At 71.6% G+C, this 85,084-nt stretch carries 83 protein-coding genes; 48 read left to right on the plus strand and 35 right to left on the minus strand.

Features of this window, described 5'->3' with window-relative positions:
- Nucleotides 1-406: 406 nt before the first annotated feature.
- From AB0H93_RS34885 to AB0H93_RS34900, 4 genes are all read left to right on the plus strand, one after another.
- A complete protein-coding gene (locus AB0H93_RS34885; protein WP_358578897.1) occupies nt 407-1,696 on the plus strand; it encodes a DUF222 domain-containing protein in 1,290 nt (429 codons plus the stop codon).
- Nucleotides 1,697-1,781: 85 nt separating this feature from the next.
- The gene (locus AB0H93_RS34890; protein WP_358578899.1) at nt 1,782-2,462 is read left to right on the plus strand and encodes a FadR/GntR family transcriptional regulator; all 681 of its coding nucleotides are present in this window, start codon (nt 1,782-1,784) and stop codon (nt 2,460-2,462) included.
- 6 nt (nt 2,463-2,468) lie between these two features.
- Nucleotides 2,469-3,476 carry an Lrp/AsnC family transcriptional regulator gene (locus AB0H93_RS34895; RefSeq protein ID WP_358578902.1) on the plus strand — a complete coding sequence of 336 codons (1,008 nt, stop codon included), beginning with the start codon at nt 2,469-2,471 and terminating at the stop codon, nt 3,474-3,476.
- Nucleotides 3,477-3,551: 75 nt separating this feature from the next.
- Nucleotides 3,552-4,520, plus strand: coding sequence for an alpha/beta fold hydrolase (locus tag AB0H93_RS34900; RefSeq protein ID WP_358578904.1), 969 nt, complete (start codon nt 3,552-3,554; stop codon nt 4,518-4,520).
- Between the two features lie 13 nt (nt 4,521-4,533).
- Here the strand turns inward: AB0H93_RS34900 and AB0H93_RS34905 are convergent, their stop codons facing one another.
- Nucleotides 4,534-4,770: a hypothetical protein gene (locus AB0H93_RS34905; protein ID WP_132491312.1), complete on the minus strand. Its 237-nt coding sequence runs from the start codon at nt 4,768-4,770 to the stop codon at nt 4,534-4,536.
- Between the two features lie 142 nt (nt 4,771-4,912).
- On the opposite strand from AB0H93_RS34905, the gene AB0H93_RS34910 reads away from it, so the two are divergent.
- The 3 genes from AB0H93_RS34910 to AB0H93_RS34920 all read left to right on the plus strand — a co-directional run bounded on the left by AB0H93_RS34910 (nt 4,913) and on the right by AB0H93_RS34920 (nt 7,719).
- A complete protein-coding gene (locus AB0H93_RS34910; protein ID WP_358578907.1) occupies nt 4,913-6,121 on the plus strand; it encodes a dipeptidase in 1,209 nt (402 codons plus the stop codon).
- A 96-nt stretch (nt 6,122-6,217) separates the two neighbouring features.
- Nucleotides 6,218-7,111 (plus strand): oxygenase MpaB family protein, encoded by an 894-nt coding sequence (locus tag AB0H93_RS34915; RefSeq protein ID WP_358578909.1) that lies wholly within the window; start codon nt 6,218-6,220, stop codon nt 7,109-7,111.
- Complete coding sequence (locus AB0H93_RS34920; RefSeq protein ID WP_358578912.1) at nt 7,108-7,719, plus strand: helix-turn-helix domain-containing protein; 612 nt, start codon at nt 7,108-7,110, stop codon at nt 7,717-7,719. Before AB0H93_RS34915 ends, AB0H93_RS34920 begins: the two co-directional genes overlap by 4 nt.
- Here AB0H93_RS34920 and AB0H93_RS34925 read toward each other — a convergent pair.
- The 9 genes from AB0H93_RS34925 to AB0H93_RS34965 are packed head-to-tail and all read right to left on the minus strand — an operon-like array spanning nt 7,716 to nt 16,254.
- Nucleotides 7,716-8,231: a hypothetical protein gene (locus AB0H93_RS34925; RefSeq protein ID WP_358578915.1), complete on the minus strand. Its 516-nt coding sequence runs from the start codon at nt 8,229-8,231 to the stop codon at nt 7,716-7,718. The genes AB0H93_RS34920 and AB0H93_RS34925 overlap by 4 nt on opposite strands.
- Nucleotides 8,231-9,349 carry an MlaD family protein gene (locus AB0H93_RS34930; protein WP_358578917.1) on the minus strand — a complete coding sequence of 373 codons (1,119 nt, stop codon included), beginning with the start codon at nt 9,347-9,349 and terminating at the stop codon, nt 8,231-8,233. The genes AB0H93_RS34925 and AB0H93_RS34930 overlap by 1 nt, the downstream gene beginning before the upstream one ends.
- Nucleotides 9,346-10,371, minus strand: coding sequence for an MCE family protein (locus tag AB0H93_RS34935; RefSeq protein WP_358578919.1), 1,026 nt, complete (start codon nt 10,369-10,371; stop codon nt 9,346-9,348). The genes AB0H93_RS34930 and AB0H93_RS34935 overlap by 4 nt, the downstream gene beginning before the upstream one ends.
- Entirely contained in the window at nt 10,368-11,441 is a 1,074-nt protein-coding gene (locus tag AB0H93_RS34940; RefSeq protein WP_358578922.1) for an MCE family protein, read from the minus strand. Before AB0H93_RS34940 ends, AB0H93_RS34935 begins: the two co-directional genes overlap by 4 nt.
- Entirely contained in the window at nt 11,438-12,415 is a 978-nt protein-coding gene (locus tag AB0H93_RS34945) for an MCE family protein (protein WP_358578924.1), read from the minus strand. The genes AB0H93_RS34940 and AB0H93_RS34945 overlap by 4 nt, the downstream gene beginning before the upstream one ends.
- Entirely contained in the window at nt 12,412-13,413 is a 1,002-nt protein-coding gene (locus AB0H93_RS34950) for an MCE family protein (protein ID WP_358578926.1), read from the minus strand. The genes AB0H93_RS34945 and AB0H93_RS34950 overlap by 4 nt, the downstream gene beginning before the upstream one ends.
- Nucleotides 13,410-14,570, minus strand: coding sequence for an MCE family protein (locus AB0H93_RS34955; RefSeq protein WP_358578928.1), 1,161 nt, complete (start codon nt 14,568-14,570; stop codon nt 13,410-13,412). The genes AB0H93_RS34950 and AB0H93_RS34955 overlap by 4 nt, the downstream gene beginning before the upstream one ends.
- Nucleotides 14,571-14,620: 50 nt before the next feature.
- Nucleotides 14,621-15,445, minus strand: coding sequence for an ABC transporter permease (locus AB0H93_RS34960; RefSeq protein ID WP_358578931.1), 825 nt, complete (start codon nt 15,443-15,445; stop codon nt 14,621-14,623).
- Entirely contained in the window at nt 15,445-16,254 is an 810-nt protein-coding gene (locus AB0H93_RS34965; RefSeq protein WP_132491342.1) for an ABC transporter permease, read from the minus strand. The genes AB0H93_RS34960 and AB0H93_RS34965 overlap by 1 nt, the downstream gene beginning before the upstream one ends.
- Nucleotides 16,255-16,671: 417 nt before the next feature.
- Here AB0H93_RS34965 and hpnC point away from each other — a divergent pair, with 417 nt between their 5' ends.
- The 7 genes from hpnC to hpnH are packed head-to-tail and all read left to right on the plus strand — an operon-like array spanning nt 16,672 to nt 24,309.
- On the plus strand, nt 16,672-17,580 hold the full coding sequence (gene hpnC, locus AB0H93_RS34970) for a squalene synthase HpnC (protein WP_358578934.1): 909 nt from the start codon (nt 16,672-16,674) through the stop codon (nt 17,578-17,580).
- On the plus strand, nt 17,577-18,440 hold the full coding sequence (gene hpnD / locus AB0H93_RS34975) for a presqualene diphosphate synthase HpnD (protein ID WP_358578937.1): 864 nt from the start codon (nt 17,577-17,579) through the stop codon (nt 18,438-18,440). The genes hpnC and hpnD overlap by 4 nt, the downstream gene beginning before the upstream one ends.
- Nucleotides 18,437-19,798, plus strand: coding sequence for a hydroxysqualene dehydroxylase HpnE (gene hpnE / locus AB0H93_RS34980; RefSeq protein ID WP_358578940.1), 1,362 nt, complete (start codon nt 18,437-18,439; stop codon nt 19,796-19,798). Before hpnD ends, hpnE begins: the two co-directional genes overlap by 4 nt.
- Nucleotides 19,795-20,796, plus strand: coding sequence for a polyprenyl synthetase family protein (locus AB0H93_RS34985; RefSeq protein ID WP_358578943.1), 1,002 nt, complete (start codon nt 19,795-19,797; stop codon nt 20,794-20,796). Before hpnE ends, AB0H93_RS34985 begins: the two co-directional genes overlap by 4 nt.
- The gene (shc, locus tag AB0H93_RS34990; protein ID WP_358578945.1) at nt 20,793-22,700 is read left to right on the plus strand and encodes a squalene--hopene cyclase; all 1,908 of its coding nucleotides are present in this window, start codon (nt 20,793-20,795) and stop codon (nt 22,698-22,700) included. Before AB0H93_RS34985 ends, shc begins: the two co-directional genes overlap by 4 nt.
- Nucleotides 22,701-22,702: 2 nt before the next feature.
- The gene (locus AB0H93_RS34995) at nt 22,703-23,308 is read left to right on the plus strand and encodes a hypothetical protein (RefSeq protein ID WP_358578948.1); all 606 of its coding nucleotides are present in this window, start codon (nt 22,703-22,705) and stop codon (nt 23,306-23,308) included.
- Nucleotides 23,308-24,309 carry an adenosyl-hopene transferase HpnH gene (hpnH, locus tag AB0H93_RS35000; RefSeq protein WP_358578951.1) on the plus strand — a complete coding sequence of 334 codons (1,002 nt, stop codon included), beginning with the start codon at nt 23,308-23,310 and terminating at the stop codon, nt 24,307-24,309. The genes AB0H93_RS34995 and hpnH overlap by 1 nt, the downstream gene beginning before the upstream one ends.
- Nucleotide 24,310: 1 nt before the next feature.
- On the opposite strand, the gene AB0H93_RS35005 is transcribed toward hpnH, so the two are convergent.
- The 4 genes from AB0H93_RS35005 to AB0H93_RS35020 form a co-directional block, all read right to left on the minus strand.
- Nucleotides 24,311-25,054: an SDR family NAD(P)-dependent oxidoreductase gene (locus AB0H93_RS35005; RefSeq protein WP_358578953.1), complete on the minus strand. Its 744-nt coding sequence runs from the start codon at nt 25,052-25,054 to the stop codon at nt 24,311-24,313.
- Entirely contained in the window at nt 25,045-25,965 is a 921-nt protein-coding gene (locus tag AB0H93_RS35010) for a DMT family transporter (RefSeq protein WP_358578956.1), read from the minus strand. Before AB0H93_RS35010 ends, AB0H93_RS35005 begins: the two co-directional genes overlap by 10 nt.
- On the minus strand, nt 25,962-28,334 hold the full coding sequence (locus tag AB0H93_RS35015) for a wax ester/triacylglycerol synthase domain-containing protein (protein WP_358578959.1): 2,373 nt from the start codon (nt 28,332-28,334) through the stop codon (nt 25,962-25,964). Before AB0H93_RS35015 ends, AB0H93_RS35010 begins: the two co-directional genes overlap by 4 nt.
- 70 nt (nt 28,335-28,404) lie before the next feature.
- On the minus strand, nt 28,405-29,034 hold the full coding sequence (locus tag AB0H93_RS35020) for a carbonic anhydrase (protein ID WP_358578961.1): 630 nt from the start codon (nt 29,032-29,034) through the stop codon (nt 28,405-28,407).
- 96 nt (nt 29,035-29,130) lie between these two features.
- On the opposite strand from AB0H93_RS35020, the gene AB0H93_RS35025 reads away from it, so the two are divergent.
- The gene (locus AB0H93_RS35025) at nt 29,131-29,679 is read left to right on the plus strand and encodes a Chromate resistance protein ChrB (protein WP_358578964.1); all 549 of its coding nucleotides are present in this window, start codon (nt 29,131-29,133) and stop codon (nt 29,677-29,679) included.
- A 37-nt stretch (nt 29,680-29,716) separates the two neighbouring features.
- Nucleotides 29,717-30,889, plus strand: a complete 1,173-nt coding sequence (locus tag AB0H93_RS35030; RefSeq protein ID WP_358578966.1) for an MFS transporter — start codon at nt 29,717-29,719, stop codon at nt 30,887-30,889.
- A gap of 310 nt (nt 30,890-31,199) precedes the next feature.
- Here the strand turns inward: AB0H93_RS35030 and AB0H93_RS35035 are convergent, their stop codons facing one another.
- Together AB0H93_RS35035 and AB0H93_RS35040 are read right to left on the minus strand one after the other, a co-directional pair.
- Nucleotides 31,200-32,708, minus strand: coding sequence for an LCP family protein (locus AB0H93_RS35035; protein WP_358578968.1), 1,509 nt, complete (start codon nt 32,706-32,708; stop codon nt 31,200-31,202).
- A 172-nt stretch (nt 32,709-32,880) separates the two neighbouring features.
- On the minus strand, nt 32,881-33,447 hold the full coding sequence (locus AB0H93_RS35040; RefSeq protein ID WP_358578970.1) for a GNAT family N-acetyltransferase: 567 nt from the start codon (nt 33,445-33,447) through the stop codon (nt 32,881-32,883).
- 172 nt (nt 33,448-33,619) lie between these two features.
- On the opposite strand from AB0H93_RS35040, the gene AB0H93_RS35045 reads away from it, so the two are divergent.
- A complete protein-coding gene (locus AB0H93_RS35045; RefSeq protein WP_358578972.1) occupies nt 33,620-34,420 on the plus strand; it encodes a hypothetical protein in 801 nt (266 codons plus the stop codon).
- A 5-nt stretch (nt 34,421-34,425) separates the two neighbouring features.
- On the opposite strand, the gene AB0H93_RS35050 is transcribed toward AB0H93_RS35045, so the two are convergent.
- A complete protein-coding gene (locus AB0H93_RS35050; protein ID WP_358578975.1) occupies nt 34,426-35,721 on the minus strand; it encodes a lactate racemase domain-containing protein in 1,296 nt (431 codons plus the stop codon).
- A gap of 105 nt (nt 35,722-35,826) precedes the next feature.
- Between AB0H93_RS35050 and AB0H93_RS35055 the strand changes: the two genes are divergently transcribed.
- Nucleotides 35,827-36,225 (plus strand): DUF5313 family protein, encoded by a 399-nt coding sequence (locus AB0H93_RS35055; protein WP_358578977.1) that lies wholly within the window; start codon nt 35,827-35,829, stop codon nt 36,223-36,225.
- Here AB0H93_RS35055 and AB0H93_RS35060 read toward each other — a convergent pair.
- Entirely contained in the window at nt 36,222-37,043 is an 822-nt protein-coding gene (locus AB0H93_RS35060; protein ID WP_358578979.1) for a universal stress protein, read from the minus strand. The two genes, AB0H93_RS35055 and AB0H93_RS35060, sit on opposite strands and share 4 nt — an antisense overlap.
- Nucleotides 37,044-37,156: 113 nt before the next feature.
- On the opposite strand from AB0H93_RS35060, the gene ilvA reads away from it, so the two are divergent.
- The gene (gene ilvA, locus AB0H93_RS35065; protein WP_358578982.1) at nt 37,157-38,410 is read left to right on the plus strand and encodes a threonine ammonia-lyase IlvA; all 1,254 of its coding nucleotides are present in this window, start codon (nt 37,157-37,159) and stop codon (nt 38,408-38,410) included.
- A 28-nt stretch (nt 38,411-38,438) separates the two neighbouring features.
- Here the strand turns inward: ilvA and AB0H93_RS35070 are convergent, their stop codons facing one another.
- From AB0H93_RS35070 to AB0H93_RS35080, 3 genes are all read right to left on the minus strand, one after another.
- Entirely contained in the window at nt 38,439-39,059 is a 621-nt protein-coding gene (locus AB0H93_RS35070) for a dioxygenase (protein WP_132491391.1), read from the minus strand.
- Nucleotides 39,060-39,225: 166 nt separating this feature from the next.
- Nucleotides 39,226-41,043 (minus strand): ATP-binding protein, encoded by a 1,818-nt coding sequence (locus AB0H93_RS35075; protein ID WP_358578984.1) that lies wholly within the window; start codon nt 41,041-41,043, stop codon nt 39,226-39,228.
- Nucleotides 41,027-41,734 (minus strand): response regulator transcription factor, encoded by a 708-nt coding sequence (locus tag AB0H93_RS35080; RefSeq protein WP_207954650.1) that lies wholly within the window; start codon nt 41,732-41,734, stop codon nt 41,027-41,029. Before AB0H93_RS35080 ends, AB0H93_RS35075 begins: the two co-directional genes overlap by 17 nt.
- A gap of 205 nt (nt 41,735-41,939) precedes the next feature.
- Here AB0H93_RS35080 and AB0H93_RS35085 point away from each other — a divergent pair, with 205 nt between their 5' ends.
- Together AB0H93_RS35085 and AB0H93_RS35090 are read left to right on the plus strand one after the other, a co-directional pair.
- Nucleotides 41,940-42,335, plus strand: coding sequence for a hypothetical protein (locus tag AB0H93_RS35085; protein ID WP_358578986.1), 396 nt, complete (start codon nt 41,940-41,942; stop codon nt 42,333-42,335).
- Nucleotides 42,336-42,346: 11 nt separating this feature from the next.
- Nucleotides 42,347-42,970, plus strand: a complete 624-nt coding sequence (locus AB0H93_RS35090; protein ID WP_358578988.1) for a class F sortase — start codon at nt 42,347-42,349, stop codon at nt 42,968-42,970.
- Nucleotides 42,971-42,986: 16 nt separating this feature from the next.
- Here AB0H93_RS35090 and AB0H93_RS35095 read toward each other — a convergent pair whose 3' ends face one another.
- Nucleotides 42,987-43,793 (minus strand): UbiA family prenyltransferase, encoded by an 807-nt coding sequence (locus tag AB0H93_RS35095; RefSeq protein ID WP_358578990.1) that lies wholly within the window; start codon nt 43,791-43,793, stop codon nt 42,987-42,989.
- Nucleotides 43,794-43,820: 27 nt separating this feature from the next.
- Between AB0H93_RS35095 and AB0H93_RS35100 the strand changes: the two genes are divergently transcribed.
- Genes AB0H93_RS35100 through AB0H93_RS35115 form a run of 4 tightly spaced genes read left to right on the plus strand, consistent with a single transcriptional unit; the run spans nt 43,821 to nt 47,454 of the window.
- The gene (locus AB0H93_RS35100; protein WP_358578992.1) at nt 43,821-44,528 is read left to right on the plus strand and encodes a methyltransferase domain-containing protein; all 708 of its coding nucleotides are present in this window, start codon (nt 43,821-43,823) and stop codon (nt 44,526-44,528) included.
- Between the two features lie 6 nt (nt 44,529-44,534).
- A complete protein-coding gene (locus AB0H93_RS35105) occupies nt 44,535-45,728 on the plus strand; it encodes an acyl-CoA dehydrogenase family protein (RefSeq protein ID WP_358578995.1) in 1,194 nt (397 codons plus the stop codon).
- Nucleotides 45,722-46,762, plus strand: a complete 1,041-nt coding sequence (locus AB0H93_RS35110) for a type III polyketide synthase (protein ID WP_358578998.1) — start codon at nt 45,722-45,724, stop codon at nt 46,760-46,762. Before AB0H93_RS35105 ends, AB0H93_RS35110 begins: the two co-directional genes overlap by 7 nt.
- Nucleotides 46,763-46,764: 2 nt before the next feature.
- Nucleotides 46,765-47,454 (plus strand): DUF2071 domain-containing protein, encoded by a 690-nt coding sequence (locus AB0H93_RS35115; RefSeq protein WP_358579000.1) that lies wholly within the window; start codon nt 46,765-46,767, stop codon nt 47,452-47,454.
- A gap of 66 nt (nt 47,455-47,520) precedes the next feature.
- On the opposite strand, the gene AB0H93_RS35120 is transcribed toward AB0H93_RS35115, so the two are convergent.
- The gene (locus AB0H93_RS35120) at nt 47,521-48,042 is read right to left on the minus strand and encodes a lytic polysaccharide monooxygenase auxiliary activity family 9 protein (protein WP_132491412.1); all 522 of its coding nucleotides are present in this window, start codon (nt 48,040-48,042) and stop codon (nt 47,521-47,523) included.
- 137 nt (nt 48,043-48,179) lie between these two features.
- On the opposite strand from AB0H93_RS35120, the gene AB0H93_RS35125 reads away from it, so the two are divergent.
- The 4 genes from AB0H93_RS35125 (at nt 48,180) to AB0H93_RS35140 (ending at nt 51,872) form a co-directional block, all read left to right on the plus strand.
- Nucleotides 48,180-48,482, plus strand: coding sequence for a putative leader peptide (locus tag AB0H93_RS35125; protein ID WP_358579004.1), 303 nt, complete (start codon nt 48,180-48,182; stop codon nt 48,480-48,482).
- Between the two features lie 99 nt (nt 48,483-48,581).
- The gene (locus tag AB0H93_RS35130) at nt 48,582-49,622 is read left to right on the plus strand and encodes an LLM class flavin-dependent oxidoreductase (RefSeq protein ID WP_358579006.1); all 1,041 of its coding nucleotides are present in this window, start codon (nt 48,582-48,584) and stop codon (nt 49,620-49,622) included.
- Nucleotides 49,623-49,724: 102 nt separating this feature from the next.
- On the plus strand, nt 49,725-50,849 hold the full coding sequence (locus AB0H93_RS35135) for an MFS transporter (protein WP_358579008.1): 1,125 nt from the start codon (nt 49,725-49,727) through the stop codon (nt 50,847-50,849).
- Between the two features lie 279 nt (nt 50,850-51,128).
- Nucleotides 51,129-51,872 (plus strand): endonuclease, encoded by a 744-nt coding sequence (locus tag AB0H93_RS35140; protein WP_358579076.1) that lies wholly within the window; start codon nt 51,129-51,131, stop codon nt 51,870-51,872.
- Nucleotides 51,873-51,924: 52 nt separating this feature from the next.
- Here the strand turns inward: AB0H93_RS35140 and AB0H93_RS35145 are convergent, their stop codons facing one another.
- From AB0H93_RS35145 to AB0H93_RS35165, 5 genes are all read right to left on the minus strand, one after another.
- On the minus strand, nt 51,925-52,782 hold the full coding sequence (locus tag AB0H93_RS35145) for an alpha/beta hydrolase (protein WP_358579010.1): 858 nt from the start codon (nt 52,780-52,782) through the stop codon (nt 51,925-51,927).
- Nucleotides 52,783-52,832: 50 nt separating this feature from the next.
- Nucleotides 52,833-53,375, minus strand: a complete 543-nt coding sequence (locus tag AB0H93_RS35150; RefSeq protein WP_358579013.1) for a PadR family transcriptional regulator — start codon at nt 53,373-53,375, stop codon at nt 52,833-52,835.
- Nucleotides 53,376-53,379: 4 nt separating this feature from the next.
- Nucleotides 53,380-54,360: a nitronate monooxygenase family protein gene (locus tag AB0H93_RS35155; RefSeq protein ID WP_358579079.1), complete on the minus strand. Its 981-nt coding sequence runs from the start codon at nt 54,358-54,360 to the stop codon at nt 53,380-53,382.
- Between the two features lie 103 nt (nt 54,361-54,463).
- Nucleotides 54,464-55,240, minus strand: a complete 777-nt coding sequence (locus tag AB0H93_RS35160; protein WP_358579015.1) for an SDR family oxidoreductase — start codon at nt 55,238-55,240, stop codon at nt 54,464-54,466.
- A gap of 22 nt (nt 55,241-55,262) precedes the next feature.
- Nucleotides 55,263-56,831: a long-chain-fatty-acid--CoA ligase gene (locus AB0H93_RS35165; protein ID WP_358579018.1), complete on the minus strand. Its 1,569-nt coding sequence runs from the start codon at nt 56,829-56,831 to the stop codon at nt 55,263-55,265.
- A gap of 236 nt (nt 56,832-57,067) precedes the next feature.
- Here AB0H93_RS35165 and AB0H93_RS35170 point away from each other — a divergent pair, with 236 nt between their 5' ends.
- The 4 genes from AB0H93_RS35170 to AB0H93_RS35185 all read left to right on the plus strand — a co-directional run bounded on the left by AB0H93_RS35170 (nt 57,068) and on the right by AB0H93_RS35185 (nt 61,440).
- Nucleotides 57,068-58,303: an acyl-CoA dehydrogenase family protein gene (locus AB0H93_RS35170; RefSeq protein ID WP_358579020.1), complete on the plus strand. Its 1,236-nt coding sequence runs from the start codon at nt 57,068-57,070 to the stop codon at nt 58,301-58,303.
- A gap of 36 nt (nt 58,304-58,339) precedes the next feature.
- Nucleotides 58,340-59,422: an acyl-CoA dehydrogenase family protein gene (locus AB0H93_RS35175; RefSeq protein WP_358579023.1), complete on the plus strand. Its 1,083-nt coding sequence runs from the start codon at nt 58,340-58,342 to the stop codon at nt 59,420-59,422.
- A 75-nt stretch (nt 59,423-59,497) separates the two neighbouring features.
- Entirely contained in the window at nt 59,498-60,694 is a 1,197-nt protein-coding gene (locus AB0H93_RS35180; protein ID WP_358579026.1) for an MFS transporter, read from the plus strand.
- A 101-nt stretch (nt 60,695-60,795) separates the two neighbouring features.
- The gene (locus AB0H93_RS35185) at nt 60,796-61,440 is read left to right on the plus strand and encodes an HNH endonuclease family protein (RefSeq protein WP_358579028.1); all 645 of its coding nucleotides are present in this window, start codon (nt 60,796-60,798) and stop codon (nt 61,438-61,440) included.
- A gap of 6 nt (nt 61,441-61,446) precedes the next feature.
- Here AB0H93_RS35185 and AB0H93_RS35190 read toward each other — a convergent pair whose 3' ends face one another.
- Nucleotides 61,447-62,079: a C39 family peptidase gene (locus AB0H93_RS35190; protein WP_358579030.1), complete on the minus strand. Its 633-nt coding sequence runs from the start codon at nt 62,077-62,079 to the stop codon at nt 61,447-61,449.
- Between the two features lie 219 nt (nt 62,080-62,298).
- Here AB0H93_RS35190 and AB0H93_RS35195 point away from each other — a divergent pair, with 219 nt between their 5' ends.
- Complete coding sequence (locus AB0H93_RS35195; RefSeq protein WP_358579033.1) at nt 62,299-63,264, plus strand: helix-turn-helix transcriptional regulator; 966 nt, start codon at nt 62,299-62,301, stop codon at nt 63,262-63,264.
- 9 nt (nt 63,265-63,273) lie between these two features.
- Here the strand turns inward: AB0H93_RS35195 and AB0H93_RS35200 are convergent, their stop codons facing one another.
- From AB0H93_RS35200 to AB0H93_RS35210, 3 genes are all read right to left on the minus strand, one after another.
- A complete protein-coding gene (locus tag AB0H93_RS35200) occupies nt 63,274-64,251 on the minus strand; it encodes a TAXI family TRAP transporter solute-binding subunit (RefSeq protein WP_358579036.1) in 978 nt (325 codons plus the stop codon).
- Nucleotides 64,241-66,313 (minus strand): TRAP transporter fused permease subunit, encoded by a 2,073-nt coding sequence (locus AB0H93_RS35205; protein WP_358579038.1) that lies wholly within the window; start codon nt 66,311-66,313, stop codon nt 64,241-64,243. The genes AB0H93_RS35200 and AB0H93_RS35205 overlap by 11 nt, the downstream gene beginning before the upstream one ends.
- Nucleotides 66,314-66,503: 190 nt before the next feature.
- Nucleotides 66,504-68,135: an amidohydrolase family protein gene (locus AB0H93_RS35210; protein ID WP_358579040.1), complete on the minus strand. Its 1,632-nt coding sequence runs from the start codon at nt 68,133-68,135 to the stop codon at nt 66,504-66,506.
- 313 nt (nt 68,136-68,448) lie between these two features.
- Here AB0H93_RS35210 and AB0H93_RS35215 point away from each other — a divergent pair, with 313 nt between their 5' ends.
- From AB0H93_RS35215 to AB0H93_RS35225, 3 genes are all read left to right on the plus strand, one after another.
- Complete coding sequence (locus AB0H93_RS35215; protein ID WP_358579042.1) at nt 68,449-69,768, plus strand: MFS transporter; 1,320 nt, start codon at nt 68,449-68,451, stop codon at nt 69,766-69,768.
- A gap of 35 nt (nt 69,769-69,803) precedes the next feature.
- Nucleotides 69,804-71,444 carry a thiamine pyrophosphate-binding protein gene (locus AB0H93_RS35220; protein ID WP_358579044.1) on the plus strand — a complete coding sequence of 547 codons (1,641 nt, stop codon included), beginning with the start codon at nt 69,804-69,806 and terminating at the stop codon, nt 71,442-71,444.
- A gap of 81 nt (nt 71,445-71,525) precedes the next feature.
- Nucleotides 71,526-73,061: a PucR family transcriptional regulator ligand-binding domain-containing protein gene (locus tag AB0H93_RS35225; protein WP_358579047.1), complete on the plus strand. Its 1,536-nt coding sequence runs from the start codon at nt 71,526-71,528 to the stop codon at nt 73,059-73,061.
- A gap of 116 nt (nt 73,062-73,177) precedes the next feature.
- On the opposite strand, the gene AB0H93_RS35230 is transcribed toward AB0H93_RS35225, so the two are convergent.
- Nucleotides 73,178-74,401 (minus strand): MFS transporter, encoded by a 1,224-nt coding sequence (locus AB0H93_RS35230; protein WP_358579049.1) that lies wholly within the window; start codon nt 74,399-74,401, stop codon nt 73,178-73,180.
- A gap of 147 nt (nt 74,402-74,548) precedes the next feature.
- Between AB0H93_RS35230 and AB0H93_RS35235 the strand changes: the two genes are divergently transcribed.
- From AB0H93_RS35235 to AB0H93_RS35285, 11 genes are all read left to right on the plus strand, one after another.
- Nucleotides 74,549-75,169 carry an L-threonylcarbamoyladenylate synthase gene (locus AB0H93_RS35235; RefSeq protein WP_093274135.1) on the plus strand — a complete coding sequence of 207 codons (621 nt, stop codon included), beginning with the start codon at nt 74,549-74,551 and terminating at the stop codon, nt 75,167-75,169.
- Nucleotides 75,170-75,357: 188 nt separating this feature from the next.
- The gene (locus tag AB0H93_RS35240) at nt 75,358-75,981 is read left to right on the plus strand and encodes a VOC family protein (protein ID WP_358579053.1); all 624 of its coding nucleotides are present in this window, start codon (nt 75,358-75,360) and stop codon (nt 75,979-75,981) included.
- 40 nt (nt 75,982-76,021) lie between these two features.
- A complete protein-coding gene (locus tag AB0H93_RS35245; RefSeq protein WP_358579055.1) occupies nt 76,022-77,050 on the plus strand; it encodes a zinc-binding dehydrogenase in 1,029 nt (342 codons plus the stop codon).
- Nucleotides 77,035-77,463 carry a PaaI family thioesterase gene (locus tag AB0H93_RS35250; protein ID WP_358579057.1) on the plus strand — a complete coding sequence of 143 codons (429 nt, stop codon included), beginning with the start codon at nt 77,035-77,037 and terminating at the stop codon, nt 77,461-77,463. The genes AB0H93_RS35245 and AB0H93_RS35250 overlap by 16 nt, the downstream gene beginning before the upstream one ends.
- 8 nt (nt 77,464-77,471) lie before the next feature.
- Complete coding sequence (locus AB0H93_RS35255) at nt 77,472-78,983, plus strand: class I adenylate-forming enzyme family protein (protein ID WP_358579059.1); 1,512 nt, start codon at nt 77,472-77,474, stop codon at nt 78,981-78,983.
- Nucleotides 78,980-79,699 (plus strand): GntR family transcriptional regulator, encoded by a 720-nt coding sequence (locus AB0H93_RS35260; RefSeq protein WP_358579061.1) that lies wholly within the window; start codon nt 78,980-78,982, stop codon nt 79,697-79,699. Before AB0H93_RS35255 ends, AB0H93_RS35260 begins: the two co-directional genes overlap by 4 nt.
- The gene (locus AB0H93_RS35265; RefSeq protein ID WP_358579063.1) at nt 79,696-80,487 is read left to right on the plus strand and encodes an ABC transporter permease; all 792 of its coding nucleotides are present in this window, start codon (nt 79,696-79,698) and stop codon (nt 80,485-80,487) included. Before AB0H93_RS35260 ends, AB0H93_RS35265 begins: the two co-directional genes overlap by 4 nt.
- Nucleotides 80,484-81,251 carry an ABC transporter permease gene (locus AB0H93_RS35270; RefSeq protein WP_358579065.1) on the plus strand — a complete coding sequence of 256 codons (768 nt, stop codon included), beginning with the start codon at nt 80,484-80,486 and terminating at the stop codon, nt 81,249-81,251. The genes AB0H93_RS35265 and AB0H93_RS35270 overlap by 4 nt, the downstream gene beginning before the upstream one ends.
- Nucleotides 81,252-81,285: 34 nt before the next feature.
- Nucleotides 81,286-82,074 carry an ABC transporter ATP-binding protein gene (locus tag AB0H93_RS35275; protein ID WP_358579067.1) on the plus strand — a complete coding sequence of 263 codons (789 nt, stop codon included), beginning with the start codon at nt 81,286-81,288 and terminating at the stop codon, nt 82,072-82,074.
- Between the two features lie 13 nt (nt 82,075-82,087).
- The gene (locus AB0H93_RS35280) at nt 82,088-83,065 is read left to right on the plus strand and encodes an ABC transporter substrate-binding protein (RefSeq protein ID WP_358579070.1); all 978 of its coding nucleotides are present in this window, start codon (nt 82,088-82,090) and stop codon (nt 83,063-83,065) included.
- A gap of 238 nt (nt 83,066-83,303) precedes the next feature.
- Complete coding sequence (locus AB0H93_RS35285) at nt 83,304-83,507, plus strand: cold-shock protein (RefSeq protein WP_010692713.1); 204 nt, start codon at nt 83,304-83,306, stop codon at nt 83,505-83,507.
- Nucleotides 83,508-83,599: 92 nt separating this feature from the next.
- Here the strand turns inward: AB0H93_RS35285 and AB0H93_RS35290 are convergent, their stop codons facing one another.
- Complete coding sequence (locus AB0H93_RS35290) at nt 83,600-83,917, minus strand: hypothetical protein (protein WP_358579072.1); 318 nt, start codon at nt 83,915-83,917, stop codon at nt 83,600-83,602.
- A 2-nt stretch (nt 83,918-83,919) separates the two neighbouring features.
- Entirely contained in the window at nt 83,920-84,141 is a 222-nt protein-coding gene (locus AB0H93_RS35295; RefSeq protein ID WP_358579074.1) for a hypothetical protein, read from the minus strand.
- Nucleotides 84,142-85,084: the final 943 nt, after the last annotated feature.

Raw genomic sequence — 85,084 nt, forward strand, 5'->3', positions numbered from 1 at the left:
GCGGGGATGGCCCGGTGTGGGTTGGCTCGTTTGCGGCTTGCGTTGCGGGGTGGCCGTTTTCGGGTTGGCCGGGGCTGGTGGGGTTTGGTTTCGGGTTGATCCGTCACAGGGGTCGGGCCGTTGTGGGGATGACTCGACTTCGCGGGAAATCGACCCCTGGTCGCCGGGCACGGTGCGCACGGCCGATAGTGGCGCGGGGTTTGGTGGTGGAGGGGGTCGCCTTCGGCGTGTCGTGACCGTTTCCCTTGACATGACTCGGTTTTCACGACCCATGGCGGGGTGTTTCACCTGATCAAGCGACCATAAAAACAGTGCGAACGCATGTTCGAATCAGGAGAATGGAGGTATGACACCGCTACTGAACACCCAGGACACGACCAGGGACCTCGTTGGTCCGTGGTCGGCGGTGTCCTGCACCGATGCCGAACTCGCGGCCCGTATCCAAGAACTGGAGAAGGAGATGCGGGTGCTGATGTGGGAGCAACTGCAATACATCGCCGAAGCCGACCACCGCGCCATCCACACCGAGACCACCACCCGATCGCTACAGGTCTGGCTACAGGGGCTTCTCAACATCGACCCGCGTGACGCGAAAAGCCGTGTCACGGTGGCCCGCAATGTTGAAGACCGGCGGACCCTGTATGGCGAGACGATGCCTCCGGACCTTCCCGACACAGCTCACGCTCTCTCTGAAGGCGCGATCGGGCTGGAGCACGCGCGCGTCATCGTCAACGGAATCCGACGCCTACCCGAGTACGCCCGCTGCCACCAGGTCGCCGAGGTCGAATCAACCCTCGCCGGGTATGCGCGGACGATGTCGCCGAGGGAGTTGGAGAAACTCGCCGAACGCATCCGCTACCTGCTCGACCAGGACGGCGCCTACCGCGACGAAGAAACCCAACACGAAGCACGCGAGTTGCACTACGCGACCGCCCGGGACGGGATGACCGTCATCAAGGCGAAGCTGGACCGTGAAACCGGGGCGAAGTTCGCTGCGCTCATGCAACCGCTGGCCGCGCCCCGACCCGAGATCGACGGAGAGAAAGACCCGCGCACGGCCGGGCAGCGGAACGCCGACGGGTTCGCCGCATTGCTGGACCTGGCGCTGGACCATGATGGGATGCCGCGCACCGGTGGACAGCGGCCGCAGATGACCATCGCCATCGACTTCGAGGACCTCAAGCGGGGCTTGGAGGTCATCGGCGAGGACGGCATGCCCGGCACGCTCAACACCGAACGCGCCATCACTGCCCAGAACGCACGCAGGATCGCCTGCGACGCCGAAATCCTGCCGATCGTCCTCGACGGCGACAGTCTCCCGTTGGATGTGGGCAGGGCGAAGCGAACCGCGCCCACTCACATTCGAGCCGCGTTGCTTCGACGTGATGGCGTGTGTGCCTTCCCCGGGTGCGACCGACCGCCGGGAACTTCCGAAGCGCACCACGTCCAGCACTGGGCCGACGGTGGTGCCACTGATTTGGACAACATGGTCATGCTCTGCGGTCACCACCACCGCTCGCTTCACAACCAGCGCTGGGACATCACCATGCGTGACGGGCGGCCCGAGTTCATCCCACCGCCCACAGTGGACCCCAGACGAACACCCAGACCAGGCGGCAGAGCGCTACCCGCCCAGCATCGCGAGTACCTCCGGGAGCTCATCCCCGCACCACGGGGCCCGGCGGGCGCGGCATGATGCCCAGGTGGGTGTGGTCGTGCGGAGGACGTCGGACGTAGGATGTTCGGGCAACGTTGGTGGTGCTTGATCGGTGGAGGGCTTGATGGCGGGTGGCGGCAAGTTGCTTCAGGACAAGGTCGTCGACCTGATCCTGGAGTCCGGGCTGCCGCCGGGCGCTCCGCTGCCGAGCGAGCCGCAGCTGATGGCGCAGTTCGGCGCTAGTCGCAACTCCATCCGGGAGACGCTGCGGGCGCTGCACACCCTCGGCATCGTGGACATCCGGCACGGGTACGGGACCTTCGTCGGGGAGGCGCCGGTGACCGCGCTGCTTCCCGGGTTGCTGTTCCGCGCTCGGCAGTCCGCTCGGCAGGACGCCTCCACGCTGGCCGACTTCCTCCAGCTGCGGCGGATCCTGGAGACCGCGTTGATCTCCGAGGTGCCGCAGCACGCCGACGACGAGCTGATCGGCGAGCTCGAGTCGTGCATCGCCGAGATGCGCAGCGGCGACGTCGTCGAGGCCGATCGGCGGTTTCACCAGGCGCTGTACCGGCCGGTCGGCAACGAGATCGCGGTGCAGCTCATCGACCTGTTCTGGACCGTCTACCACCGCGTCGAAGCCGAGATCGATCCGCCCGAGGTGGTGCGCGACGAGATCGGCGACGAGCACCAGCGCATCGTCGACGCCATTCGCGCCGGTGATTGCGACGCGGCAGCCGGGGAGATGGCCAGGCACTTCTCCGACATAGAGCGGCGTTCGCGGCGCTTCGTCGACGAGCAGCAGTAGCCCGCCGTGGAGCAGCTAGACGACCTCGATCGCCGGATCGTGGCCGCCCTGCAGGTCAACGGCCGGGCGAGTTGGACGGACATCGCGGGCGTGGTGGGCACCTCGGTGACCACGGTGGCCCGGCGCGCGCAGCAGCTGCTGGCCGACGGGATCGTGCGGATCACCACGCTGACCAGGCTGCAGCAAGGCGGCGACGGCGACTTGTTCCTGGTCCGGGTGTCCTGCGCGGCCGGTCAGCAGTTGGTGACGGCCGCTGCGCTCGCGGACCGTCCGGACGTCCGCTTCCTGGCGGTGCTGACCGGCGAACACGACCTGATCGTCGAGATCCAGGTCCCGAACGGGGCCGGGCTGCACGCGCTGCTGGTGGAGGAGCTGCAGGGCATCCCGTGGGTGCGGGACAGCGTCGCCGACCTCGTGCTGCACACCTACAAGATCGGGCAGGACTGGAGCCGCCAGCTCCTCGGCAGCGCCAGCGTGCTGTCCGAGCCGCGCACGCTGCACCTGTGCGAAGACTCGCACCTCGACGAGCTCGACGGCTGGATCGTCGCGCTGCTGCACGAGAACGGTCGCGCCGGTTTCCAGAGCCTTGCCAAACAGCTCGGCGTCAACGAGAGCACTGTGCGGCGGCGCTGCGAGGCGCTCTTCCGCCAGGGCTGCGTGGAGACCGTGACGCTCGTGCCTGCTGCCGCGCTCGGGTACGAGGCCGAGGTCCTGCTGTTCGTTTCCGTCGAGCCCTCGAAGCTGGAAGCCGTCGCCGCGCGGCTTTCCGAGCATCGCGGCGTTCGGTTCGTCGCCGCCCTGCTGGGCCAGTACTCGCTGGTCTGTGAGGTGATCATGCCGACCACCGCGGACCTCTACCGCTTCGTCACCGGCACCCTCGGCCGCATCGACGGGGTCCGCAGCTGGCAGGCGAACGTGGAGGCGCTGACCGTCAAACGCGGCTTCGTCGTGGTGCCCTGGGCGCAGGCCGCGCTGGCGAAGGCCCGGAATACTGCTGCCGGCCCAACGGATTAGGCCGTCGATTCTGCCGATCAGATCCCTACTGGCGAGTAGCATCTGTCGCGATCACGACGATCGCCTGGAGGATCAATGACGATCAGCCGTCGGCACCGCATGCTCATGCTGTGCTCCCTGACCGCCGCCGGGATGCTCGGCGCGACATCGGTGAGCGCGGCCGAGCGCAGCCCCGAAGGTCCGGAGCTGCACAGCTTTCCGCCCGCGTTCGGGTTCTCCATGCTCAACCCGGACGTGGACGCCCCGGGCACCAACGACTGGTCCTGCCGGCCGACCTCGCAGCACCCGCGTCCCGTGGTGCTCGTGCACGGCACCTGGGAGAACCGGTACAACAACTTCGCCGAACTCGCCCCGGCGCTGAAACGGGACGGTTACTGCGTTTTCGGGCTCGACTACGGCGATTCCGACGACAACGGCGCCGGCCTGCACCCGGCCGTCAAGGGCACCGGCGACATCCGCCGCTCCGCCGCCGAGCTCGCCGACTTCGTCGACGAGGTGCTCGCCGCCACCGATTCGTCCCAAGTGGACATCGTCGGCCACTCCCAGGGCGGCGTCGTACCCCGCCAGTACCTGAAGGCCGAAGGCGGCGCCGACCTGGACGATCCCGCGAACAACAAGGTCCGCAACCTGGTCACGCTCGGCGCGACGCACCACGGCACCACCCTCAGCGGCCTCGCGACGCTGGCCGACCACCTGCGACTGCTCGGCGTCGGGCAGCTGGTGCTGGGCGAGGCCGCGACGCAGCAGGCGCAGGGCTCGGAGTTCATGACCGAGCTCAACGCCGACGGGGACACCGTGCCCGGCGTCGACTACCACGTGATCGCGACCCGCTACGACGAGGTCACCACGCCCTACGAGTCGACGTTCCTGACCGCCGGACCCGGCGCGACGGTCCGCAACATCACGTTGCAGGACGGCTGCGCGATCGACGCCTCCGACCACCTGTCCATGACCTATTCGGGCCGGGCGATCGACTACGTCGAGCAGAGCCTCGACCCGACCGCACCCGAACCTCGGTGCGAACCGAACCCGCCGGTCTTCTGATCCGCCCCGCCGCCTACGGGCCGCGGACCTCCTGCCACTCGACCGCCGAACCTTCCCCCGCGGGATCGCGCACCGGCGGGGTCAGGCGGGCGATCTGCTCGTCGATCAGTTCGTCCAGCTCCGCCAGGCGGGCGCGCAGCTCCTCGGTGCGGCGGCGCGACGCGCCCGGCAGCTGCGCCGCCAAGTGCCCGTACTCCGCGAGCACGCTGGGCAGGTCGCTGCCGTCCTGCTGCCTGGGGATGTGGTCCATGCCTTGATGGTGCGGGCCGTGGCGGGATTCGTCGATTCGATCAGGCGGCGTCGAAGCGTCGCCGCCGGGGCCCGCCGAGCCCGGATATGCTCGCCGGAGGTTCACCCGGTGTGATGATTTTTCGGAAGGTTGGGGTGTGGAGATGACCGACACGGCCGCGCTGGAGCGGGCCCGGGCGCTGCTCGCCGAGCACCCGGTGATCGACGGCCACAACGACCTGCCCTGGGCGCTGCGCGAGAACGTCGGCTACGACCTGGACCGCTGCGACATCTCCCAGGACCAGTCGGCGCTGCTGCACACCGACCTGGCTCGGCTGCGGGCCGGCGGCGTCGGCGGCCAGTTCTGGTCGGTGTACGTCAAGGCCGAGTTCCAGGGCGACAAGGCGGTCAGCGCGACCATCGAGCAGATCGACTGCGTGCGCGCCCTCGCCGCGCGCTACCCGGAGCACCTGCAGCTGGCGAACACCGCCGACGAACTCGTCGCGGCCCGCGCCGCCGGCCGGATCGCCTCGCTGATGGGCGCCGAGGGCGGGCATTCCATCGCGTGCTCGCTGGCCACCCTGCGCGCCCTGTACGAACTGGGCGTCCGCTACCTCACGCTCACCCACAACGACAACGTGCCGTGGGCCGACTCGGCCACCGACGAGCCCGCTGCGAACGGGCTGACTCGGTTCGGCGTCGAGGTGGTGCGCGAGATGAACCGGCTGGGCATGCTGGTCGACCTCTCGCACGTCGCCCCCGACACCATGCGGGACGCGCTGCGCGCCACCCGGGCCCCGGTGATCTTCTCGCACTCCTCGTCCCGGGCCGTCTGCGATCACCCGCGCAACATCCCCGACGACGTGCTGGCCGCGCTGCCCGCCAACGGCGGCGTTGCGATGGCGACCTTCGTGCCGAAGTTCGTGCTCCCGGCGGCGATCGAATGGAGCAAGCAGGCCGAGGCCGTCCTGGCCGAGCGGGGCTTCCACCCGCTGGACACGACACCCGAGGCGCTGGAGGCGTTGCGGGCTTACGAGGACGCCACCCCGCGGCCGGTCGCCACCGCCGCGACCGTGGCCGACCACCTCGACCACATGCGCGAAGTGGCGGGCATCGACCACATCGGCATCGGCGGCGACTACGACGGCGTCGCCTTCACCCCGCGAGGCCTGGACGACGTCGCCAGCTACCCGAACCTGATCGCGGAGCTGCTGACCCGCGGCTGGTCCGAGGCCGACCTCGCCAAGCTCACCTGGCACAACGCCGTGCGCGTGCTCCGGGACGCGGAGGCCGTCGCCCGCGACCTCCAGCGCACCGAGCGCCCGTCGATCGCGACCATCGAGCAGCTGGACGGCGCCGACGGCCCTCGTTAGACCATTGGGGCGGGACGGTGAGACATCTGTTGACCAGGTGTCTCACCGTCGATAGCTTCGGGGCGTCGAACACCCGCCCGAGACGAGGTGCTGCGAATGAGGCGTTTCGACCGGCTGGAGCGCATCCTCCAACTCGATCCCGACCGCGACTGCGAGGAGATCTACCGGCTGCTCGCCGAGTACGAATTCCCCTGGGACATCACGAAAGCCCTGGAATTCGCGCTGTTCCGCACCTACGCGGTGCCCAGCATCGGCCGCCTGCTCGACCGCACCGGCGAGTTCACGCGTGCCGCGCAGAAGCGCTACGACGACACCGTGCTGATCCTGTTCGAGATCTTCCACTGGGGCACCGAGAGCGACCGCGGGCGGCAGGCGCTGGAGCAGCTCAACGCCATCCACGGCAGGTTCCGGATCAGCAACGAGGACTACGTCTACACCCTGTCGACGTTCGTCGTGACGCCGGTGCGCTGGATCGACCAGTTCGGCTGGCGGAAGCTGCACCCGCGCGAGGTGCGGGCGCTGACCAACACGATGCGGCGGCTCGGCGAGGGCATGAAGCTCTCCGGCATCCCGCAGACCTATGCGGAGTTCGAGCGGCTCTTCGACGATTACGAGCGCGAGCACTTCGCGTTCGACGCGGGCGGCCGCCGGGTCGCCGACGCGACGCTGGAGCTGTTCGGAGCCTGGTACCCGAGCCTGCTGTCGCCGGCCGTGGCGCGCGCGGCGCGCTTCCTGATGGAGCCGCACCTGCTGACCGCGTTCGGGTTCCCGCAGGTCGCGGGCGTCGGCCGCAAGGCCGCCGAGGCGGCGCTGAAGGTGCGTGCCGGGCTGGTGCGGATGGGCCCGGTCCGGCCGGATTCCCGCCCGGTGGCCCCGGATCCGCTGTCCTATCCGGACGGTTACGAGATCGCCGACCTCGGCCCGGACTCGTTCCACGGCCACCAGGCCAAACGCCGGGCGAAGCAGGCGGCCTGCCCGGTGGCCACATGACGCCCGACGCGCTGGAAGGTGCGTTGCGGCGCCCGTTCGCGGAACCGGCGAACGATCGAGTGCTGGACGCGGCGCGGGAGGCGTTCGAGGACGTCGGCATCCAGCGGACGACGATGCGCGACATCGCCCGCCGCGCCGGGCTCGGGCGCGCCACGGTGTACCGGCGCTACCCGGACCGGGACGCGGTCGTGGCGGCCGTGCTGATGCGGGAGGTCCGCGTCTTCCTCGCCTGGCTGGACGAGCGGATCGACCACATCGAGGATCCCGCCGAGCAGATCGCGGAGTGCTTCGTCGCGGTCATCACCGGGCTGCGCGGGCATTCGCTGCTGAACAGGCTGCTGACGCTCGAACCGGCAGCGGCGCTGCCGGCGTTGACCGTGGACGCCGGTGCCGTGCTGGCCGTCGCCCGCGGCTACCTCGCCGCGAAGCTGCGCGAGCACCAGCAGGCCGGTCGGCTGCGGAGCTTCGATCCCGAGCCCGCCGCGGAGGTGTTCGTGCGGCTGGCGCACTCGATGCTGCTCAGCCCGCCCGGCTGCATCCCGGCGGACGACGACGCGCGGTCCCGCGCCTTCGCCCGCGCCCACCTGGTTCCCGTGGTCACCGGTTAGAGCAGCTTGATGTCGTCGATGAGCCAGCGGTCGTCGACCTGCACGAGGGTCATCTGCATGCGGTTGCGGTCGATGCGCGGCTGGGGCGTGTTGACGTTGGTGATCTGCTGGTCGACGAACAGCGCCACCACGGCGCGCTGCTGATCCGACTCGACGATGCCCGCCGACAGCACCGAGCCGTGCGAGACCGCCCGGTTCTGCTTGATCAGCTCGGTGAGCCCGGCGCTGATCTGCTTGTACTGCTCGGCGAACTGGCCGTGCGAGTTCGCGGTCACCGCGGCGAAGTTCCGGTCCAGCTCGTTGAAGTCGTAAGTGGACAGATCCGCGGCGTAGGTGCGGGCCGCCTCCAGCGCGCTGGAACGGGCTTGCGCGGCCGAGTGTTCCTGGAGCAGCTGCCAGCCGAGGTAGCCGACGGCGCCGAGGATCACGACCACCAGCGCGAGCACCGGTAGCGGCTTGCGGAGCGGTTGGGGCTTGACGTCGTGATCGGCTGCGGTGGCGGTGGCGGTCATCAGCGAACTCCTTGCAGCGGAATCGAATACCAGGGACCCGGGCGCGGCGCGTTGGCCGCGCCGCGCTGGCCGAAGTTCGGTTGGTCGGCGGGGCAGTGCCAGTCGAGCCCGGCCTCGCGGGGAGCCACTTCGGTGGGGGAGCGGCGTTCCTGCGGCGTGGCGCAGATCGGGCCCTGCGTGCCGACGAGGTAGAAGTCCGCGGTGTCGCCGTGCACCACGCCGCCCAGCCCGGAAAGCCCGGCGGGCAGCGAGATGATCAGCTGCTCCAGCGCCGGCGCGCGGACGGCGACGATCTGGCTGGTGGTCACCAGGTTGCCCAGCAGGGCGGTGGCCGCCGGATCGCTGCGCGCGAACAGGTCCGCGAGCTGCCTGGTGGCGCCGGGCGCGGTGTCCAGGATCCGGTTGATCTCCGGTTCGCGGTCCCGGATCTGATCGCTCAGCGAGCGCAGGCCCGCCGCCAGGTCGCGGATCCGGTCGCCCTGCGCGCCGTCGGGGCCGACGAGCGTCCGCGTCCCGTCGACCACGCCTTGCAGCTGCGGTTGCCGGGCCCGCAACACCTTTAGCAGCGTCGCCGAGTCGTCCAGGATGCGGGCGAGTTCCGGGCCGGCGTCCTGCAGCCCGGTGGCGAGGGCGTCGGTGACCGTCGCGACGTCCTCCGGCCGCAGCTGCTCGCTGAGTTCGGTGAAGTGCACCAGCATGGTTTCCAGCGGCATCGGCCGTTCGGTCCGATCCCGCTCGATGACGCTCCCGTCGCGCAGGAAGGGGCCGGAGTCGTGTTCCGGTTGCAGGTCGACGGTCTGCAGCGCCAGCGGCGTGGCCATGCTGACCACCGCCCGGGTGTCGGCCGGAACCCGGGCATCGGGATTCAGCGCCAGCTGCACCGAAACCCCGCCACCGCCCGGGTCGAGCCGCACGTCGGCGACGGTCCCGATCACCACGCCCCGGTAGGTGACCTGGGAGGTCGGCGTGATCGACGCGCTGTCGGTCATCCGCATGGTGACCCGCATCGGCTCGTGCAGCGCCCGCGGGCCGGCCACGTTCGCGACCACGTAGTACGTGCACGCGATGCTGATCACCAGGAACAGCGCGAGTTGAGCCAGGGTGAGGCGGCGGTTCATCGGGTGCCTCCTCGCAGGATCGCGCCCACGCCACCCTGGCCGGGCGCTGGCATCGGGGCGCCGGGGGCGAGCAGCTGCACGACGGTGCCCGGCACGTCGAGCGTGCCGTTGAACATCAGGTAGTCGCCGGGCGCGGCCTGCTGGAACAACCCGTAGAACCGGCGCAGCGACTGCACCGTGGTGCCGATGCTGCCGTCCAGGGCCTGCAGATCCGCCAGCACCGGCCGGAACTGCTCGACCTGCCTGGTCAGGGACTGGTCTGTCTGGTCCAGCAGGGCGGCGGTGGCGTTGCTCAGCGACGCGGTGTCGTCCAGCAGCGCGGTGAACCGCTCGCGCTCGGCCAGCAGCGCGTCGATCGCGGGCCGGACCTGCGTCACCGCCGCGTCCAGGACGGCCTGGTTCTCCGCCAGGTGCCGCGAGGTGGCGTGCACCGAGTCGATCAGCTCGGTGAGCTCGTCGCGGTGCCGGTCCAGCGAGGTCAGGATGTGCTCCAGCCGGCCCAGCAGGTCCCGCGTCTGCTGTTCGCGGCCGGCGAGCGCGGTGTTGAGCTCGGTGACGATGGTCCGCGCCTGGTCCAGCCCGGAGCCGTTGAGCAGGGTGGCGACGGCGGCGAGCGCGTTCTCGACGTCCGGGCCCCGGGAGGTCCGCTCGATCGGGATGACCGACCCGTCGCCGAGCACCTCACCATCCGATGTGGACGGTGGCTGCAGGATGACGAACTCCTCGCCCAGCGGGGAGGCCAGCTCCAGGCGAGCGGTGGTGCCGGCGGGCAGGCGGACGTCCTGGTCGATGTCGAGCGTCACGACGGCGCGGAAGTCCGCGGTGCCGATGTCCGACACCCGGCCCACCACGGCCTGCCCGATCCGGACCGCGCCGCCCATCGGCAGCCGCCCGGCGTCGGAGAACACCGCGGTGACCTGGTACCCGGAACCGCCGTCGCCGACTGGCAGGTTCTGCAGGCTCAGCCCGCACGAGCTGGTCAGGAGCACCGCCGCGAGCATCGCAGGCGCGGATCGGTTCATCGGTCACCTCCGAGCAGCGCGCGCAGGGGTTCGACGTCCGGCGGGAACGGGACGGGGTTGGTGATGCCCGCCCCGGTGCACAGCGGCAGCGGCAGCCGGCGGCACAGCTGCGCGGTGGTGTCGAACTGGCTGAGGTTGGCGGAGATGTTCAGCCGCAGCCGGAGGCGTTCGTCCTCGGTGATCGCGCGGTCGAAGTTGTCCATCGCCAGCGGCATCGTGTCCAGGGTTTCGGCGAGTTCCTGCTGCCGGGCGGCCAGCGTGCCGGTGAGCTGGGCGAGCCTGCCGACGTCGCCGCCGAGCTGTTCGCCGTGCTGCCGCAGCAGGCCGTCGACGGCGACCAGCACGTTGGAGAGCTTGCCGATGGCATCGCCGAACTCCTGCTGCTGCGCCTGGAAATCCGCTCCCGCTTGCGCGGTCGAGGCGGCCAGCGACTCCACGGTGCCCCGGTGCTGGACGAGGACCTGCACGAGCCGGTCCAGGTTCTCCAGCAGCGCACCGAGATCGCCGCTGCCGCCGGCCAGCACCTCGCTGGCCCGCGCGACGTTGGTGATCGCGCCGCGGATCTGCGGGCCCTGCCCGTCCAGCGCCGATGCGCTGCTGCGCAGCAGCCGGTCGAGCACGCCGGGATCGCCACCGGACGGGCCGACGGCGCTCAGCAGCGCGTCCAGCGACTTCGCGAGCTGGTCGAAGCGGATGGGGGAGCGGGTGCGCTCCACCGGGATCACCGCGCCGTCGGCCAGCCTAGGCCCGCCGGTGTAGGCGGGGCCGAGCTCGACGTAGCGGTCGCTGATGATCGCCGGGCTCATGATGTAGGCCTGCGCGTCGGCGGGCAGCGCGATGTCCGCGGGCATGCTCATCCGCACCCGCACCGTCGCGCCCTGCGGCTGCACCGACTCGACCCGGCCGACCTCGACGCCGAGGATCGCGACGCGGTTGCCGGGGAAGATGCCGTCCGCGAGGGCGAAATCGGCCGAGATCTCCAGATCGGCGCGGGGTGCCAGCACGCCGAACCAGCCGCCGGTGACGAGCGCGACCAGCACGACGCACGCGATCAGCGTTCTGCGGCTCATCGGCACCCCTTGAACAGCCCGGCGGCGCACAGCACGTTGTCCGGGACCGGGCCCAGCGGCGCGGTGACCTCGCTCCACGGGCCGTTGCCGGTCGCGTTGGTCAGGTAGCGGCTGGCCGGACCGAGCCGCCGCAGGCTCTCGTCGATGGCCTGGTCGTTGCGCGCCAGCGAGTCGGTCAGCGCGTGCAGGTCCGCCAGCAGCGGATCGAGGACGTCCCGGTTCTCCCGGAACAACCGGTCCAGCTGGTCGGTGATGGTGTGCACGTCGGTGATGAGCTGGCGGATCACGGTCCGGCGCTGTTGCAGCGCGTCGATGATCAGCTGTGCGTCGCCGAGCAGTGCGACCAGCGTGTCCTGCTGCTCGACCAGCGTCGTGGTGAGCATTTGCGTGCCGCGCAGCAGTTCCTGCACCTGCGCGCCGCGTTCCCCGACGATCGCCGATGCGGCCGCGATGCCGCCCAGCGCGTCGCCGAGCAGCCGCGGGTCGTCCGGCGACACCTCGTCGAGGGTGTCGATCATGGCGCGCAACTGCGGGAGGTCCAGGCCCTCGGCGGTGGACTTCGCGGCCGTCTGGAGTTCGTCGAGGCTGTAGGGCACCGAGGTGTGCGACAGCGCGATGGTGTCGCCGGGCGAGAGCCGGCCGGGACCGGCGGAATCCACGCTCAGGTAACGGGTTCCGAGCACCGTGCGCAGCTTGATCGCGGCGCGGGTGTCGCGACCCAGGGCGTGCGCGTCGTCGAGCCGGAACGACACGCGCACCCGGTCCCCGGCCAGCGCCACCTCGGTCACCCGCCCCGCGGGCACCCCGGCGACCATGACCGGCGTGCCCACCGAGAGCCCGGCGGCGTTGCCGAACTCCGCGTGGAACTCGTTGGTGCGCAACAGGAACAGCACGCGCGGCACGGCGACCGAACCGGCCAGCAGGAGCAGCACCACGACCGCGCCGATCGCGCCGTTGACCAGCACCTTCCTCATCGGCACACCTCCGTGTGCGGGCCCACGCCCAGCTCGACGGGATCACCGGCGACGTAGACGCTGAGGTTGCAGAGGTAGACGTTCGCCCACGACCCGTAGCTGGTGGTGCGGTTGAGGGTGCCGAGGAACGCGGGCATCTCCTGCACGGCGCCGTCGATCTGCTGCTGGTTGCGCACCAGCATCGCGGTGATCTCCCGCACCGAGCGCACATCGCGGGACAGGCCGGGCCCGAGATCGCCGAGCAGCTCCGCCAGCGAGCGGGCCACCGCCGAGCCGCCGTCGATGGCGGCCGTGATCTGCTCGCGGCTGGCGGCGGTCTCCGAGGCCAGCCGGGCCAGCCCGTCGACCAGGCCGCGCAGCTCGTCGCGCCGCTGGTTCATGGTGCCCAGCACGGCGTTGAGGTTGTCGATGACCTCGCCGATGACCTCGTCGCGGCCGGCGAGGGTGGCGGTCAGCGAGACGATGCGCGACAGCAGCGCGTTGACGGTGGCCCCTTCGCCCTGGAAGACCGCGACGATCTCGGCCGCCAGCTGGTTGACCTGCCCTGGCTCGAGGGCCTCGAACAGCGGCTTGAACCCGTTGAACAGCGCGGTGAGGTCCAGCGCCGGGCGGGTGCGCTCGACCGGGATCGTCGCGCCGGCCGGCAGCGGCGGCCCGCCTTGCCCCGGGGTGAGCGAGAGCGCCCGGGCGCCGGTGAGGTCCGCGTAGCGGACGACGGCCAGCCCCGAGGCGGGAATCCGCTGCTCGGCGGCCACGTCGAAGGACACCTGCGCGAGGCCGTCGCGGGCGGTCACCTCGGCGACCTCGCCGACCCGCACCCCGGCGACGGTCACGGCGCTGCCCGGCTGCAGACCCGTCACGTCGGTGAAAACCGCGTGGTAGGTCACCGATGGGCCGGTCATCGGATCGGTCAGGGTGTTCACCACGACCACGCCGGAGAACACCGACGCGGTGACGAAAGCGGCGAGCCGGATCAGGGCGGAGCGAGCTGGTTTCACGGCGTGACGACCTCCGATCCGCGCACCACCGGGCCCAGCAGCAGGCCCAGCACGTCGGGCGACGGCGGGGCCGCCGCGGGCGGGACCGGCAGCAACGGCGCCAGCTGCCGCATCGCGTCGAGATCCTGCGGACCGCCCACCGGCCCGATCGGCCCGCGAGGCTGCGCCGCGCCGCAGTTCGGCCCGGCCAGCCCGGGGTAGCGGGGGCAGTCGGCGGACGAGTACGGGTACGGGCGGTCCAGGGTTCCGGACATGCGGATCTTCAGGAATCCGGTGGCGAAGGCGCGATTCGCGCCGTCGAGGAACGCGTCCAGGCCGCCGACCCCGTCGCGCACCGCGTCGGGATACCGGCCGACGACCTCGGCGATCGGGTCGGTGGCGCGCACGATGTGGATGATGCGCTGCGCGTTCTCGTCGACGAACCGCTGCGACCGGTCGGTGAACGCGAGCCCTGCGCCGAGAAGGTCGCCGATCGCCTGCTTGCGCTGCACGATCGTGCCCGACAACGCGACCGCGTTGTCCAAGGCCCGCACCGCATCCGGTGTCGCGGCGGCGATGTCCGCGCCGAGTGAGGAGATCGCGTGCACGTCCTCGCCGAGGTCGTCGAAGGGCGGTCCTGCGGTCAGCTGCGCGGCGTCGTCGAGCACGCCGCCCAGCTGGGCGCCCCTGCCACGCAGCGCTTCGGCGAGCGCAGACAACGCGACCTGCAGCCGGGCCGGTTGCAGGGAATCGACCAGCTCGTAGAGGCGGGTGTACGTGTGGTAGAGCTGCATCGTCGGGCGGGAGTCGTCCGCCGGGAGTGCCGACCCGGCCGCCAGTGCGGTGCCGCCGGGCGATTCGGGGGCGACGAGGTCCAGGTACTGGTCGCCGAAGACGGTGCGCGGCATCAGGCGCACCCGGACATCGCCCGGGATGGCGGCCAGGTCGTCGGGATCCAGCCGCAGCGTCAGCCGCGAACCGCCGGAGCCGGGCTCCACGCCGGCGAGCCGCCCGACCCGGACACCGCGGTACTGCACCGGTGTTTCCGGCCGGATCAGCCCGGCGGCAGCAGGCAGCACCGTGGTGACCTCGGGGTCCGACCGGAACGCCCCGGCGCCGCCGAGCACCGTCGCGGTCGCGGCGACGAAAAGCACGAGCAGCGCGACGAATCCGCGCACGGCCAGCACCGTTCGGCGTTGCGCTGCTGATCGTCGCCGTCCGGCCACCGCTACATCCCCAAGGCCGGCAGCGTCGGGCGCACTCCCCAGAACGCGATGCTCAGCAGCACGTCGGCGACGGTGATGGCGACGATGCTGGTGCGCAGCGCGCGCCCGGCGGCCTTCCCGACGCCCTCCGGGCCGCCGGCGGCGTAGTAGCCGTACGCGCAGTGCACCAGCGTCACGACGACCGCGAACGCCACGGCCTTGAGCAGCGAGAACAGCACGTCCTCCGGTGTCAGGACGAGCCGGAAGTAGTAGTTGTAGGTGCCTTCGGAAACGCCGTTGATGGACACGACCGCGACCCCGGTGGCCAGGTAGGAGGCGAACAACCCCACCAAGTACAGCGGAATGACCGACAGGAACGCCGCCACCATCCGGGTGCTCACCAGGTAGGGCAGCGACCGCACCGACATCGCCTCCAGCGCGTCGATCTCCTCGGCGATGCGCATCGCGCCGAGCTGCGCGGTGAAGCCGGTGCCGACCTTCGCGGCGAGCGCGATGCTGGCCACCAGCGGGGCGATCTCCCGGGTGTTCACCAGCGCCGCCGCCAGCCCAGTCATGGGGGACAGGCCCAGCAGGTCCAGGCCGCGGTGCCCCTCCAGGCCCACCTGGGTGCTGGAGACGAACGACATCGCGAACACCACGCCGATGGTGCCGCCGCCGGCCAGCAGCGACGCCGAACCCAGGCTGATCTCGCCGACCAGCCGGGCCACGTCGCGCCGGTACCGGCGCAGCACGTGCGGAATCGCCGCGATCGCCCGGAGGTAGCAGGTGAAGTGCAGCCCCACCGCGGCGAGCACGTCCACGATGGAGCGCGACCGGGGCGGCGCCATCAGTACTCCCCCTTGGCGGGGACGAGCACCGGGTACAGCTCGGTGATCACCGTGTTCGCGACGAAGACCAGGATGAACGAGATCACCACGGCCTCGTTGACCGCCGTGCCGACGCCGCCCGGACCGCCCTTGGCGGTCAGTCCCTTGAAGCAGGACACCAGCGCGGTGAGCACCGCGAACACGGCGGCTTTCAGCAGCGCGACGACGAAGTCCGGCACCCGGGAGAACTGGGTCAGCGTGCGCAGGAACGCGCCCGGCGCGTCGCCGAGCACCCACACCTGGAACAGGAAAGTGGTGGCGATCCCGACGAGCAGCACGATGCAGGCCAGCAGCGCGTTGACCACGGCCGCGGCCACCACGCGCGGCACCACCAGGCGCTCGATGACCGGCAGCGCCATGACCTCCAGCGCGTCGACCTCGTCGCGGATCTTGCGGGCGCCCAGGTCGGAGCACATCGCCGAACCGCCGACGCCGGAGATCATCAGGGCGCAGATCAGCGGGGCGGCCTGGCCGACGATCACGAACGCCACCACCGCGCCGCCGTAGCCCTGGGCGCCGAGCTGCCCGGCCAGCGAGCCGACGTTCAGCGCGACCACCACGCCCAGCGGGATGGTCACCAGCAGCGCGGGAAGCGTGGTGACGGCGGCCAGGAACCAGGCCTGCTGCAGGAATTCCGTCCAGCTGAACCGGGCCCGGCGCACCGACCGGAAGGCGGCCGCGGCGGTGCGCACGGCGAAGTCGAGCAGCAGCCCGGCCTGCAGGAGGGCGTCGCTGATCGGGCCTCGGACGGTGGGCAACCCCCGGTACATCCCGCGCTCCCTCCCCGTGGGGATGGTTCAGGACATTGAACGAGCGTGCGGCTTCGTCGTTACGCGTGCTGCCAGGCTGATCTCGAAGATTGCGATCAACGAAGATTGCGATCAACGCTGTGGGGTTGCCGCCCCGATGTCAATGCCCGCCACCCGAATGCCGGTAGGCGCCGGAACCGCCTGCGCGAGCATGATCACCGGCGGCCGCGACCCGCACTGTCCACTGTGGTCTCGACGTGCTCCGATCGGGCTTCCGACCGTCGATCTTGAGTCCTATGTGGATTGGCTCGGCCGGGTGTCGAACAGCGTTACGAATCACGGGAAAACGGATCGCGCGTTGCTCGCCCTGCGGTGCCGCTGAGGTGCTCATACGATGCCGTTTGCGCCTCCTGCGCCGGCGGATAGGGGGGAGGGTCGATGGTCTTGTCGCTGCCTGATGGCGCGGTGACCGGCGGGGATTCCGAACACGCGGACGGGATGCCACGTTCGGGTGATTTTCCGCGCAGTGCCGCGGTGCTCGCCCGGATGCGGTCGGAGAACTTCCCGGTCGCCTCCCGGATCCTGCCGCGCGGGCTGCGGCGACACCTGCACGCCCTGTACGGCTTCTTCCGGCTGGTCGACTACGCCGGGGACGAGGCGCCGGGCAACCGTGCCGCGCTGCTGGACTTCCTGGAAGTCGATCTCAAGCGGGCCTACCACGCCACGGCCCGGATCCCGATGCTGCAGGCGCTGACGCCCACGGTTGCCGAGTGTGCCATTCCGTACGACGTGCTGGTCAAGTTGATCGACGCCAACCGGCAGGACCAGCGGGTGCGGCGCTACCGCACCTTCACCGAGCTGCTCGACTACTGCGCGCTGTCGGCGAACCCGGTGGGCGAAGCGGTGCTGCACGTCTTCGGGCGCGCCGAACCCGTGCTGATCACGCTGTCGGACCGGGTGTGCAGCGCGTTGCAGGTCCTGGAGCACTGCCAGGACATCGCCGAGGACTACCAGCAGGACCGGGTGTACCTGCCGACCGAGGACATGCGCCGCTTCGGCTGCCAGGAACAGGACCTGCTCGCCGACCGCGCTTCGACGCGGCTGTGCGGGCTGATCAGGTACGAGGTCGACCGCGCGCGCCGGATGCTCGAAGCGGGCGCGCCGCTGGTCGGCGAGCTGTCCGGGATGGCCCGGGTGGCGGTCGCCGGCTACGTCGCGGGCGGCCGCGCCACCGCGGCCGCGTTCGCCGCGGCGAAGCACGACCCGCTGCGCGTGGACGTGCGGCCGGGCAAGTGGCGCACGTTCGCCGAATGGGGGCGGTTGTACGTGTTGGGGGGAACCTGGTGACCGATTGGGCCCGGATACGGGACGCCTACCTGGAGTGCGAGCGGATCACCCGGGAACAGGCGCGGAACTTCTCCTACGGGATCCGCCTGCTGCCCGTGCCGAAGCGGCGGGCGCTGTCGGCGGTCTACGCCTTCGCCCGCCGCGTCGACGACATCGGCGACGGCGACCTGCCGAGGGACGAGAAGCTGCGGCAGCTCAAGGAGGCCCGCCGGGCCGTCCACGCGGCGAGCATCGACGCCGCCGACCCGGTGCTGGTGGCGCTCGCGGACTCCGCCGCGCGCCTGCCGGTGCCGCTGGCGGCCTTCGACGAGCTCATCGACGGCTGCGAGGCCGACGTCCGCGGCGTGCGGTACGGCACCTTCGAGGAGCTGCTGCACTACTGCCGGTGCGTGGCGGGCTCGATCGGGCGGCTGTCGCTGGGCGTGTTCGGCACCATCGATCCCGCCATCGCAGAGGCGCGCGCGGACGCGCTCGGCGTCGCCCTGCAGCTGACCAACATCCTGCGCGACGTCCGCGAGGACCAGCTGTCCGGCCGGGTCTACCTGCCCGCCGACGACCTGGCGCGGTTCGGCGTCCGGCTGGAGCCGGGCAACGGCGCGGTCGAGGACCCGCAGCGGTGGGACGGGCTGATCCGCTTCCAGGCCGCCCGCGCCGAGCAGTGGTACGCCGAGGGGCTCCGCCTGCTGCCCATGCTCGACCGGCGCAGCCGGGCGTGCTGCGCGTCGATGGCCGGCATCTACCACGAGCTGCTGGCGCGCATCGCCGCCGACCCGCGCGCCGCGCTGGAGCAGCGGACCTCCCTGTCCGGCTGGCGGAAGGCGGGCGTCGCGGCGCGGTCGCTGGCGGGGATGGCGCCGTGAACCGGGGGCGGGTGGTGGTGGTCGGCGGCGGGCTGGCCGGCGTGACGGCGGCGCTGCGCTGCGCCGAACTGGGCTTCGAGGTCCGGCTGCTGGAGGCACGGCCGCGGCTGGGCGGCGCGACCTACTCCTTCGCGCGCGGCGAGCTCGTGGTGGACACCGGGCAGCACGTGTTCCTGCGCTGCTACACGGCCTACCGCGGCCTGCTGCGGCGCCTCGGCGTGGCCGGCTCGATCAGCATGCAACCCCGGTTCCACGTCCCGGTCCTGAGCCCCGTCGACCGGCCTTCGGTGCTGCGCCGCTGGAACCTCCCGGCCCCGGCGCACCTGGCCCCGTCGCTGCTGGACTACCGGATGCTGACGGCGGCGGAACGCGCGCGGGTGGCGCGCACCGCGCTAGCGCTGCGGCGGCTCGACCCGGACGATCCCGCGCTGGACGACATCAGCCTCGGGCAGTGGCTGCGGCAGCGCGGCGAGTCACCGCGCGCCGTCGACGCGCTGTGGGGGCTGCTGGCGGTGGCGGCGCTCAACGCCGCGCCGGAGGACGCGTCGATGGCCTTGGCGACGAAGGTCTTCCGCACCGGCGTGCTGGATTCCACCGACAGCGCCGACATCGCGATTCCGCAGGTGCCGCTCGGGCAGTTGCACGGCGAGGCGTCGCATCGCGCGCTGCTGGCGGCCGGAGTCGACGTCCGGGTCCGCTGCAAGGCCCGCACGATCCACCGCTCGGGCACGGGTTTCCGGATTCCGGTGCGGGATGGCACCGGTGACTCGGTGCTGACCGCCGACTCGGTCGTCGTCGCCGTGCCGCACCGCGCGGCGGCGCCGCTCGTCGCGGACCTGCCCGTGCCGGGCGTGGCCGCGTGGGAGCGGTTGTCGGCGGCGCCGATCGTCAACGTGCACGTGCTCTACGACCGCCGGGTCACCGGGCTGGAGATGGCCGCGGTGCTGGATTCGCCGCTGCAGTGGGTCTTCGACCGGACGGCCATCTCCGGCGCACCGCGCGGGCAGTACCTGGCCATCTCGCTGTCCGCCGCGCAGGAGCACATCCACGCCCGCACCGAGGACCTCCACGACCTGTTCGTCCCCGCGCTGCGGCAGGTCTTCCCGCACGCCCGCGCCGCGCGGGTCCTCGACTTCTTCGTCACCCGCGAACCCAACGCGACCTTCCGGCAGGCGCCCGGCACCGCCGCGATCCGGCCGCAGGCCCGCACTCCGGTGCCCGGTCTGGTGCTCGCCGGGGCGTGGACCGCCACCGGCTGGCCCGACACGACGGAGGGAGCGGTGCTCAGCGGCACGCACGCCGCCGAGGTAGTGGATCTCGACCAGCGATCGCAACGCGGCGTGGAGGTGACCGCATGACGACCGTCCTGCCACCAGCCCTGCACACGGCCAGGGAGGCGGTGGATCCGGCGCTGCGCGCCGCGGTGGCCCGGCTCGACCCGGACACCCGCCGGGTGTGCGAGTACCACTTCGGCTGGAGCAACGCCGACGGCACGCCGGACGGCGGTGGCGGCAAGGCCCTGCGGCCGGCGATGGTGCTGCTGTCCGCGCGCAGCGTCGCCGCGGAGGATCCGGTGGCGGCGGCAGCCGCGGTCGAACTCGTGCACAACTTCTCCCTGCTGCACGACGACGTGATGGACGGCGACACCTCCCGCCGCCACCGGCCGACCGCCTGGACCGTCTTCGGGAAACCGGCCGCGCTGCTGGCGGGCGACGCGCTCCTCGCGCTGTCCACCGAGATCCTGCTGGAGGCACCGTCGCGGCACGCGGCGGCGGCTGCCCTGTCGCTGACCACCGCGACCCGCACCCTGATCGCAGGCCAGGCCGCCGACTTGGACTTCGAGCGCCGCGCGGCGGTGGGGCTCGACGAATGCCTGCGGATGGCGCACGACAAGACGGCCGCGCTGCTCGCGTGCGCGTCCTCCATCGGCGCCCTTTTCGTCGGCGCGCCGAGGGAAACCGTGACCCGGCTGCACGCCTTCGGCACCGAGCTGGGGATGGCGTTCCAACTCGTCGACGACCTCCTCGGGCTCTGGGGAGATCCCGAGGTCACCGGCAAGCCGGTGCTCTCCGACCTGCGCACCCGCAAGAAGTCGGTGCCGGTCGTGCACGCGCTGAGCTCCGGGACCGCGGCCGGGGACCGCCTGCACCGGCTGTACGCGCAGGCCGAACCGCTCACCGAGGACCAGCTGCACGAGGCCGCCGAAATGGTGCAGCGCGCCGGTTCGGCGGAGTGGACCCGCCTGGAGTGCCGGCGGCGGCTGGCCACCGCCTACGAGCGGCTGCCCGACGGGCAGCGCACCGCGACCGAATCCCTGACCGAGCTGGCCGAATTCATCGTGCGGAGGAAGCTTTGACCGATCAGTTGCAGCAGGCCGCCCGCGCGGTCCCCGCCGCGGACGCCCGGACCGCGCTGGCCGCCGCCCGCGACCACCTGCTCTCGCTGCAGCACCCCGACGGCTGGTGGAAGGGCGAGCTGGAGACCAACGTGACGATGGACGTCGAGGACCTGCTGCTGCGGCAGTTCCTCGGCATCCGCACCGCCGGCGAGACCGAGCAGGCCGCCCGCTGGATCCGCTCGCAGCAGCGCGCCGACGGCACCTGGGCGAACTTCCACGGCGGCCCCGGCGACCTGTCCACCACGGTGGAGGCCTACACCGCCCTCAAGCTCGCCGGCGACGACGTGGCCGCGGACCACATGGTGGCGGCGCGCAGCTGGATCCTGTCGCGGGGCGGCCTGGAAGCGACCCGGGTGTTCACCCGGATCTGGTTGGCGCTGTTCGGCGAGTGGTCCTGGGACGAACTGCCCGAGATGCCCCCGGAACTCGTGCTGCTGCCCGAGTGGTTCCCGCTGAACGTGGCCGACTGGGGCTGCTGGGCGCGGCAGACCGTGGTCCCGCTGACCGTGGTGTGCACGCTGCGGCCGCGCCGGGATCTCGGCATCACCGTCCACGAACTGCGCACCGGCCGGCCCGCCGAACGCGTCCGTCCGCAGTGGTCGTGGAAGTACGCCTTCCACTCCCTGGACCGGATCCTGCACCGCTACCACCGGAGACCGGTCAGGGCGCTGCGCGAGCACGCGATGCGGCGCGCGGCCGAGTGGATCGTGGCCCGGCAGGAGGCCGACGGCTCCTGGGGCGGGATCCAGCCGCCGTGGGTGTACTCGCTGCTGGCGCTGCACCTGCTCGGCTACCCGCTGGACCACCCGGTGCTGCGGCACGGCCTGGCCGGGCTGGACCGCTTCCTGATCCGCGAGCAGACCCCGGCCGGTCCGGTGCGGCGGCTGGAGGCGTGCCAGTCGCCGGTGTGGGACACCGTGCTCGGCATGCAGGCACTGCGCGACGCGGGGGTGCCCGGCGATCACCCGTCGATGCTCCGGGCGGTGGACTTCCTGCTGGCGGAGGAGATCCGGGTCAAGGGCGACTGGTCGGTGCGCCGCCCGGACCTGCCGCCCGGCGGCGGCTGGGCGTTCGAGTTCGACAACGACGGCTACCCGGACATCGACGACACCGCCGAGGTGCTGCTCGCGCTGAACCGGGTGGACCACCCGGACCGGGCGGCGGTGCGCGGCGCGATGCAGCGCGGCGTCCGCTGGCTGCGCGGCATGCAGTCCGCCGACGGCGGCTGGGGCGCCTTCGACGCCGACAACACCCGCCAGCTGGTGCGCAAGCTGCCGTTCTGCGACTTCGGCGAGGTCATCGACCCGCCGTCGGCCGACGTGACGGCCCACGTGGTGGAGGCGCTGGCCGTGCTGGGCCACGACGACGAGGTGCTGCGGCGGGGTGTGCGGTGGCTGCTGGACAACCAGGAGGCGGACGGCTCCTGGTTCGGGCGCTGGGGCGCCAACCACGTCTACGGCACCGGCGCCGTGGTTCCGGCGCTGGTGCGGGCCGGTCTCGCGTCCGGGGACCGCGCGCTGCGGCGAGCGGTGCGATGGCTGGAGGACCACCAGAACGCCGACGGCGGCTGGGGCGAGGACATGCGCTCCTACGACGATCCGGAGTGGATCGGCCGGGGCGATTCCACGGCGTCGCAGACCGGGTGGGCGCTGCTGGCGCTGCTGGCGGTGGGGCGGCACGACACCGAAGCGGTGCGCCGCGGCGTGCGGTACCTGGCGCACACCCAGCGACCCGACGGCGGCTGGGACGAGCCGCAGTTCACCGGCACCGGGTTCCCCGGTGACTTCTACATCAACTACCACCTGTACCGGGTGATCTTCCCGCTCACCGCGCTCGGGCGGTACCACGCGGCCGGGGGCTAGCGATGCGATTGCTGATCTGTGCTCCGCTGGGCATCGAAGCCCAGGCCCTGCGGGCGGCCCTGGGCCGGGATGCGGTGCGCCGCACGGGATGCGGCCCGCGCCGCAGCGCCCGCGCCGCCGCCGCGCTGGCCGGGGCCGACTTCGACGCGCTGGTCGTCGCCGGGCTGGCAGGCGGCGTCGCCGCCGAGGTCCGCAGCGGCGACGTGATCGTGGCCGACGAGCTCCGCGGGCGCGGAGGCACCGTGCACTGCCCGGTGGCGGCGTCGTTGGCGGCGCACCTGCGCCGCGCCGGATTCCCGGTGCACTGCGGCCCGATCGCCACCGTCGACCACCTAGTGCACGGTGCCCGGCGCGGCGAGCTTGCCCGAACCGGGGCGCTCGCCGTCGACATGGAGTCCGCGGTGCTCGCCCAAGCGGCTGGCGGGCGGCCGCTCGGCGTCGTGCGCGTCGTGGTCGACACCGCGCGGCAGCCGCTGCTCCGGCCCGGCACGCCGAGCCGGGCGCTGGCCGCGCTCGCCCGCTTGCACGCCGTCGGCTCGTGCCTGCCGCGCTGGGGCCGGGCCGTCCTGCCGGAGAACCGATTCGTCGCACCCGAGGAGGTGTCCTGATGGGCATTCCGATGCGCCAGGCCATCCGCGTCGGCGCCTACCTGGTGAAGCAGAAGCTCGCGCGCCGCGAGAAGTTCGCCCTGACCCTGGAGCTGGAGCCGCTGTTCGCCTGCAACCTGGCCTGCGCGGGCTGCGGCAAGATCCAGCACCCGGCGAGCACGCTCAAGCAGCGGATGCCGGTCGCGCAGGCCATCGCGGCGGTGGAGGAGTGCGGCGCTCCGGTGGTGTCCATCGCGGGCGGCGAGCCGCTTATGCACCCCGAGATCGAGGTGATCGTCGACGAGCTGATCAAGCGCAAGAAGTTCGTCTACCTGTGCACCAACGCGCTGCTGCTGCCCCGCAAGATCGACAAGTTCCGGCCGTCGCCGTACTTCGCGTGGGCCGTGCACATCGACGGCCTGGAGGAGCGGCACGACGCTTCGGTGTGCAAGCAGGGCGTGTTCGCGCAGGCGGTGGACAACGTCAAGGAGGTCCAGCGGCGCGGGTTCCGGGTCACCACCAACTCGACCTTCTTCACCTCCGACACCCCGCAGTCGGTGATCGAGGTGCTGGAATACCTCAACAACGACCTCCGGGTCGACCAGATGATGCTGTCGCCGGCCTACGCCTACGACAAGGCGCCTGACCAGGAGCACTTCCTCGGCGTCACCGAGACCCGCGAGCTGTTCCGGAAGGTCTTCGCCGACGGGCGGCGCAAGAAGTGGCGGTTCAACCACTCGCCGCTGTTCCTGGACTTCCTGGAGGGCAAGGCCGACTTCCAGTGCACGGCCTGGGCCATCCCGTCCTACTCGCTGTACGGCTGGCAGCGGCCGTGCTACCTGATGAGCGACGGCTACGCGGGCAGCTACCAGGAGCTGCTGGCCGACACCGACTGGTCCGCCTACGGTCGCGGCCGCGATCCGCGCTGCGCCAACTGCATGGCGCACTGCGGCTACGAACCGACCGCCGTGCTGGCGACGATGGGCTCGCTGCGCGAGTCGATCCGCGCCGTGCGCGGCTGATTCAGCCGAAGTGCCGGGCGAGGCGGTGGAACGTGCCCGGCAGCGCACCCTGCAGCCGGGCGGGCGCGACGAGCCACCTGGGGACGAACACCTCCGCCTCGCCGCGCTCCACGCCGCGCACCAGCGCCTCGGCCACCTCCCGCGGGCCGACCATGCGCGGGAAGCGGCGGTCGTAGCGGCGGCCGGCGAAGAACGGCGTGCGGACCGCGCCGGGGAAGACGGTGGTCACGCCGATGCCGTCCTGGTGGCGCAGACTCGCGGCGAAGGCCCGCAGACCCGCCTTGGTCGCCGAGTAGACCTCCTCGCCGGGCACTCCCACTACCGCGATCGAGGCGACGAACACCACGTGCCCGCGCCGCCGCCGCAGCTGCGGGAGCGCCGCGCGGGTCAGCAGCATCGGCGCGGTCAGGTTCACCGCCGCGAGCGCCGCGATCCGCTCCGCCGGCATCGAGTCCAGGGCGCCCGCCCAGCCGACGCCCGCGCTGTGCACCAGCAGATCGACCTCGCGGGCGGCCGCGGCGACCCGGTCGAGCCCGGCCGGATCGGTCAGGTCGGCGGGCAGCGGTTCGCCGCCGGTGCGCCCGGCGACCTCGGCCAGCCGGCGCTCGTCGCGGCCGACCAGCACGACCCGGCACCCGCGCGAGCTCAGCTCGGCGGCGGTCGCCGCGCCGATGCCCGAGGACGCGCCCGTGACCAGCGCGGTCCGCCCGCGCACCGGCAGCCCCGCGGGCCGGGTCAGCCCCACGTCGAGTCCCCCGCGCCGCGGTCGTCCTGGTCCATCGCGCGACGCAGCTGCTCGCCCCGGCGCGTCAGCACCACGATGCCGCCGATGATCACCACGACGGCGATGATCTCGCCGGCCAGGATCGCGGGGGAGGACTCGATCCGCTCGCCCAGCCAGTTCACCCCGATCGCGGCCGCCACCAGCGGATCCACGGTGGTGATCACGGCCAGCGCGGGCGACATCAGCCGGCCCCGCTGGAAGGTCTGCTGGCTCAGCAGGAAGCCCATCGGCCCGATCACGCACACCGCGTACAGCGTCCAGTGCTGGAACGGCTCGGCCAGGCCGCCGCTGCGGAACTGCCCGGCCACCACCTTGATCAACCCGGCGGTCACCCCGTACAGCACGCCGGTGGCCACGGCCATGCCGATCACCCCGACCTCGCCGGGCAACCAGCGCGCGGCCACCAGCGACAGCACCACCAGCAGCCCGAGCGCCAGCGCCAGCGGCAGGATCGACGCGCCGGTGAACTCGGCGCCCTGCCCGGACGGGCGGCCCAGCACGAGGAAGGCGGACAGCCCGCCCACGCAGGCCAGCCCGCCCAGCGCCAGCACCAGGTCCATCTTGCGGTGCGCCAGCAGCGCCGCGAAGCCCGCGCCGAAGAGCACCGAGGTCACCAGCAACGGCTGCACCAGAACCAACGGGCCGAAGGCCAGCGCCACCACCTGCAGCGACAGCCCGACGAGCACGGTCACGATGCTGAGCACCCAGATCGGCTTGCGGACGAGGTCGAACAGCATGCGGGGGCTCAGGGTGCGCACCTCGGGAACCTGCTTGGTGACGCGGTGCTGGATGGCGCTGGCCAGCCCGAAGCTGGCCGCGCCGACGACCGCCGCCGGAACGGCGATGACCAGCACCGTGCCCTGCGTGCTCACCGCCGCGCTCCCCGCAGATCGGCGAAGGCGTCGCGGAGGTGACCGGCTAGCGCGACGGCCCGCGGGGCCAGCCCGGTGTCGGTGGTGATCCCGATGCCGAACCGGTCGCCCCAGCCGATCACGCCGACCGCCACGCCCACGCCGTCGGCCAGCGACAGCACCGGCACCACACCCGCGATCCGCAGCGGGCCGATGTGGGCGGGCCGCCGCTGCCCGGGCAGCACGGAAACGACGGCGTTGAAGAAGCGACGCTGGTAGATCTGCCGCACGACCCAAGCGTGCAGCGGTGCGGGCAGGACGCCGAGGGCGGCGAGCACGGCTCCGGCCGCCGCGGTCTGGCCGGTGCGGTCCGGCTCTGCGAGCCCGGCGGCGACCTCGGCAACGCGGAGGGCCGGAGGCATGGGCCCGACCGGCAGGTCGATCGACATCGACGCGGTGTGGTTGCCGGGCGCGCTCGTGCCCGCACCGCCGCGCGCGGTTCGGGCGGTGCGCGGCACCATGACCCGGAACCGCTGGCCCGCGGTGGTGTCGCCGAGAGTGCGGTGCAGCGCCTCGGCCACCACGCCGAGCAGGAACGCTGTGCTGCTCACCCCGTGCGAGCGTGCGCTGGCGCGCACGTCGGCGGCCGGGAACTCGACGTCGGCGAACGACCGGTTCGGCGTGCTGAGCCCCACCAGACGGCTGGCGGGCGCGGGCCCGGCACTTGCCAGGCTCACCAGGCCGCGCAAGACCTTCGCAGCGCGGCGGTACCACGGCCGACTGCCGGAGCTCGGCGACGTCGTCGGCTGCGGGCCGTCGGCCAGCAGCCGCAGCAGGGTGCTGGTGACCGCGACGCCATCGCCGAGCGCGTGGTGCATCTTCGCCAGCAGCAGGACGCGGCCGGTGTCGATGTCGTTGAGCAGCAGCAGTTCCCACGGCTGCCGGTCGGTGCGCACCGGGGTGCTGAAGAACTCCTCGACGACCGGGTCCGCGGACCGCCCGTCGCGCAGCTCGAGGCACCGCAGGTGATCCCCGGCGTCCACCTCGTCATCAGGAGTCCACTGTGGCCGTCGGCCGCGGCGCAGCATCAGGTGGCGGGTCAGCATCGGCAATCCCTGCGCGCGCTGGGCGATTCGGCTGCTGAGCTCCTCGCAGCATTCCTGTGTGGACAGTTGTGGTCCGTCCAGTTGGAGGATCGCTCCGGTCTGCTGCGAGACGGCAGGGGTCGTGGCGTACACGAAGAAGGCGTCCTGCGGGCGCAGCGGGCGGCGGCCGTGGTGGCGGGGCAGCTGTGCCAGCGCGGCCACCTGGTCTGCGAAGTCCGCGGCCTGACTGTGCTTGAGGGCTCGGTCTTCCCGCTGCGCGAGCAGGTGCGGCTCGGCGACCCAGCGGCGCAGCGTCGCGGTCAGGTCGCGCTCGCGCGGGCACAACTCGGCCAGCTCCGCATCGGCCATCAGTTCGGCGTTCGCGCGTCCGTGCCCGGCGATCGGCTCGAACATCACCACGGCCCGTCCGCAGGCGAGCGCCTCCAGCGCCGTGGCACCGCCCGCGTTGGTCACCACGACGTCCGCGGCGGCGAGCAGACCAGGCATTTCGTCCACCCAGCCCAGCGCGACGATCCGGTCGTCCGCGCGCGCGGCGAAGCGCCGCCGCAAGGCCTCGTTGCGCCCGCAGATCACGACGACGCGGTCGACACCGGCCCGGAGCGCGGCGTCCGCCGCGCGCTCGACGGAGCCGAAGCCGAGGGAGCCGCACGAGATCAGCACGGTGAAACCGGCCTCCGGCAACCCGAACGACCGACGCGCCGCGGCTCGGTCCGCGGGCCGGAACGCCGACACCACCGGTGGCACGCAGACCGCGCCCACGGCGTCCGGTTCGGCGCGCCGCATCGCCCGCAGGCTCGCGTCGCTCATCACGTAGTGCAGGTCGGCCTCGGGGTAGACCCAGAACGGGTGCGGCGAGAAGTCCGAGACCACCGCGGCCACCGGCACGCCGAGCCCGCCCCAGCGGCGCAGCCTGTCGAGCCCGGCGGTGCCCAGCGGGTAGGTCGAGACGATCAGGTCCGGGTCGTGCGCGGCGATGGCGCGGCGCAGCCGCCACCCGCTCCACGCGCCGACGAACCGGCGGGACGCGTTGGCGAACCAGCGGTAGCGCCACAGCGAGTCGTAGAAGAAGTCGTACAGCCACGGCGTGGACTCGACGTTGGTGACGTAGATCCAGTTGAACGTCGCGGGCACCCACCGGCCCATCGCGCGCAGGGCGTCCAGCCAGGACACCTCGCACCCCGGCCACGCCCGCCGGGCCGCCTCCTCGACGGCCCTGGCGGTCGCATTGTGCCCCTCGCCGATGGTGGCGCTGATCAGTAGCACTCGACGCGGCTGGACGGTCACCAGGCTCGATCCTTTCGCCCGACCCGTGCCTTCGCAGGCTAACGTGGGCGACCGGGATCGGCCGGTCCGATCAGTCCGCGGGCAGCAGCGGGCCGTGGCTGCCGACGAGCCGCACCGTGCCGTCGGCGAGCCGGTAGGAGAGCCCGGCCACCGCGCAGCGCCCGGCGGCGACCTCGTTGGCCAGCAGCGCGGAGCGCTCCAGCATCAGGTCGCCGGTGCGCTGGATGTGCACGTCCACGATGTCGTCGACCTCGGTGGCACCGCCGGCGCGGGCGGCCAGGACGCTCGGCGTCACGCGCTCCACGACGTCGCGGATGTAGCCCTGCGGCGCGGTGCCCTCGATGCACGCCTCCCGCGCGGCCGTGACGGCGCCGCAGGAGTCGTGGCCGAGCACCACCACCAGGGACGCGCCGAGCACGCCGACGCCGTACTCGATGCTGCCGAGCACCTCGGAGCCGATGACGTGACCGGCGGTGCGGACCACGAACAGGTCACCGAGGCCCTGGTCGAAGATGATCTCCGCGGCCAGCCGGGAGTCGGAGCACCCGAAGAGGACGGCGAAGGGGCGCTGGCCCGGCGCGAGGGAGGCGCGGTAGTCGGCGTCCTGGTTGGGGTGCAGGAACTCGTTCTCGACGAATCGCCGGTTGCCTTCCAGCATCACTTCGTAGGCGTGGGCGGGCGAAGACGGCTGATTCGGCATGCCGAAACGCTAACGCACGCGGGTTCGAAAAGACCCGGCCCGCGTGCCCCGTATGGGCGACATCACGCCGATGTAACACCTGATACATTTCGTCTCGTGACAAATGGACACCCGACGCGCTGGCTGGTCCTCGTGGTGCGGCTGCCCGCGCAACCGTCGCGGCACCGCGTGGCGGTGTGGCGGGAGCTGCGCCGGGTCGGTGCGCTCTCGCTGGGGCAGGGCACCTGGACGCTGCCGGACGTGCCCGGCGTCGCGGCCGGGGTGGCGCGAGCGATCGAGCTCGCCGAACGCGGCTCCGGCGAGGTCGTCGTGCTGGCCGCCACCGGGCGCGAGGAGCCCGATTCGGCGCGGCTGGCGGAGATGTTCACGGCCGAGCGGCAGGAGGAGTGGTCGGAATTCCTGGCCGACTGCGGCAAGTTCGACGCCGAGATCGACAAGGAACTGCGCAACGGCAAGCTCACCATGGCCGAGCTCGAAGAGGAGGAGCAGAGCCTGGAGCGGCTGCGCCGCTGGCACCGCGACCTCAAGGCGCGCGACGTCTTCGGCGCCCCGGCGGCCGCCGAGGCCCAGGAGCGGTTGCAGCACTGCGCCGACCGGCTGGCCGACTACACCGAGCAGGTTTTCCAAGCCCTGCACCAGATGTGACCGGATGCGCCACAGTGGACGACGAGGAGATGGTCGGATGTCCGGCACCGAGCCGGTGACCCGACAAGGGGTCCGGCAGGTCCTCCCGCTGTACGCGGCCGGATTCGTCACGGCCTTCGGCGCGCACAGCATCGCCGCCGGGCTCGGCGCCTACACGGGCTTCGCCTCGCTGCTCGCGCTCGGCCTGCTGCTGGCCATCTACGACGGGGCCGAGGTGATCCTCAAGCCGGTCTTCGGCGCGGTCACCGACCGGATCGGCCCGCGCCCGGTGCTGATCGGCGGCCTGCTCGCGTTCGCGGCGGCCTCGGCGGCGTTCGTCCTCGCCGGTGACCCGGCTGCGGTCGGCCTCGCCCGCTTCGGCCAGGGCGCGGCTGCCGCCGCGTTCTCCCCGGCCGCCGGGACGCTGGTCGCCCGGCTAGCGCCGGACTCCCAGCACGGCCGCGCCTTCGGTGGCTACGGAGCCTGGAAGGGCCTCGGCTACGCCCTCGGCCCGGTGCTCGGCGGCGTCCTGATCACCTTGGGCGGGTTCGACCTGCTCTTCGGCGCGCTGGCGGCGCTCGCGCTCGCGGTGCTCGTCTGGGCGGTGCTGATCGTGCCGAAGGTGCCGCCGCTGCCGCGGACCCGGCAGACCTTGCTCGACCTGGGCCGCCGGTTGACCGCGCCCGGTTTCCTGCGGCCGACGGCGGCCCTGGCCGGTGCGACGGCCGCGTTGGCGGTGGGCGTCGGGTTCCTGCCGGTGGTGGGCGCGGGCGATGGGCTGGGCCCGCTGGCCACCGGCGCGGCGGTGTCGGTGCTCGCGACGACTGCGGCGCTGGTGCAGCCGTGGGTGGGCCGGGCGCGCGATGCGGGACGGTTGCCCGAGGTGCCCGGCATGACCGGGGGACTGGCGGTGGCGGCGGTCGGGTTGCTCGCGGCGACGGTGGTCCCCGGCCTGCCGGGGCTGCTCGTGGCTTCGGTCGCCATCGGCGTCGGCACCGGCGTCGTCACGCCGCTGGGCTTCGCGCACCTAGCGGCGTCGACGCCGCGCGAGCGGCTCGGCCAGACGATGGGCTCGGCGGAGGTCGGGCGCGAGCTGGGCGACGCGGGCGGCCCGCTGCTGGTCGGCGCGATCGCCGCCGCGGCCTCCCTCGGGCTGGGGCTGGCCGGTCTGGCCGTGGTGCTGCTGGCGCTGGTCGCGGCGTTGTGGGTGGGCAGCCGGACGCGTCGCTGAGGCCGGTTTTTGACCTCGCAACCAACGTCGTCGCGGCGTATCGTGGCGGAGCGGTGATTCGCTCCGGACCACAGCCGTCGCAAGGTGCTGGGGCTGTTGAGCGGTTGCCGTTGATCGAGGGATGGATGCTCGCTTGGTGTCCGGAGTCCGGGCGGATGTGCCCCACGCGAACATCCGACAACCGGGGCGGGGCCGGCGTAGGTGGCCCCACCGGCTGGCGGTTTGTTCACTGGGGGTAGCCACCAGTCGAGCCGGTCGGTGGTGAGACGGGCGAGGGGGCCGCCTCACCACCGACTTTCCCGCTCTTCGCTCAGTTGACGCACGGGATGCCGTCGGCGGTGATCGGCTCCGCGCCGGTGCCGGTGGCCTGCTGCCGGTGCGGGCCGTCGAGCCGGACGGCGCCGGGCGGCGCGAAACCCGGCGCGGCGGGCCCGTGGTAGTCGCTGCCGATGATCACCTGGACCCGGCCGCTGGGCAGGGATCTGTCGACCTCGACCGGCAGGCCGCCGAGCAGCGACGCGATCCGCTCGGCGGAGTCGCCGCCGTCCTGGCCGTGGCGCACGACCGATTCCGCTCGGGCAGGCGAGTTGCCGACCTGGCTCACCGGCACGCCCCGGTTGGCGAGTTCGGTGCGCACCCGCTGGGCCAGCCCGGATGTTTTCGTCGCGTTGAGCACGTCCACCGCCGAATCGGCTTCGGCGCCGGCCGTTGCGGGGTCGATCGTGCTGCTGATCGCGGCCTTCACCTTGCGGGGATCGACCAGGATGGCGTCGCCGTCCTCCGGCGTCTCGTAGTCGGCGTCCTCGATGGGGATCGTGGTGAACCGGACCGCGCCGCCGGCCAGCCCGCGCAGCCGGTCGGCGAACGCGAGCACGTCCCAGTCCCGGTCGAGCACCACGGATTCCTGCAGCGACCGGATCAGGTCGCGCAGCCGGGCCGGGTTGGCCAGCACGCCGCCGGAGAGCACCGATTGCGTGAGCCCGGCGAGGAAGGCCTGCTGGCGCACCACGCGGTCCAGGTCGCCGCGCGGCAGGCCGTGCCGCTGGCGGACGAACGCGAGCGCGTCCGTGCCCGCGATCGTCTGCGGCCCGGCCGGGAAGTTCGCGCCGGAGTAGGTGTCCCGCGCGGGCGCCAGCAGGCACACCGGGACGCCGCCGACGGCCTCCGTGATCCGCGCGAAGCCGAGCAGGTTGACCTCGGCGTAGTGGTCGATCGACACGCCGGTCAGCTGCTCGACGGTGCGCACCAGCAGCTTGCGCCCGGCGTCGCCGCCCAGCCGCGCCAGCTCCGCGGGATCGGCGGTGCCGCGCTTGGTCTGCGCCGCGATGGCGGCCTCCTTGCCCCGGCCGTACGCGGAATTGATCTTGTGCCGGCCGAACCCGGGGATCTGCACGAACGCGTCGCGCGGGAAGGAGAAGCCGACCGCGCTGGAACCGTCGTTGGGGATGTGCAGGAGGATGATCGTGTCGGTCAGCGCCGCGTCGTTGGCGCCCGCGCGCAACTCCCGGAGGACCGCCTCGGGCAGCGGGTTGCCGTGCGCGTCGGTCCGGCTGTCCATGCCGACCAGCAGGACGTCGGTCGCCCCGTCGGCGCCGGCCCCGTCGATGACGTCGCTGGTCGCGAGGCCGTCGAGCAGATGCCGGTAGTTGGACCACGCGTAACCCGTCACCACCAGGATCAGCACCGACAGCACGGTCACCGCTGCGCGCGCACCCGCGCGGGCGCGCGCGGCGGAGCGCCGGGCCTGCGGCCGGCGCGGTGCGGGGCGAGGTGCGGCGGGTCGGCGGGCGGCCGCGCGGGCGTTGCGGTGCGGTGGCACGGTACCTCCGGCGGGTGCGCCCCTGGCGCTGCTCGAACTCCGGTGACCCCTCAAGCATCGCATTCGCCCGGGCATCCAGCAGATCATCCGATAGCGGATGATCTAGCGACGCAGGGTAACTGGCGCATTCGTCCACTGCGGACGATGCGACCGGCCACAGTGGATCGCGGGGTCAGTCCTCGGTGCCTCCGGAGGCGGCTTCGCCGGGCAGATCGCCCTGCCGGATGCGGTAGACCTGCAGCGCCGTGCCGTAGTACTTGGTGGTTTCGCCGACCCACTCCATGCCGATGCGTTCAGCGGTGGCGATAGCGCGGGTGTTGTCCGGCCGGGCCAGTCCGAAGACCTCGTCGATGTCGAAGGTGAACGCCCAGCGCAGCAGCGCGGAGGCGGCCTCGGTGGCATAACCGTGCCCCCAGGCCTCGGGGCGCAGCTGCCAGGTCAGCTCCAGGTCGTGGTCGTACGGCGGCAGCATCCGCAGCACCAGGCCGCCGATCACCGCGTCGTCGGACCGGCGCTGCATCGCCCACCGGCCGGTGGGCGGCACCAGGCTGGGTTGCGACTCGGTCCAGGCCTGCACGACGGCGCGCATCGCGGCGAGGTCGGCGACGTTGGCGATCACCGGGGTGAGCCACTCGGTCACCTCGGGGCGGCCGTAGAGGGCGAGCGCGGCCTGCACGTCGGCGTCGCCGGTGGTCCAGTCGCGCACGATCAGCCGCTCGGTTGTCAGGGGAGGCTGCATGGCGGCCCTCGCCTTCGCCGAAGCAGGGGAGAACCCCCCCGATTCTAGTTCGAGGGGTCCCCCGGAGCGCATAGCGTTGATTGCACCTATTCCTTCAGTGCAAATCGAAATCAATCTCCTGACCACCTGATGTGCACGGCCTCGGCGTAACGAGCTGCATCAATCGGCGGCTATGCCCCGCCGCTGGGCCAAGGGCGGGTTCACGATCCTCGGCTCGTACGGGGACCTGCTGCTCGACGAGCGGGCGAACCGGACGGTCTCCGACTTCGTCCGCGAGCGCATCCGGGAGAAGATCGACGATCCGGCCTTGGCCGACGAGCTGACCCCGACCGGCTATCCCTTCGGCGCGAAGCGGCCGTGCCTGGACACCGGGTACTTCGAGACCTTCAACCGGCCGAACGTGTCGCTGGTCGACCTGCGCGGCGATCCGCTGCGGGAGGTGACGCCGACCGGGGTGCGCACCGCGGGCGGGCACCACGAGCTGGACGCGATCGTGCTGGCCACCGGGTTCGACGCGATGACCGGCGCGCTGACCCGGATCGACATCAAGGGCCGGGACGGCAGCGGGCTCGCCGACCGGTGGGCCGGCGGCCCGCGCACCTACCTCGGGCTGGGCGTGGCGGGCTTCCCGAACATGTTCCTGCTCGTCGGCCCGGGCAGCCCGTCGGTGCTGGTGAACATGGTCACCGCCAGCGAGCAGCACGGCGACTGGGTGGCGAACTGCCTGCGGTACATGGACGAACGCGGGCTGGCCACCGTCGAGGCCACGCCCGAGGCAGAGCAGGGCTGGGTCGACGAGGCCAACGCCGTCGCCGAGCAGACGGTGTACCCGTCCGCCGCGTCCTGGTTCCGCGGCGACAACATGCCGGGCAAGCCGAAGACCTTCATGCCCTACGCCGGCGGTTTCCCGCGTTACGAGAAGCGGTGCGACGAGGTCGCGGCGGGTGGGTACGTCGGGTTTCGGTTCGAGTGAGCGGGTCAGTGGGCTGCCGGTAGGGGTGGCAGGGTGCCCGTGGCGTCGAAGTCCCAGTCGTGGGGTTCGCCGAGGGCGACCATGTCCGGGTGGTCGGCGACCTCCTGGGCGTAGGCCTCCGAGACCTCGATGCGGGGCATCGACAGGGTGTTTCGGATGCGCACCACCCGCGCCGGGCGGTCCTCGGTGCCGCGGGACATGTGCAGCGCCGCGATGATCGCGTCGCGGTCGTCGGCCAGTGCCATCGGGATTCGCGCGCCGTCGGGCACGCCGGAGGTCAGCGAGTTCGTGTAGAACGAGCCGAACTCGATCTGGTCCACGCAGCGCTGGGTGGTCACGTCCGCCATGCCCAGGCCGCAGGCGTTGCCGTTGGTGTGCTCGGTGAGGCCGAGGACCACGATCCGCTTGACCGGCACCGCCTTGAACTTGTCCGCGTTGACCGGGGCGCGGCCGGTGATGTTCGGGTCCATGCCAGCGCCGCTGATGTCCTTGCCGATCTCGTCGACGACCAGCACGTCGATGTCCGACACGAGCAGCTTCGGCATCAGCCGCTTGGCCTCGGCCAGCAGCTCCGCCTCGCGGGCCAGCAGCTTCTCGGTCGGCACCAGCTCGATGCGCGCGACGTGCTCGTAGGCGTTCTCCACCACGGCCATGCCGAACTCGATCGGCACCACGTCCAGCACCGCCTCGGCCACCGCCGGGATCAGCCGGTCGAACGCCTCGAAGCCGTGCGTGTGCAGGATCGTCGCGCCGCGGTGCTTGCCGAGGCCGATGGCGATCATCTTCGCCAGGCCGCTCTCGTGGGTGCCGCGGAAGTCGGTGTGCGGCTTGACCCGGCCGAGCACCACCACGCCGTCGGCCTGGGCGGCCTCGGCGTCGAAGTGCACGGGGGTGCCGTCGGGCAGCTCGGCGACCACGACCGTGTCCATCGACGAGACCACCGGTGCGCCCACCGTCTCCTCGGTGATCCCGTACTCGGCGAGCACCTGCCGCTGGCCTTCGGCGGTGCCGCCGCCGTGGCTGCCCATCGCGGGCACCACGAACGGCTTCGCGCCGCAGCCGGCCAGGGCGTCGACCAGGGTGGCGACGATGCGGTCGATGCGGGCCACGCCGCGGCTGCCCGCGGTGATCGCGATCCGCTTGCCTGCGACCGGGTTCGCGCGGTCGTGCTCGGCGACCTGGTCGCGGATGGCGGCCTCGAGGTCCTCGACGGCCGCCGCGGCGAACCGCTGCTCGATCGGGATCATCCTGGGGAGTTCGATGTCGGCGCCGGCCAACCGGACATTTTCGACGTTGAACATGCGGCGATCCTTCTGCGCGTTGACCGGGAGAGTGGTCTGAACAGTTGACCGCGATCTTCGCACGCGGGACAGCCCGGCGGAAGGGGCGAGCCGTAGGCTGGGCGGATGCCAGTGAAGCGCCCGAACCCCGGCTGGTGGCTGTACTACCAGTTCGGCGGCAGGCTCCCCGAGCGGTATCGCGAGTGGGTGCTGCGCGACGCCACCTGCAAGTCGTGGGTGCTGCGGGTGCTCGTCCGGGGGCTGCTCCAGATCGCGCCGCTGGGCGCTGCGCTGTTCGTCGGGTTCGGCGTGCTGGGCGGGTCGTGGCCGATCGCCGGCGGCGCGCTGCTGCTGGGCGTGCTCGTGGTGGCCCGCATCGTGCTGACCAGCGCGGTGGACAACGTCGACGCGCGCCTCGTCCGCTACGGCTACCCGCCGGGCCACGGCTCCGCCGTCCGGCGGCAGCGCGACGCCGATGCCGCCGAGCGCTACCGCGCGGTGTGGCGCCAGGCGCCGCCGGACTAGCCGGGGTTGCGGACCACCGCGACCGGGCACGGCGCGTGGTGCAGGACGCCGTTGGCGACCGAGCCGAGCAGCAGCCCGGCGAAGCCGCCGCGGCCGCGGTGACCGACCACCAGCAGCTGCGCCCGCCGGGCCGCGTCGCACAGCGTCGCGACCGGGTGCTGGTTGGCCACCTCGCGGCGCACCGTGACGTCCGGGTAGTCGGCGCACCAGCCCGAGAGCTGTTCGGAGAGGTGCAGTTCGGCCCGGTTCTTGATCTCCTGGCGGTCGGGCACGGGATAGGTGCCGGCGGTGAAGTAGGCGTCGGGCAGCGCCTGCACCGCGAGCAGGCCCGCGTGCCGCCGGCTCGCGGCGTCGAATGCGTAGTGCACCGCGATGCGGTTGACTGCCGAGTTGTCGACACCGACGACGACCGGACCCGAGGCGGCCGCGTCACCGCGCACCACGACGACCGGGCAGCGGGCGTGCGCGGCGACCGAGGTGCTGATCGCGCCGAGCAGCGCGTCCCGGAACACCCCGTGCCCACGCGACCCGACGACCACCAGCTGGGCGTTGTCCGAGCGGCGGACCAGCTCCTCGGCGGGGTGCCCGGTGGCGACCTCGTCGGTGATCGCGGCCTCGGGCCGCTCGCGGTGGCAGCGTTCGGCGACGTCGCGGACCGCCTGCTTTGAGAAGCCTTCCCTGGCGGGATCGTCGTTGACCACGACCAAGTGCACCGGAACGCCCAGCCGCACCGCCTCGGCCGCGGCCCACAGCGCGGCCTGCGCGGACGATTCCGAGCCGTCGACACCCACCACCACCGACTGCTTCGCCCTGGTCATCGCCCATCGCCTCCTCCGCACCACTGTGCGCATCCGCCGGTGACGGCGAGTAGGGCCGATGTGCCCCGGGCCGCCCCGCCCGGGTCCTGGCCGACCAGCGCACTTAGTATCGGTTGGTGTCCGATGAGTTGAGTCCCGCAGCGATCTTCCGCGCCGGAACCCGCCTGCGGCAGGTGGTCCGCCGCACGCCGCTGGAAACGAGCAGCCGCCTGACCGGCGAACTTGGCGTCCCGGTGCGGCTCAAGCGGGAGGACATGCAGGTCTGCCGCTCCTACAAGGTGCGCGGTGCGTACAACCTGATCTCCTCGCTGAGTCCGGCCGAGCGCGAGCGCGGCGTCGTGTGCGCGAGCGCGGGCAACCACGCGCAGGGCGTGGCCTTCGCCTGCCGCGAGCTGAAGATCAAGGGCCGGGTGTACCTGCCGGCGAACACGCCCCGGCAGAAGCGGCGGCGGATCGCCGCGCTCGGCGGCGAGTGGGTCGAGCCGGTGATCGTGGGCAGCTCCTTCGACGAGGCGAGCGCGGCGTCCAAAGAGGACAGCCAGCGCACCGGCGCGGTCTACGTGCACCCCTTCGACGATCCGCGGACCATCGCCGGGCAGGGCACCGTCGGCCTGGAGATCGCCGAGCAGCACGACGGCCCGATCGACACCGTGATCGTGCCGGTCGGCGGCGGCGGGCTGCTGGCGGGCGTGGTGCTGTGGCTCAAGGAGCACTTCCCCGAGGTCCGGGTGATCGGGGCCGAGCCGGCCGGCGCGGCGAGCATGCGCGCCGCACTGGACCACGGCGGGCCGATCGCGCTGCCGTCGGTGGACACCTTCGTCGACGGTGCCGCGGTCGGGCGCGTCGGCGACGCCGGGTTCCAGGTGGTGCGGGAGCTGGTCGACGAGCTGGTGGCGGTGCCAGAGGGCGCGGTGTGCACCGAGATGATCGAGCTGTACCAGACCGAGGGCATCATCGCCGAGCCCGCCGGTGCGCTGGCCAGCGCGGCGGCCCGGCTGCCGCTGGAGCGCCCGGCCCGCGGCCCGGTGGTGTGCGTGGTCTCCGGCGGCAACAACGACCTCAGCCGCTACGGCGAGGTCGTCGAGCGCTCGCTGGTGCACGAGGGCCTGAGGCACTACTTCCTGGTCACCTTCCCGCAGGAACCGGGTGCGCTGCGGCACTTCCTCGACGACGTCCTCGACGACGGCCAGGACATCGTCGCGTTCGAGTACGTGAAGAAGAACAACAGGGAGACCGGCCCGGCGCTGGTCGGCATCGAGCTCGACCGCTCCGACGAGCTGGACGGCCTGCTGAAGCGGATGAAGGAATCCCCGCTGCAGATCGAGCAGGTCCCACCGGGCTCCCCGCTGTTCTCGTTCCTGATCTGAAGACCTTTTCGCGTGGTGGGGGGTCAGGTCAGGGCAGGTTGAGGACGAAGTCGAACGTGGCGATCTTGCCCTCCGGGCCGTCCTGGACCGCCATCAGCAGCGCCGGGTCGAAGATCTGGTCCCAGTTGTTGCCGGGCTCGCCGGGGAAGTACAGCTGCGTGGTGAGGATCGGCTGGTTCGGGGCCTGCGCCTTGACGTGGATGTGCCTGGTGCGACCTGGGTACAGGCCGGCCACGATGGTGTCGAGCCGGAACCGGCCCTCGGCGTCGGTGAACTGGTGGCCGCGCAGCGTGTAGCCGGTGTTGTCGTACACCCCGGCGTTGTCGGCCTGCCAGAAGTCGAGCAGCACGTTCGCCAGCGGCTTGCACGAGATGCTGTAGACGAAGCCGCTGACCACCAGCGGGGTGCCGGGCATGCCGGGTTCCCGCAGGTCGGCGCGCTCGGGCGAGTTGGGCTTGAAGTACGGGCCCTCCATCTGCTCGTGGGTCGGGCCGTCGCCGTCGTCGCACATCGGCGTCGGGGTCAGCGGTCCGGCGTCGGCGCGCGGCGCGCGCAGCACCTCGCCGGCCACCGCGGGTATCGCGGCCGCCGTCACCAGGCCCGCCTTCAGGAACGTCGCGCGGCGGATCCGTCTCTCCTCGTCGGTCATGTTCCGACCTCCGTTTTCAAGTGGAACTTTATTGGTGTAAACCATTTCAGATGGTTGTTCTGCGCATTTCGACCGCGAAAAGCATGAATCGGGCTCGGCAGAAAGCATTACGACGCAAGGGAAAAGGCGGCGTTCGGGGTAAGCGCCGCTGAGGCGCCCGGCCGCGTCAGGAGCGTTCAGGCGCCGTCGCCGGCAAGTGGATGGTGAAGGTGGTGCCCACGCCGACGGTGCTGCGGACCGCGATGCGGCCGCCGTGCACGTCCACGAGGTGGTGCGTGATGGCCAGGCCGAGGCCGCTGCCGCCACCGTGCCGGTTGCGGGACTTCTCCGCCCGCCAGAAGCGGTCGAACACGTGCGGCAGGGCGGCCGCGTCGATGCCGACGCCGGTGTCGGCCACCTCGATGGCCACCTCGTCGCCCGCGCGCCGCGCCCACAACGCGACCCAGCCGCCGGATGGTGTGTAGCGCAACGCGTTCGACACCAGGTTGCCCAGCGCTTGCCGCAGCCGGGTCGGGTCGGCGGTGAGGTCGGGGTCGTCCTCGACGGTGACGACCAGCTCGACGCCGCCCGCATCGGCCCGGCCCCGGTGCGCCGCGGCGACCTGCTCCAGCAGCGCGCCGACGTGCACGGGCTCGGGGTACACGCGGAGCTTCCCGGCGTCGGCCAGCGCGAGGTCCTGCAGGTCGTCGATCAGGTGCTGCAGGAGCAGGGTCTCCTCCAGCAGCGAGGCCACCAGCGGTTGGTCCAGGGTGGCGACGCCGTCCTGCGAGGCCTCCAGCCAGCCGCGGACGTTCACCAGCGGGGTGCGCAGTTCGTGCGCGATGTCGCTGACCATCGTCTTGCGCTGCTGTTCGGTGCGCTCGACCTGCTCCGACATCGCGTTGAACGCGGCCGCCAGCTCGCCGATCTCGCCGCGCGCTCTCGTGTTCACCCGGGCCGACCGGTCGCCGCCGCCCATCCGCCGGGCCGCGGTGGTGATCGCGTCGATCGGGCGGACCAGGCGGCTGGCGGCGAGCGCGGTCATGCCGACGGTCAGCACCAGCACCACCAGTGCGGTCCACGCGATCCGCGCGGTGCCCACAGTGGACAGATCGGTCGCGGCGTGATTCCCGCCGGGCTTGGTGATGAACAGGTGCGCGGCGGGGGAGACGTAGGAGCCGAGCTGTTCCCGGCGTCCGGTTTCCACGCAGCGCTTGGCGCCCGGATCGGTGCGGAGTTCCTCCGGTGAGGTCACCGCCGCAGACTGGGCGGGCAGCGGATCGAGCCCCTGCCGGGCCAGGCACGCATCGACCAGGGCGAGCAGTTCGGTGCCGGCCTTGCGCTCGGTTTCGGTCACCTCGCGGGGCGAGGAACACCGCGCAGGTGAGGCGCTGGGCTCGGCGGTGGTGGACGGCTCCGGCATGGGCGGCGTCGACGACTTCGGCACCCCTTCGCCCGGGGTGAGCTGGACGACGGGGCGGCCGTTGGGACGCCAGACGATCACGCCTTCGTCGCCGAGCCGCCGGAAGCAGTCCAGCTGCCGTTGCGCGGCCTTGCCCAGCTCGTCGCGCTCCGCGGTGGTCAGCCGGTACGGGCCGACGGCGCGCGGATCGATGCCCGCGGCCGCCGCATCGGGCTTGAGCACCTGGTCGACCGCGAGTGGATCCACCACTGCGGACGGGGTTCTCGGCAGCTGGGCGTCCTGCGGCCCACCGGAGTCGGCGATCGGCGCCCGCGACGTGGTCGTCAGCGTGATGCGCCGCCCGGTCTGCGCGGCCAGGTCCGCCACCACCTGCTGGACCCCGGACCACTGCGGATTCGCCGCCGCGTAGCCGAGCAGCGAATCGTAGATCTTGGCGTCGGTGGCCAGGGTTTCGCCGAGTTCCTGGTTGATCGCCCCGCTGGTGCTCTGCGCGGCCAGCCACGCGGTGGCGCCGATGGAACAGCCAGCCACCACCACGGACATCGCCAGCAGCCGGGCGAGCAGGCTATGCCGGCGCGCCATCGGCGGAGCCGTCCTGGAGCTTGTAGCCGACGCCGTACACGGTGAGCAGGTGGATCGGCCGCCGGGGATCGGGTTCGAGCTTGCGGCGCAGGTTCATCACGTGCACGTCGATGGTTCGCTCGGTGATGAACTTGTCCATGCCGAAGGCCTGACTGAGCAGTTGGCCGCGGGTGAAGACGCGGCCGGGCTCGGCGGCCAGCACCGCGAGCATCCGGAACTCCGCGGGAGTGCAGTCCAGCGGGGCGCCGCCGAGGGTGATCTCGTGGCGCTGCTGGTCCACCACCAGATCGCCGACGCGCAACGGCTGCTGGTCGTTGTCCTGGCTGCGGCGGACGCGGCGCAGGATCGCGCGGATGCGGGCGGCGAGCTGGCGCGGGCTGTAGGGCTTGGTCACGTAGTCGTCGGCGCCGAGGTCCAGCCCGAGCAGCACGTCCTCCTCCGTGGTCCGCGCGGTGAGCAGCACGATCGGGACGTCCGATTCGGCCCGCAGGATCCGGCACACGTCCAGGCCGTCGACCTTGGGCATCATCACGTCCAGCACGATCAGGTCGGGTGCGCGTCGCCGCGCCTCGTCGATCGCCGCGCGACCGTCGTGCACGACCACCACGCGGTGGTTGTCGTGCTCCAGATATCGCCGGATCAACTCGGCCTGCTTCGGGTCGTCCTCCGCGACCAGCACCTGTGCGCTCACATCGCGCATTATCGCTTTCCGCCCGCGCGGCGGGTGATCCGCCACCGGACCTTGATCGCGGCTGAACAGGTTCTTCACATTTCGGCGGCCGGTGGCGGAATCGAACAGGTTCTTCACATCGATCAGACGGGATCTTGAAAAGGCCGCCGCATTCTGGTCCTCGTCCGGGACTCCGGGCGAACAGTCGAATGGAAGGACGCGATCGATGAAGCTTGGTCGTACGTGCGCGGCAGCTGCGCTCCTCGGCGCGGCGGCGCTGCCGCTGGCGGCGCCGATCAGCTGGGCCGTCGAGCCGGCCGCCGCTCCGGTGCGCGAGCAGCAGGCCCCGGAAGCGCCCCAGCCGAAGGAGTCGACGCCGGCCGCGCCGGTGCCCGAGGCGACCCGGGCCGAGCAGCCGAAGGAGTCGACCCCGGCCGCGCCGGTGCCGAAGCCCAGCGGCGACCAGGTGAGCCAGCGCCCGGTGGGCGCGCCGGAAACCGGTGGTGGGCCGGTGGAGTCGGGCTTCGACCCGGCGATCCTCGGCGGTGCCGCCGCGGCCGTCGCGGTGGCGGGCGGCGGTGTCGCGCTGGTGCTGCGCCGCCGGCGCGCGGGCGCGAACTGAGGCGCATCCGCATGAGCGTGCATCCCCGGGCACGGGGGAGCCAGGGCGGTCGTGGCACAGCCGCGGCCGCCCTGGTCCTCGCGGCCCTGGCGCTGACCGGTTGTTCCGCCGGCGGGCAGTCCATCGACCTCGTCACGCCCTCTTCGGCGCCGGTGCAGGAATCGCCTGCGGTGCCGCGATCGGAACCGGCGTGGATCGAGATACCCCGGATCGGCGCGCGGTCGTCGCTGGTCCCGCTGGGGCTCAACCCGGACCGGACGATCGAGGTCCCGTCCGTGCACCAGCCGATGCAGGCCGGTTGGTACCAGTACGGCCCCACGCCGGGCGAAGCGGGACCGGCGGTGGTCCTCGGGCACGTCAACGGCGATGGCCAGGACGGGATCTTCGCGCGGCTGCGCGAACTGCGGCCCGGCGACGAGATCCTCATCGGCCGCCAGGACGGGCGGGTCGCCAGGTTCGTCGTGGACCGCATGGCGCAGCCGCCGAAGACCGGGTTCCCCGCCGACGAGGTGTACGGCAACACCGCCGGCCCGGAATTGCGGCTGATCACCTGCGGTGGTTCGTTCGACCACTCGGCCCGCAGCTACCGCGACAACATCATCGCCTTCGCCGCCCTGGCCGGAATGGTCGGCTGACGACCGTCCACTTCGGTCACGAAGGCTGGATGCCGGTGCTCAGCAGCATCGCGACGTCGAGCAGGGCGACGAGGACGACCGCGTGGAAGGCGGTGCGGGAGCCGGGGCGGCGGCCGAGCAGGACACCGGCGCCGAGCACGGCCGCCGCCAGCGGCAGGACCACCCAGCTGGACACGCCTGCCAGCACCGCCGACGCGGTCAGCACCAGCAATGCCGCCGCCGCAGTGCTTTTCGCCGCGCCGAGGCGGTGCGGCAGGCCGCGGACGCCGGTGGCCGCGTCGTCGGCCAGATCCGGCAGCGCGTTCACGAAGTGCGCGGCCGAACCGAGCAGCGCGGCGGCGAGCATGAGCCGCACCGGTGGGGGACCGGCGCCGCCCAACGCCACGAACGCGGGCAGCAGGCCGAACGACACGGCATAGGGCAGCACCGAAAGCGGGCCGGCCTTCACGCCGAGGTCGTAAGCCCACGCCGATACCAGCGCGACGAAGTGGACGGCCGTCGCGGCGACGCCGAACGGCAGCGACAGCACCACGGCCGCGGGCGCCGACACCAGCACCGCGATCAGCACCGCCCGCCGCGAGACCTCCCCGGCCGCCACCGGCTTGCCCCGCCGCCGGACCCGGGCATCCCGGTCGGCATCCACCAGGTCGTTGAGCCACCCGACGGACAGCTGCCCGGCCAGCACCGCCGCAGCCGTCAGGAGCACGCCGCCCGCGTTGCGCCCGGTGGTGGCCGCGAGCCCGGCGGCGATCGCGGCGACCGCCACCGCCGGCCCCGGGTGCGAGGCCCGGAGCAGCGAGGACGCCGTTGCGAAGTGCCGCACCCGGCCGAGTGTGCCAGCCTGGAGCGCATGGCACGCTCCGGCCGGACCGTGCGGCGCAACGATCCTTTGCTGTACGAGGTTTTCGCCGACCAGTGGTGGCAGCCGCGTGGCGTCTTCGCGATGTTGCACTGGCTCGCCGCCGCGCGCGGCGCACTGGTTCCCACCGCCGCGCGGAACGGCGCGGTGCTGGTGGATCTCGGCTGCGGGGCGGGCCTGCTGGCCCCGCACGTGGCGGGCAAGGGATACCGGCACATCGGCGTGGACCGGTCGCCGACCGCGTTGCGGCAGGCCGCCGAGCACGGCGTGCAGCCCGTCGTGGGCGACGTCCTCGCGGTTCCGCTCCCGGACGGGTGCGCGGACTGCGTGGTGGCAGGGGAGGTGCTGGAGCACGTGACCGATCTGCCCGCCGCGGTGGCGGAGGCTTGCCGGGTGCTGCGAACCGGGGGCCTGCTGGTGCTGGACACCCTCGCGGCGACGGCCCTGTGCCGGGTGGTGGCGATCGGGATCGCCGAACGCGTGGTGGTGCGCGGCGTGCACGATCCAGCGCTGCTGGTCGATCGCGCCGAGCTGATCGCCGAGGCAGCCCGGCACGGCGTTGCACTGCGGCTGCGCGGCGTGCGGCCGTCGTGGCTGGACCTGCTGGCATGGGCCGCCGGTCGCCGGGGCGGCGTCCGGATGCTCCCGTTCTCCTCCACCGCCGTGCTGTTCCAGGGCATCGGCCGGAAGAAGGGGTGAAAGCCGTTGTCGCTGTTCGTGGAACCGTCTTCGCCGACCGCCGCGCACGAGGCGGCGCGCGACCTGGTGCCGCGCATCGCCGCGCGCGCCGGGCGCTACGACGCCGAAGGTGCCTTTCCCCGGGAGGATTTCGCCGAGCTGCGCGCCCGCAGGCTGCTGGGTCTCATGGTTCCGGTGGAACTGGGCGGGTTCGGCGCGTCGTTCGCCGACTACGCCGCGGTCGCGACCGAACTGGCCGGCGGCGCCGGTTCCACGGCGCTGATCTTCAACATGCACGCCTCCGTCACCGGCGCGCTCGCGCACACACCGGAAGAACTGCTGCGGCAGCTGGGCGCGCCGGAGAGCTGCTTCGCCGCGCGGGACCGGCTGCTCGCGGCGGCCGCCGACGGCGCGCTCTACTCGGTGGCGATGAGCGAGCGCGGCACGGGCTCGCGGCTTTCGCACACCACCACGGTGTTCCGCCGCCGCGACGGCGGGTACCGCATCACCGGCAGCAAGGCGTTCGTCTCCGGCGCCGGTCATGCCGACGCGTACCTGGTCACCGCCAAGGACGCCGACGCCGCCGAGCCGAAGGTGTCCTACTTCCTGGTTCCGGCCGGCGAGGGCATCCGGGTGGAGCCGACCTGGGATTCGCTGGGCATGCGCGCCACCGGCAGCCACGATGTGCACTTCGAGGTGTCGGTGGGCGCCGACGCGCTGCTGGGCGGGATCGAGGGGATCACGCTGCTGGTCGCGCAGGTGATGCCGCAATGGCTCGTCGCGTCGTACGCCGCCGTCTACGTCGGCGTGGCGCGGTCGGCGCTGCGCGAAGGCGGCGCACACCTGCGCGAACGCGGGCTGCACACCCTGCCGGCCGTGCGATCCCGGATGGGCCGGGCGGATGCGGCGGTCGCTGCTGCCGACGCCGTGGTCCGGGAGACCGCCCGGCGGGTGGCGCTGCAGCCAGGGGAGCCGGAGACGAACCGCTGGGTGTGGCGGGCGAAGCTGATCGCAGGCGACACCGCCGCCGCGGTGGCCTCGTCGGTGCTGGAAGCGGCCGGGGCGTCGGCGACGCGGCGCGGCCACCCGCTGGAGCGGATCTACCGCGACGCCCGATGCGGCGCGCTGCAACCGGCGACGTCCGACGTCTGCGCCGACTGGCTCGGCGTGGCCGCGCTCGGCGGCGACCCCGACGACGAGACCGAGTCGCCCCGTTGGTGACGCCGCTGATCACCGGACTCGGCTCGGCGCTGCCGGACACCGCCGAGCAGCAGGCGCTGTGGGACGGCTTCTTCCAGGAGCACTTCCGCGGCAGCCGCCTCGCCCGGCGGGTGTTCGCCGGCGCCGGGGTGCGGCGCAGGCACACCGTGGCCAACCCGATCAAGGAAGACCTCTCCGGCTGGTCCACGGCCGCCCGGATGCGCCGCTTCGACGAGGAAGCTCCGCGGCTGGGGCACCAGGCCGTCGCCGCCGCGCTGGAGGACGCCGGGATCGGCGCGGACGAGATCGGCCTGCTCACCGTCGCCACCTGCACCGGCTACGGCACGCCGGGCCTGGACATCAAGCTCGCCACATCCCTCGGGCTTCGTCCCGACGTGCGGCGGCTGTTCGTCGGGCACATGGGCTGCTACGCGGCGTTGCCGGCGCTGGGCGGCGTTGCCGATTTCGTCGCGGCGCACGGCCGGGCGGCGGTGCTGCTCTGCCTGGAGCTGACCTCCCTGCACATCCAGCCGCCGACCGACGATCCGCAGCAGGTCGTCTCGCACGCGCTCTTCGGCGACGCGGCGGTGGCGGCGGTCCTGCACCCGGCGGCGGCCGGGCTCGCGGTCGTGGACATCGCCGCCTTCACCGACGACACCGCGAGCGCGCACATGACCTGGGAGATCACCGATCTCGGTTTCCGGATGGGGCTTTCGCCGCAGGTGCCGGAGGTGCTGGCCCGGCACCTCGGCCCGGTGCTCGACGACCTGCTCGGCCGCAACGGCTTGCGGCGCGCCGACATCCGGGGTTGGGCGGTGCACCCGGGCGGTCCACGCATCCTCGACACCGTCGCGGACACCCTCGAACTGCCACCTGCCGCGCTGCAGTCGTCGCGCGACGTCCTCGCCGAACACGGCAACTGCTCGTCCGCGACGCTGCTGCTGGTCCTGGAGGAACTCCTGACCGGCGGGCTCCGCGACGGGAACCACGTCGTCGCGCTGGCCTTCGGCCCCGGCCTGACGCTTTATGCCGCGCTGCTGAAAGCCATCCTGTAATCATGGAAACCGAACCGCTCACGCCGGTCGCGCCGCACCGGATGCGTTGCTCGTTCAGCAAGCAGAGCTGGAGCGACGTCGTGTTCGCGCACTGGCCTTGCCCGGAACGAGACATCGCGGCGCTGCTGCCGCCGCGCACCAGGCCCGACCTGTTCGACGGCACCGCCTGGGTCGGCGTGGTCGGCCTGGGGATGTCGGTGCGCAGCCCGCTGCGGGCTCGGTTCGCCGAGCTCAACGTGCGCACCTTCGCAGTAGACGAGTACGGCCGCCGCGGGCTGGTGTTCTTCTCCCTGGAGGCGTCGCATCCGGGTTTCGTCCGCGCGGCCAGGGCCGTCGGCCGCCTGCCGTACCGGTCGGCGGTGGTCGAATGCTCGAAGACGGCGACCGAAACCGCCTACCGCGTCGAGCGATCCGGCGTCGGACTGAGCCTGCGCATCCGGCGCGGCGGCCGGGTCGCGCCGACCGGCGCGGACCGGTTCCTCACCGAGCGCTGGCGGATGTTCTCGACCTGGTACCGCCGACCCATCGAGGTCCCGGTGGCGCACGAGCCCTGGGCCCTGGATTCCGCGGAGCTGCTGGAGTTCACCGACACCGGGCTGCTAGCCGGGTTCGGGCTGGCCCCGCCGAGCCGGCCCGTCGTCCGGTTCGCGTCCAGAGTGGACGCTCGGTTCGGCCTGCCGGTGCCGTTGTGACGCGGCGGGCCCGGCTCCGAGTGGAGCGCGGGCCCGCCGGTTCAGGGGAAAAGCCGCTGGAAGAGATCACTTGCCGCCGACGTTGAGGTCGATGCAGGCGTAGAAGGCGTTCGCCGTGTCGGCGACGTTCCAGACCGCCAGCACCTTCTGCTTGCCGCTGACGCCGCCGAGGTCGACGGTGTGCGACAGCTGCGACGGCGGCTGCTGGCCGCCCTGGTCGAACACGGCGACGCGGTTGCCGCCGATGAAGTACTCCCAGGTCGACGTGCGGTGCGCGGCGGTGAGCGTCCAGTTGAAGGTGACGGAGTTGCCGACCGGCGTCGCGGTCCAGCCCTTGCCGTCGTCGTCGAGCTCCGCGAAGCCCGCGTTGCCGCCGCTGCAGCTCTGCAGGCCCTTCGGGCCCTCGACGCTCTGCGGCTCGTACTTGATGGCGCCGCACGGGACGGTGCCCTGGGCGCACTGGGCCTGCCGGCTCGGCGGCGAGTTGACGTATCCGTGCGCGCTGGCGGTGCTGGTGGGGATCGCGACGAGGGCCGGGGCGAGCGCCGCGCCGACGATGGCTGCGGCGAGTTTCGGCTTCTTGTTCATCTCAGCTCCTTCGGAGGAAACCGCCTGGTCGCCGACGGTGGTGCCGGACCGGCGGTGCTGGGTGGAACTTGGCCGAGGAAGGGAGAGGGGACTCCGACGACCACCGGCCTCGGCGGGTCGGACCCCGCGTTGAGCCGATGGTCTGGACCATAAGTTTCTGGCGTCGTGGCGGTCAAGATTTGCCCGGTCCGCGTTTTTCCCAGGGCGTTTGCCAGTTTTCACCTGACGTTCATGCTGCGGACCCCGTGCCGATCAGATCCATTGTGGACTCAAGGTCGTGCTGTGCAGCGCTTTCGGGCGCCGGTCCGCGTAGTGGGACGATCGGTGTGTTCGTTGACACCGGCGCCGGTCCGCTCGACGATTGCCCGGTGCTGATCACGTTCACCCGCCGCCGGCACGTCGACCTCCGTCGCGTGGCGAGCCAGGCGTGTCGCCGATGATGCCGCGCAGCGCGGCACATCGAGCTTTTCCGTCCGAAGAGGACATTCGAATTCCGGATCGTTTCCCGGGTCGCCGCCGGTGGCCCCATCTGGAGGTGCGTGGACGTGCAGTTGGGCATCCTGAGTCTGGGCAGCACGCAGCCGGACCCGCTGACCGGTGAAACCCGTTCGGCCACCGAGCACTTCGACGACGTCGTGCGGCTGGCCGAGTTCGCCGAGCGGCTGGGCCTGGACTACTTCGGCTTCGGCGAACACCACGCCGGCCGGACGGTGGCCACGGCGCCGCCCGTGGTGCTCGCCGCGATCGCGGCCCGCACCAGCCGGATCCGGCTGATCACCACGGTCACGCTGCTGAGCACCCTCGACCCGCTGCGGGTGGCCGAGGACTACGCCACCCTCGACCACCTGTCGCACGGCCGGCTCGAACTGATCGTGGGCAAGGGCAATTCCGCCGACCCCTACACGATGTTCGGCTACGACCGCGAGCACCAGTGGGAGCTGCAAGCCGAGCACTACGAGCTGCTGCACCGGCTTTGGCGCGAGGAGGAAGTCACGTTCAGCGGGAAGTTCCGCGGCCGGCTGGAGGGAGTCACCAGCCTGCCGCGGCCGCTGCAGACCCCGCCGCCGGTCTGGCACGGCGTCGCCACCAGCCAGGCGTCGCCGGACCTCGCCGCCCGCTTCGGCGACCCGATCTTCGTCGCCAACGCGATCCAGCCGATGGAGAACTACGGCAAGCTCGTCGACCACTACCGGGAGCGCTGGGCCGCCTACGGCCGCGACCCGGCGCAGGCCGGGGTGGGCTCCGGCGGATTGTTGTTCGTCGGCAAGACCTCCCAGCGGGCGAGGGACGACCTGCGCCCGTACTACGAGGCCCAGTGGGCCGACCGCGACCCCACGCGGGACCGCGGCGGGGTCGGCGACGAGCCGGCCGGGCAGACCCTGGAGAGCAACATCGCCGCCGGCGGGCTGTTCGCAGGCAGCCCGCAGGAGATCGTGGACAAGGTCGGCACCTACCGGGAGCGGTTCGGGCACGACCTGATGATCTTCGGCCCGCAGATCGGCGGCATGCCCTACGGGCTCGTCGCCGACTCCCTCGACCTGTTCGCCGCGGAGGTGGCGCCGCACCTGCGATCCCTCTGACCCGAGTCCCGGGCAAAACGGACGCATTCGGGCTCACTGCTCGACTCCGCACCCGTGCTGTGATCGACTGCTGGGAGATCTCGTGCGGCGAAGGGCGGTTTGGTGAACGCGCGCGTCGCCCTCTACATCGGCGGATTGCTCGGGCCGTTCGGCGGCGGCGTCGTCTCCGCCATGCTGCCGGAGCTCAGCAATGGATTCGGCGTGTCGCAAGGCATCGCGGCCACATCGCTGACGGTGTACCTGCTGCCGTTCGCGATCGTCATGCTGGTCTCCGGCAGCCTCGGCGAGCGGTGGGGCATGAGCCGCAGCATCCGCGTCGCCTACGCCGGATATGCGGTCGTGGCGTTGCTGGCCGCCCTTGCCCCGTGGTTCTGGCTCTTCCAGGCCAGCCGCGCCTTGCAGGGCATCGCGAACGCGTTCACCACGCCGCTGCTGCTGGCCAAGCTCGCCGCCGTCACGCCGAAGGAGCGCCTCGGCCGGGCGCTGGGCACCTACGGCGCGATGCAGGCGATCGGGCAGACGTCCGCGCCGCTGGTCGGCGGGCTCGCGGCGGAAGGCGCCTGGCAGTGGGCCTTCGTCGGCCTCGCGGCGGTCGCCGCGGCGCTGGCGATCAGCCCGCTGCCGCCGGATTCGCGCGACGGCGCGGCGCAGCGGCCCGCCGCGTTGCGGGACGCCTGGCGGAAATCCGTGCTGCTGACCGGCGGCGTCGCCTTCGTCGCCTGGGCCTGCCTGGCGGGTCTGCCGTTCCTGGTCTCGTTCCGGCTGGACGACGCCTTCGCGCTGAGCCCGGGCGTGCGCGGCCTGGTGCTCACCGCCTACGGCGTGGCGGGTGCGGTCGGCGCCAGGTTGACCGGCGGGGCGGTGGACCGGTTCGGCCAGCGCGCCATCGTGTGCGTCGGGCTGCTGTTCGGCGCCCTGGCGGTCGGGGCCGTCGGCCTGGTCGCATGGCTGCCCGCGGTCGCGATCGCCTGGGCGGTCGGCGGCGTCTGCGGGCAGTTGATCCTGGTCGGCATCCACGCCACGGTGCTCACCGGCGGGGCGAGCGGACGCGGCGGGATCATCTCCGTGGTCACCGCGCTGCGGTTCCTCGGGATGTCGGCCTCCCCGGCGGCGTTCACCGCCCTCTACCGGCACGACGCGGCGCTGGGTTTCCTGCTCCCGGCCGCGCTGCTGGTACTGACAATTCCCGTTGTTGCCGTTTGGTGGCCGCGCAAAGCGCCCGGTTGATCGATACCGGCGTCGGCATTTTCCCAGTTTGAGCCGGATCCGCGCCGATCCGGACACCGTGCGTTACCGAATCCGATCACCGTCCGAAACCGGACCGCGCCAATTGGTTCACCCAATGGTGATCGTTCGTGTGGCAGGCTTCGTCCTGCTTGAACGACAGTCCTGCCGGTCGGGCACGGGCGCGGATGTTGTGCGGCGCGGCCGGCGAAGAGGCGAGAGGACACGCCCGTGAAGATCGCCCGTTGGAAACCGCTGACCCTGTTATTCAGCGCCGCGTTGGTGGTCGTGCCCACGACCGCCGCGCTGGCGGCCCCTGATGCGACGGCGGATTCCGCCGTCGAGGACTACTACCAGGACGCGATCGGCAAGACCGGTCCCGAGCTCAAGACCGCCCTGCACGGGATCATCAGCAACGGCACCACGACCCTGAGCTACGACGAGGTCTGGGACGCGCTGAAGGTCACCGACGAGGACCCGAACAACAACGCCAACGTGATCCTGCTCTACACCGGCCGGTCGCAGGGCAAGGACACCAACGGCGGCGACGCCGACGACTGGAACCGGGAGCACGTCTGGGCGAAGTCCCACGGCGACTTCGGCACCTCGCCCGGTCCCGGCACCGACGTGCACCACCTGCGCCCGACCGACGTCACCGTGAACTCGGATCGCGGCAACAAGGACTTCGACATGGGCGGGACCGAGTCCGAGGAAGCGCCCGGCAACTTCACCGACGGCGACTCCTGGGAGCCGCGCGACGAGGTGAAGGGCGACGTCGCCCGGATGATCTTCTACATGTCGGTCCGCTACGACGGCGGTGACGGCTTCGCCGACCTCGAGGTCAACGACAACGTCGACAACGGCAGCAACCCGTTCATGGGCCGCGTTTCGGTGCTGAAGCAGTGGAACGAGCAGGACCCGCCGGACGCCGGGGAGCAGCGCCGCAACCAGGTGATCTTCGACCAGTTCCAGCACAACCGGAACCCGTTCATCGACCACCCGGAGTGGGTCGCCGAGATCTGGTGACGATTCCCAGCCGAGGGGCGCCCCCGCCGGTCCGACCCGGCGGCGGCGCCCCTCACGCCGTTTCCGCGGCCGACAGGAAGTCGGCGAGGATTCCGTTCAGGCGGGCGGCATTCCCGGTCGGCAGCGCGTGGTGGCCGACGCCGGGCAGCATCGCCGTGCGGACGCCGGGCACCACGCGTTCGGCCTGCGCGAGCAGGCGGCGCGGGTCGTGGGCCTTGCTGTTCTCGGCCGCCAGCACGAGGGCCGGCACGGTCAGGCGCGCCGGGTCGGGATTGGGGCTGGTGACCGGCTTCGCGGCCTGGAACTCCGCGCCGCGGGCCTGCAGTTCGAGGCAGGCCGGATCGATGCCGGCGCCGCCGGTCTCCCAGCGCAGGAAGTCGCGCGTTCGCCGCGGCGCGGGCCGCAGCAGCATCGGCAGGGCGCGCAGCAGGTAGAGCGGATTCCAGCGGGTGAAGCACGCCGTGGGATCCAGCAGTGCGAGGCTGCGCACCCGGGGCGAGTGGAGGGCGTAGTGCAGGGCGATCCACGCTCCGTAGGAATGCCCGCAAAGGTCCGCCGTCTCGACGCCGAGGTGGTCGAGCACCTCGTCCAGCCAAGCCATCTGGTCGCCGACGCCGGAGACCGCTTTGCCGTCGGCGACGCTGCGCCCCGCCTCGCCGATGAGGTCGATTGCGTAGATCCGGTGCCGCTCGCCGAGTTCTCGGACGTTGGCGAACCACACCGTCGAGGTTGCTCCGCCGCCGGGCAGGAGCACTAACGGCGGACCCTCCGGCGCGCCGCAGGCGTGCACGCGGGTGCTGCCGTAGGCCGTCGGCACTTCGAGCGCGTCGACCGGGGCAGGCCACTTCGCCAGCACCGCGTCGTAGGCGGCGAAGAAGTCATCGGCGCCGCGGGAGGTCCGGAAGCCCATCGTGCACCTCGCTCGTCGAGTAGCCCGGTGATCGAGAGACTAGCGCTCCCTCAGCCCCGATCGGCGCGCATTGCCGCCAGGATCTCGTCACACCAGGCCAGCATCGACTCCTCGGTGCGGATGCCGCCGCGCAGCACCAGGTACTGGTGCAGCTGCTGCCCGGAAAGCCCCTGCGGCGCGGGGAAATCCCGCTCCTCGATCGCGCGGTAGACGGCCAGCCGCTCGTCGTGCCCCCGGCGGTGCCGGGCGACCTCCTCGGCGACCCGCTCGGTGTCGCCGAAGGACGCGCCGCGGATCTTCACCGACAGCTCGTTGCGGACGGCCGGCGGGTCCACCGGTTCGGCGAGCCAGCGCGCCAGTTCGGCGGCGCCGGACTCGCTGACCCGGTAGACCTTCTTGTCCGGGCGCTTGTCCTGCGCGACCTCGTCGCAGGACACCCAGTCCAGCTCGACCATCCGCTTCAGGCTCCGGTAGATCTGCTGGTGGCTGGCCGACCAGAAGTAACCGATGGACTTGTCGAACCGGCGCGCCAGCTCGTACCCGGATCCCGCGCGTTCCTGCAGCGAGACCAGGATGGCGTACTCCAACGACATCGGTTCAGTCTGCCACGCCGATCAGCCCGCCCAGCCGTGCCCGGATCAGCTCGGCGGACTCGCGCACGATGCGCTCCACCAGCTCGCCGACCGGGGGCACGTCGGTGATCAGCCCCTGCACCATGCCGGCGCTCCAGATGCCGAGCTCCGGGTCGCCCTGCTCGTAGACCTGGCGGCCGCGGGCGCCGGCGACGAGGTCGCGGACGTCCTCGAAGGCCGCGCCGTCGGCCAGCTTCGCCACCACTTCGCGGCTGACGGTGTTGCTGGCGACCCGCGCGGTGTTGCGCAGCGGCCGGAAGATCAGCTCGGTCTCCAGCTCGCTGGCCTCGGCGATCCGCTTCTTGACCGCGTCGTGGATCGGCGACTCGGCGGTGCACATGAAGCGGGTGCCCATGTTGATGCCGTCCGCGCCGAGCGCCAGCGCCGCGACCAGGCCGCGGGCGTCGGCGAAGCCGCCGGAGGCGATGATCGGGATGCTGAGCTCGTCGGCGGCGCGGGGGATCAGCACCAGGCCGGGGATGTCGTCCTCGCCGGGGTGGCCGGCGCACTCGAAGCCGTCGATGCTGACCGCGTCCACACCGAGCTGCTGCGCCTTGAGCGCGTGCCGGACGCTGGTGCACTTGTGCAGCACCCGGACCCCGGCGGGCTTGAACGCCGCGACCTGCTCGGCCGGGTTGGACCCGGCGGTCTCGACGATCTTGATGCCGGATTCGATGATCGCCTGCCGGTACTCCGCGTACGGCGGCGGCGTGATGGTGGGCAGGATCGTCAGGTTGACGCCGAAGGGCTTGTCGGTCATCTCGCGGCAGCGCGCGATCTCCTTGACCAGGTCCTCCGGCGTCGGCTGGGTGAGCGCGGTGATCATGCCGAGAGCGCCGGCCTCCGCGACCGCCGCGACGAGTTCGGCCCGGCCGACCCACTGCATGCCGCCTTGCACGATGGGGTGTTCGACGCCGAACTCCTCGGTGAACCTGGTTCGAAGCACGTTGCTCATCGCTCGCCTCCCGCTGCGCTGCCGACGCGGACGCCGAGGCGCCCGTGCCGGTCAAGCTACTATGCAACAAGATGCAATGCAACGAGTTGCATATCTAGAAGGAGATGTAGCCGCCGTCGACGGTGATCGCGTCTGCGGTGTGGAAGGCGCTCGCCGGGCTCGCCAGGTAGACCGCCAGCGCGCCGAAGTCCGAGGGCGCGCCCCAGCGGCCCACCGGCATCCGGGGCAGCACCTTGCGCTGGAACCCCTCGGACTGCAGCGCCGGGTCGGCCAGCGGTGTGCTCACCCAGCCCGGCAGCACCGCGTTGGCCCGGATCCCGTGCCGGGCCAGCTCGATCGCGATCGACTTGATCATCGAGATCAGCGCGCCCTTCGACGCGGCGTAGGCCTGGCCGCGCGGTTGTCCCTGCCGCGCCGCCAGGCTCGACGTGCCGACGAGGCTGCCGCCCTCGCCCTGCGCCAGCAGCCGGCGCGCCGCCGCGCGCAGTGTGAGGAACGCGCCGTCGACGTTCACCCGCGTCACGCGGTGGAAGTCGCTGAGCTCGGTGTCCACGAAGCGGGTCCCGCCGCCGCCCACGCCGGCGTTGGCGAAGCACGAGTCCAGCCGCCCGAACTCTTCGACGGTGCGCGACATCGCCGCCTCGACCTGCTCTTCGTCGCCGACGTCGCAGCGCAGCGCGAGCACCTTGCCGCCATGCTTCTCCAGCTCCCGGGCCGCGGTCTCGTTGCGCTCGGCGTTGGTGCCCCAGATGCAGACGCCCGCGCCGGCGGCGGCCAGCGCGTCGGCCATCGCCAGGCCGATGCCCGAATTGCCGCCGGTCACCACGGAAACGTGCCCGGTGAGATCGAAGGGGTTGGCGGTGTCGCCCATGTTTCGTGCCTCCTGGGTGGGGTCAGCGCTCGCCGTGTTCGCGGCGCAGCTGGGTTTTGAGGACCTTGCCGCTGGGGTTCCGCGGCAGTTCCGCGACGACCGCCAGCCGGCGCGGGCGCTTGTAGCCGGCGAGCCGCTGCTTGCACCAGTCCTCGATGTCGGCGAACGTCGGCGGATCGGCCGGGTCGCGCGGCGCGACGACCGCCAGCGGCGTCTCGCCCCACCGCTCGTCCGGCACCCCGATCAGCGCGGTCTCGGCGACCTTGGGATGCGCGGCGAGCACGTCCTCGACCTCGGCGCAGTAGATGTTCTCGCCGCCGGAGATGATCATGTCCTTCTTCCGGTCGACCACGTAGAGGTAGCCCTCGTCGTCCTGGCGCACCAGGTCGCCGGAGTGGAACCAGCCGCCGTGGAACGCCTCGGCGGTCTCCGCCGGTTTGCCCCAGTACTCCCGCATCACCGTGGGCCCGCGGTAGACGATCTCGCCGACCTCGCCGCGCGGCACGTCGTTCATGTCGTCGTCGACCACCCGGGCCTCGACGTTGAGCATCGGGGTGCCGACGGAGCCGATCTTGCGCAGGGCGTCCTCGCCGCGCAGCATCGTGGTCACCGGGCTGCACTCGGTCTGCCCGAACGAGGTGGTGATCTCGGCCTGCGGGAACGTGTCGAACATCTTGCGCAGCAGCGTCGTCGACGCGGGCGCCGCGCCCCAGCTGATCCGCTGCAGCGCCGAGAGGTCGTGGTCGCCGATGTCCGGCAGGTCGCAGATCGCCTGCCACTGCGCGGGCACGAAGAAGCACGACGTGATCCGCTCCCGCGCCAGCATCCGCACCGTCTCGGCCGGGTCGAACCGGCCCGACGCGCTGATCACGATCCGCCCGCCGAGCAGCAGGTACGGCAGCATCCCGGACACCCCGGCGATGTGGAACAGCGGCACACCCACCAGCCAGACGCGGTTGTCCGCGGTGACGCCGTTGTGCACCAGCGAGCTGAAGCTGTGCATCAGCAGGTTGTGGTGGGTGAGCACGGCGCCCTTGGGGCGGCCGGTGGTCCCGGAGGTGTACATGATGAACGCTGGCGACTGCTCGTCCACGACGGTCTCGGCGTACTCGTCGGACGCCGCCGCGAGCGCCGCGTCGTAGTCCTCGGTGTCCTCGCCCGCGGCGCCGCCGATGACCAGGCAGACGCGCACGCCGGGTGCCTTTTCCCTGGCTCTGGCCATGGTTTCGGCCAGGAACGAGTCCACGATCACCGCGCAGGCGCCGCTGTCGTCCAGGGCGTAGGCGATCTCGTCGGCGACCAGCCGGAAGTTGATCGGCACGCAGATCGCGCCGAGCCGCGCGCAGGCGAAGTAGGACTCGACGATCTCCAGCCCGTTGAGCCCGGCCACCGCGACCCGGTCGCCGGCTCCGACGCCGCGGTCCCGCAGCGCGTTCGCCAGCCGGGTGACGCGCTCGTCGAACTCCCGGTAGCTGCGGCTGACGTCCTGGAAGCGCAGTGCGATCTCGTCGGGGATCTTGCGGGCGTGCCGGGCCAGCTGATCGCCGGCGGTCATGCCTCGGCCGGTCACGGATTGCGCAGCAGCGGACATCGTTACCTCGCCGGTGAGGGTGACGTGACGGGCCTCATATTGCGTTGCCGAACGGTGGTGGTCAACCCGGGACGGGCGGCCGGGACCGTGGAAAAGTCCGGCGCGCAACGCAGGTCACCCGGCCTTGAGGTCCACTATGGACTTAAAAATAGAACATGTTCAGCTGGCTCCGGTTCGGTTACAGTCGGCGGTGACGGATTCGCTGCCACCGCACCGCCGGGGTGGAGGGAGAGCACATGGACGTCGACGAGTTCCGCGCGAAAGCACGCGAATTCCTGGCCGCCAACGCGCCGGGATCCCTGGGCGACCGCGCCCCGGCCGAGGTGCTCGAGGAGGCCAAGCGGTTCCAGGCCGCCGCCTACGACGCGGGCCTGGCGGGCATCACCTGGCCGGCCGAGTTCGGCGGGCAGGGCCGCACCGCCGCCGAGCAGCAGGCGTACGACGCGGAGGCGGCCCACTACGACCTGCCGAGCTCGCCGTTCATGGTCGGGATGGGCATGTGCGGCCCTACGCTGCTGGACCTCGGCACCCCGGAGCAGAAGGCGCGCTATCTGCCGAAGCTGCTGCGCGGCGACGAGATCTGGTGCCAGCTGTTCTCCGAGCCCGGCGCGGGTTCCGACGTCGCCAGCCTGCAGACCCGCGCGGTGCGCGAAGCTGGGGGCACCTCCCGCTCGAGCGAAGCCGAGAGCGGGGGAGAATGGGTGATCAACGGCCAGAAGGTGTGGACCTCGGGCGCGCAGTGGTCGGACTTCGGCGCGCTGCTGGCCCGCACCGACCCGGACGTCCCGAAGCACCGCGGCATCACCATGTTCATCATCGACATGCACGCCCCCGGCGTGACGGTGCGGCCGCTGCGGGACATGACCGGCCGGGCGCCGTTCAACGAGGTCTACTTCGACGACGTGCGCATCCCGGCCGATTCGGTGATCGGCGAGGTCGGCGGCGGCTGGCTGGCGGCGGTCACCATGCTCGGGCACGAGCGGGTGTCGATCGGCGGCTCGGTGCGGCGCGGCAGCGACCCGTTGTCCTACGACAACCTGGTGGAGCTCGCCCGCCGCCATGGTCGCGCCGAAGATCCGGTGGTGCGCGGCCGGTTGGCCGAGATCTACGCCCAGGAGAAGGCTCTCGGGCTGTTCAACAGCCGGTTGCGGCAGGAAGCGGAGGCGGGATCGCCGCCCGGCGCCCGCGGTTCGGTGTCGAAGCTCGCCGGCGCGCTGCTGCTGTGGCGCGCGGTGGACACCGCCGGTCTCATCGCCGGTCCGGAGCTCGCGGCCTGGGAACCGGGCGACGCGGCCGCCGAGGAGATGGCGATCGCGATCAACTCGACGCCCGCGTCGAGCATCGCCGGCGGCTCCAACCAGATCCAGCGCAACATCATCGGGGAGCGGATTCTCGGCCTGCCGAAGGAGCCCCAGGTGGACCGCGACGTCCCGTTCCGGGAGCTGAAGGTCGGCACCCAGCGTCCCGCGTGACCCGAACGACCGCCGAAGACCTCCGAGGAGCGTGCAATGCAGCTGGTGTTGACCCGCGAGCAACGAGAACTCCGGTCCGCGGTCCGTAAGTTCCTGGCCGAGCACGCGCCGCCCGCGCGGGTGCGCGAGCTGATCGACGGCGATGGCCACGACGCCGGGCTCTGGCGGCGGCTGGCCGGTGAACTCGGTGCGACCGGGCTCGTGGTGCCCGAGGAGCACGGCGGATCCGGCGCCGGGCACGTCGAGCGCGCCGTGGTGCTGGAGGAGCTGGGGCGAGCCCTGGCGCCGGTGCCGTTCCTCGCGTCGGCGGTGCTGGCGACCGATGTGCTGCTGGCGCTGGACGATGCCGAAGCGCAGGCGGAACTGCTGCCGCGGCTGGCGGCCGGCGAGCTGATCGGCGCGGTTGCCTGGGACGCGGAGTCGGCGCCGACGGCCACCCGGCGGGACGGCTCGTGGGTGCTCGACGGCCGCGCGCCGCAGGTGATCTCCGGCGACATCGCGGACTTCGTGCTGGTGTGCGCCAGGACCGAGCAGGGCGGTTCGTGGTTCCGGGTCGACGGCGCTGACGGCGTGACGAGAACGCCGCTGCGGACGCTGGATCCGACCCGGCGGATCGCGCGGCTGGACTTCGCCGGTGCCCCGGCGCGCCAGCTGTCCACAGAGGACTCCGATGCGGTGCTGGCCGAAGTGCGGGACACCGCGGCGGTCGCGCTCGCCGCCGAACAGCTCGGCGGGATGGAGCGGGTCCTGGAGATGACGGTGGAGTACGCCAAGGTCAGGGTGCAGTTCGGTCGCGCCATCGGTTCCTACCAGGCGGTCAAGCACCGCTGCGCGGACATGTACAGCGCCTGGGAGCAGGCTCATTCCGCCGTGCGCCACGCGGCCTGGACCGCCGACGAGGACCGCGCGCATTTGCCGCTGGCGGCGGCGATGGTGCAGGTGCTCGTGTCGCCGGCGTACTTCGAGGCGGCGGCCGACACCGTCCAGCTGCACGGCGGCATCGGCTACACCTGGGAGCACGACGCCCACCTGTACTACAAGCGCGCGAAGACGTCGGAACTGCTGCTCGGCACCCCGGACCAGCAGCGCGCCCGGCTCGCGGACGTCCTCGCGATCTGATCGGGCGGTGCGTGCGCGGCGCCGTTCGTCAAGTAAGTTGACCAAGAATGCCCGGCGCGCGGAGATGGGTGGACGATGGGTGAGCGCTCGTTCGAGCTGAGAACCGTTGCGCTCGCGGCATTCGGGCCGACCCTGCTGTTCTCCACCGGCGAGGGCGCGATCATCCCGATGATCCCGCTCATCGCCGCCGACCAGGGCGCGGACCTGGGAACGCTGGGCCTGATCGCCGCCATGATCATGGTGGGGGAGCTCGTCGGCGACGTGCCCAGCGGCGCGCTGGTGCACCGCCTCGGCGAGCGGCGGGCGATGATCGGCGCCGCGATCGTGTCGGTGCTGGGCCTGGTCGGCTGCTACTTCTCGACGACTCCGTGGATGCTGGGCGCGTGCGTGTTCCTCGTCGGCCTGTCCACGGCGGTGTTCGCGCTCGCCAGGCACGCGTACATCACCACGGCCGTGCCGCTGCGCTACCGGGCGCGGGCGCTGAGCGTGCTCGGCGGGGTGTTCCGCGGGGGCTACTTCATCGGTCCCTTCCTCGCGGTGCTGGTGCTGATGGTGACGCCCGACAAGCGGGCGGTGTTCCTGCTCCACATCGCGTTCGCCCTCGCCTCGGTGGTCCTGCTGCTGTGCACGAAGGACCTCGGCACCGGCGGCGAGGGGGCCGCCGGGCCCGCGCACCAGGGACTGCTCACCACCCTGGTGCACCATCGCGGCGTGCTGGTGCGGATGGGGGCCTGCGCCGCGCTGATCGGCGGGCTGCGGGCGTCCCGGATGGTCGTGCTGCCGATGGTGGCGGTCGCGGCCGGGCTGTCGCCGTCGACCACCGCGCTGATCATCGGCATCGCGGGCGGCATCGACTTCGCGCTGTCCTACACGTCGGGCCAGATCATGGACCACTTCGGCCGGATGTGGGCGGCGGTGCCGTCGATGACCGGCCTGGCCGTCGGGCACCTCGTGCTGTTCGCGGTGGACGACGTGCCGACCTTCGCGATCGTCGCGGTGTTCCTGGCGCTGGCGAACGGGACCAGCAGCGGAATCCTGATGACGCTCGGCGCGGACCTCGCGCCGCAGCCCGGCCCGGCGCCGTTCCTCGGCGCCTGGCGGTTCACCGGCGACTTCGGGCAGGCGGTCGGGCCGGTCACCGTGTCCGGGCTGACCGCGGTGGCCGGCATCGGGTTCGCCGGCGCGGGCATGGGCCTGCTCGGGCTGCTGGGCGCGGGCCTGCTGCTGCGCTACGTCCCGCGCTACGTCCCGCAGGCGCGGACGAGCGGCTGACCAGCGGTGTGCCGCGCCACATTACCCGCCCGGCGGAGTGAGCGGCGGCACCGCGGGATGATCGAATGGCGGCGACACACCACCGGGCCGGGGGGAGACGCATGGCTGCCAAGAAATCAGTGTGGACGTCGATCGTGGCGGTCGCGCTGCTGGGCCTGATGTGGGTGGTGTTCGAGTCCGGCATCTTCGACGCGAAGGTCAGCGCCACCACCGGCCCCGCCGGGGAGCAGCTCGCCGAACTGCGCGTCGCCCCGGCGGGATCGATGGACGGCTACTCGCGTGAGCGGTTCAAGCACTGGACCACGAAGCCGGAAGCCGGGAAGAACTGCAACACCCGCGAGGCGGTGCTGGCGCGGGACGGCCAGAACGTCCGCACCAACAACGCCTGCGAGGCCACCGCCGGCACGTGGACCAGCGCCTACAACGGCCAGCAGCTGACCGACCCGTCGGCGATCGACATCGACCACATGGTGCCGCTGGCGAACGCCTGGCGCAGCGGCGCGAACAAGTGGGACGACCAGCGCCGCGAGCAGTTCGCCAACGACATGCAGCTGCCGCAGCTGGTGGCCGTCGACGCGAGTTCCAACCGCAGCAAGGGCGACCAGGACCCGTCCCAGTGGAAGCCCGAACGCGCGAACTGGTGCAGCTACGCGACGAGCTGGATCACGGTCAAGCGCGCCTACGACCTGACGGTCACCGAACAGGAGCAGAAGGCGCTCCAGGAAATGCTCGCGACCTGCGGCTGATCCGGCTCAGGCGCTGTAGCCCTTCGGCGGGATGAGCGTGCTCAGCTGGTCGAAAGTTAGCCAGTAGATCTGGTTGCCGCTGAAGGACGCCGGGTCGGCGATCAGCACCGTCCGGTCGACGTCGTTGTAGCCGATCACGGTGAAGTAGTGGTAGATCGTCTGGTCCGACGGGTACCCGGGCGGCTGGTTGCCGGGCGGCGCGACGATGTTGGCGACGATCGGGTAGCCGTTGTCGATGTCCACCACGATGTCGTTCCACAGCAGGTCCTTCTGCGCCTGCGTGGGCGGATCGTTGGGCATCTCCTTGGTCTCGTACCAGCCCGCGTAGCCGCTGAGCACGCGCGTGACCTGACCGATCCAGTCGGTGCCGCCGGTGTGGGTGCCGAGTTCGGCGGCCAGATCCGCCTGGCTGCGGTAGATCCCGCGCGCCGATAACGCGATCCGGGTCGCCGCGGGCCCGCACCAGTAGCCGGTCTCCTGCACCTGGTAGTCGACGTCGAGCACGTGCTCGCCGTTGGCCCGGACGATCACGGCCGGTGCCGCGGAACCGGCCGTGAGGGCCACCGCCGGGATGGCCGACGCGCCGGTGAGCACCAGGGTCAGAGCGGCCGTCGATGCCGCCAGTTTCGAAGTGAACATTCCCGCCTCCTCGCCGAAAAGCCCCCCGGCGAGTCGCGATCGTGTCAAGATCGATCCCGGTTCCGCCAGATCTTCGCGCTGGCTCAAACGGGCCATCGCCCAACTGCGCCAGCGCGCGAGGGCGTGATCACCTCGTTGCCGCAACGCGTTGACCACGCTCGATCAGGCGTTCTAGGCTTCCCGGACAAAAGGGTCGTCCCGCTCTGCCGGAAGGTTCACGTGCTCGACGTCCTCGCCGCCGACAGCGATCAGGGCCGCGTCTACCGCGCGCTCACCACGCGAGGACGGTTGCACCGCGAGTTCCTGGCCCACGACACCGGTCTCGCGCCCGCGGCGGTGCGAAAGGCGTTGCGGGAACTGGCCGAACTGGACCTGGTCGTCGAGGTGGGCCGGGGCACCGACCTGTGGGAGGCCGCGCCGCCGGCCCAGGCCATGTCGATGGTGCTGCGCGAGGAGGAGAGCCGGCGGCTCAAGCTCTGGCAGGTTGGCGCCGAACTGGACCGCCTCTACCAGCAGGCCCGCAGCGGCACGGGTTGTTCGCGGCACGTCGAGCCCGTCGAGCACCCGGCGCGGCTGATCATGCTCACGACCCGGTTGCAGGACAAGGCGACCGAGCAGGTGCGTTGGCTGGACCGGCCGCCGTACTACAGCAAGCCGCACCACTTCCGCGCGCAGGAGGAGATCCAGGCCGGCCGGATGGCCGAGGGGGTGCGCTACCGGACGATCTACAGCCAGAACGTCTACGACGACCCGGAGTTGTTCGCCGCGATGACCCGGATGGCCGACCTCGGCGAGAACGTCCGGCTGCTGTCCGAACTGCCGGTGAAGCTGACCATCGGCGACGACCAGATCGCGCTGCTGGTGCCCGAGCCCGACCGGACCGGGCTGGACGGCTCGCTCGTCGTGCACGCCTCGGGGCTGCTCAACGCGTTGTGCGGGCTCTTCGAAACGTTGTGGACGCTGGCGATGCCGGTGTCGACCGAGACCGAGCAGGACCAGCTCTCCGACCGGGACCGCAGCATCATCATGCTGATGGCGGCGGGGGCGACCGATGAAACCATCGCCCGCCGCCTCCACCTGTCCCGCCGGACCGTCGTCCGGCGGATCGCCGCGCTGCTGGACCGGCTCGGCGCCACGACGCGGTTCCAGGCCGGCGTGCAGGCCGCCAAGCGCGGCCTGCTGTAGCGGCGGGCCTCAGCCGGCGAGGCCCTGTTCGGCGCCCGGGTGCAGCGGGATCGGGTCGGTCTTGGCGGCGCTGTCCTTCGTGATCTCCTTGGCCGACGGGTGCACCTGCTCCAGGTCCGCCCGCTTGTCGAAGATCAGCTTCGTGATCGCGCAGGCGTTGCCCGCCGGGAAGTCCTCGCGGACCACCAGGAGGTTCGGCACCGCGATCGTCGGCACGTCCGCGGGCAGCTTGTAGGTCGCTGCCGGGATCGTGCTCGCCTCGTAGACCGGGCTGATCTGCTGCATCGCGCCCAGCTGCGGCGTGATGTCGACGAACTTCACCGCGCCGCCCAGCGACGTCGTCAGGTCGGTGATCTCCGGGGTCGGCAGGCCGCCGGACCAGAACAGGCCGTCGACGGTGCCGGACTTCATGCCGTCCACCGCCTTGCCCAGCGCCAGGCGCTGCGCCTGGATGTCGGTGTCCGGGTTCAGCCCGGCCGAGGACAGCACGCGGTTGGCGATGACCTCGGTGCCGGACTTCGGCGAACCGGTGGAGATCCGCTTGCCGCGCATGTCGGCGACGCTGTTGATGCCCGCGTCCGCGCGCACCACGACCTGCGTCGAGTTCGGGTAGATCCGGGCCAGCGCCTGGATCTTCTGCGGCTTGCCCTCGAAGCTCGCCTTGCCCTGCACCGCGTCGGCGGCGGTGTCGGCGAGGGTGAACGCGATGTCGTAGTCGCCGGCCACCAGCTGCTGGATGTTCTGCACCGACGCGCCGGTTTCCGCCGCGGTGGCGCGCAGTTTCGTGTTGTTGCTGATCAGCTGCGCGAGCCCGCCGCCGAGGACGTAGTACACGCCGCCGGTGTTGCCGGTGGCGATCGTCAACCGGCCGTCCGCCGCCTCGCAGGCTCCCGCGCCCGCCTGGCTGTCCTGCACCTGCTTGCCGCCGCAGCCGGACACGACGAGCGTCGCCGCCGCGGCCGCCACCAGCAATGCCTTAACCCGCATCACGAACCTCCTTGATCGTTTCCCTGCGGCGCAGGACGAGCTGTGCGACGAGCCCCAGCACGCAGCAGCCGACGCCGATGGCCACCACCGGCGGCTCCAGGTACAGCAGGCACAGCGCGCCGGGCACGAACAGCAGGCGCACCGGGAGGCGCACCGGCCCGGCCAGCCAGCCGCCGGTCACCACGCTCAGCGCGGCGACGGCCACGATGGACGCCGCCGCGACCCACAGGACGGTCAGCGGGTCGGTCTGCAGCAGCAGCGCCGATCCGTTGTCGGTCAGCACGAACGCGATCGGCACCAGGAACGCGGGCAGCGTGTACTTCCAGGCCTGCATCATCGTGCCGGTGATCCGCCCGCCGGTGATCGCCGCGGACGCCACCGCGGCCAGGGCGGTCGGCGGCGTCACCTCGGAGAGCACCGCGTAGTAGAAGATGAACATGGCCCGCTCCGCGTCGGCGACGCCGAGGGCGCCGAGCGCGGGCCCGATCACCACCCACGCGATGATGAACGACGCCGTGACCGGCACCGCGAGCCCGAGCACGCCGACGGCGAGCGCGGAGAACACCACGGTGAGGACCAGGATCGCGGTCGGGTTGCTGGTGAGCGCCTGCGCGGCCTGGACCAGCGCGTCGGCGAGCTCCTGGCCCAGCCCGGTCTTGGTGATGGTCGAGGTGATGATCCCGGCCGCCGCGCACACCGCGACCACCGGCAGCGCGCCGCGAACCCCGGCGGAAAGCGCGTCCACGATGTCCCGCAACCACTTCAGCGCCGCGGCGCCGGGGCCGTGTTCGGCCCGGACGAGCCCGGAGATCAGCGCGAACACCGCGGCGACGCCGGTCGCGTAGACGACCGCCGCGAACGGCGGGATGTCCAGGGCGAGGAACACCACGATGATGGCCAGGGACAGGAAGTGGTATCCGCCGCGCAGCAGCAGCCGCCACGCGCTGGCGTGCTCGGTCTCGACCGCCTTGGCGCCGAAGCGGCGGGCGTCGGCCTCCACCGCGAACACGATGCCGAGGTAGTACAGCACCGTCGGGATCGTGGCCCAGATCAGCACCGTCAGGTACGAGGTCTGCAGGTATTCGGCGATGATGAACGCGGCGGCGCCGAGCGTCGGCGGGGACAGGATCGCGCCGATGCCCGAAGCCGCCAGCAGGCCGCCCGCCTGCTCCTTCGGGTACCCGGCGCGCCGCAGGATCGGCCAGGTGATCGCGCCGAGGCTCACCGCGGTCGCGGTGCCCGAACCGGAGACGGTGCCGAGCAGGAACCCGGACAGCACCGTGGTGCGGCCGGGCGCGGTGCGGGAGCGCTTGAACGCGGCGAAGGAGAAGTCGACGAAGAACTGGCCCGCGCCGGAGGCGTTGAGCACCGCGCCGTAGATGGTGAACAGCACGATGTAGCTGGCCGCGACGTCCAGCGGCGTGCCGTAGAACCCGCTGGCGTCGTTGTAGAGCGCGTTGATGATCTGGCTGAAGTCGACGCCCGCGTGCGCGATTCCCCAGTTCTGCGGCAGGAATCCGCCGTAGTAGGCGTAGCCGATGAACGCCGCGCAGATCACCGGCAGGATCCAGCCGGTGGTGCGCCGGGTCGCTTCGAGGACGAGCAGGAGCAGCAGCGCGCCGGCCACGATGTCCAACGTGGACAGGCTGCCCTGCCGGTCGAGGAACGCGTCGAATCCGCCGGAGGGCACCGGGAGCACCGGGTAGAACCCGACGAGCAGCGCGATCGCCGACAGCGCCCAGTCGTACCAGGCCGGGTCGTCGCGGTCGCCCTTCGGGCGGCGGCCGCCGGGCCGGTAGCAGAGGAACACCAGCGGCAGCGTGCAGCCGAGGAAGATGACCAGGTAGTACTGGTTGCCCTTGGTGAGCGGGTAGAAGACCTGCTTGAGCACCAGCACCGCGACGGCCAGGGCGACCAGGTAGACGAGCAGGTCCGGCCGGCGGGACAGCTGCCGGGCCGGGCGTTCCTCGTCGTGCGCGGCGACGATCTCGCCGACATCGGTCTTCGCGGCGCCGCGATCGGGCAGCTCGTCGTCGTGCTCAGGCCGCGTCGCCTGACTCATGCGGTCGCCTTCCGTGCCGTTCGGCGGTGTTCGGACAAGCGCATGGCCGCCGTCCGGGCAGAAATCCCTTTTTCGGCGGGAATGTAACTGGGGTCACTCGTCTGGGTCAATAGGTGCGGTCGCGCGGCGTATCCCGGATTCCCGGCCACAGTGGATGATCAGGTGCGGGGCCGACGTGGGAGCCCGGGCATCAGCCGAGCAGGGCGTCGGGGTCGTGGGCGGGTTTGCCGCCGATGATGGTCGCCGCGATGCCGATCTGGTCGAGGGAATCGGTGGGAACCGCCGTCGGGTCTTCGGCCAGCACGACCGCGTCGGCGAGCTTGCCGGGGGTGAGCGCCCCGAGCTGGTGCTCCAGGAACGCGCTGTGCGCGGCGTTGACCGTGTAGCAGCGCAGCGCATCTTCGAAGGAAACCGCTTCGTGCGGGGAGAAGACCTGCCCGTCGGCCGTGCGGCGGGTCAGCATGCGCTGGATCGCCTTCAGCGGCGCGCCGTCCGCGACCGGCCGGTCGGAGCTGCCTGCCGCCGGGATCCCGGCGGCGAGCAGGGACCGGAGCCGGTAGACCCAGTCGCGGCGTTGCGGGCCGACGTTGGCGAGCACCGCGTCGCCGAGGGTGTGGATGAAGTAGTTCTGCAGCACCGGGACGACACCCAGCTCGGCGAGCGCGCTGACGTGTTCGGGCGTGGTCACGGAGCAGTGCTCGATGCGGTGGCGGGCGTCCGGGCGCGGCCACCGGGTCAAGGCTTCCCGGTAGGCGTCGATGACGAGGCCGACCGCACGGTCGCCGATGGCGTGCGTGGCGACCTGCCAGCCCGAGCGGTGCGCGCCGATGATCCGGTCGCGGAGTTCTTCGGGTTCCAGCTGCAGCACACCTCGGTTGCCGGGCTCGTTGGAGAACTCGTCGGTCATCGCGGCGGTGCGGCTGGCCAACGCGCCGTCGGCGAAGATCTTCACCGCGCCCAGCCGCAGCATCGGATCGCCGAGTCCGGTGGTCAACCCGAGGTCGAGGCCGAGTTCGAGCTCGTCGGTGTCGTGTCCGTTGAGTTCCCGCAATGTTTCGTAGGCGGGCATCAGGGTCGTCCGGACGCGCAGCTTCCCTTCGCGAAGCGCGGTTTGGTAGGCGGCCAGCTCGACCGGGCTCAGCCCGATCCAGCCGCCGCCGATGCCCGCTTCCTGGCAGGCGACGAGACCCTCGGTGACGTACCGCTGGTGCGCCGCGCCGATCGCCTCGACCAGCTCCCGGACCGCTACCGGCACCAGCAGGTCGTTGACCAGTGCCTGAGCCTGCTCCTGCAGCAGCCCGGTCGGCTCGGCCGCGCCGTCGCGCTCGATGATCCCGCCGCGCACCTGGTCGATGCCGAACACCCCGGCGTCCTCGAGGACCAAGGTGTTCCCGACGCCCATGTGCTCGCTGCGGTGCTTCAGCCAGACGCGGTGGGCCGGGGCGATCCGGTCCAGGTCGGCGCGCCGCGGGTGCCCGCCACCGTATCCGGCGGGCTCGTAGCTGTGCCCGATCAACCAGGCGCCCTCCGGCAGGTCCGCCGCGCGGCGGACCACCCGCTGGTAGATGTCGTCGAGGCCGGTGGCGTCCGACAGGTCCAACTGGGTGAGCCCGAGGCCGAAGCGGCCGGTGTGCGCGTGGGCGTCGTGGAAGCCGGGGACGACGGTGCGACCGCCGAGATCGACCACTCGGTCCGCTTCGAGGCCGGCGATGTCGTCGCCGACCGCCACGATCCGGCCGCCGAGGATGCCCAGCGCATGGGTGCGTCCCGGCTCGCCCATCGTCCACACCTGACCGTTGCGCAGGATCAGATCGATCTTCATCGTTTCTCCGAAATCCGTCCACCGGCCGGGAAAGCGGCACATCGCTCCACTGTGGACCAAAGTTCGCCGACGTCGGCGCCGAGCATAGCCGAACGATGCGGGATCGGGTGAAGACCTTGTTTCCGGCCGGGATCGTCCGCTGCGCATCGCACGCGGAAACACCAGTGGTGGATCCACCAATAGCCGCGGTTTGTTTCTCGCTTTCGCCAATGACAGCGCCGCGCGAGGTGCTGAGCATTTCCCCATCGCATTCCGCTGCCAGGCCGAGCACGCCGTCGACGGCATCCAGTGCTCGCCCGTGAAGGGACCGCCCATGCCCGAGGCGACAGCCGCCGAACCGGCCACGAAGCCGGACCGGTCCGCGGAGATCCGCCGGATCGCCCTGGCCACGTACTTCGGCACCGCCCTCGAGTGGTACGACTACTTCATCTACGGAACGGCGGCCGCCCTGGTCTTCCCGGCGCTGTTCTTCCCCGCGCTGGACCCGGTGATCGGCGTCATCGCCTCGCTGGTGACCTTCGCGCTGGGCTTCGTCGCCCGGCCGGTCGGGGCGGTGATCTTCGGCCACATCGGCGACCGCCTCGGCCGCCGGGCGGCCCTGATCGGCACCGTGACGCTGATGGGGGTGGCCACCGGGCTCATCGGCTTGCTGCCGTCGTACCAGACCATCGGGATCGCGGCGCCGATCATCCTGGCCGTGCTCCGGCTGCTGCAGGGGATTTCGGCGGGCGGCGAGTGGACCGGCGCGGCGCTGCTGGCGATCGAGCACGCCCCACCGGAGCAGCGCGGGCGTTACGCGGCGGTGCCGCAGCTCGGCTCGCCGACGGCGACCCTGGTCTCCTCCGGCGTCTTCGCGGTCCTGACGTTGCTGCCCGAAGAGATGTTCCAGTCCTGGGTCTGGCGGGTGCCGTTCCTGGCCGCGTTCGTGCTCCTGGCCATCGCGCTGTACCTGCGGGTCAAGGTGGAGGAATCGCCGCTGTTCCGGGCGGCGCTGGCCGAGCAGAAGGAGGAGAAGCTGCCGGTGCTGGAGACGATCCGCACCGCGTGGGGCCGGTTGATCATCGGCGGCGCGGCGTACCTGGCGGGTACTGCGGCGTTCTTCGTGCTCACCACCTTCATGATCAGCTACATCTCGAAGAGCTTGAAGCTCAGCAGCACGCTGGCGCTGAACGCGACGCTCGTCGGCGCCGTGGTCGAGATCCTGGTGATCATCGTCGCCGGCCGCCTCGCCGACCGGATCGGCGCGGCGAAGGTGTGCGTCATCGGCGCGACGATCTCGGTGCTGGTCGCCTTCCCGGTGTTCTGGCTGGTCGACACCAAGGTCCCGGTGCTGGTGATCGCCGGTGTGTCGCTGGGCATCGGCGCGATCTCCATCCCGTACGGGCCGATCGGCGTCGCGCTGTCGGTGATGTTCCCGGCCCGGCTGCGCTACAGCGGTGTCGCCCTGTCGGTCGGGCTGGCGAACATCCTGGCCGGATTCGGGCCGCTCGCCGGCACTTGGGCGCTGGGTGCGACCGGCGGGCAGTCGTGGGGACCCGCGCTGCTGCTGGCGCTGATCGCGTTCATCACGCTGGTCGGCTCCGCGGGCGCGCACCGCGTCAGCCGCCGCGCCCCCGAATGGGACGCAGTGTGATTCCAAGCCCAGCGAGCGAATGGGAGGAGCGAACGGTGAACACGGCCCGCAGCGGTGGCGAACTCGTCGTCGCGCAGTTGGAGAAGCACGGTGTCACCACGGCGTTCTGCGTGCCGGGGGAGAGCTATCTGGAGGTGCTCGACGCGCTGCACGACTCGCCGATCAGGCTCGTCGTCTGCCGCCACGAAGGCGGCGCGGCGTACATGGCCGACGCGGACGCAAGGCTCACCGGCGGCGTCGGGGTGTGCCTGGTGACGCGAGGGCCGGGCGCGTCGAACGCCCTCGTCGCCCTGCACACCGCCTGGCAGGACCGGGTACCGCTGCTGCTGTTCGTCGGCCTCATCCCGCGCGGCGAACGCGATCGCGAAGCGTTCCAGGAGTTCGACCTGGCTCGCACGTTCGGCGCATCGGCGAAGTCCGTGCTGACGATCGACCGGGCCGGCCGGATCCCCGAGCTGCTCGCGCAGGCCTTCCTCATCGCGCGCAGCGGTCGCCCCGGTCCGGTCGTGGTGGGGCTGCCGGAGGACATGCTCCGGGATGCCGTCGAGGTGGGGGACGGGGAACCGTTCCCGCTGCCGCGAACGGCGATCGGCGCCGACCAGGCGAACTCGGTGGCGGACCTGATCGCCGACGCCCGGCGGCCGCTGGTGGTGCTCGGCGGTTCGCCGTGGGAACCCGGCGCAGCCGCGCTGATCCGGCAGTGGGCCGAGAACTGGGAGCTGCCGGTGGTCACCGACTTCCGGCACCAGGACCTCCTGGACAACGAATCGGCCTCCTACGCGGGGTTCCTGGGTTTCGGCCGCGACGAGGAAACCGCTCGCGCACTCGCCGACGCGGATGTCGTGATCGCGGTCGGCACCCCGCTCGGCGACGTGGCCTCGGACGGCTGGTCGCTGGTGCGGCCGGACGCCGCGGTCGTGTCGGTGTTGCCGGACCCGGAAGGACATGCCGCGATCCACCGGCCGCGGTACCGGTTCCTCGCCACCCCGGCGGCCTTCGCCGGGGCCATGGTCGCGACGTCGCCACCCGACGAGCGACCGTGGGCCGCGCGAACGCGCGAGTTGCGCGAACGTTTCGAGTGGTACCGCACGCCGCAACCGGTCGATGATCGGCTGGACCTCGGAATCGCCATGGCGGAGCTGCAAAAGCGCCTACCGGCCGACGCCGTCGTAACGTTCGGTGCGGGCAACCACGCCCTGTGGGCGCAGCGCTACCTGTCCTACCGCACCTATCCCGCGCAGCTGGCGCCGCGCAACGGCTCGATGGGCTACGGTGTCCCGGCGGCGGTGGCCGCAGCCATCCGGCATCCGCGGCGACGGGTCGTGTCGGTGGCCGGAGACGGCTGCTTCCTCATGAACGGCCAGGAGTTCGCCACGGCCGTCGCCGAGGGCGCTGCGCCGGTGATCATCGTGGTCAGCAACGGCATGTACGGCACGATCCGCCAGCACCAGGCGCTGCGGCATCCCGGCCGGGAATCTGGAACGCGCCTGGTGAACCCCGACTTCGCCGCGTACGCCCGAGCCTTCGGTGGGCACGGCGAACTGGTCGAGGAAACCGGGCAGGTCGGTCCGGCGCTGGACCGCGCCTTCGCCGCCGGCCTCCCGGCCATCGTCGAGCTGCGCATCGACGGCGCCCGGATCGCCCCGGAAACCACGCTCGACGACCTGCGGAAATGACCGGCTGCTCGGCAATCTCGGATGGCGCACGCGTGATCCGGTGGTTGCCTGAACGCCATCCGCCATGTGCAGGATGGGCGGGTGAGGATCCTGCCCGATGACGGCCCGCTGCGCCTCGCGGACCTGCTCGCCGAGGCGGGGCTGGGGCTGCGGCTGCTGACCGCGGCCGACACCGGCCCCGCCCGCCAGATCGACGGCGCGCACGCGATCGAGATCGCCAACCCGTCGCGGTGGGTGCCGCCGCACTGGCTGCTGCTGACGACCGGCATGCGCATCCAGCGCAAGCCGGCGGAGCAGCGGGCGCTGGTCCGGGAGCTCGCGGGGTCCGACATCGCCGCGCTCGGCTACGCGACCGGCATCGTCACGCGGCGGGTCCCGGCGGCACTGCTCGACGAGGCGGACCGGTTGGGGTTCCCGGTGATCGAGGTGCCGCTGGAGACGCCGCACCGGGACGTGATCGGCTTCGTGCAGCAGAAGGTGCTGAGCTCCTCCCCGGAACTGCTGCAACGGGTGCTGCAAACCCAGGAATATCTGATGGGCGTGGAGGAGGACGACCCGCTCGCGCACGCCGAAGCCCCCGAGATCGCGCTGCTGCGGCGGTTGCAACCGCTGGTGGGCACCGAAGTGATCCTGCTGCGCACCGATGGCCGCCCGAACTGGCCGGAAGACCACCTGCACGCCAGGGAACTGCGCGAGGCCCTGCACGCGCGGCCGGCCAACGGCCCGGCGGAAGTCGGCGTCGGCGACCTGCGGTACCTCGCGCTGCCGGTGCGAACCGGGCCCTACATGTTCGGCTGGCTGGTCCGGGAAGCCCGGGACGGGGACGGGGCGCAGCTCCTGCCGGTGTTGCGCTCGGCGGCCCAACTGCTGGGCGTGATGTACGTGGCTCGGGAGCACGAACCTGCGGAACTCCGCGCACAGCGCCGGCATCTGCTCGAAAGTGCGCTTTTCCACGGGGCCACCGCGAACGGCGACGGAGACCTGGACCGGCGGGCCCGCATCGTCGGCTTCGACTTCGGCTCGGACTGCCGCGTGCTGCTCTACCGGCCGGCCGGGAACCGCTCCGCGCTGGGCCAGGTGGAGGCGGCGCTGAACGCGGCCCGGATGCCGTTCCTGGCCACCGCGCGTGGTGCCGATGTCGTCGTTTTCGCCCAGGGCGAGCGAGAAACCTTGGTCGGTTCGGTCGAATCGCTGCCGGCGGGGCAGGTCGGCGTCGGCCGCGCGGTGCGCTCGCTGGGGCGGGCGAAGGAGTCGCTGACCGACGCCGAGTTCGTGCTCGGCCGGATGACCGCGGCGCCCGGCAAGCTGACTGTCGCGGACTTCTCGGACCTGTCCCTGGCGAACTGGCTGATCGCCCGGCTGCCGAGTGCCGAGATCGCGGCGAAGTCGGGCGATTTCCTGGCCGGGCTGCGGGAGCAACCGCTGCTGTTCGAAACGGTCGTCGCCTACCTGGGCGCGGACCTCGACACGACGGCCACGGCGGAGGCATTGCACCTGCACCCGAACTCGGTGCGCTACCGGCTCACCCGGGCTGAGCACGCGCTCGGTGCGCCGCTGCGCCGTCCGGAGACGATCGCCGGCCTGCACGCCGCGCTGCTGTCCGAAGGCCTGATCTGATCTTCGGTGGGGATCCGGGACGGACTGGACGTGATCGGCAGCTGATCGAGCGTGAGGTGAGCGGCGCGCGCCCGGAAGGAGCTCCGCTCACCTGGCCCGGATCCTGGCGGACTTCTCTAGTCGGCCTTGGGCCAAGGAACGCGCATTGCGAAGTGCAGCCACGTCGCCAGCACCGCCAGGGCTGCCGTCGCACCTCCGAGCACCATGACCGTCGACGGGGACGTGCGGTCCAGGATGACACCGCCGACCAAGGCTCCCGCGGAGAAGGTTGCCTGGAACGACGCGGTGAACAGCACTGACGCCGCTTCCGGCGCGTGCGGGGCGGACTTCGCGAACCACGTCTGAGAGGCGACCGGCACAGCGCCGTAGGCGATGCCCCAGACGACGAGCAGCCCAACCGCACCGACGCCGGACCGGCCGAGCACCGGCAGCAGCAGGGTCGCCCCGGCGATCATGCCTGCCCCGATCCCGAATGCGGCGTGTGGACGACGCGCCACGATCGCCCCTCCGGCGAAGTTCCCGACGATTCCGGCGACTCCGTACGCCAGCAGAAAGGCCGTGATCAGACCCGGGCCGACGCGGGTGACTTGTTCGAGGAACGGCGTCACGTAGGTGTAAGCGCCGAAGTGGGCGAGCACGACGAGAAACGTCAGCAGCAGCGCGAAGCGGGTGTTGCCGCTGCGGAACATCCCGCGAAGTACGCTCAAGCGGGTGACCTGAACCGGAGGCATCGCGGGAACGACCGCGAGCAGCATGGCGAACACCACCGCTACCAGCGCGCCCATCACGGCGAAAGCCGCCCGCCAGCCCGCGAGATCCCCGATGAACGTGCCCACGGGCACCCCGAGCACGGATCCAAGGGGTACCGCGGAGAAGATCACCGCGGTCGCCCGGCCGACCGACTCCGCGCGCACCAGCCGCCCGGCCAGGCCGGCCGCGATCGACCAGAAACCACCGATGGTGATCCCCACCAGCACCCGCGAGACCAGGACGAGCCAGTAGTCCGGCGCGACCGCGGCCAGGAAGCTCGCCAGCGCCAGCAGCGCCATGAAGCCGCTCAGCATCAGCCGGCGGTCGATGCGCGCGGTCGCCACCGTGACCAGCGGGGCGGAGATCGCCGCGAGGAAGCCCGGCATGGTCATCATCAGCCCCGCCATCCCGTCCGAGATCGCGAAGTCGGCGCCGATCGACGTCAGCAACCCGATCGGCAGGATCTCGATGGTGACGATCGAGAAGATCCCCAGCATCACGGCGACCACGCCGAGCCAACCGAGCAACGACGATCGCGTTGGTGCTGCGGGGGTTCCGGTCGCAGCGGTGATTGTGGACAACGGTTCCATGCGCACCAGTGCAGCAACGACCGGGGCCGGGATCTGGCAGGTTTGAGACCTCACCGTGGCCGACCACGTCGACGTCGCATTCCTGCTGGTCGGACGAATCCGCCACGCCATTGAGCTCGGACTTGCGGGTCGACCTAAGCTCTGAGCATGGCGAAGTACTTCGACGTGCATCCGGAGAACCCGCAGCGGCGCGCGATCGGGCAGGTGGTGGACATCGTCCGCGACAACGGCCTCATCGCGTACCCGACGGACTCGTGCTTCGCGCTCGGCGCCCAGCTCGGCAACAAGGACGGCATCGACCGGATCCGGGCCATCCGGCACCTCGACGACCGGCACCACTTCACCCTGGTGTGCCAGAACTTCGCGCAGCTCGGCCAGTTCGTGATCATCAACAACGCGGTGTTCCGCGCCATCAAGGCGTCGACGCCGGGCAGCTACACGTTCATCCTGCCCGCCACCAAGGAAGTTCCGCGCCGGCTGATGCACCCGAAGAAGAAGACCGTCGGCGTGCGCATTCCGGACCACGTCGTGGTGCAGGCGCTGCTGGCCGAGCTCGGCGAGCCGATGCTGTCCAGCACGCTGCTGCTGCCCGGCGAGGAGGAGCCGATGACGCAGGGCTGGCAGATCAAGGACGAGCTCGACCACGTCCTGGACGCCGTGATCGACTCCGGCGAGTGCGGCACCGAACCCACCACGGTGATCGACTTCTCCGGCCCGGAGCCGGAGATCGTCCGTCGCGGCGCCGGCGACACCTCGCGCTTCGAGTAACGCCCCGGGCACTCCCCGCAAGCGGCTCCCACCATCCGGTGGGGGCCGTTTTTCGTTGTCCTGAACTGCAGGAACGCTCGCGCGCGACGTTGCGGACGTTCACATGGTGGAACGTATACACAAATCTTTGACGTGTACACATCCGCGGCAGAGGATGCACGCAACGCATCCGGACGGAGGACGAACCGATGGGCGAAACGGAGACACCGGCGATCCCGCCGCGACTGGACCACGTCGTGATCGCCACGCCGGCGCTGGACGAGACGGTCGCCGAGTTCACCGCCCGCACCGGCGTGCGGCCCGCCGCGGGCGGCGCCCACCCGGACCGCGGCACCCGCAACTACCTGGTCTCCTTCGGCGGCGACAGCTACCTGGAGATCATCGGGCCGGACCCCGACCGCACCGTCGGCGACGACGCCCTCACCTTCGGGCTGGCGGCGCTGCGCGAACCCCGCGTCGCCGCCTGGGCGGTGCACCCGGCCGACATCGACGAGGCCGCGGCGCACATCGGCCCGGTCGGCCCGGGACAGCGCCGCACCACCGCCGGCGAGCTGCTCGAATGGCGCCTCACCGAACCGCCGAACGGGCTGCCCGACGGCGTCGTCCCGTTCCTCATCGACTGGGGCACCACGACCTCACCGGCCGTCGGACCGCCGGAGGTGGAGCTGGTGTCGTTCACCGGCAGCCACCCGGATCCCGACCGCGTGCGCCCGGTGCTGACGGCGATCGGCACCTCGCTGCGGCTGGCCACCGGCCCCGCCGGGCTAGCCCTCACCATCTCCGGCGAGCACGGGCTCGTCGAATTCCGCTGAACCGCACCGAAAACCGAACACCGATGGGAATGCACCACCGATGACCGACACGATGCGCGCGCTGGTCCTGGAAGGGCACGGCGACCTCGATCAGCTCCGCCTGCGCGACGACCACCCGAAGCCCACCGCCACCCCCGGTCACGTCGTGATCAAGGTGCGGGCGACGTCGTTCAACTACCACGACATCTTCACCACCCGCGGCATGCCGGGCATCAAGATCCCGTTCCCGGTGGTCATCGGCCTGGACCTGGTGGGCGACGTCGCCGAGCTCGGCGAGGGCGTGACCGGCTGGTCCGTCGGCGACCGCGTGCTGGTGCACCCGATCCACCCGGAGCGGGGCCTGATGGGCGAGACCCTCGACGGCGGCCTCGCGCAGTACGCGCTGGTGTCGGCCGAGCAGCTGATCCCGCTGCCCGACGAGGTCGAGTACGCCCAGGCCGCGGCGCTGCCGGTGGCCTACGGCACGGCGCACCGGATGATCGTCGCGAAGGAGACCGTCAAGGCCGGCGACAAGGTGCTGATCCTCGGCGCCTCCGGCGGCGTCGGCACCGCCTCGGTGATCCTCTGCAAGAAGCTCGGCGCGCACGTGATCGCCGCCGTCGGCGACGACGAGAAGGGCGCGAAGCTCAAGGAGATCGGCGCCGACGAGGTCGTCAACTACAAGACCGAGAGCTTCCTGGACTACGTCAAGGAGCACCACGGCAAGCCGCAGCGCTACAGCTACGACACCGGCGTCGACGTGGTGATCAACTACACCGGCGGCGACACCTGGGCACCGACGCTGCGCTGCGTGAAGCTCGGCGGCAAGATCCTGGTCTGCGGCGCCACGGCGGGCTACGACCCGACCGAGGACCTGCGCTACATCTGGACCTTCGAGCTCCAGGTGATCGGCTCCAACGGCTTCACCGGCGACGACTTCCGCGCCCTGCTGGACGGCGTGGCGGCCGGCGACTACGAGCCGCTGATCGACCAGGTCCTGCCGCTGTCCCGGGCCCGCGAGGGGCTGGCCCGGCTGGAAGACCGCAAGTTCATCGGCAAGATCGTCGTCGACCCGTGGGGCGACGAGTGATGGCCGGGCTGACCGCCTCCGACGTCGAGGAACTGCTGCGGGCCGCGCCCTACCACCAGTGGCTGGACCTGCGGGTCGTCGAGCTGACCAAGGACCGCATCGAACTCACCGCTCGCTGGCGCGAGGAGTGGGTCGGCAACCACGAAACCCGCGCCACGCACGGCGGGATCCTGGCCTCGCTGCTGGACCTCGCCGCCGACTGGGCGCTCACCGGCACCATCGGCCGCGGCGTGCCCACAGTGGACCTGACCGTCAACTACCTGCGCGCGGCGCTGCCGGGCGACCTGCGGGTGATCGGCCGCCTGATCCGGCCCGGCAGGCAGGTGTCGGTGGCCGAGGCCGAGGTGCTCGACCAGGACGGCCGGACCGTCGCCATCGGGCGGGGCGCCTTCCTGTCCGCCGCGGTGCAGTGAGGAAGAGCATGAGCAACTTCGACTACCGCAACCAGGGCGACGTCGTCACCGCGGACCGACCGGACGCGCCGGCCATCATCGCCGTGACCGGATCCGGCGCCCGCCGGCTGACCTACCGCGAGTTCGACGCGGCCGTCGACGCGGTCGCCGCCTGGACCTCGGGTCAGGGCCTGAGCCGCGGCGATGCGGTGGGCATCATCGGCGAGAACACCCCGGAGTGGCTGGTGGCGTTCTACGCCTTGCAGCGCGCCGGGTTCGTGCCGGTGCCGGTCAGCTACAAGCTGCCCAGCGACGGCGTCGCGTACGTGCTGGAGAACGCCGGTGCCAAGGCGGTTTTCGCTGATGCGCGCGGCGACGAGCTCGTCGCGGGCAGCGGCGTCCGGGTGTGGGAGCTCGACGGTCTGATCGAGCGGACGCCCCGCAGCGACGGGAAGTTCGCCTCGGTCGTGCCCGATCCCGAAGATCCGGCGATGATCCTCTACACCTCGGGTTCCACGGGCCGCCCGAAGGGCGTTGTGCTGTCCCAGCGCAGCCACCTGTGGGTGCTGGGCCTGCGGGCGAGCACGCCCGGCCCCGCCGACGCCCGCTACCTGGTCGCTGCGCCGCTTTACCACATGAACGCCCTGGCCAACTGCCAGCAGGCGTTCGGCGTCGGCGCGACCGTGGTGCTGCTGCCCAAGTTCTCCGCGCGGCAGTTCCTCCAGGCGGTGGGGGAGCACCGGATGACCCGGGTGACCGGCGTTCCGCCGATGTTCGCGCTGCTGCTCCGCGAGGACGACCTCGTGACCACCGTGGACACCAGCAGCGTCATCGACGTGTTCATGGGCTCAGCGCCCGCATCGCAGGCGCTGTTCCACGATGTCCGCGCCCTGTTCCCGCGCGCCGACCTGCACTTCGGCTACGGGACGACGGAATCCGGGCCGGTGGCGTTCACCGATCACCCGGGTGGCCTTCCCACTCCCGACGGCTCGGTCGGCGTGCCCGACCCCAACGTCGAGCTGCGGCTGGTGGATCCCGCCGGCGCGACCGCCGCCGGCGAGGGCGTGCTGGAGATCCGCTGCCCGGCGCTGATGACTGGCTACCACCGGCGGCCCGACCTGCCCAGCCCGGTGACCGCGGATGGCTTCTACCACACCAAGGACGTCTTCCGCGTAGACGAGAACGGGTTCTACTTCTTCACCGGCCGCGAGGACGACATGTTCACCAGCGGCGGCGAGAACGTCTACCCGGCGGCGGTGGAGGAGATCCTCGAATCGCACCCGGCCGTCCGCCAGGCCGCGGTGATCGGGGTGCCCGACGAGATCAAGGGCCACAAGCCGGTCGCGTTCGTCAGCCTCCGCCCGTCCACCCAGGCCGGCCCCGACGAGCTGCGGAAGCACGTGCTGGACAACGCCGAACCGTACGCGCACCCGCGCCAGGTCTGGATCGTCGACGAGCTGCCGCTGTCGTCGACCAACAAGATCGACCGCAACGTGCTCGCGCGCCGCGCGGCGGAACTGCTCGGGGGTGCGGCGACGTGAGCACCGCCGACGCGGCCGCCGAGCAGTACGCGAACCTCCGCAGGCTGATCCTGGAGCAGCAGCTCAAGCCGGGCACCGTGCTGCTGGAAACCGCGCTGGCGGCCCGCTTCGGCGTGTCCCGCACGCCGGTCCGGGAGGCGCTGGCGCGACTGGCCCAGGAAGGCCTGATCACCAAGCAGAAGCGCGGCTACGTCGTGGACGAGCTGAGCCCGGAGGAGATCATCGAGGTCTTCGACGTGCGCATCCTGCTGGAGTGCGCCGCCGTGGAGAAGGCCGCCACCGACTGCGACGACTTCCGGCTCGCCCACCTCGAACAGCTCACCGAGCAGCTCGACGAGCTCATCGCGGCGCTGCGGACCGCGATCGACACCGGCGACGCCGCGACGCAGGCCGCCACCGGCGAGGCGATCCTCGCCGCGAACGTGCGCTGGCACGAGGCGCTGCGCGCCGGCAGCCGCAACCGGACGCTGATCCGGATGATCAACCAGCTGATGGACGTGCAGAAGATCTACAACCCGCTGATGAAGGTCCAGGACCTGGCGGAGATCTCCAAGGGCCAGCAGCAGCACCACGAGCTGGTGGCCGCGCTGCGCGACCGCGACCCGGCCCGGGCCCGCGAGATCATGGCCGACCACCTCACCAGGGTGCGGCAGATCCGGGTGGCCGAGTTCGCCCGCAGCCTGCATTCCGCGGAACAGCGCGGGAGCTCGTCATGACGGCCGTGCACACCGCCCGGCCCACCCGGCCGGGCTGGCAGCTGGCGGCGGGCACCGTCGTGGTCCTGCTGGCGCTGGAGGAGGTCCTCACCCGCACCGGCGTGCTCCCGGCGGACTACTTCCCGCCGGTCAGCCAGATCGTCGCGGCGCTGCTGCCGGAGCTGGCCGGGGCGCAGCTGTGGCTCCAGCTCGGCCAGACGCTGCAGGGCTGGTTCGTGGCGCTGGTGCTGGCGACCGTCCTGGCGGTCCCGCTCGGGCTGCTGCTGGGCACGGTGTGGTGGGTGCGGGCCCTGACCAGGCCGGTCGTGGAGTTCCTCCGCCCGGTCCCGTCGGTGGCGCTGATCCCGCTGGTCGTGCTCGCGCTGGGCACCGGCAAGCAGAGCGAGCTGTTCCTGGCCACGTTCGCGGCGTTCTGGCAACTGCTGGTGGCCACGACGGCGGGCGCGGGAGCGGTCGACCAGGTCACCGCGGAAACCGCCCGCTGCTACGGGCTGACCAGGTCGCAGACCCTGCGCTGGGTGGCGCTGCCCTCGGCGCTGCCGTACCTGATGACCGGCATCCGGGTCGCCTCGGCGACCTCGCTGATCCTGGTCGTCACGGCCGAGATCATCATCGGCGTGCCGGGCCTGGGCGCGCAGATCAGCCTCAACCGCGCCGGCGGCTCGCCGGACCTGATGTACGCGTACATCATCGTCACCGGCCTGCTCGGCTGGCTGATCAACATCGCGCTGTCCGCGGGGGAGCGGCGAGTGCTGCACTGGGACGCGGCGAATCGGGGCCCGCGATGAACCGACGAGTCCTGTCCGCACTGCTCGGCGTGGTCGGCGCCGTCGCCACCGTGGCGATCTGGTGGCTGGCCACCGAGAACTCCGCCAGCGTCTACTTCCCGCCGCTGAGCCGGATCCTGGACACCGCCCAGGAGCACTGGCTGTCCGCCGAGGGCCGCGCCGACATCGCCTCCAGCATCGGCAACCTGCTGTCCGGTCTGGTCATCGGCGTCGTCGTGGGCATCGTGGTCGGCGTGGCGCTCGGCCAGGTCCCGCTGCTGCACCGGGCGCTGTCGCCGAGCATCGAGTTCGTCCGCGCCATCCCGGCCACCGCGCTGCTGCCGTTCGCGATGATGCTGTTCGGGCTGGGCACCGAGATGAAGGTGTTCCTGATCGCGCTGGGCTGCGTGTGGCCGGTCCTGCTCAACGCGCTGGACGGCACGCGTTCGCTGGAGCCGACGCTGCGCGACACCGCCAGCGTCTACGGCATCACCGGCGTGCGCCGGCAGCTGAACATCGTGCTGCCCGCGGCCGCGCCGCGCATCGCCGGCGGCATCCGGGTCGCCATCCCGCTGAGCCTGATCCTGACGGTCACCAGCGAGATGGTCGGCAGCCACCAGGGCATCGGGTTCGTCATCGTCGACGCGCAGAACACCTTCCGCATCACCGACATGTGGTCCGGGGTGCTGCTGCTCGGCGTCCTCGGCTTCGCCCTGACCTGGCTGTTCGGCGTGGCCGAGAAACTGCTCCTGCCCTGGGAGAAACGCGCGGAGCGGGCGCGATGAGACGCGCTCCACTTCGGACACCGGTGAGGATGACATGCTCGAAGTAACCAACATCGCCAAGGAATTCCCCACCCGCACCGGAACCGCGCGGGTCGTCGACGACGTCACCTTCACGGTCGGCGAGCGGGAGTTCTTCACCATCGTCGGCCCGTCCGGCGCGGGCAAGACGACCGTGCTGCGCTGCCTCACCGGGCTGGCCAAGCCCACGGAGGGCACCGTGCGGTTCAACGGCAAGAAGGTCGTGGGTCCGCCGCCGGAGTTCGCGGTGGTGTTCCAGGACTACGCCCGCTCGCTGATGGCGTGGTTCACCGTGCGGCGCAACGTCGAACTGCCGCTGCGCAACCTCGGGCTGTCCGCTGCCGAGCGGCGCGAGCGCGTCGACACCGCGCTCGCGCAGGTAGGCCTTTCCGCGGCGGGCTCGAAGTACCCGTGGCAGCTCTCCGGCGGCATGCAGCAGCGGGTGGCGATCGCTCGCGCGATCGCGTACCGGCCGCAGGTGCTGATCATGGACGAGCCGTTCGCCTCGGTCGACGCGCAGACCCGCGCCGACCTGGAAGACCTCCTGCTGCGGGTGCGCGACGAGACGGACCTGGCGCTGGTGTTCGTCACCCACGACGTGGACGAGGCGGTCTACCTCAGCGACCGGGTGGCGATCCTTAGCCGCTCGCCCAGCCGGATCGACGAGATCGTGCCGATCGACCTGCCCGCGCAGCGGGACCAGATCGGCACCAAGGAACTGCCGGAATTCGCCCGCCTGCGGGCGCACGTGTTCAGCCGGATCAGGGCAATGGTCAACACCGCCGAGCCCCAGTCCGCGCATTAGGTTGGAGGAGAAAATGCGGGGAATCCCCAGGGTCTTCGCGGCGCTGGTCGCGTTGTTCGCGGTGGCGGCGCTGGCCGCCTGCGGCGGGCCGGAGCTCACCAAGACCGCCGACGGGCGCACCGCGCTGCGGGTCGGCATCATCCCGACGATCGACGCCGCGCCGCTGTACCTCGGCGTCAGCGAAGGCATCTTCGCCAAGCACGGGCTCGACGTGACGGTGCACGTCGCCGACAGCGGGGCCGCGCTGATCCCGGCGACGGTGAAGCAGGAGAACCAGATCGGCTACGCCAACGTGATCAGCGACTTCCAGGCCGCCGAGCAGGGGCTGGACATCAAGCTGGTGCACAACTGCTGCGGCTCCGGCGCGGACCCGGCCAAGGACGTCTCCCAGGTGCTGGTCAAGCCGGACGGCCCGATCCGCACCGTCGGCGACCTGGCGCACGCCAACATCGCGGTCAACTCGCTGCACAACATCGGCGAGGTGAGCATCAAGATGGCGCTGGAGAAGCGCGGCGTGGACGTCTCCGGCATCCGGTTCACGCCGATGCCGTTCTCGGACATGAACGACGCGCTCAAGCGCGGCGACGTGGACGCGATCTGGCAGGTCGAGCCGAACGTGCAGGCCGCCCTCGCCGCCGGGTTCACCCCGCTGATCTCGAACTTCGTCGAGGCCCGCCCGGAGGCGACGCTGGGCTACTACCTCACCAGCGGCGCGTTCGCGAAGCAGAACCCGCAGGTGGTCCAGGCGTTCTCGGACGCCATGGACGAGGCGAACCGGTTCGCCACCGAGCACCCCGACAAGGCGCGCGAGGCCGTGGTGACCAACCTGAGGTTCAACCCGGAGATCGTCTCGACGGCGAACCTGCCCACCTACCCGCAGGGGCTCGACCGCGCCAGCGCCGCGGAGTACGCCACCTACGCGGTCAAGTACGGCGCCATCGAGAAGGCTCCTGACCTGGACGGACTCTTCTGGTCGGGGCCCGCGAACTGATCATGCGGGCGACGGCGACACGCCCGGGAAAACCAACCCGACACGAACCCCGCCGACCGTGTAGTGTCTACGGCGGTCGTATTTTTCTGGGGTCGTGTTCGCGCACACTCGCAGGATAGTGATGCGAGCGTGCTGCTATCTGGTTGTAGCTGGAGAAGTCGCCGTTCGAGATCAGCGACCCAGGCGGTTACGAAGTGTGAGCGCCTGTAGTAGTACCGGCTCCCAGAAGGAGAGAGACATGGCACAGGGAACCGTGAAGTGGTTCAACTCGGAAAAGGGCTTCGGCTTCATCGCGCCTGACGACGGCGGTGCGGACGTCTTCGTCCACTACTCGGCGATCGACGCGCGCGGTTTCCGCAGCCTCGACGAGGACCAGAAGGTCACCTACGAGGTCACCCAGGGCCCGAAGGGCCCGCAGGCCAGCGACGTTCGCATCGTCTGAGTTCGGGTGATCCGGCCGGTACCGGATTCCGGGCCGGCCCCTGAGCTGCACGGAGGCCCCGCACCCCACCGGGTGCGGGGCCTCCGTCCTTTTCAAGCGCGCCGGCGGCGGAGCAGCCCGAGCAGCGAGGCGACGAGCAGGAAGCCCGCGAGGATCGCGACCGCCAGGCCCATCCGGTGCAGCCCGGCGTCATCCGCGTGCACGCCGAGCACCAGCGCCAGGAGCGCGGCGGCGAGATTCGCGCCGACGTACTGCGAGGTGCGGTAGAGCCCGGACGCCGCGCCCATCCGCTCCGCCGGGGTGGCCGCGTACATCGCGCTCTGGTTGCCCATGTTGTTGAACCCGTTGGGCAGCCCCAGCATCGCGGAGATCACCAGCAGCAGCGGGATCGGCGAGTCGGCGTCCGGCACGGTCAGCAGCAGCCCGCCGACGCACAGCGCGCGGTTCCGACGATCAGGGCCGTGCGCGGGCCTCGGCGGCGCTGCAGCCGGGTCGCCAGCAGCGTCGACACGGCGCCGACGGCGGCGATCGGCAGCACCACCAGCCCGGCGCCGACCGGGCCCAGCCCCCGGGTTTCCTCCAGCCACTGCGGCAGGTCGTAGAACACGCAGTAGAACGCCGTGTAGGTGGCCAAAGTTAAATTAGGCCATGGGTCGCTCGTCGTGAAAGTAGGGAGATGGGCGCCCGTCGTGAAAACTGGGGGCCACGTCGGCGATGTCGGGGTCGCGGCCCCGGACTCCACGTGCTTGACCTGCAGGTTTCGTAATGATGTCCTAAGTTGTGCAAGCTGCACAGCCTAGGGACAGGCACTGGTATGTATGTCTCCAACACGCCGCAGGAATGCGTACCGTGCCGCCCGTTCGAGGGCCGCGGGGTGCGGCCGAACGTCGGACCGATCGGCACAGTGCAGGTACCGCACCACCTTACCGACGTCCTGATCAAGGTCGACATCGGTGACCCCTCCGCCGGGCCGCAGTTAGCCGGCGTGTTCCACCCGAACTGCCCAGGCGCCACCAAGTCGTCGCCGCCGAGCAGACCAACCAGCAGATGCAGGCCCAGGCCCGCCTGGCAGGCGCGCCACCACAGACCGGGCTTGCAGCCGAGCTCGCCGCCCTCAGCCGCGAGTACTACCCGGCGATGGTCGCCGACCGGCGCCCCGAGGACACCGAAACCCTCACGTCCGTGATCACTGACGACGCACGCCAGCTCGATACCGGCGTGACTCGGCTGTTGATGCGCAGGGTCAGCACGCCGTTTCGGTACTCGGCCTGGCATCGCACACGTGCCGCACCGGTCATCGACTCGCCGATGTGGCCTGGCCCCGAAAGAAAGCCTGCCATTGGAGGTGTGGCGCGATCTCGGAGTTTCCGAGGGGCCGGCTCCCATGCGGCCAGGTTGTACGCGAGCCGGGTCATCGGACCGCGGGTGGCGGCGAGAGCGGTGAGCAGCCTGGCGAAACGGCAGGTCATTCGGCGCCGCCTTCTTAGGGGTTCTTGCATAATGATCTTTGTCTGGCATGGTGGTGGCTGGAGTTGATCACGTTTCGATCGTTGGGAGCGTGGGATGGCTCGCCCGAA

It is taken from the genome of Saccharopolyspora sp. NPDC050642, from assembly GCF_040654735.1.
Lineage (GTDB): Bacteria > Actinomycetota > Actinomycetes > Mycobacteriales > Pseudonocardiaceae > Saccharopolyspora > Saccharopolyspora elongata.

Excerpts from the sequence above, each read along its gene's own strand:
- AB0H93_RS35265 (WP_358579063.1), top strand. The coding sequence starts at position 79,696 with ATGACGGCCGTGCACACCGCCCGGCCCACCCGGCCGGGCTGGCAGCTG.
- AB0H93_RS34945 (WP_358578924.1), bottom strand. The coding sequence starts at position 12,415 with ATGAGGAAGGTGCTGGTCAACGGCGCGATCGGCGCGGTCGTGGTGCTG.
- AB0H93_RS35240 (WP_358579053.1), top strand. The coding sequence starts at position 75,358 with ATGGGCGAAACGGAGACACCGGCGATCCCGCCGCGACTGGACCACGTC.
- AB0H93_RS34965 (WP_132491342.1), bottom strand. The coding sequence starts at position 16,254 with ATGTACCGGGGGTTGCCCACCGTCCGAGGCCCGATCAGCGACGCCCTC.
- AB0H93_RS35115 (WP_358579000.1), top strand. The coding sequence starts at position 46,765 with ATGGAAACCGAACCGCTCACGCCGGTCGCGCCGCACCGGATGCGTTGC.
- AB0H93_RS35120 (WP_132491412.1), bottom strand. The coding sequence starts at position 48,042 with ATGAACAAGAAGCCGAAACTCGCCGCAGCCATCGTCGGCGCGGCGCTC.
- AB0H93_RS34905 (WP_132491312.1), bottom strand. The coding sequence starts at position 4,770 with ATGGACCACATCCCCAGGCAGCAGGACGGCAGCGACCTGCCCAGCGTG.
- AB0H93_RS35245 (WP_358579055.1), top strand. The coding sequence starts at position 76,022 with ATGACCGACACGATGCGCGCGCTGGTCCTGGAAGGGCACGGCGACCTC.
- AB0H93_RS35205 (WP_358579038.1), bottom strand. The coding sequence starts at position 66,313 with ATGAGTCAGGCGACGCGGCCTGAGCACGACGACGAGCTGCCCGATCGC.
- AB0H93_RS35280 (WP_358579070.1), top strand. The coding sequence starts at position 82,088 with ATGCGGGGAATCCCCAGGGTCTTCGCGGCGCTGGTCGCGTTGTTCGCG.
- AB0H93_RS35050 (WP_358578975.1), bottom strand. The coding sequence starts at position 35,721 with ATGTTCAACGTCGAAAATGTCCGGTTGGCCGGCGCCGACATCGAACTC.
- AB0H93_RS34985 (WP_358578943.1), top strand. The coding sequence starts at position 19,795 with ATGACGACCGTCCTGCCACCAGCCCTGCACACGGCCAGGGAGGCGGTG.
- AB0H93_RS34930 (WP_358578917.1), bottom strand. The coding sequence starts at position 9,349 with ATGAACCGCCGCCTCACCCTGGCTCAACTCGCGCTGTTCCTGGTGATC.
- AB0H93_RS35160 (WP_358579015.1), bottom strand. The coding sequence starts at position 55,240 with ATGGGCGACACCGCCAACCCCTTCGATCTCACCGGGCACGTTTCCGTG.
- AB0H93_RS34920 (WP_358578912.1), top strand. The coding sequence starts at position 7,108 with ATGACGCCCGACGCGCTGGAAGGTGCGTTGCGGCGCCCGTTCGCGGAA.
- AB0H93_RS34935 (WP_358578919.1), bottom strand. The coding sequence starts at position 10,371 with ATGAACCGATCCGCGCCTGCGATGCTCGCGGCGGTGCTCCTGACCAGC.
- AB0H93_RS35060 (WP_358578979.1), bottom strand. The coding sequence starts at position 37,043 with ATGACCAGGGCGAAGCAGTCGGTGGTGGTGGGTGTCGACGGCTCGGAA.
- AB0H93_RS35190 (WP_358579030.1), bottom strand. The coding sequence starts at position 62,079 with ATGTTCACTTCGAAACTGGCGGCATCGACGGCCGCTCTGACCCTGGTG.
- AB0H93_RS35030 (WP_358578966.1), top strand. The coding sequence starts at position 29,717 with ATGTCCGGCACCGAGCCGGTGACCCGACAAGGGGTCCGGCAGGTCCTC.
- AB0H93_RS34940 (WP_358578922.1), bottom strand. The coding sequence starts at position 11,441 with ATGAGCCGCAGAACGCTGATCGCGTGCGTCGTGCTGGTCGCGCTCGTC.
- AB0H93_RS35070 (WP_132491391.1), bottom strand. The coding sequence starts at position 39,059 with ATGACCGACGAGGAGAGACGGATCCGCCGCGCGACGTTCCTGAAGGCG.
- AB0H93_RS34960 (WP_358578931.1), bottom strand. The coding sequence starts at position 15,445 with ATGGCGCCGCCCCGGTCGCGCTCCATCGTGGACGTGCTCGCCGCGGTG.
- AB0H93_RS34910 (WP_358578907.1), top strand. The coding sequence starts at position 4,913 with ATGACCGACACGGCCGCGCTGGAGCGGGCCCGGGCGCTGCTCGCCGAG.
- AB0H93_RS35215 (WP_358579042.1), top strand. The coding sequence starts at position 68,449 with ATGCCCGAGGCGACAGCCGCCGAACCGGCCACGAAGCCGGACCGGTCC.
- AB0H93_RS35165 (WP_358579018.1), bottom strand. The coding sequence starts at position 56,831 with ATGTCCGCTGCTGCGCAATCCGTGACCGGCCGAGGCATGACCGCCGGC.
- AB0H93_RS34925 (WP_358578915.1), bottom strand. The coding sequence starts at position 8,231 with ATGACCGCCACCGCCACCGCAGCCGATCACGACGTCAAGCCCCAACCG.
- AB0H93_RS35045 (WP_358578972.1), top strand. The coding sequence starts at position 33,620 with ATGCCCCGCCGCTGGGCCAAGGGCGGGTTCACGATCCTCGGCTCGTAC.
- AB0H93_RS35285 (WP_010692713.1), top strand. The coding sequence starts at position 83,304 with ATGGCACAGGGAACCGTGAAGTGGTTCAACTCGGAAAAGGGCTTCGGC.
- hpnH (WP_358578951.1), top strand. The coding sequence starts at position 23,308 with ATGGGCATTCCGATGCGCCAGGCCATCCGCGTCGGCGCCTACCTGGTG.
- AB0H93_RS35275 (WP_358579067.1), top strand. The coding sequence starts at position 81,286 with ATGCTCGAAGTAACCAACATCGCCAAGGAATTCCCCACCCGCACCGGA.
- AB0H93_RS35145 (WP_358579010.1), bottom strand. The coding sequence starts at position 52,782 with ATGGGCTTCCGGACCTCCCGCGGCGCCGATGACTTCTTCGCCGCCTAC.
- AB0H93_RS35040 (WP_358578970.1), bottom strand. The coding sequence starts at position 33,447 with ATGCAGCCTCCCCTGACAACCGAGCGGCTGATCGTGCGCGACTGGACC.
- AB0H93_RS34890 (WP_358578899.1), top strand. The coding sequence starts at position 1,782 with ATGGCGGGTGGCGGCAAGTTGCTTCAGGACAAGGTCGTCGACCTGATC.
- AB0H93_RS35085 (WP_358578986.1), top strand. The coding sequence starts at position 41,940 with ATGAAGCTTGGTCGTACGTGCGCGGCAGCTGCGCTCCTCGGCGCGGCG.
- AB0H93_RS35200 (WP_358579036.1), bottom strand. The coding sequence starts at position 64,251 with ATGCGGGTTAAGGCATTGCTGGTGGCGGCCGCGGCGGCGACGCTCGTC.
- AB0H93_RS35175 (WP_358579023.1), top strand. The coding sequence starts at position 58,340 with ATGCAGCTGGTGTTGACCCGCGAGCAACGAGAACTCCGGTCCGCGGTC.
- AB0H93_RS35020 (WP_358578961.1), bottom strand. The coding sequence starts at position 29,034 with ATGCCGAATCAGCCGTCTTCGCCCGCCCACGCCTACGAAGTGATGCTG.
- AB0H93_RS34915 (WP_358578909.1), top strand. The coding sequence starts at position 6,218 with ATGAGGCGTTTCGACCGGCTGGAGCGCATCCTCCAACTCGATCCCGAC.
- hpnC (WP_358578934.1), top strand. The coding sequence starts at position 16,672 with ATGGTCTTGTCGCTGCCTGATGGCGCGGTGACCGGCGGGGATTCCGAA.
- AB0H93_RS35235 (WP_093274135.1), top strand. The coding sequence starts at position 74,549 with ATGGCGAAGTACTTCGACGTGCATCCGGAGAACCCGCAGCGGCGCGCG.
- AB0H93_RS34995 (WP_358578948.1), top strand. The coding sequence starts at position 22,703 with ATGCGATTGCTGATCTGTGCTCCGCTGGGCATCGAAGCCCAGGCCCTG.
- AB0H93_RS35055 (WP_358578977.1), top strand. The coding sequence starts at position 35,827 with ATGCCAGTGAAGCGCCCGAACCCCGGCTGGTGGCTGTACTACCAGTTC.
- AB0H93_RS35170 (WP_358579020.1), top strand. The coding sequence starts at position 57,068 with ATGGACGTCGACGAGTTCCGCGCGAAAGCACGCGAATTCCTGGCCGCC.
- AB0H93_RS35090 (WP_358578988.1), top strand. The coding sequence starts at position 42,347 with ATGAGCGTGCATCCCCGGGCACGGGGGAGCCAGGGCGGTCGTGGCACA.
- AB0H93_RS35230 (WP_358579049.1), bottom strand. The coding sequence starts at position 74,401 with ATGGAACCGTTGTCCACAATCACCGCTGCGACCGGAACCCCCGCAGCA.
- AB0H93_RS35185 (WP_358579028.1), top strand. The coding sequence starts at position 60,796 with ATGGCTGCCAAGAAATCAGTGTGGACGTCGATCGTGGCGGTCGCGCTG.
- AB0H93_RS35125 (WP_358579004.1), top strand. The coding sequence starts at position 48,180 with ATGGTCTGGACCATAAGTTTCTGGCGTCGTGGCGGTCAAGATTTGCCC.
- AB0H93_RS34900 (WP_358578904.1), top strand. The coding sequence starts at position 3,552 with ATGACGATCAGCCGTCGGCACCGCATGCTCATGCTGTGCTCCCTGACC.
- AB0H93_RS35075 (WP_358578984.1), bottom strand. The coding sequence starts at position 41,043 with ATGGCGCGCCGGCATAGCCTGCTCGCCCGGCTGCTGGCGATGTCCGTG.
- AB0H93_RS35180 (WP_358579026.1), top strand. The coding sequence starts at position 59,498 with ATGGGTGAGCGCTCGTTCGAGCTGAGAACCGTTGCGCTCGCGGCATTC.
- AB0H93_RS35210 (WP_358579040.1), bottom strand. The coding sequence starts at position 68,135 with ATGAAGATCGATCTGATCCTGCGCAACGGTCAGGTGTGGACGATGGGC.
- AB0H93_RS35150 (WP_358579013.1), bottom strand. The coding sequence starts at position 53,375 with ATGTCGTTGGAGTACGCCATCCTGGTCTCGCTGCAGGAACGCGCGGGA.
- AB0H93_RS35100 (WP_358578992.1), top strand. The coding sequence starts at position 43,821 with ATGGCACGCTCCGGCCGGACCGTGCGGCGCAACGATCCTTTGCTGTAC.
- AB0H93_RS35255 (WP_358579059.1), top strand. The coding sequence starts at position 77,472 with ATGAGCAACTTCGACTACCGCAACCAGGGCGACGTCGTCACCGCGGAC.
- AB0H93_RS35270 (WP_358579065.1), top strand. The coding sequence starts at position 80,484 with ATGAACCGACGAGTCCTGTCCGCACTGCTCGGCGTGGTCGGCGCCGTC.